We start from the raw sequence: 113764 nt of genomic DNA, 5'->3' as shown, positions 1-113764 counted from the left end.
CTGTCGAAGGCGCGTTCGAGGCGTTTCGCGACCGCTTCGCCGGTTTCGATCCATTCCGGATCGAGGACATCTGGCAGGTCGGCTATCGCAGCGGCTTTTATCGCGGCGGCCCGGTCTTCATGTCGGCGCTGTCGGGGCTCGATCAGGCGCTCTGGGATCTGAAGGGCAGGGCGCTCGGCTTGCCGGCCTGGGAACTGCTGGGCGGGCGCGTGCGCGATCGCATCCGCGCCTATGCCTGGATCGGCGGCGACCGGCCGGGGGAAATCGGCGCGGCGGCGAAGGCTCGCGCCGCGCAAGGCTTTTCGGCGGTCAAGATGAACGCGACGGCGGAGCTCGACTGGTTGGGCACGCCGAAGCTGCTGGAAGATGTGGTGGCGCGCGTCGAGGCGGCGCAGGCCGAAGGCATGGACGTCGGGCTCGACTTCCACGGCCGCGTCCACCGGCCGATGGCCAAGCAACTGGCGAAATTGCTCGAGCCGCTAGGCCTGCTCTTCATCGAGGAGCCGCTGCTGTCGGAAAACCACGAGGGGCTGATCCAGATCGCGCAGCTCGTCTCGACCCCGATCGCGCTCGGCGAGCGGCTCTATTCGCGTTGGGATTTCAAGCGCTTCTTCGAAATTGGCGCGGTCGACATCATCCAGCCGGACCTGAGCCATGCCGGCGGACTGTCGGAATGCCGGCGGATCGCGGCGATGGCGGAAGCGTTCGACATCGCCGTCGCGCCGCATTGCCCGCTCGGTCCGCTCGCGCTTGCCGCCTGCCTGCAACTCGCCGCGACGACGCCCAACGTTGCCATTCAGGAAATGTCGCTCGGCATCCACTACAACACCGGCGGGCACGATCTGCTGAACTTCGTCGTGAACAAGGGCGTGCTGAGCCCGGTCGACGGGCACCTGCCGATCCCGACGGGACCCGGCCTGGGCGTGGAGATCGACGAAGCCGCCGTGCGCGACGCGGACAAGGACCGCCATCGCTGGCGCAACCCGGTCTGGCGCACCCGCGACGGGAGCTTTGCGGAGTGGTGAGATCGCACCTCCGCGATCCCGCCCCGGGTCAAGCCCCGGGTGACGAGGGTCGCCTAGGCCGCGATGCTCAGCCGGCCGCCGCCGTAGCGGGCGTCGCGGGCCGCTTCCTCGGCGGTCTGCGGGCGCAGATACGACACGAGCAGCCGGCGGCCGAACACGTCGTCGCCCGACATGCGCACCTTCGCCTGCTCGGCTCCCTCGGGGAGCCGGTCGCGGACGGCGGAAAGAGCATCGATCATCTGGTCGAGAGAGACCTGATCATCGACCTCGAAGAAATCACGAACCAACCGAGTCATACGCGCCCCCCCGGGCACCGTTTCAACCATCTACGCTTTATGCGTCGGCGCTACTTAATGGAGCGTGACTCAGGCAGAAAGCCTGTTGCGGCGACTACCATATCGCTTTTTTGTGGATAACTCAGGTGAGGGGTCGGTCATGATCGCGATCAGGGCCGCGGACTATGAATTGGTGCTGGCGCCGGGCATCGGCGGTGCGATCGCGAGCTTCACCCATGGCGGCGCGCCGGTCCTGCGCGGGGCGGATGCGCCGAACAGCCCGCTCGACTGCGGCTGCTTCCCGCTGGTGCCCTATTGCAACCGCATCCGCGGCGGGCGCTTCGATTTCCGCGGGCGGACGGTGGAGATCGCTCCCAATATGAAGGGCGATCCCAGTCCGCTCCACGGCCAGGGCTGGCTGGGTCCCTGGCTGGTCGAAAGCCAGGCGCGCGACACGGCCTGCCTGTTCTTCGCGCACAAGCCCGGCGAATGGCCCTGGGCGTGCGAGGCCCGCCAGACCTTCCGCCTGAGCGAGGACGGCCTCGATGCCGAGATCGAGTGCCGCAACCTTTCCGGCGAGCCGATGCCGTGCGGCCTCGGCTTCCACCCCTATTATCCATGCGATTCCGGCACGCGGATCGACACGCGGGTCGAGACAGTCTGGGAAGTGGACGAAAAGGTGCTCCCCACCGGCACCGCGCCGGCGACCGGCCGTTACGCGCTGGGCGGCACGCCTGCCTGCGGACGCAACCTCGACAATGGCTATGGCGGCTGGGATGGCGAGATGCGGCTGACGGACGGCGAACGGGTGCGCCGGATGACCTCGCCGGACGCGCGCTTCTTCCAGATCTACTCCCCGCCCCAGGGCGGGCTGCTCGCGGCGGAGCCGGTCAGTCACGCCAATGCCGCGCTCAACGAGCCGGAAGACCGCTGGCCGGACCTCGGGCTGCGCGTGCTGGAGCCCGGGCAATCCATGCGACTGCGGATGAGCCTCTGCGTCGAAAGGTTGTGACCGCGCAACGAACGGCATAGGATTGGGCCGATGACCGGCCCGCTGCTCCCCCGCCGCTCGATCCTGCTTGGCGCCGCCGCGCTGGCGGGCACGGCCAGGGCCCAGCGCATCGTCGACCTGCATCTCCCCGGCGGCCCGTCCCAGCGTCCGACCAGCAGCGCCTGGCCGCAAAAAGGCGAGATGATCGTCCAACGCGCCCGCCCGCCGCTGCTGGAGACCCCGTTCGAAGTGTTCGGTCAGGGCGTGTTCACGCCCAACGATCGCTTCTTCGTGCGGTGGCACTGGGGCGATATCCCGACGTCGATCGATGCCGCCGCCTTTCGCCTCAATGTGCGCGGCCATGTCGCCAGGCCGCTCTCGCTCAGCCTCGACGAGCTGATGGCGATGCCGCGCATCGAATATGCTGCCGTGAACCAGTGCTCCGGCAACTCCCGCGGCTATTTCGAGCCGCGCGTGCTCGGCGCGCAATGGGGCCACGGCGCGATGAGCAACGCGAAATGGACCGGCGTGCGGCTGAAGGACGTGCTCGACCGCGCGGGCGTGCAGCCAGGCGCGGTTGCCGTCCGTTTTGCCGGGCTTGACCAGCCGCTCGTGCCGGACGGTCCCGATTTCATGAAATCGCTCGACCTCGATCACGCCCGCGACGGCGAGGTGATGATCGCCTTCTTGCAGAACGGCGAGCCGCTGCCGTTGCTGAACGGCTTCCCGCTGCGCGTGATCGTGCCTGGCTGGTTCTCCACCTACTGGATGAAGATGCTGAGCGATATCGAGGTGCTGACCGCGCCCGATGACAATTTCTGGATGGCGAAAGCCTATCGCATTCCCGACACGCCCGGCGCCAACGTTGCGCCCGGCGCGAAGGGGTTCGCGACCAAGCCGATCAGCCGGATGATTCCGCGCTCCTGGATCACCAGCCATGCCGATGGCGCACGCGTGACCGCCGGACGGCCGCTCCCGGTGAGGGGCATCGCGATGGGCGGGGATGCGGGCGTGAAATCGGTTGCGCTGTCGGTCGATGGCGGCCGCAGCTGGGCAGATGCGAGCCTTGGCCGCGACGAAGGAAAATACAGCTTCCGCCGCTTCGAAGCCGTGCTCCCGCCCCCGGCCGCGGGCGCGCTGTCATTGCTGCCGCGCTGCACCAGCACGGCCGGCGTCACTCAGTCGATGGAGCCGATCTGGAACGGCGGCGGCTATCTGCGCGGCCAGGTCGAGCCGACCCGGATCATGGTCGCATGAAGCTGCTGGCCGTTGCCCTGCTCGCCGCCGCCGCGACCCCCGCGATGAAGTCTGTCGACGTTTCTCTGCCGGACGACGAAACCCAGTTTACGGGCCCCGACGCCGATCTGCTTAATGCCAACTGCACCGGCTGCCACAGCCCGGCGATGGTGCTGTATCAGGCGCGGATGGACGCCGCGACTTGGGCGGAATCGGTGAAGAAGATGCGCGACACCTACAAGGCTCCGATCGACGACGCGGATGCGGCAAGGCTGCCGGCTGCTTTGGCCGCGGTCCAGGCGCAGTGAGGCAGCTGCTGCTTCTTCTGGGACTGTTGCTCGGCGGTGCTGCCGCCGCGCAAGGTCCCGCGCTCGATGCCGGGGCGGCGCAGGCGATCGTTGCCGGCTGCGCCGCACACGCCGCGGCGAAGCGACAGGGCCATGCGATTGCCGTAGTCGACTCCGGCGGTCATCTCGTCGCCGCGCTTCGCATGGACGGCAACGGCACCGGCATCATGGATTTCGCGATCGACAAGGCGCAGGCCTCGGCCGCCTGGGGCGGGACGACGGCACAGCTGGCCGAAGGCGCCCGGTCGACGCCCGGCTTCGAACACGCGCCGCATGTCGTGACCGTGGCGGGCGGGGTCCCGATCTGGTCCGCCGATGGCCGCACTCGTCTCGGCGCGGTCGGCACTTCCGGCGAGGCGCCCGCCGACGATGCGGCCTGCGCCGAAGCCGGCATCGCCGCGGCAGGCTTCAGGACCGAACGCGCGCGCTAGGCGTGCGGGCGGCGCACCGTCTTATCGCGCAGGAGCCGAAGGAGCGCTCGGCGACGCCATGGACGACGGCACCGGAGTGGCGGAGGCGGCGCGGGCGCGCAGCGCCTCGGCGCTGACGCCCACATCCTTGATCGTTTTCTCCGGCTCGCCGAGCGGCGGCACCTCGATCCCGCCGACCGTCACTCGCAGCGCATTCGGGCGCCCGGTCAGGATCGTGGGGCCGTTCGCATCCGGCGGAACAGTGTAGCTCTCGCCGATCGCCATCTGCTTTTCGAACAGTCGCTTGCCGGTCGCGTCGCTGATGCGCAGCCAGACGGTATCGGTCGCGGTCAGCACGACCGGGCCGTTGGCGGGAGTCACGGCCGGCGGCGGAGCGGCCGGGGGCCGAACCGCGGGCGCGGATGGCAAGGGGGAGGCGCTGACGATGGCCGGCGCCGTCGGATTGGCGTCGCGCCAAACCCCGCGCCACAATGCATAGCCTCCCAGGATCAGCAGCGCGATGATTGCCGCCGTCCAGGCCAGCGTGCGCGGGGGGACGCGCGCCGGATCGGCCGGCTCGAACGCCTGATATTCGGTCCGCGCGCGGCCGCCCTGCTCCAACTGGGACCGCACCGTCGCCGCCACCGCGACCTCGTCGGCGCCCGCGGCTCGGGCATAGGCGCGCGCGAACCCGACCGCATAAGTCATCGACGGCAGCGCGTCGAAGTCGTCGCGTTCGATCGCTTCGAGGTGGCGCTGGGGAATGCGCGTCTTCGCGGCGACGTCCGCCAGGCTCAGTCCCGACGCCTCACGGGCGTCGCGGAGCTGGGTCCCCGCGGTTGCGCCGCTGATCGGCTCGGATTCTGTGGTCATCACGCGCCCCTTTTTTCAGGCTTGTCACCGGACGCTGATCGCCTTGTCAACTCAAGCAAGCTCAACTCCATGCGCATTGGCCCAATCGATCAGCGTGGCCCGCATGTTTGCGGGGGGAGAGGCGAGCCAGCCGTCCATCTCCGCCTTCAGCTTGCTCAGGTCGAGCGAGCGCACCATGGCCTTGATCGGCCCGACAGCGATCGGCGTGATCGACAGCCGCTCGATACCAAGGCCCAGCAGCGCCATCGCTTCGAGCGTCCGTCCACCCATCTCGCCGCAGACGGTGACCGGGATTCCTCGCTCCCGGGCCGGCAGGGAGACGCGGCGGAGGAAACGCAGGATCGCCGGGCTCAGCCAGTCGTAGCGCTCGGCAAGCTTCGGGTGCGCGCGGTCGGCCGCGAACAGGAACTGAGTGAGATCGTTGGTGCCGATCGACAGAAAGTCGAGCCGGGGCAGCAGCAGGTCGAGGCATTCGGCGAGGCCGGGCACTTCCAGCATCGCACCGTAGCGGATTTGCACCGGCAGTGGGCGATGGCGGGAGGCGATCCATTCCCGCTGCTTCTCGAAAATCGCCTTTGCCGCATCAAATTCCCAGGGCTCGGAAACCATCGGGAACATGACGCTCAAGGTCCTGCCGGCCGCCGCTTCGAGAAGTGCGCGGGCCTGCGCCTTCATCAGCCCGTTGCGCTCCAGGGCGACGCGCAGCGCGCGCCACCCCATCGCCGGGTTCTCCTCGCCCATGTCATCGGTGCGGATATAGGGAAGTGCCTTGTCGCCGCCGATATCGACGGTGCGGAAAACGACCGGGCGATCGCGCGCCGCGTCGAGCACGTCGCGGTACAGCCGCTGCTGGCGTTCCCGCTGGGGCAGGGTCGCGGAAACCAGGAACTGGAACTCGGTCCGGAACAGGCCGATGCCGTCGGCGCCGGTCAGGTCGAGCGCCGCCGCGTCGTCCCGCAGGCCCGCGTTCACCATGACCGTGATCCGCTGCCCGTCCTTGGTGACCGGGGGCAGCGCGCGAAGGGCGGCATAGGCGGCGCGGCGCTTGGCGCTCGACGAGAGTTTCGCGTCGAACGCTTCTTCCATCGACTGGCTGGGCCGCACATAGACCGCGCTCTGCCCGGCATCGAGCAGCAGGTGATCGCCTTCGGCGACCAGCCGCCGCACGTCGCGCACGCGGCCGAGGACCGGCACGCCCATCGCGCGCGCCACGATCGTCACGTGCGCGGTCAGCGACCCTTCCTCCAGGATCACGCCTTTCAGCCGCCGCCGGTCATATTCAAGCAGCTCGGCCGGCCCCAGGTTGCGCGCGATCAGGATCGCATCCTGCCGCAGCCCCATCTGCGCGGCGGTGCCGAGCTGGCCGGAAACGATGCGCAACAGCCGGTTGGACAGATCCTCGAGGTCGTGCATGCGATCGGCGAGCAGCGGGTCGTCGATCTGCCGCATCCGCATCCGCGTGCGCTGCTGCACGCGCTCGATCGCGGCTTCCGCGGTCAGGCCGCTGTCGATCGCCTCGTTGATCCGGCGCGACCAGCCCTCGTCATAGGCGAACATCTTGTAGGTCTCGAGCACTTCCTCATGCTCGCCGCCCATTCCGAACTCCGCCTGCGCGGCCATCGTGTCGATCTGCTCGCGCATCTTGGTGAAGGCCGAATAGACGCGCCGCCGCTCCGCCTCGATGTCCTCCGCGACCGTGTGCTCGATCGTCACGCGCGGCTGGTGATAGACGGCGACGCCGCGGGCCATGCCGTCGACCAGCTTCTGCCCGCCGAGCCTCAGCGGGGCGGTCGAGGCGAGCTTGGTCTGGGCGGTCGGCCCGTCGATCAAGCCGGCATTGGCGATCAGCTCCGAAAGCACCATCGCGACCGTCTGGAGCGCCTCGATCTCGACATCCTCGTAGCGCCTGGGCTCGCTGTGCTGGACGCAGAGCACGCCGACGGCGCGCTCGCGGCGGATGATCGGCACCCCGGCAAAGCTGTGGAACCGCTCCTCGCCGGTTTCCGGCTTGTAGGCGAAGTCCGGGTGCGCGGCGGCTTCGTCGAGGTTCAGCATCTCGACCCGCTCGGCGATGCTGCCGACCAGACCCTCGCCAAGCGCGAGCTTGGTGACGTGAACCGCTTCTTCCTTCAGGCCGCGCGTCGCGAACAGCTCAAGCGCGCCATCGCGAAGCAGGTAGATCGAGCAGACCTCGCTGGAGGTCGCCTCGCCGATGATGCCGACCACCTGGTTCAGCTTCGTTTGCGCGTTGGCGCGCGACGCCATCACGTCGTGCAACCGGGTCAGGATCTCGCGCGCGGAAGATGCAGTGCTCACGGCCATCAGCTGCTGCTAGCAAATGCCCGGCAGCGCGTCCTAGGCAAAATGAGCGGGTCAGTCGCGCAGGTCGTAGCGTTCGACCATCGTGTAGGTCGCGCCCGCATGACCCAGCCGGCTTTCGTAGAGGGCGAAGCCGGTCACCTCGAACGGTGCGCTGCTCAGGCCTGCATGGCGGGCCAGAAACGCGTCCAGGCCGCCGCTCTCGCGACCGAACCGGGCGAGGGTGATGTGGGGCAGATAGGCGCGGCCTTCCGGATCGAGCCCGGCGCGGACGAGCGTCTGGTCGACCTTGCGGTGCAGGTGGGCAAGCGAGTCATGCGGGCGCACGCCAGCCCAGAGCGCGTTCGGACGGCCTCGGCTGCCGAACTGTCCGACGCCGTCGAGCGCGACGGCGAAGGGCGGCTGACGCACGCCGCCGAGCGCAGCAGCCACGTCCTCGGCCGTCCGCCCGTCCACCTCGCCGATGAAGCGGAGCGTCAGGTGGAGCTGCTCGTCGTCCTGCCAGCGCGCGCCGCGGATGCCTTCCATCAGGCCGATCAGCGCGCTGCGAATCGTGGCGGGCGGCCGGATGGCGACGAAAAGGCGGTGCATGATCCTTCCTAGCCTGTTTTGTAACAAAGTGTCGCCATGTCCGGTTTCGCTTGAAAGCCACCCGGGATGTAACGATATTCGGCCTATCCGGCATCTTGCCGGGCAAAGGAGAGTGTTTTCGATGGCTAACTGGACTGACCCCCGTGCGACCGTTGCGCCGCCGTCGTCGGTCGGAGCCCGTGCCGACTATGATGCCGGCCTCCGGAGCTATATGCTGTCCGTCTACAACTATATGGCATCGGGCGTGCTGCTGACCGGCATCGTCGCGCTGCTGTTTGCGCCTTATGCGCGCGACGTGCTGATCAACGCCGCTGGCACGGGCATGAGCGGGCTCGGCTGGCTCATCACGCTGGCGCCGCTCGCTTTCATCATGGTGCTGAGCTTCGGCATCAACCGGCTGGCGACCGGGACGGCACAGGCGCTGTTCTGGGCATTTGCGGTGGTGATGGGTCTGTCCATGTCGACGATCTTCATCACCTATACCGGCACCTCGATCGCGCAGACCTTCTTCGCGACCGCGGCGGCCTTCGCCGGCCTCAGCCTCTGGGGCTACACGACCAAGCGCGATCTCTCGGGCTTCGGCACGTTCCTGATCATGGGCGTGGTGGGCATCCTGGTCGCGATGCTGATCAACATCTTCCTGCAGTCGAGCGCGATGGCGTTCGCGATCAGCGTGATCGGCGTGCTGCTGTTCGCCGGCCTGACGGCCTACGACACGCAGCGCATCAAGAGCATCTACTCCTATGTCGCCGGCACGGACTTCATGGCCAAGTCGGTGATCATGGGCGCGCTGCAGCTCTACCTGGATTTCGTGAACATGTTCATGTTCCTGCTCCAGCTGTTCGGCGGTCGTCGCGACTGATTGCTGCTAGGAGCGCATGACGGGCCCGGCGGGGAAACTCGCCGGGCCTTTTTCTTATCTGGGCTGCAGTCGCTCGTGGTGGCGGATCACCTCGTCGATGATGAAGCGCAGGAATTTCTCGGAGAATTCCGGATCCAGGTGCGCGTCGGCGGCAAGCCGGCGCAGGCGCGCGATCTGCCGGTCCTCGCGCCCCGGATCGGCGGGCGGCAGCCCCTGCGCGGCTTTGTACGCGCCCACCGCTTGCGTGATCTTGAAGCGCTCGGCCAGCATGAAGACCAGCGCGGCGTCGATATTGTCGATGCTCTCGCGATAGCGCGTCAGCTGGTCGTCGGTCATCCACCTCTCCTTGTAGCGCTTCGTTTCCATGCCGAAGCGGTGCTTGCAAGCTTCGCCGTCGCGGGCCACATGGCCCGCGCATGAGTGCCACCCTTCACCGCATCGACGCCGGACCGGCGCCTTCGCTCGATCCGATGCTGCGCCTCGTCGCGCACGATATGAACGCAGTGAACAGCGTCATCCTCGACCGCATGCAGTCGGACGTGCCGTTGATCCCGGAGCTTGCCGGCCACCTGATCGCCGGCGGCGGTAAGCGGATGCGGCCGATGCTGACGCTCGCCTGCGCCAGGCTGCTCGACTATCCGGGCACGCGCCATCACAAGCTCGCCGCGGCGGTCGAGTTCATCCACACGGCCACGCTTCTGCACGACGATGTGGTCGACGGGTCTGACCTGCGGCGCGGCCGGCGCACCGCCAACATCATCTGGGGCAATCCGGCGAGCGTGCTGGTCGGCGACTTCCTGTTCAGCCGGTCGTTCGAGCTGATGGTCGAGGATGGTAGCCTGAAGGTGCTGCGCATTCTCTCCAACGCTTCCGCGGTGATCGCCGAAGGGGAGGTCAACCAGCTGACTGCGCAACGCCAGGTCGAGACCAGCGAGGAGCGCTATCTCGAGATCATCGGCGCGAAGACGGCGGCGCTGTTCGCGGCCGCTTGCCGGATCGCCGCCGTGGTCGCCGAGCGGCCCGAGGCCGAGGAGCTCGCGCTCGATGCCTATGGTCGCAACTTGGGGATCGCGTTTCAGCTGGTCGACGACGCGATCGACTATTCGTCTGACGAAGCGACGATGGGGAAGGGCGTCGGCGACGATTTCCGGGACGGGAAGGTCACGTTACCAGTCATCCTCGCCCACGCCCGCGGACCGGCTGCCGACAAGGCTTTCTGGCGTGATGCGATGATGGGCCATCGCATCTCTGATGCCGATTTGCGGCACGCCACTGGCCTGCTCAACTCGACCGGCGCGATCGAGGACACGCTCGAGCGTGCCCGCCATTACGGCCAGCGCGCGATCGACGCGCTGGGCGGCTTCGGCGCCAGCGCCGCCAAGGCCGCGCTGACGGAAGCCGTCGCGTTCGCGGTGGCGCGCGCATATTGACCGTGCGAGCGGCGGCCGCGATTCTGCTCCTGCTTGCCGGCTGTTCCGCCACGCGCCAGCTTGAGCCACCGCTTCCGCGCGATGCCGCGTGGGTGGCGATCGGGCAGGAGCCGGGCTGGCGGGTCGATATCCGGCCCGACCGGACCATCGAGGCGATCGCGGATTATGGCGACCGGCGTGCCAGCCTGCCCTATGTGCGTCCGGTCACGCAGGGGAGCACGCTCGAATTCCACGCGTTTGGCGGCGAAAACGAGCTGCGGCTCCGGATTTTCGACCGGCCTTGCGCCGACGGGATGAGCGGACGGCCTTATCCCGCCACCGCGGAGCTGGAGCTGAATGGCCGCAGCTATCGGGGCTGCGCGGAGCCGGTCAGGCCGTAAACACGCTCCAGCCGGTCCGCTCGGCGAGCTTTTCGAGCGCCAGACTACCCAGTTTGGAATTGCCGCGCTCGTTGAGGCCGGGGGACCAGACTGCGATCGACGCCTTGCCCGGGACGATTGCGAGGATGCCGCCGCCGACGCCTGATTTGCCTGGGATGCCGACGCGAAAGGCGAACTCCCCCGAGCCGTCATAATGACCGCAGGTCAGCATCAGCGCATTGATGCGGCGCGCGCGCTCGGGCGTGATGACGGGCCGGCCGGTGCCGGGGTGGACCCCGTCGGCCATCAGAAAACGCCCGGCCATCGCCAGTTGGCAGCAGCTCATCGTCAGCGCGCATTGATGGAAATAGACCTTGCAGGCCTCCTCCACCGCGTTGTCGAGATTGCCGAACGCCTTCATGTAATTGGCAAGCGCGAAGTTGCGGAATCCGGTGCCGGCTTCGGAATGCGCGACCTCGCTGTCAATCGTCACGCCGTCATCGTCCGCGAGGAAGCGGACGAAGCGGAGCAAGTCGCCGATCGCCTCGCGCGCGTGCTGGCCGGCCAGCAGCGCATCGCTGACGACAATGGCGCCCGCGTTGATGAACGGGTTGCGCGGAATGCCGCGCTCGCTCTCCAGCTGCACGATCGAATTGAAGGCCGAGCCGGACGGCTCTCGCCCGACCCGCTTCCACAGATCGTCGCCGACCCGGTCGAGCGCCAGCGTCAGCGCGAAGACCTTGGAGACGCTCTGGACCGAAAAGGGCAGCTGCGCGTCGCCCGCGGCATGGAGGGTGCCATCGGCGGTGACCACGGCGATTCCGAAATGATCGGGGCTGACGCGCGCAAGGGCAGGGATATAGTCGGCGACGCGGCCGCGATCGGCTTCGGCGCTCATCTGGGCGGCGATCGACCCGACAATGTCCCCCAGATCGTCCATCGATCAAGGTAGATCAGAGCTTGCCCCCGGCGTCCAGCGCATAGCCCGCGCTGCGGACGGTGCGGATGATGTCGGGACGGCCTTCGGCGTTGATCGCCTGGCGGAGCCGCCGGATGTGCACATCGACGGTCCGCAGCTCGATATCGGCGTCATGGCCCCAGACGCTGTCGAGCAGCCGCTCGCGGGAAAATACCCGTCCCGGATGCTCCATGAAATGCCGAAGCAGCCGGAATTCGGTCGGCCCCAGCGGGATCGGGGTGCCCGCGCGCCGCACCTTGTGCGCGACCGCGTCAAGTTCCAGGTCGGCATAGGTCAGCTGCTGGCCGGCCAGGGCGGGACGCACGCGCCGCAGCACGGCGCCTACCCGTGCGACCAGTTCGCGCGGCGAAAAGGGCTTGGTCACATAATCGTCGGCGCCGGTTTCCAGGCCGCGCACGCGATCCTCTTCCTCGCCGCGCGCGGTCAGCATGATGATCGGCACGTTCTGCGTGGCCGGCATGCGGCGGAGCCGCCGGCAGACCTCCAGGCCGGACAGCCCTTCGATCATCCAGTCGAGCAGCACGATGTCGGGCGGGCTTTCCTGTGCCAGCAGCAGCGCCTCCTCGCCATCGCCGGTCTGCCACACGTCGAAATTCTCACGGCTGAAATGCCAGACGAGCAGCTCCGCGAGGGCGGCATCATCCTCGACCAGCAGCAGCTTGCCGCGGGGGCCGCTCACAGGGCGTCATGCCCCCGCTCGCGCTCGGGCATGTACTCCCCGCGCGCCGCGAAATAGACCATTTCCGCGACGTTGGTCGCATGGTCGCCGATCCTTTCGAGGTTTTTCGCGATGAACAGCAGGTGTGTCGCCTCGCCGATCGTCGCCGGGTTTTCCATCATGAAGGTCAGCAGCGTGCGGAAGATGCTGTTGTAGAAGTCGTCGACGGCGCGATCGCGGTCGGCGACTTCCATCGCCGCTTCCCAGTCGCGGGCGGCAAAGGCATCGAGCACGTCGTGAAGCATGTCGCCGGCCAGCTGCGCCATCGCGGGCAGGACGGAAAGCGCTTCGATCTTTGACGAGCCCGAGATCTGGGGCACCCGCTTGGCGATGTTCTTCGCATAATCGCCGATCCGCTCGATCACACCGGCGATCTTGAGCGCGGCCACGGTCTCGCGCAGATCGTCGGCCATCGGCGCGCGCAGCGTCATCATCTGCACGGCCAGCCGCTCGATCGCGACCTCCAGCTCGTCGATCCGTTTGTCGTCGGCGACCACGCTCGCCGCCAGGCCGGAATCGCGTCGCGACAAGGCGTCGATCGCACGGTCGATCGCCGATTCGGCGCGGCCGCCCATCTCCGAAATCAGGCCGCGCAGTTCGACGATCTCCTCGTCGAAAGCTCTCAAAATGTGTTCGGTCACCGTGACGCCTTTGCTGATTGTCACGCCGGTCCTGTTACAGTTGCATTGCGGTTTGATGACAGCGGCGCGATCGGAAGCAGCGCATTGACGATCGTTCCTTCGCCCGGTGTCGAGCGGATGTCGAGCCGCCCGCGGTGCCGCTCGACGATGTGCTTGACGATTGCGAGGCCGAGGCCGGTGCCGCCGAGCGATCGGCTCCGGCTGGGAGCGACGCGGTAGAAGCGCTCGGTCAGGCGCGGCAGGTGCTCGGGGGCGATGCCGTCGCCCTGATCCTCCACCGACAGGCGGACCATGGCACCGGGGCCGCGGCTCGCGCGAATCGTCACGGGGGTTCCAGGGCGGCCATATTTCATTGCGTTGCCGACCAGATTGTGAAGCAGTTGCGAGAGCTGCGCCCGATCACCGGCGACGAGCGGCAGACCTTCGTCGATCGCGATCGCCACATCGCAGCTGCGAGGGTCGGCCGCATCGCGTATCGTCGCGTGCACTTCCTTGGCGAGCCCGGCGAGGTCGACGGCGGTTTCGGGCGCGCGGAACTTCTCCGCCTCGATCCGCGACAGCGACATCAGGTCCTCGACCAATCGTTGCATGCGCCAGGCTTCGTCTCGGATGATGCGCAGAAAGCGCTTGCGCGTCCCCGCCTCGGCCGCCGCGTCGTCGTCGAGTGTTTCGACATAGCCGAGGATCGCAGCCAGCGGCGTGCGGAGCTCGTGGCTCGCATTGGCGACGAAATCGACCCGCATCCGCTCGGCGGCATGGCCTTCGCTGCGGTCGACGAGATGGACCAGAGCGCGGTCGCCCGCGAGGTCCGCCACATGCATCTGCCACCGGTTATCGCGGCCGCCGATACCGGCCAGCTCGATCGGCTCCTGGTCCGCAGTCGCTTGCCGCGCGGCGAGCCGATCGGTCGCCGCAGGGTGGCGGATCGCCACGCGCACGTCCTCGCCCACCACGTGCGCGCCGAACAGCTTGCGCGCCGCCGCGTTGGCCTGTTCGACGCGGCTGCCCGCGACGATCAGCAGCGGATCGGAGATCGCTTCGATCGGCGCGCGCGCGTCCGCCATTGGCGGTTCGGGAGCGCTCGGCGCGACGCTGTCCCGGCTGCTTCGCGGCCAGAGCAGCAAAAGAATCGTGACCCCCGTGACCGCGGTGAGCGCTACGGCAGGGATGGGTGCTTCGACCAGCGCGACAAGGATGATACCGATCGCGAGCACCGCAACCGCGATGGCGCGCAGCATGCCGCGCTAGCTCCGGCCCGCCAACGCGGAGAGCGTCGGGATCAGCTCGTCATAGCTGTCGATCACCGCGTCCGCGGCGAGTTCCTCGACCGGCCCGGCCAGAAACCCGAAGCTGGCGGCGATGCTGGGGATGCCGGCATTCTTCGCGGCCAGCACGTCGTAGATCGAATCGCCGAGGAACGCCGCAGAGCCGCCGCCCGCACGCACGATCATCTCGCGAATCGGCATCGCGCTCGGCTTCGCATTGCCTTTGCCCATCGTGTCGCCTCCGATCACCGCCGCGAAGCGGCCGAGCAGGCCGACTTCGTCCAGCAGCTTCAGCGCGAAGCTTTCGAACTTGTTCGTGACGACCGTGAGACGGACGCCATCTGCCTGGAGATGGTCCAGCGCGTCGACCAGACCGGGATAGGGGAATGAGCCTTCCGAGATGTTGCTGCCGTAGAAATCGAGCAGGAGCGGATAGAGGCGCTTCATGTCCTCCGGATCGTAGCCGCCCGAGCGCTCCAGGCCTTTCTCGAGCGTGCGTTTGGCGCCGCCGCCGATCAGCGGCCGCACCTCCTCGATATGGAGCGGCGGGCGTCCTGCCTGCGCGAGCGTGTGATTGACCGCGCGCGTCAGCGTCGCGCTGGTGTCGAGCAGGGTCCCGTCCAGGTCGAAGCCGACAATGTCGAATGCGCGTGCCATGCGCCGGCCCTTGCCCCGTGCGGGGCGGCCGTGGCAAGCGCGCGGCGTGACGAAACGCCCTCTCGCCGCCATCGTCCTTGCCGCCGGCAAGGGCACGCGCATGAAATCCGACCTGCACAAGGTTCTGCATCCGATCGCGGGCCGGCCGATGCTGATGCACCTGCTCGCCAGCCTCGAGGACTTGTCGCCCGCGCGGACCGTCGTCGTGGTCGGCAGCGGGCGCCAGCAGCTGGAAGAGGCGCTCGCCGGACGGGGCATCGATCTGGTGGTGCAGGATCCGCAGCTCGGCACCGGCCATGCCGTCCAGCAGGCGGAAGCGGCGCTGGCGGGCTTCGAAGGCGACGTGCTGATCCTCTATGGCGACGTGCCGTTCGTGAGTGCGGCGACCATGCGCGGCCTGGTCGAGCGGCTGCAGGGCGACGACGAGCCCGCCACAGTGGTGCTCGGCTTCCGTCCCGTCGACCCGGCCGCCTATGGCCGCGTCATCGCCGATGTCGGCGGACGCATCCGCAAGATGGTCGAGTACAAGGACGCGTCGCAAGAAGAGCGCGCGGTCACGCTGTGCAACTCGGGCCTGATGGCGGTGCGGCGCCGCGACCTGTTCGCGCTGCTGGAACGCGTCACCAACGACAACGCCGCGGGCGAATATTATCTTCCCGATATCGTCATGCTGGCGGACGGAGACGGCCGGCCATCTGCCGTGGTCGAAACCAGCGCGGACGAAGTCGCTGGCATCAACAGCCGCGCCGAGCTGGCGGAGCAGGAGCGCGCCTGGCAGCAGCGGCGCCGCGCGCAGGCGATGGCCGATGGCGCGACGCTGATCGAGCCGGAAACGGTCTGGTTCTCCTACGACACGAAGCTCAGCCGCGACGTGAGGGTCGAGCCGAACGTCTGGTTCGGCCCCGGCGTGACGGTCGAGGACGGCGTCACGATCCATGGCTTCAGCCATCTGGAAGGCGCTTATGTCTCGGCGGGGGCCGAGGTCGGACCTTATGCCCGGCTTCGCCCCGGCGCTGAGCTCGGACGCAAGTCGAAGGTCGGCAATTTCGTCGAGGTCAAGAAAGCGAAGCTGGGCGAGGGCGCCAAGGCCAATCACCTGACCTATCTCGGCGATGCGGACATTGGCGCAGGCGCGAACATCGGCGCGGGTACGATCACCTGCAATTACGACGGTTTCTTCAAATACCGCACCGTGATCGGAGAGGGCGCGTTCATCGGGTCCAACTCCGCCCTTGTGGCGCCGGTGATGATCGGCGCCGGTGCGATCGTCGGCGCGGGTTCGGTCATCACATCGGACGTTGAACCAGACGCTCTGGCTCTCGCCAGGGGCGACCAGGCAGCCAAGCCGGGCTGGGCCGCCCGTTTCCGCGCGCTGATGCGAGCCCGCAAGAGCGGTTGAAAATGATATCATGATGTGATATCACGATATCATGCGCACATTGGTCGATATTCCAGAAGACGATATCCGCTGGCTGGACCAGAAGGCGGCGGAGAGCGGGAAGTCGCGGACTGCATTGGTTCGTGAAGCGGTCGAAGCCTATCGGGCCGAGGACGGCGATGATCAGTCGCGCAGGCTCGCTGCGTTGAAAGCAGGCTTCGGGCTCTGGGCTCGTCACGACATTCAGGAAGACCCGCACGAATATGAGCGCAAGCGGCGCGCCGAGTGGACGCGGCCGTGGGACGATGATTACGAGGAAGTGCGCGCAGAATCGCCTGAAATGTTCACAGAAGAGGATGATCGTGAGCGCGCCCATTATCTTCGACTCTTGGGGCAGCGGGGCGGCTCCGGCGACGAGCATGGCCGGTGAGCGGATATAGCTTCGACGCGAACATCATCATTGACGCGCTTGGCGGCTTCAGGCCGGCCTTGGACGAATTGCGCCGCGAATCGCGGGAACGTCATTGGATCAGCAGGATGGTCTGGATCGAGGTGCTGTCGAAAGGCAGCGAATTGATGATCCGGGATACGCTCGATTTTCTGAGCGCGTTCGACGTCGATGAGCTGGACGAGAATATTGCCGAGAGGGCTGCACGCCTCCGTCGCGCCCGGCCCGGGCTCAAATCGCCAGATGCCATTATCCTGGCGTCAGCGCAGGAGCGCGGTCGCATTCTGGTCACGCGCAACACCAAGGATTTTCCGGCCAACATGCCGGGCATCCGCGTTCCTTACACTCTGTAGCGAAAGTCATCTTCAATGTGCGGCATTATCGGCATTCTGGGCACGGACGACGTAGCCGAGCGGCTCGTCGAAGGGCTGCGGCGGCTCGAATATCGCGGTTACGACTCCGCCGGTGTCGCGACCGTGCACGACGGCCGGATCGAGCGGCAGCGCGCCGAGGGCAAGCTGAACAACCTCGCGCGCAAGCTGGGGCAGGAGCATCTGCCGGGTCACAGCGGCATCGCGCATACCCGCTGGGCGACGCATGGCGCGCCGACCGAGGACAATGCGCACCCGCATATCATCGGCGACGTTGTGCTGGTCCACAATGGCATCATCGAGAACTTCAAGCCGCTGCGCGACGAGCTGCTGGCGGAAGGGCGCACCTTCAACAGCCAGACCGACACCGAAGTCGTCGGGCACCTCGTGGCGCGAGAGGTCGAGCGCGGCGCTTCGCCGGAGGCGGCGGTCAAGGCCGTGCTGCCGCGCCTTCACGGCGCCTTTGCGCTGGCGATTATGTTCAAGAGCGATCCCGACCTGATCATCGGTGCCCGGCTCGGCGCGCCTTTGGTCGTCGGCTATGGCGAGGGCGAGAATTATCTCGGCTCGGACGCGATCGCGCTGGCGCCGCTGACGCAGCGCATTGCCTATCTGGACGAAGGCGACTGGGCGATGGTGCGCCGCGCGGGCGTGCAAATCTTCGACAAAGACAACAATCCCGTCGAGCGGCCGATCACGCTGTCCGGGATCACCGGCGCGCTGATCGACAAAGGCAATCACCGCCATTTCATGCAGAAGGAGATCTACGAGCAGCCGGTCGTCGTCGCGCAGACGCTCAGCTCCTATCTCCGCACGCTGGAGGCGCGGGTGGCGTTGCCGGACATGGAGTTCGACCTGGGCTCGGTCGAGCGGGTCGCGATCGTCGCCTGCGGCACCGCCTCCTATGTCGGCGCGATCGGCAAATACTGGATCGAGCAGCTCGCCCGCGTGCCGGTCGAAGTCGATGTCGCGTCGGAGTTCCGCTACCGCGAGCCGGTGCTGGGCCCGAACACGCTGGGCCTGGTGATCTCGCAATCGGGCGAGACCGCCGACACATTGGCGGCGCTGCGCCACATGAAGGCGTGCGGCGTCACCACCGCCGGCATCATCAACGTGCCGACTTCATCGATGGCGCGCGAGGTCGACCTGCTGCTGCCGACGCATGCCGGGCCGGAAATCGGCGTCGCCTCGACCAAGGCCTTCACCTGCCAGCTGGCGGTGATGGCGGCTCTGTCCGCCAATCTCGCGCGCGCTAAGGGCAGGCTGGAAGCGGCGGAGGAGGCGCGGCTGGTCCGTCACCTGACCGAAGTTCCCGCCGCGATGAACGCCGCGCTTTCCCACGACGCGGAGATCGAAGGCATGGCGCACACCATCGCCGGCGCGCGCGACGTGCTCTACCTCGGCCGCGGGCCCGACTATCCGCTCGCGCTCGAAGGCGCGCTGAAGCTGAAGGAAATCAGCTACATCCACGCCGAAGGCTATGCCGCGGGCGAGATGAAGCACGGGCCGATCGCGCTGATCGACGAAAGCGTGCCGGTGATCGTGATCGCGCCGTCTGGCCCGCTGTTCGAAAAGACCGTGTCCAATATGCAGGAAGTGCAGGCGCGCGGCGGCAAGGTGGTGCTGATCTCCGACGCCGAAGGGCTGGCGCAAGCCGGCGAAGGTGCGCTGGCGACGATCGAGATGCCGAAGGTCCACCCGCTGATCGCGCCTTTGGTCTATGCCGTCCCGGTCCAGCTCCTCGCCTATCATGTGGCGGTGGCGAAAGGCACCGACGTGGACCAGCCGCGCAACCTCGCGAAGAGCGTGACGGTCGAGTAAGTCCGGCGGCATGGCTGTGCTGCCGCCCCGCAAGATCATCCATATCGACATGGACGCCTTCTACGCGTCGGTCGAGCAGCGGGACGATCCGGCGCTTCGCGGACGGCCGGTCGCGGTCGGGAGCGCGCAGGCGCGGGGCGTCGTGGCCGCGGCCAGCTATGAGGCCCGCAAGTTCGGCGTGCGCTCGGCGATGCCGTCCTCGACCGCGCTCAGGCGCTGCCCGGAGCTGGTGTTCGTGTGGCCGCGGTTCGATGTCTATCGCGCGGTGTCGAGCCAGATCCGCGCGATCCTGCTCGACTATACCGACCTGGTCGAGCCGCTGTCGCTTGACGAAGCCTATCTGGATGTGAGCGAGGATCGGCGCGGCCTCGGCTCCGCGCGCGCGACGGCCGAGGAAATCCGCGCCCGCATCCGCGCCGATACCGGGCTGACCGCGTCGGCCGGGGTTTCGTACAACAAGTTCATCGCCAAGCTGGCGTCGGACCAGAACAAGCCGGACGGGCTGTGCGTGATCCCGCCGGCGAAAGGCCCCGGGTTCGTCGCCGCGCTGCCCGTCAGCCGCTTCCACGGCGTCGGGCCGGTCACGGCGGCGAAGATGGAGCGGCTGGGCATCCGTACCGGCGCCGACCTGCGCGCGTGCGACCTCGCTTTCCTGCAGCAGCATTTCCGCAGCAGCGCGGACTATCTTTATGGTGCCGCGCGGGGCGAGGATGGGCGGCCCGTGCGGCCGGACCGGCCGCTGAAATCGGTGGGGGCCGAACGGACGTTCGACAGCGATCTCGCTCGTCCCGCGGAGCTTCGGGCGGCGCTGGACCGGGTCGCCGATGCGGCCTGGGCGCGGATCGAGCGGCACGGCGCGCGCGGGCGGACGCTGACGCTGAAGCTCCGCTATGCCGATTTCCGCACGATCACGCGGGCGCGGACGATTGCCGGCGTGTTCCCCGATCGGGCGAGCTTCGGCGAGGAGGGGTGGCATCTCCTGTCGCCATTGTTGCCGGTTAAGCAGGGCATCAGGCTGCTTGGTCTTACTCTCTCTGGCCTTCACGGAGAGACGGAGGACGCGCTCCAGCCGCCGCTTCCGCTTGCGCTCTAGGCCTTTACGTTCGCCCGCCGCGCACCTAATTTCCCCCGCATGGCACTTCTTCCGATCATCGAAACGCCGGACCCGCGCCTGCGCCAGATTTCCACGCCCGTCGAGGCGGTCGACGCCGAGCTGAACCGGCTGATCGACGACATGTTCGAAACGATGTACGCGGCGCCGGGCATCGGTCTCGCCGCGATCCAGGTCGGCGTGCCGAAGCGGCTGCTGATCATCGACCTGCAGGAGCAGCAGGACGAGGAAGGCAAGCCGGTCAAGGAGCCGCGTGTCTTCATCAACCCGGAGATTCTCGATACCTCGGAAGAGCTGCAGGTTTATCAGGAGGGCTGCCTCTCGATCCCCGACCAATATGCTGACGTCGAGCGCCCGGCCGTGATCCGCGCCCGCTGGCAGGATCGCGACGGCACCGTGCGCGAGGAACAGCTGGAAGGCCTGCTGGCGGTGTGCCTCCAGCACGAGATGGATCATCTCGAAGGCATTCTCTTCATCGACCACCTGTCCCGCCTGAAGCGCGAGATGGTGCTGAAGAAGCTGATGAAGGCCCGCCAGAAGGCGGCGTAACTCCGCAGATCGCAATGACGGTTGTCGAGCAGCGATCATCTCGCTAGGTTCCCTCTCTGTTCCGGGAGGGGAATGACGTGGACCCGCTGCTTCTCGTTGCTGTGCTGGCGATTGTCGTCGCGGGCGCTGCGCTGCTTTATGCCATTCGCCTGACCGGGCAGCTGCGCGCGGCAGAGACGCGCTGCGCTGCGGCCGAGGAGCAGGCGAAGCATGCCGAGCTGTTGCGCATGACGCTAGCTGAAGTCACGACCGAGCGCGACGAGGCGCTGCGCAAGGTGGTGGAACTTCAGGCCGACGCCCGCAACTTCGACGCGCGGATGCAGGAGCTGCTCGCCGCCAAGGAAACCCTGACCGCGCAATTTCATGAGACCGGCGCGAAGCTGCTCGGCGAAGCGCAGCGGCAATTCCTCGAACGCGCCGACGCCCGCTTCGCCCAGGCTGGCGAGAACAACGAAGCGAAGCTGAAGGCGCTGCTGCAACCGGTCGAGGCGACGCTGAAGCGCTACGAGGACAATCTGAGCCTGGTCGAGAAGGAGCGGGTGGGGAGCTACTCCGCGCTGCAAAAGGCCGTCGAGCTGCTCCATGCCGGCCACACCCAGGTGAAGGAAGAGACGGCGCGGCTGGTCAATGCACTGCGCTCCAGCCCCAAGGCGCGCGGGCGCTGGGGGGAGCAGAGCCTCAAGAACGTGCTGCTGCAGGCGGGGCTGGCCGAGGGCATCGATTTCGAGATGGAAGTCTCGGTCGATACCGACGAGGGCCGGCTACGGCCCGACGTGATCGTCAACCTGCCCGGCGGCCGCAAGCTGATCATCGACGCGAAATGTTCGCTGAACGCCTATCTCGACGCCAGCGAGCAGGTCGACGACGAGGCGCGCAAGTCGCACCTGAAGGCGCATGCCGCCTCGATCCGCACCCATGCCCAGCAACTCGGCTCCAAGGCTTATTGGGCGCAGTTCGGCGACGCCGCCGACTATGTCGTGATGTACATTCCGGGCGAGCACTTCCTGACTGCTGCACTGGAGCAGGACGACAAGCTGTGGGAGCGCGCGTTCGAAGGCAAGGTGCTGCTGGCGACGCCCACCAATCTCGTCGCGATCGCGCGCACCGTCGCCTCGGTCTGGCGGCAGGAGAAATTGGCCGAACAGGCGGCGGAGATCGCCGCGCTCGGCAAGGAGCTGCACTCGCGGCTGGCGACGATGGGCAGCCATGTCGCCCGGCTGGGGCGCAATCTTGAGCTGGCGAACGGCGCGTACAACAGCTTCGTCGGCAGCCTGGAGAGCCAGGTGATGAGCCAGGCCAAGCGCTTCGAGGCGCTGGAGGTCTCCGGCGCCAAGGAGGTTGAGGCGCTGCCCGTGATCGAATCGTCGCCCCGGCCGTTGACAAAATTGGTCTCGACCGCCTCTGGGGAGGCGGCATAAGTGGCTTTCGCGTCACAGTGACGCGCTTCTCTGTGGATAAGCGTCCATTTACGAGAGGAAAGCTGTTTTCTTTTGCGTCCGCTTGACCCAATCAGGGGGTCTCCAAGGGAGGGAATCAATGCTGGAACCCGACAAGAAGAAGAAAGCGCCGCGCGCCAACAACGCGCTCAGCAAGCCCGTTCAGCCGTCGGCCGATCTCGCCGCCATCGTCGGATCGAACCCGATCGCGCGCAGCGCCGTCGTTTCGAAGGTGTGGGAACACATCAAGAAGAACAATCTCCAGAATCCCGCGAACAAGCGCGAGATCCTGGCGGACGACAAGCTGAAGAAGGTGTTCGGCGGCAAGGACAAGGTGTCGATGTTCGAAATGAACAAGCACCTGTCGAACCACCTGAAGTAAGCTCTTCGGGATTTTCCTTCGTAAGCGCCGCCGGGCCCTGGCTCGGCGGCGCTTTTCGTTTGACAGCGGGGCGCACGTCCCACGCTAAGCTCGGGCTGAGCCTGTCGAAGCCCTCCTTTCCCTTTCTTCAAGCCCGCAAAGAAGAAGGGAGGCCTTCGACAGGCTCAGGCCGAACGCAGCGAATGGACAGGCTTGAGCTTGCCTTTTGGGCCGTGGCGTCCTAAATGCGCGCCGCATTCCGTAGCACGGATACCGCAACGGCGCTCCCTATGAGCGCCAACGCTGGCCGACGAGGTTTCGTCCGCCGGCGTTTTTCGCGTTTCCGGGCCCACGGTGTTGGAGTGAGCGAATGTTCGAGACCCTGAGCGACAGGCTGGGCGGCGTTTTCGACCGCCTTCGCGGCCGCGGCGCGCTGAGCGAGAGCGACGTGCGCGCGGCGATGCGTGAGGTCCGCATCGCCTTGCTCGAGGCGGACGTGGCGCTGCCGGTCGTCCGCGATTTCGTGGACAAGGTCACCGAGCAGGCCGTGGGGGCGCAGGTGCTGCGTTCGGTCACGCCGGGCCAGCAGGTGGTCAAGATCGTCCACGACGCGCTGGTCGAGATGCTCGGCGCGGAAGCGAGCGAGCTCGCCCTGGACGTGACGCCACCCGCGATCATGATGCTCGTCGGTCTTCAAGGCTCGGGCAAGACCACGACGACCGCCAAGCTGGCCAAGCGCCTCAGCGAGCGCGACCGCAAGAAAGTACTGATGGCTTCGCTGGACGTGAACCGTCCAGCGGCGCAGCAGCAGCTCGCAACTTTGGGCGAGCAGGTGAAGGTCGCGACCTTGCCGATCGTGCAGGGCCAGCCGCCGGTCGAGATCGCCCGGCGCGCGCTCAATGCCGCGAAGCTGCAGGGTTTCGACGTGCTGATGCTCGACACCGCCGGCCGGCTGCACGTCGACCAGGCGTTGATGGACGAGATGAAGGCCGTCGCGGACGTCGCGAAGCCGCAGGAGATCCTGCTGGTGGTCGACAGCCTGACCGGCCAGGACGCCGTCAACGTCGCGCAGAGCTTTTCGGCGCAGGTGCCGCTGACCGGCGTGATCCTGACCCGGATGGATGGCGATGCGCGCGGCGGCGCGGCGCTGTCGATGCGAGCCGTCACGCAGAAGCCGATCAAGTTCGCCGGCACCGGCGAGAAGATGGACGGGCTTGAGGCCTTCCACCCGCAGCGGGTCGCCGGCCGCATCCTCGGCATGGGCGACGTGGTCAGCCTGGTCGAGAAGGCCGCCGAGAGCATCCAGGTCGAGGATGCGGAGCGCATGGCCGCGAAGATGGCCAAAGGTCAGTTCGACATGAACGACCTGCGCGCCCAGCTCGCCCAGATGCGGCGCATGGGCGGGCTTGGCGCGCTCGCCGGCATGATTCCGGGCATGAAAGCGGCCAAGCAGGCGATGGCCTCCGGCGCGGTGGACGAGAAGATCCTGGTGCGGATGGACGCGATGATCGGCTCGATGACGCCGAAGGAGCGCGCCAAGCCCGAGTTGATCAACGCGAAGCGCAAGATTCGCGTCGCCAACGGCTCCGGCACCACCGTGCAGGAAGTCAACAAGCTGCTGAAAATGCATCAGGAAATGGCGAACGCCATGAAGAAGATCAAGAAAATGGGCGGGCTGAAGGGCCTGGCCGCGATGTTCGGCAAGGGCGGGGCCGGCGCGGCCGGCCTGCCCGGGGGCATGGGCGATGTGCTCAAGGGGCCGGCGGGCGGTCTCCCCGGTTTGGGTGGAGCAATGCCGCCCATTCCCGGCAACCTGCCGCCCGGTTTCGAGAATTTCCTGAAGAAAAAGTAATCTAGACGAAAGGACTGAAGACTATGGCACTTTCCCTCCGGCTGTCGCGTGGCGGCTCCAAGAAGCGGCCCTATTACCGCATCGTCGTGGCGGACGCGCGCTCGCCGCGCGACGGCCGCTTCATCGAGAAGATCGGCACCTACAACCCGCTGCTGGCGAAGGATTCGCCGGAGCGCGTGAAGCTCGACGCCGATCGCGCCAAGCATTGGCTGAGCGTCGGCGCGCAGCCGACTGACCGCGTGCTCCGCTTCCTCGATGCCGCCGGCGTCAAGGAGCGTCCGGCGCGCAGCAATCCGAAGAAGGGCGAGCCCGGCGAGAAGGCGAAGGAGCGCGCCGAGGAGCGTGCGACGAAGGCTGCCGAGGCGGCCGAGGCGGCCGCTGCGGCCAGCGCCGCGCCTGCCGAGGAAGCGACGGCCGATGCGACCAACGAGGGCGTGTCGAGCGAGCAGCCGGCCGAGGGCAATGCAGAAGCGCCGGCCGGCGCGGACGAGCCCCAGTCGACCGACGAGCCGGCGGAGGGCTGATCGTTCCGGGATATAACATGACCCGTTCGTTTCGAGCGAAGTCGAGAAACGCGTGCTCCGGCGCGGCTGCTCCTCGACTGCGCTCGAAGCGAACGGAGTTTGTTAATCCGTCTTTCCAATGAATCGCGTCACGCTCGCCGCCGTCACCGGCGCGCACGGCCTGAAGGGCGACGTGCGCCTCAAGCTTTTCACCGACAGCGCCGAGAGCCTGAAGCATTACGCCAGCTTCGACGCGGAGGGGCGGGCGCTGACGCTCGCGGCGATCCGGCAAGTCGGGGCAGGGGCGATCGCGCGCTTTAAGGAAGTCGCCGATCGCACGGCCGCCGAGGCCCTTCGCGGCAAGGCCCTCACCGTCCCGCGGGAGGCGCTGCCGCCGCTCGAAGAGGGCGAATATTATCACGCGGACCTGATCGGCCTGCCGGTCGTCACGCCGGGCGGTGATTCGGTCGGCACGGTCGCGGCGGTCGAGAATTTCGGCGCGGGCGACGTGCTCGACATCGAAAAGCCGGGCGGCAAGAGCTTCATGGCACCCATGCATGCCGTAGCGGTCGAGCCCGACCGGCTGGTGATCGACCCGCTTTTCATCACCTGAGCCAAGTTGACAATCCGCGCCGCGGCCCCGCACTGTTGCAGTGCACAATGAGGGAGATGCGCGTGGTCGATCGGGTCGAGCGTTCCGGGCTGCAGGTCGCGCGCGTGCTGGCCGAGTTCATCGAGCAACAGGCGCTGCCCGGCACCGGCCATGAGGCCGAGACCTTCTGGGCCGGCGTCGCCGAGATTTTCGCGCGCTACGTCCCCGAAAACGTAATGCTGCTGGCGACGCGGGATGCCATCCAGGCGCAGCTGGACGATTGGCATGAGGCACGGCGCGGTCAGCCGATCGATCAAACCGAATATCAGGCGTTCCTGCGCGAGATCGGCTATCTGGCAGGCGAGCCGGCGCCGTTCACGATCGGCACCGACGCTGTCGATGACGAGATCGCTCGCACGGCGGGCCCGCAGCTGGTCGTGCCCTCCCTCAACGCCCGTTTCCTGCTGAACGCGGCGAACGCGCGCTGGGGCAGCCTGTACGATGCGCTCTACGGCACCGATGCGTTGCCGGGAAACGCGAAGCCGGGCGGCTACGATCCGGAGCGCGGCGCGCAGGTGATCGCGCAGGCGCGGGCCTTTCTTGATCAAAGCCTGCCCGGCTGGGAGGCGGCGCTGGACGGCGGCTCGCATCCGCTGCTGGTCGGCCGGCGCGGGGACTCGCTGCTGTTCCGCCACAATGGCCTGCACGTCGAGCTGCTGGTCGACCGCGATCACCCGATCGGCAGCGACGATCCGCAGGGTCTTGCCGACGTGATCCTGGAATCCGCGTTGACGACCATCGTCGATCTGGAAGATTCGATCGCCGCGGTCGATGCCGACGACAAGGTCGCGGCCTATGCGAACTGGCTCGGCGTGCTGCGCGGCGACCTTGAGGATATGTTCGAGAAGAACGGGCGCATGATGACGCGGCGCCTGAACCCGGACCGCGATTACGCCGCGCCGGACGGCAGCCGCTTCGCGCTGCCGGGCCGCAGCCTGCTCTTCGTGCGCAATGTCGGCCACCTGATGACCACGCCGGCGGTGATCCTGCCCGACGGATCGGAAGCGCCGGAAGGCATTCTCGATGCGATCGTCACCAGCCTGTGCGGGCTGCATGACCTGAAAGGGCTGGGCCGTTTTCGCAACAGCCGCGCCGGCTCGATCTACATCGTCAAGCCCAAGATGCACGGGCCCGAGGAAGCCGCCTTCACCAACCGCCTGTTCGACGCGGTCGAGGACCTGCTCGGCCTGGCGCGCCACACGATCAAGGTCGGCGTGATGGATGAAGAGCGGCGCACCTCGGCCAATCTCGCCGCCTGCATCCATGCGGTGAAGGAGCGCATCGTCTTCATCAACACCGGTTTCCTCGATCGGACCGGCGACGAGATCCACACCTCGATGCAGGCGGGCCCGATGATCCCGAAGGGCGAGATGAAGACCAGCGCCTGGATCAAGGCTTATGAGGACCGAAACGTCCGCATCGGCCTCGCCTGCGGACTCAGCGGCAAGGCGCAGATCGGCAAGGGCATGTGGGCCGCGCCCGACAAGATGGCCGACATGCTGCAGCAGAAGATCGGCCATCCCAAGAGTGGCGCCAACACCGCCTGGGTGCCGAGCCCGACCGCGGCGACGCTGCACGCGCTGCACTATCATCAGGTCGATGTGTTCGCGGTTCAGGAGGCGCTGAAGGGCGAGGCGCCGCCGTCGCTCGACGCGCTGCTGACGATCCCGCTCGCGCTCGGCCGCAATTGGACTGAAGAGGAGGTCCGGCGCGAGCTCGACAACAACGCTCAGGGCATCCTCGGCTATGTCGTGCGTTGGATCGATCAGGGCGTCGGCTGCTCGAAAGTGCCTGACATCAACGATGTCGGCCTGATGGAGGACCGCGCGACGCTCCGCATCTCCAGCCAAGCGATCGCGAACTGGTTGCTGCACGGCGTCTGCACGGCCGAGCAGGTGGATGCGGCGCTGCTTCGGATGGCGGCAAAGGTCGACGCGCAGAACGCCGGCGATCCGCTCTACCGGCCGATGGCGTCCGACCCACAAGGCAGCATCGCCTTCCAGGCCGCCCGCGCGCTGGTGTTCGAAGGCGTCACCCAACCCAACGGCTACACCGAGCCGCTGCTGCATCGGTTCCGCGCCGAAGTGAAGCGGCGGAGCTAGATCGACCTTAGGCCCGTTCGTTTCGAGCGAAGTCGGGAAACGCAGCCGGATCGACAAGCCGCTTCTCGACTTCGCTCGAAGCGAACGGTTAGGAAGTGCGCGGCGACGAGGGGGCGGCACACATGACCGACTGGACGCACGGCTACAATATCGAGCAGGGCTATACCTACGGCGTCTATCGCGAGCTGGCGCCCGATTGGATGGACGTGTGCGCGATGCTGGCAGGTTTCGCGGTACCGTCGGAGGGCGCGCAGGGACAGCTTCGCTATCTGGAACTCGGCTGCGGCCAAGGATTCGGGCTGGCGCTCATCGCATCCGCCTATCCGCAGATCGAGTTCGTCGGCGTCGACTTCAGCCCGGAGCATATTGCCCATGCCCGCGGACTCGCCCATGCGGCCGGGCTCGACAATGTGCGCTTCGTGGAGGCCGACTTCCTTGATCTCGCGCGCGACTGGCCGCCTGAGCTTGGGCGGTTCGACTATGCAGTGCTGCACGGCATCTACAGCTGGGTCCCGCCCGAACTGCGGCATGCGATCGTCGGGTGTCTCGGCCACGCGCTCGTCTCCGGCGGCCTGGCCTATGTTTCCTACAATTCGATGCCCGGCTGGGCAGCGATGCAGCCGTTCCAGCATATCGCCGCGCGGCTGCAGACCAAGTCCGCGCTGCCCGGCGCTCAGGTGCTGAACCAGGCCGTGTCGCTGTTCCAGCGGCTGAAGACGGGCAAGGCTGCCTTGTTCGACGCGCTTCCCGGCCTCGGCAGCCGCATCGATGCGCTGCAGGAGTTGAGCCCAGCCTATCTCGTCCAGGAATATCTGCACGACAATTGGCACCCGCTCTGGTTCAGCGAAGTGGCCGGAGAGATGCGCGGCGCGAAGCTGGATTTCGTCGCCTCGGCCACTCTGCCCGAAAATCTGCTGCCGGCGATGCTTGCGGAGCCGATGCGGACGACGGTCGGCGAGATTGCCGATCCCATGGCCCAGCAGGACGTGATCGACTGCGCGATCAACCAGAGTTTTCGCCGCGACCTGCTCGCGCGTGGGCGGCGGCGGCGGTTCGCCGCGGCGCCCGGTGCCGCGGACCTGATTGTTGAGGCGCTTGCCCGGCCTGCCGGCGACACCGTCGCCATCAAGACCAGCTTCGGCGAGTTCACGCTGAAGGAGCAGATTTACGGGCCCGTCTTCGACGCGCTGCAAGATGGCCCAAGGCGGATTGCGGAGCTGCTTGCGCGCGACGATCACGCAAACGTGCTGCAGGGCCTCATCCTGCTTGCGCATGGCGGCCATGTCGCGATCCTGAAGGAGGGCGTCCGTGATTTCGCGCCTGCGCAGCGTTTCAACCGGGCCTGCGCCGGCGCGGTTCTGACCGGCGCGCCTTATAGCTATGTCGCGGCGCCCGCGATCGGCTCGGCGCTCGCGCTGCGCGACGTGGACCTGATGCTGATCGGCCTGCGCGACGAGGGCGTGGCGCGCGATGCGCTCGTGCCGCGTCTGCTCGAATCGCTCGACCGGCTCGGACGCCGGCTGCTGCGCGACGGCAGGCCTGTCGAGGGGGACGAGGCTCAGCGGCTGGCGACGGAGCTTGTCGACGACGTCATCGCAAACCGTCTACCCGCCTGGCAAAGGCTGGGCGTCGTCTCATAAACACTGGAACCTTGGCGAGAAGTCCCCTAGCGGAGGCGCGGATGGGTGTTCAGCGTGCCGGATTGGGACGGATCGCTGCGTTGGCGCTGGCCGGCGCGTCGACGCTCGCCTGTGCCCAAGCCTATGGCCCAGCGGCCGAGCCGGGCGCCGCGGCAGGCGCGCCGGCGGCCGTGCCGCCCGGCGTCGGCCCGGAGCTTGCCGCCATCACCGAGCGCGCGATCGACGCCAATCCGTCCATGCGAGCCGCGCGGCTGAACAACCGCGCCGCCGCCGCCGATGTCAGCGCGGCCCGCTGGCAGCGGGCTCCCAGCGTCTCGGTCGGTGCTTTCGCGTTCGAGGGCGGGAGCCAGTTCGTGCGCGGCGACAACGTCACCGCCAATGTCACCGTCGACCAGCCCATCTACCAGGGCGGCCGGATCGAGGGCGGCATCGATCGGGCCAAGGCCTCCAGGCGGCAGAGCGAAGCTGTCACCGACGAGACGGCGCAGGACGTCGCGCTGCGCGTGACCAACGCCTATTTCGACAATCTGCTTGCCGCCCGGCGCATCGAGGCGCTTGATCAGGGCCTGGCCGAGCACCGGGCGCTGGTCGGATCGATCGAGCGGCGCGTCCAGCAGGAAGTCAGCCCGCAGGTTGATCTGGAGCTGGCGCGTTCGCGCACGGCGCAGCTGATGGAGCAGCAGACCACTGCCAATGCGCAGGCGGATGCGAGCCTTCAGCAACTCCGCGTGCTGCTCGACGACCCCGGCTTCACCCCGGCCTCGCCGCCGCGCTACGACCCGGCGGTTCATCATCCCAGCCAGGCGCGCGCTGTGGAGGAGGCAACCATGTGCTCGCCGACCCGGCGACGCCTGCAGGCGGCGGCGCTGGTGGCCCGCGCCGACCAGAAGCTCGCGCGCTCGCAATATCTGCCGCACTTGTCGGCGCAATTCTCCAGCAACGAGGTGACCGGCGAACGCGTCGGCCTGGCGCTCACCACCTCGACCAATGGCGGGCTGTCCCCGTTCGTTGCGGAGCGTGCGGCGCGCACCCGGCGCGAGGCGGCCGAAGTCCAGGTCGGCGCCGCCGAGCAGGATGTGCAGACGCAGCTCGCCGCCGATTTCGCGGAGAACCGCGCGGCCCGCGCCCGCGTCGAGAGCAGCCAGACCGCGGCCGCGGCCGCGCGCGGCGTGACCGATTCCTACCAGCGCCTGTTCGTGGTCGGCCGCCGCTCATGGCTCGACGTGATGAACGCGGCGCTGGAATCGATCCAGGCGGACATGGCGGTGCAGGATGCGCAGGTAAGCGCCATGGCGTCGGCCGCGCGCATCCAGCTGCGCACCTGCCGGTGGCAGCCCGAACCCCAGGTCAGTCGCCCATGACAGCTCCTCTTCCGGTCCTGATCGAGCGGCTCGCGCACGAGCGCGGGGCCGACCTGCCGCCGGACTGGATGGGCTTGCCGCCCGATCCCGCCGCGTTGGCCGGCGAAGACGGCCTGGCGATCCTGGCCGAGAATGCCGGCTGGGAGGCGCCGCGCCGCCTGTCGGGCCGGTTGCGCGCCAATCGCTTTCCGCTGCTCGCTTATGCGCCGGACGATGGCTGGCTGGTCGCCGAGCAGATGGAGGGCCATGCCCGCTTGCGGGTGTGGGACGGGACCGCGCGCACAATTGCGATGGACCCGTCCATCAGTCTCTATGACGTGGAGCTTCCCGAAGCCGCCGCGGCGCGGACCCACAGCTCCGCATTCGACGTGTTCTGGCGGGCGATGCTGGCCCGCAAGGATGTGCTGGTCGCGGCAACGGTGGCGACGGTCGTCGCCAACGTCATTACGCTGGCGACCTCGCTCTATTCGATGCAGATCTACGATCGCGTGATCCCGAGGTCCGGCTACTCGACTTTGTGGGTGCTCACGGTCGGCGTGATCGTCGCGCTGATGATCGACTTTGCGCTGAGGACCACCCGCGCGCTGATGATCGAGCGGGAGTCGGCGCGGATCGACCAGGACGTGTCGGAATATTTCTTCGCCCGCGCCCAGGCGGTGCGGCTCGACGCGCGGACCGGCGGCGTCGGCACGATGGCGGCGCAATTGCGCGGGCTGGAACAAGTGCGCGCGCTGATGTCGTCGGGCTCGCTTTTCCTGCTCGCCGACCTGCCGTTCGCTCTGTTCTTCGTCCTGGTGATCTTCGGCCTGGGTGGCGTGCTCGCGCTGGTGCCGCTGATCAGCCTTCCGATCGCGCTCGGCGTGGCGTTCGGGCTTGCGCGGATGATCCGCAAGGACACCGACCGCGCGCAGATCAGCAGCAACCTGAAGAACGGTCTGCTGGTCGAATCGATCGACGCGGCGGAAACGATCAAGGCCAATCGCGGCGGCTGGCAGTTGCTGTCGCGCTGGAACAGGCTGGTGGAGGAAATCCACACGTCCGAGGATCCGGTGAAGCGCTGGACATCGACTGCGGGATCGATCTTCTCGACGTTGCAGCAGGTCGCCTATGTCGCGCTGATCGCCTTCGGCGCGATCGAGGTGACGCACGGCAAGATGACGATGGGCGCGCTGATCGCCTGCGCGATCATCGCCGGCCGGGTGAACGGCCCGCTGGTCACGCAATTGCCGAGCTTCATCGTGCAATGGGGCTATTCGCGCTCCTCGCTTCGGATGCTCGACAATATTCTCAGCCTGCCGGCCGACGAGGACCCTGAGGTGCAGGGCCTGCGCCCGGGCGCGCTCGGCGGTAGCCTGCGGCTCGAAGGGGTGCGCTTCTCCTATCCGGGCGCGCGCGAAGGCATCGACGTTCCGGGCCTCGAGGTTCGGGAGGGCGAGCGGGTCGCGATCGTCGGCGGCATCGGATCGGGCAAGACCACGCTGCTGCGGCTGCTGGCGGGGCTTTACCGCGCCCAGGCCGGCCGCGTGATGCTCGGCAGCCTGGACGCCGCGCAGATCGCGCCGGACATTCTGCGCCAGCACATCGGCTATCTGGCGCAAGACTATCGGCTGGTGAACGGCACGCTTCGCGAGAACCTGCTGCTCGGCCTGTCCAACCCGGGCGACGATGCCGTGATGAAGGCGGTGACGCAAACCGGGCTGATCCAGCTGGTCAGCAGCCACCCGCGCGGCCTGGACCTGCCGATATTCGAAGGCGGACGCGGGCTGTCGGGCGGCCAGCGCACGCTGGTCGGCTTGACCCGCCTGCTGCTGGCCAGGCCGCCGGTGCTGCTGCTGGACGAGCCCACCGCCAACCTCGACGATCAGGTGGAGGGGCAGGCGCTGGGCGCGATCGCGAGCCAATTGGCGCCGTCCAACACCCTGATCGTTGTGACGCATAAGCTGCGGCTGCTGTCGCTCGTCAATCGCGTGATCGTGATGGCCAACGGGAAGATCGTGCTCGACGGCCCGACGGCCGATGTCGTCAAGGCGCTGCAGGCGCCGCCGCCGCGGCCCAAGGTAGAGGCAAGCGCATGACCCCGGCGCGCGGCTCGCTGATCGTCATCGCCCTCGCGACGCTGGCGGTGCTGGGCTTCATCGCCTGGTCGTTCTGGGCGGAGCTCGACCAGATCACGCGCGCACGCGGGCAGGTGATCCCGACAGGCCGCGTGCAGACGGTCCAGGCGGCGACCGAGGGCACCGTCAATGCGATCCTGGTCAAGGAAGGCGATGACGTCGCGAAAGGCCAGCTGCTGGTCTCGCTCGATACCGTCAGCGTCGGCGCGGCGGTGGAAGAGGGCAAGGCGCGCGTCGCCGCGCTCAAGGCGACGATGGCGCGGATCGAAGCGGAGCTGTTCAACCGCCCGCTTTCGTTCCCGCCGGACGTCGCGGCATTCCCCGAGCTCGCCAACAACCAGCGCATGCTGCTCCAATCCCGCCGGGCGGCGCTCAACGCCGATATCTCGGCGCTCAGCTCGCAGCTGTCGCTGGCGCGGCAGGAGCTCAATCTCAACCGGCCGCTGGTCCAGTCCGGCGACATCGCCCGCGCCGAGCTGTTGCGCCTGCAGCGCAGCGTGTCCGACCTGTCGGGCCAGATCGCCAGCCGCCGCAGCCGCTACCTCGAAGACCTTCAGGCCGAATATGCGAAGACGCAGGAGGAGCTGACCACGGCCGAGCAGGCGCTGACCCAGCGCAGCGACCAACTCGCCAATGCCGAGCTGCGCGCGCCGGTCGCGGGGGTGGTGAGCAACCTGCGCATCTCGACCGTGGGCGCCGTGTTGCGGCCGGGTGACGAGGTCATGCAGATCATCCCGGCCGGCGCCCGGCTGATCGTCGAGGCGCACCTGTCTCCCGCCGACATCGCCTTCATCCATCCGGGCCAGGAAGCATCGATCAAGTTCGACGCCTTCGATTCCTCGATCTACGGCAGCGCGACCGGCAAGGTGATCTTCGTGAGCCCGGATACGACGACCATTTCCAAGCCGGACGGGGCGGGCCAGGAAAGCTTCTATCGCGTGCAGCTGGCGGTCGACACCAGCAGCATGCATCCGAAGACGGCCGGCGAACGGATCGTGATCCAGCCAGGCATGACCGCAACGGCGGAGATCAAGACCGGCCGCACGACGGTGTTCCGCTATCTTACCAAGCCGATCCTGAAGACCGCGTCGGAAGCGATGGGCGAGCGATGATGGGCGCTTCATCAAAGCTTAACGATGTTCCGCGAAAGGAACCACCGTGCGCCACTCCGTTCCCGAGGCAAGCTCAACGGGCCTGGATCGGCGCATGTTCGGGCTTGTGTTCCAAGCTGGAACGGTTTTAGTCTTGTCTTGCCTGCGGAGAAGTGCCACAGGCGGCGTGCGGACCATGACAAAAAAGGGAGTGTCCTGATGAGTTTCCGTAAAGCAGCGACGTCGATCGTCGCCGCGATGACGATGATCGCCATGCCGTCGATGGCAGCGGCGCAGACTGCTTCGGCCTCGAAGCTGTCGGTCGCGTCGGCCGCCCGTTCGGGCGCCACCGCGGAGGGTGAGAAGCTCGCCGGCGGCAGCCTGATCATCGCCGTTCTTGCGGCGGCAGCGGTCGTCGCGGGCATCATCGTCGCCGCGGACAGCGACGACAGCCCGACCAGCCCGTAAGGCGCTGGTTACACGCAATCAAAATGGACCGGCTCTCCGCGAGGAGGCCGGTCTTTTTTATGCGGCTTGAAATCCATCCCGGAAAGGGGCCATTGCGGGATCTCAATTTGACCGCATGGAAATGATGGAAACCGCAACCCTCGCCGGCGGGTGCTTCTGGTGCACCGAGGCCGTGTTTGACGACGTGATCGGCGTCGAATCGGTCGAGAGCGGCTATACCGGCGGCCACGTCCCCGATCCGAGCTATAAGCGCGTGTGCGAGGGCGACACCGGCCATGCCGAGGCGATCCGTATCACCTTCGATCCGGCGGTGATTTCGTACGACGAGTTGCTCGACATCTTCTTCCACACCCACGATCCCACCCAGCTCAATCGCCAGGGAAACGATGTCGGGACGCAATATCGCTCCGCGATCTTCCCGCATTCGGCCGAGCAGGAAGCGGCAGCACGGGCCGCGATCGACAAGGCCCAGGCGGATTGGCCCGCGCCGATCGTGACCAGCATCGAGCCGCTCGGCGAATGGTATCCGGCCGAGGATTATCATAGCGACTATTTCGAGCGGGTGGGCGACCAGAATCCTTATTGCACGGTCGTGATCGCGCCCAAGCTGCGGAAATTCCGCAAGAGCTATGCGGAACGATTGAAGCGATAGCGCGCTTCAACCCGCGTCCGTCATTCGTTACGGGCGTGTTCACAACTTTGGAGAGTCCACGCTGATGAAGCCTTTGCGCAAGGCGGTGTTTCCGGTCGCCGGTCTCGGCACTCGCAACCTGCCCGCGACCAAGTCGGTGCCCAAGGAGATGTTGCCGATCGTCGACCGGCCGCTGATCCAATATGCCGTCGACGAGGCGCTTGCCGCCGGAATCGAGCAGCTGATCTTCGTCACCGGTCGCGGCAAGGGCTCTATGGAGGACTATTTCGATATCTCCTACGAGCTGGAAGCGACGATGCGCGAGCGGGGCAAGTCGCTGGACGTGCTGAACGGCACCCGCCTTGCTCCCGGCGACATCGCCTATGTGCGCCAGCAGGAACCGCTCGGCCTCGGCCACGCAGTCTGGTGCGCGCGTCACCTGGTCGGCGATGAGCCGTTCGCGGTGCTGCTGGTCGACGAGCTCTTATGGAACCCGGAGAACCCTTCGATCAGCCAGCTCGCCGAGACCTACCGTGAAAAGGGCGGCAACGTGATCTCCGTGCTTGAGGTGCCGGAAGACCACACCCATCGCTACGGCATCGTCGATCCCGGCGCGCGGGACGGGGATGTCACCGAAGTGCGCGGCTTCGTGGAAAAGCCTAAGGCGGGCACCGCTCCCTCACGGCTAGCGGCGATCGGACGCTATGTGTTGCAGCCCGCGGTGATGGCGACCCTCGACAAGGGCGAACGCGGCGCAGGGGGCGAGATCCAGCTGACGGACGCCCTCGCCAAGCTGATCGGGCAGCAGCCATTCCACGCACGCACCTATCGCGGCGCGCGCTACGATTGCGGCGACAAGGCGGGGTTCGTGCAGGCGAACCTAGCACTCGCGCTCGAGCGCAACGATATCGGCGCGGATATCCGGGCCTTCGCAGATGCGCTGCTCGTCCGTTGAACGCTTCCCCCGCTTGGTCAGGCGTCGACGGGCTGGTTGTCGTAGAACGTCCTCCAGCTTTCTCCATCGAACCACACCGGGCAGCCACTTCCCTTGCCGGCGGCTTCGCCGCTGCGTCGGCCATCACCTGCCAGAACCGGCCCGCCGATGCCTTCTCGAATTGACCGAAGCGCGGCGACCGTGAATGCCGGCATGACCGGCGTACGACGGCTTCGATGAACCGCCGTGATGAGGACGGATGCGTTTGAGCCGGGCAAGATCTGGTAGTGGACGACGCCCAATTCCCCGGGGCCGAAGACTAGCGGCTCCGCGATTCCTTTGAGTGTGGAAGAAGGGCGGAAGGTGATGCCCCCGGTCTCGACAATGAGCACTCCGGTCTTGTCCGGCAGGTTGGGCGCTGCCAAGCGGCGAATTTCTGCGGCCTGGGCCGACTGTAATCTCTGTACGGATGCCGCGCTTAGTTGAAGCGTGCCCTCGTCATCTATGTCGCCATCGCTGAGGATCCGGGCGTCGACATGCAGATTGATCGCGGCGCGGGACAGGCAAGGCAAGGTTGCGCCCGCTGCGCTCTCGCGCATAAGCAGGCCGATCACGCCTGAGCCATGACCGCTCGCGGCCCCGCCATGCGCGGTCGAATAGCTTTGATCATTGACCTTGCGGCCGCCGGTCCACGGGCCGGAGGGATGGAAGCCGACGAACGCGAACAGCAAGGGGTCGCCGGATTGGGCAATTTCGATTCCTCGAACATTGTCGCCCCGCCCCGCCGCGCCCCACACGATCCGGCAGCCCCAGATGCCTTGGCCGGAAGGCGATCCGCCGATGCGGATCCCGACGGCATCTCGCTCCCGCAAGCCCAGGTAGCCGCCCGACACGGAACCGCCGTCGCCACGAAGATCGATACCGGTATGGAAGGACAGCACCGCATAGGGGTTGACGATATGCGTGACGCGTCCCTCATCGAAAATGCAGGTACCGCTGACCCCTTCAAAATAGGGGGTGTCGATGCTCAGCCCCTCGGCTGATGCCGCGACGCGTATTCCGTCCTCGACCGCGGCGCTTTCCGGCATGAACAATTTTGACGCCAGGACTCGTTCTGACTGCTCGTCACCGATTTGATAGGCGGTCTTGAAGCCTCGAACCGTGCAATTCGCGATGAAGGAGAGGCCGAAGTCCATCGCCGGCGTGAGGCTGAAGCCCGTTCCGCTCCGTGCAGCGGCCACCTTTGCCCAGTCGTCGTTGAGGACGAAAAAGCGCTGGACCGTTGTCGTGATCAAATTGCCTGCGGAAATGCCGTCTCCGGAGCCGTGCTGGAGCGCGACGAAATCGTGCAGGTGGTTCAGACCGGCTAAGCTGTCGACTTTGATCAGGGGAGTGCCGGCGCTGGTGGCTCCCACGACCCTTTGTTTTCCCCATTCGATCGAGCCGGAGCCTTGGCGGGCGGCACGGGATTTGAAGTGAACGACCGGCCCCGTCGTGCCGATCCCCTCGATCACGGTGCCGGCCTGGAACATCTCCTGCCCAAACGGCTCGCCGGCTCCGGCGCCGAGCACAGAAAACGGCCTGCCGCGTATCTCGTCATTGCCCGGCGGCGGGATGGCGACACCCTTGGTCCGATACCTTTTCGGCGAGAGCTGGAGCAACTGATCGCCGCGGTATGCGCGTGCAATCATCGCATCGAGGTCGTCTGCGGGGTGAGTTTGTGCAGGCAGCGCGAAAGCGTCGGCCCGATCCGCGTCCCAGCAAGCTGCGATTCCGGCGGACCATGTCAGTGTCATGCCGGCGCTGAGCAGGTCGCGTCTGTTCATCGGAAACTCTTCCTCCCAGGAGGTCGGCTTGGCAGCGGCCGACGCCCCTGCCACATGCCGCGGCTTCGTCGCAAAAGAAACCGAACGCGCCGCTCTGGGCTGCGTCTCGGGAACTTAAGCCTTGGCCTTCCGGCTTGCGTTCGATATGCGCAACCATTGGGATGAGCGGGCGCTTTGCCTTTTCGTGACAGACGAAAATTGGCGCGTGGCTCAGGCCGATTTTTAAAACCGGTGGGAAATCAGAAAATATGGTGCGTTGCAGGCTGAACCGTGGGGGAGCCTTTGCCAGTTTCGTATTGCTTTTGGGATTGGCGGGATGCGCTTCGGGCCCGGCCCTTGTCCCCCGTTCCTCCCTGCAAGTCGTTCCGACGGGCGTGCTGCCGGCGCCCGGGTCCGCCGATCCGGCCAGCTCGGATTTCGTACTGGCACCCCTTGACCGGTTGCGCATCGACGTACTCGGCATCGAGGATTTGAGCCGCGTCGTACAGGTCGACGGCGGCGGCAATATCTCCTTTCCCTACGCAGGAGTGATGCAGGCCGCCGGCCGCACGCCCGAAGCAATCGCCCAGCAAATCGCCCAGGCTATGCGTGCGAATTACATTCGTAACCCTCAGGTGACCGTAAATGTGGATCAGGCGGCGCCCCGGACGTTTACCGTCTACGGCGAAGTGCGCGAGCCAGGCAATTATCCAGCCGTCGGATCGACGACGCTGATGCGGGCAGTCGCGAGCGCGCGGGGCCTTGGCGAATTCGCACGCGACCAGGAGGTCATTCTTTTTCGGCGGGTCAATGGCCATGATTACGCGGCCCTCTACAACCTGCGGGCGATCAGCAGCGGTGCCTATGCCGATCCGCAGGTCTATCCGGACGATGTGATCGCCGTGGGCGATTCGCAGGCGCGGCGGCGATTCAAAGATATCCTGAATATCACGCCGCTGCTATTGAACCCGCTGGTTCTTCTGGTCCGCTAGTTTCATTTCTCAATCGAGCATTCGGCAATGAATTTCATGGGTACGTCTCCCGAGGGTCTGAGCTCGGAGAAATTGATCGAGAGCGATGTTCAATCGACTCCCTCGGGCGGCGGGACGCCGATTCTGCTCGAATATCTGCGGGTCATTGAGCGCCGGCGGTGGCTGATCGGCGCCATCCTTGTCGCTTCCGTCGCGATCGCGGTGATCGTCACATTGCTGATGACGCCGCAATACACGGCGAAGACGCGCGTCGAGATCAGCCGGCAGGAACAGCGCATCACCAACATCGAGGGTGTGTCCGGAAAGGACGCAACGTTCGACCAGGAATTTTACGAAACCCAGTACGCGCTGCTGAAGACGCGTGCGGTTGCCGAGCGGGTCGCGCGTTCGCTCGGCCTGGCCAGGGATCCTGCATTCTTCGAAGCACATGGTGTCCGCCTGGACGACGAAGGCGGGCGCAGCGGCGTGCTGTCGAAAGATTCCCTGAAGGAAAGGGAGGATCAGGCGGTCGCCCTGCTTCAGGACCATGTCGCGATCCAGCCGCTCGCGCGCTCCGCGCTGGTCGATATCATGTATGAGAGCGCGAACCCGACGCTTTCGGCGAACATAGCCAATAGCTGGGGCCGTGAGTTCATCGCGGAGAGCCTTGATCGGCGATTCGCGTCGACAGCCAGCGCTCGCCGCTTCCTGGAGCAGCGTCTCGAGACGCTGCGGGAACGCGTTCAGCAGTCCGAGCGTGAACTGGTCAAATATGCCAACCGGTCCGGGATCGTGGTGTTGGAGCAAAAGTCGGAAGATGGACGGGTTCAGACGACCCGAACGCTTACCTCGGCAAATCTTCAAGCCATGAATGCTGCATTGGCGGAGGCCACTGCCGCACGGATTGCGGCCCAGGCACGCGCGGCGGCTGCAGACGTGCAGCCTGCAGGAGCGAACCAGACCGTATCCTCCTTGCGCCAGCGCAAGGCAGAGTCCGAGGCCGCGCTTGCGCAGATGCTGGTGCAATTCGAACCAGCCTATCCTCCGGCGCGTGCGCTGCGCCAGCAGATCGCGAGCCTGAATACCGCCATCGCCCGCGAGGAAGGTCGCGGCGCCCAGGCGCTACAGAAGGACTATCAGGCTGCGCTGCGTCGGGAGCAGGACCTTCAGCACCGGGTCGGCGCGCTTACGCAGGCTCTCACACGCGAAGAGCGCGCCCGCATCCAGTACAATATCTATCAGCGGGAAGCCGATACCAATCGGCAGCTCTATGACAGCCTTCTCCAGCGCTACAAGGAAATCGGCGTTGCCGGCGTTGCCGCCAGCAACATCTCGGTTGTCGACGAGGCACGCGTGCCGACGTCTCCGTCAAAGCCGAAGCTCCCGTTGAACATGGCGGTGGCCTTGCTTGTCGGTATCGCCCTTGCTGGTCTGGTCGTGTTTATCCTCGAGCAGTTTGACGAAGGCGTGCGCTATCCGTCCGATGTCCAGCGTGCACTGGGGCTGCCGCTGCTGGGCGCGGTCCCCGACATTGGTGACGAAAACCCGCAGGAACTGATCCAGAACGTGAAATCCGAGCTGACGGAAGCCTATCTTACCGTCAACTCCAGCCTTGCCTTTTCCACCGACCATGGTGTGCCGAAGTCACTGGTAGTCGTCAGTACGCGACCAGCGGAGGGCAAGAGCACGAGCAGCGTCAGCATAGCAACCGTGCTGGCGCGCACCGGCAAGCGCGTTGTGCTCATCGATGCGGACATGCGTTCGCCGTCGCTTCACACATTGTTCGACGTGAAGCAGCAGCCTGGTTTCAGCAACTACCTTGCGGGTGAGGAGAATTGGAAAGCACTGATGGTGCCGACCTCCACGCCAGGGCTGAACCTGATTCCGGCAGGCATCACGCCTCCTAATCCGGCGGAATTGCTGACAAGCGATCGCGTCGTGCGACTCGTGGCCGCGGTCGAGGCAGAGTTCGACCATGTCGTCATCGATTCTCCGCCCTTGCTCGGCCTTGCTGATGCTCCGTTGTTGGCGCGAGCGGCCGATGGCGTGGTCTATGTCGCAGAGGCTTCAGGCGTCCCCGTACGCGGTATCAAGGCGGCTGTCGAACGCCTTCGCACCAGCCGCAGCCGCATCGTCGGCGTCATCCTGACGAAGCTGAAGCAGAGCGGCGCGACCGAATACGGATATGGCGTCGCCTATGGCTATGGGCTCGCTTATGGCGGTGCGGACAAGGCCAGCAACGCCTGACTCCAGCTTAGCCTGGCTCAGGTTTATTTCGCTCTGGACGCGGTCCTCGACCTGCGGCCGGTTCACGTCTTCATTCCAAGAGGCATTCGATGGCTGCCAATCCTCCAGTCGCTCTCATTACCGGCATTACCGGCCAGGATGGCGCGTATCTGACCGAATTTCTGCTGGAAAAGGGGTACATCGTTCACGGCATCAAGCGGCGCTCCTCCTCGTTCAACACGGGCCGCATCGAACGCTTTTACGAAGACCCGCACGACGATCCCCGCATGATCCTCCATTATGGAGACCTGACCGACTCGACCAATCTGATCCGGATCATGCAGCAGGTGCGGCCGCAAGAGGTCTACAACCTGGCCGCACAGAGTCACGTTGCCGTCTCGTTCGAAACGCCGGAATACACAGCGAACGCGGACGCGGTCGGGACTCTGCGCCTCCTTGAGGCTATCCGCATCCTGGGTCTCGAAGCGACGACGCGCTTTTACCAGGCCTCGACGTCCGAACTCTACGGACTGGTAAGGGAGACCCCGCAAAGGGAGTCCACCCCGTTCTACCCGCGATCGCCCTATGCGGCTGCAAAGCTCTACGCTTACTGGATCGTCGTCAACTATCGCGAAGCATATGGAATCTACGCCTGCAACGGCATTCTATTCAATCACGAAAGCCCGCTTCGCGGTGAGACATTCGTGACCAGGAAGATCACCCGCGCAGCCGCATCAATTTCGCTTGGTCAGCAGGACAGGCTCTATCTCGGGAATCTGGATGCCCGGCGCGATTGGGGCCATGCGCGGGAATATGTTCGCGGAATGTGGCTTATGCTGCAGCAAGACGAGCCGGACGATTTCGTGCTGGCAACGGGGGTCGCCACCAGTGTCCGGCAGTTTGCGGAATGGGCATTCCAGGATGTCGGCATCGACATCGAATGGCGGGGGACAGGTCTCGAGGAAAAGGGCTTTGACCGCGCCAATGGCAGGTGCCTCGTCGAGATCGACCCGCGCTATTTCCGTCCTACCGAGGTTGATTTCCTTCTGGGCGACGCGAGCAAGGCCCGGCAGCAGCTTGGCTGGCGACACGAGACCACAGTCCGCGAGCTTGTCCGTGAGATGGTTGCCGAAGACGTGCAATTGCTCCGGAACGAACCGATCGCGCGCAGCACGTTATGACTGATCTCCAAGGCAAGCGCATCTTTGTCGCCGGCCATCGCGGCATGGTCGGCAGTGCCATTGTTCGGCGGCTGAAGGTCGAACAGTGCGAAACGCTATGCGCTGACAGATCTGACGTGGACCTGCGCGATCAACATCAGGTGAATGCATGGTTTGCCGACCAGCGGCCCGAGCTGGTCTTCGTTGCCGCGGCCAAGGTTGGCGGTATTCTAGCAAACGCGAGCCGGCCTGCCGATTTTCTTTACGACAATCTGATGATCGCGGCGAACGTTATCAGTGCCGCCCGCGCCGTCTCGGTCGAGAAGCTTTTGTTTCTCGGCTCCAGTTGCATTTATCCTAGAATGGCTCCGCAGCCGATCCAGGAAAACGCGCTGCTTACCGGCCCGTTGGAGGAAACCAACGAATGGTATGCGATCGCAAAGATCGCTGGCATCAAATTGTGCCAGGCCTATCGCCGACAGGAAGGATGCGATTTCATTTCCGCCATGCCGACGAACCTTTACGGTACCGGTGACAACTATGATCTGATGAGCAGCCATGTGCTCCCTGCGCTCATTCACAAGGCACATCTGGTCAAGATCGGCGCGCTGCAGCAGCTCGAGCTATGGGGCACGGGAGAGCCCAGGCGCGAATTCCTCCACGCGGATGACTGTGCGGATGCCTGCGTCTTCCTCATGAAGAATTATTCCGCAGAATCGCACGTCAATGTGGGCTTCGGAACCGACATCAGCATCCGAGAGCTCGCGGAGCTGGTCTGCAACGTTGTTGGCATTCCACCCGACCTTGCTTTTGATCTCACCAAGCCGGACGGCACGCCACGCAAGCTGATGGACAATTCAATGCTCAACGGTCTGGGTTGGAAGCCGCAAATAGCACTTGAGGAGGGGATTCGGCGGACCTACGGCGAATTGCTTGCGTCGAATGTCCTGGGGCACACATCCTAGGAAACGCGGTCGAGCCTGGGACTCTGAACCACCATTTCAGAACCGGGCTGATCGGTTTTGCCGACGATCCGCACCAGAAAGGCATCGCACCCGGCGGGGAGAGCAATGAGTTCGTCCAACTGTGCTGGATGCGGCGTCAGGTCCAATCTCTTCGACCACAAAATCTTCTGCTGGGCACCCGTCTGGCACATTACCTCCCAGGTCAGCCGGCCTCCGGACGAGCCCTCGGCAAGATATTGACGCGCTCGAACCCGGTAGGTCCCGGCTGGCACCACGATCAGCTTGGCCGCCGCCTGTGCGTTGCCTGGTTCATAGAAGTTCACATGCAGTTCGTTTTCCGACTCGCTTGCGCCACGCAGAAATCCGCTTCCCATGATGGGTGTGTTGTAAGTGACCCACGTGAGCGGTGCGTAGCGTGGATCTATGTCTGCGATCTCGAACGACAAACTCTTGGGAGTCTTGGGATCGGCATCCGGAAGAGATGCATAGAGACGCAGAGCAGGCCCGATGGCGCCTTGATCGGCCAGACGTTTCAGCAGCTCAGAGGAAACGGCGGCGCTGACCGCGGAGCCGGAAACGCCACCTGATGCCTCGATCAGCTCCGCAAATACCGCCGGTTTCGCACTATTGCGAACTGCAAAGCGGAGGAAGTCGGGCAGCCATTCCGGCCGCTCGCGAGCGATGCTGAGAAATGGAGGCCATAGCGCCTTGTCCTCCAGAGCGCTCGTGAGAACCGGCGAAAGGATTTGCCGCGCGCTCCTGCTCGTACGCATGGCCACGTCATAATGGCGAAGCGCCTCTGCGGCGTCGTTGCGCGCCACGGCGGCTTCGATCAGCCATAGATGAACGGGCAGGTTCGCGCGATTCATGCGGTCGGCCAATTCCATTGCCGAGCGCCCCGCCCGATAGTCGGCGTCGCTTCGTGAGTAGCCGATAAGGCTCAGGGCAATCGGATTGACGGCAAGCTGCTTGATGCTGCGCTTCCCGAGATTTGCGAGCCGGTCCGGATGGCGGATGGCCTTGCCGCTGAGGAGCTGAGTCTCGCCGATCGTTGCGAGAGCGATCGGATCATCCGGACTAAGGAGAAGCGCCAATTCCGGTCGGACGCGATGCGTTACGTTGGTGAATGCCGAGGCGAACGCTTCGTACGCTGCAAAGGCGGTCAATCCTCCAAGCGCGATGCCCCAGGCTATGCGCGCTTTGCTTGCCTTGCCAGTCCGCGGATTCATTGCCCGAACGCCTGTGTTGGATTGCCTTTGCGCAAAGTTCGAGATTCCGGCGGGCGAGAAGTCATGAGGACGGCGGACCAGGCGAGCAGGCAAGCGATGACCGGAGTGCGCGACGGGTAGTCGAGCAGGCTTGCAAGTCCGACCAGCAGCAGAATGACTGCACTTGCGCGGGCAAGGCGGCCGTGGGGGAGCCTTTCGGGGCGCTCCCTTACCAGGCGCACGGCTGAGAGGCACCAAAGTCCGATGGCGCTGATCAACAGCAGGATGCCCGGCAGGCCAAGGGTGAAGCCCCATTCCAGCCAGTCATTGTGCGCATGGTTCAGATAGGCCGTTCCCAGAATCTGCCGCGGCTCGTCGATGCGATAGACGTCGACAAAGGAACCGATCCCCGCGCCAACGGGGAAATACTTGCCGAGCATCGCGAATATCGGGCCCCAGCTGCTGAGGCGCAGTTCATCTGGTCCGGTGGTCAACAGCCGGTCGATCGCCGAGGCACGAGACATATAGATCGCGATGGCGATCAGCAGCAGGACAAGGCCGGCGGCTGCCCCGACAATGAGCTTGCGGTGGCGGGATATGAGAGAGCGCCGAGGCTGTGGGTCAAGCACCAGCGCGGTGAGTGCGATGGCCAAGGGCGCCAGGACCAGACCTGCGCGCGATCCGGTAAGCAGGACAAGCATTACTAAGGTCAGCGACATCAGCAGGATGCCCAGCAGAATGAACGTCGCGTTCCGATCCGGGTTGCGGTTGGTCGGCACGATTGCTCCGAAGAGCGGGAATGCGCAGCACATCAGCAAGGCAAAATGGTTGCGGTTAGCGAACAGTCCGGTCGGTTCGCCGAAGTTCGTCACGCGGTAGAAATACAGCGATCGATTATATCCGGTGACGACCTGAGCGATTGCGATAGCCGCGCTCAGCAATATCAATGCCACCGCCAGGTAGGTGAGCCGCTGTCGTTGTTCAGGAGACATCTGAACAGCGAGCACAAAGATGCCGATCGGTACAAGCAGCGAATAAAACGCGTTCCACGCCCGCCACGGAATCAATGCGATCGGCAGCCACGGTTGCTCGACGCCCGCCACTATTGCGGCTTGGGATGGCAATTCGCGTCCCGGAAGGGCTGTCCAGATTGCCGGCGGAAGCGGGATGAGGTGGATGACGGCAAGGGCGAGCAGTGCGCCGAGCCAGATGACCGAGCTCCGATAGCGCTGCAGATGCTCGCTATTGAGCGTCCATAGGCCCAGCCCGAGGCAGAGAACCGCTAACGGCCTCAGAATGACGAGGCTGAGAATATCGTCGCGCGATCCTCCGCCGAACAGGAAGGCCGCGCTGAGCAATATTGCGAGCGCCCAGAAGGCCGGATCGATCTGCTGCGCCCACTTCATGCGGGGGCGGCGTGTCTTGGTCCGCGCCATGGACTAGCGCAACAGCCGCTTGGCGCGCATTTCCTCGAGCGAAGCTTCATAGGCGCTTGGCTGCACGCCGCAGGATTTTGCCCAGTCCACGAACAATGTGACGCCCTCTTCAAAATCGAATGCCGGCTGGAAACCCAGCACCTCCCGAATCCGGCTTGTGTCGGCGACGTTATGACGAATGTCGCCGATGCGGAAGTTCCCGCTGATCTCGACCGGCACCTGCACTCCGATCAGGCGCACCAATGTGCGCGCTACCTCCAGGACGGATGTGGCGACACCGGTTCCGACGTTGAACAGGCGGTTGGCGGCGGCGGGGTGCTCGATCGCAAGCATGGTGGCGGTCACGACGTCGTCGATGAACACGAAGTCGCGGCTTTCCCGACCGTCTTCGAAAACATTGATGGGCTTGCCCTGAAGGATCAGGTTCGAGAAGATCGACAGGATTCCGGTATAGGGGTTTCGAAGCGACTGGCCCGGGCCGAACACATTCTGATAGCGAAGTGCTACGCCCTCCAGCCCGAGCGATGGGCATACTGCCATGACCAGCTGTTCCTGCACCTGCTTGGTGATGCCGTAGACCGAAGTCGGGTGCAGCTTGGACTCTTCGTCGGTCGGGGCGAGCTGGAGCGGCGCGGAGGCTCCGGGAAAGGTCGGCTCGAACCGCCCCGCTTCCATATCGTCGGGCGAGCGGCTGGGCGGGTAAACATAACCCAGCTCAGGCGAGAAATAGCGCCCCTCGCCGTAGATGGCGCGCGAGGAGGCGACGACCACGCGGCGGACCTTTCCGGTCCGGCTGGCGAGCACATCGAGCATCAATGCCGTACCGCCTACATTAGCGGACGTGTAGCGCTCGATTTCATACATCGACTGGCCCGTGCCCGTCTCCGCGGCGAGGTGCACGATGACCTCGTGGTCGGGCAGCAACCGCTCCAGCAGGGGGCGATCCGTCACCGAACCCCGGACAAAGCTGACCTTGCCCTCGATTGACCGGAACAGGGGAGAGGCTTCGGGCGCGTCCCCATGGATTTGCGGAGACAACGTATCCAATACAGTGACGCTGTGACCGGATGTGACGAGCCTCAGTGCAAGATTGGAACCGATAAATCCGGCCCCGCCGGTGATCAGGACGTTCACTGCGCCTCTCCGCCGCCTGTGATCGATGCGACCGTTTTCTCGATGTTGGCACGGGAGGAGGCGCCGAATACGATCGACTGGATGTTGAGCTGGTTGATGTACGCATAGGCTTCGGTCGGCGGGATCGCTCCCGACGCAAGCGTCGACATTGCCATGAATTGATAGTCGGCCGGATGGTTCTGGGCGATCACCGCCTCGTACGATGCGCGGTCGGGAGACATCAGATAGCCGATCTTGTTGATCGAGGAGCAGATTACGACGTCCTTGATCCCCCACTCGACAAGTCTGCGGTGGAGCAGCGGGAGATTCTGTGTGATCAGGCCCGGCTTCGCTCCGTACCGTTTTCGGATATGACTGCAATATTCGATGAACGGAGCTGGCGTTTCGAAACCAAGCATCAGGTCGACGATGATGTTCTGCAGAAACACGACGCGCACGTCCAAGCCTCGGAAGATCGTCATTTCCTGATCGACGAGCATCCGCATCAGCCTGACCGCGTCGAATGACAGGGTGGCCATCGCGCCTTGCGCGATCTTGCCGAGCGCGGACCCGGCGCCATCGGCAAACAACAGACCCTGCAACGCGCCGACCATGCCTTTTTCGGCGACAAGACCCGCATATTTGTGCGGGTAGGGGATCGAAGGATACCAGGCGATCGGCGGCAGTTGCGATTTCATCGCGCGGAACCGGTCGCAGATCGCCAGCGCGCGATCGTTCGAATTGAGCATGACCGCGCGGATTCCAGCTTCGAATGCATAGCCATATACTTCGAAGATGCGGTCCAGGTCGGCGAAGCGTTTGGCTTGCTCGCTGGCTTTGTCTTGCGACATGTGATTGATTCCGAAGAACTGATTGTCTCCGAAAACAACGCGGTCGATCATGCCACTAACTCGCTCTTGTTGTTCTGCCAGTCGGCGAAAATGGCTTCGACAATTTCCAGTGTTGCCGCGGCATCGCTGAATGTGCACCGCGTATTGCGGTTCATACGGATCGCATCGACAAAATCGTACAATTGTCGGGTGAACTCATTACCTCGCAGGTAGAAGGGAACCGGCGTGCTCAGATCGGTGATGCTCCTTTGGTTCCAGCCGGCGGCCAGGCCGTGTGCTTCGTTCGCTTCCGGCAGATGGATTTTCAATCCGTGCTGGTCGGCAATGGCCTTGCCCCGCTCGCCATAGACTTCGATGCGATTGGCCGGCTTGCGATAGCTCGCGTCGCTCCAGTTGGTGTAAAGCAATCCCGACAGGCCGGTCTTATACAGAAAAGTCGAAGTGACGATGTCCTCGACGTTCTCAGAGAAAACACGGGTCAGGCTGGATCCCTTGACGAGATCGGGTTTCCCGAAAAGAAAGTTGATAAGATCGATGGCATGGCTGGCCATTTCATAGATGGCGCCGCCACCATTCGCGTGGCTGGCTCGCCATCCTTCGCCTTTCTGCTGCCGGACGATGGTCGGGCTGTACATTTCGGAGCGGAATTGGTGCACGCGTCCGAACACGCCCTCGGAGACCAGGGTCCGCAGCTGGAAGAATACGTCATTGAAGCGGTTCACATAGCCAACCTGATTGACGAGACCGGCGCCGCTGAAACTCGCGGCCAATTCGCGGCCTTGCGTCGCTGAAAGGACGAAGGGCTTCTCGACGAACGCATGCAGGCCGTGCTGGCGGACGGCCGTCAGGATTGCGTGGTTGGCAGCCGGCGGGGTGCAGAGCAGGACTGCATCCAGTCCCCCTTCGCGCAACAGCGCTTCATAGGTCCTATGCGTGCGGACGCCCGCATATTTAGCGAGCAATTTGTTGATCACCATCGATGGGTCCGCCGTTGCGACGACCCTCACGTCCGGATGCGTGTTGATGATCGAGTGGTGTGTAATGCCCATCCGGCCGGAGCCGATAATGCCGATCTTCAAAGGAGCGTTCATGCGGAGTGTTTTCTGATGCGGAGAGTGGCGAGGAACAGGTGCCCGAAGAAGATGCCGATATTCGGGTATCGCTTGAGGATCTCCGGCCGGTGGATCGTCCGGATCAGCCAGCCGAGCTTCAGCTTCCACCAGAGCGGGGCGATCGGGCGTTCGTTCCCGGCAAACCAGTCGAAGACCGCCCCAACGGAAATCGCAAGTCCGGCCTGCAGTCGGTCACGATGAAGATGCACCCATTTTTCCTGCTTTGGAGCGGTCATGCCGACAAAGACAATGTCGGGTGAAAAGCCGTTGACGGCGTCAATCATTATCTGGCTGTCGGCTTCATCGAATACGGGTTTGTACGGTGGGGAGAACGACCCGACCTGGACATTTGGGTACTGTACAGCCGCTGCCCGATGGATCGCATCCAGCGTTGCTTCTGATGCGCCGAGGAAAAAAGCGCGGCCGCCGCAGGCGTTCAGACGGCGCATGAAATGGTGGAATACGTCGGGACCCTGGTTGGCTTTGATTGTGCGTCCTTTGAGCAACAGGCCGGCCAACCCGAAATAGACACCATCTAGCACCAGATAGTCCGCCTGCTCCAGCGCACGCCGGAATGCGGCATCTTTCGTTGCCATGCCATAGCTGTTCGGGCTGATCGTCGCCACGCTGCGGCACGGGCCGTCGACCGGGATCGTCGACAGGTCGTCGTTGAATACCCGAAGCCGAAAGACATCGACGGTTTGTGGAGAAGTCACCGAACTGCTTTCGTCCCGGTCAGCCGCGATAGGTTTCGCTGGCGAAAATCGGGTTGTCCGTGCGTGCGAAGAACAGATCGACCTGCCACAGAGCCTGGTCAGAGGGGCGGACCATCGGATCGGCCAGACGGAGGACGCGAAACCCCTTTGCTGCGAGCAACTCGATCATTTCGTGGAACAGCAGCGTGTCCGGCGTGTGCCGGAAGTTATACGTCTCCATCACGATATAAGAAGTCTGGGCCAGGGTATCGCCGGCGCCTTCCAGGATGGGCCGTTCGAAGCCGTGCGTGTCGAATTTGAGGAAAAACGGACCCGTGGCCTGCTTTTCGCGTACGATCCCATCGATCGATCGCACCGGGATCATCCGGCGCTCGCCCTCTGCCCCGTGGACGGTGCTGCCGTCCAGATCGGCCGTGACTGAAATCTCGATGTCGCCACCATCTTCGGTGCCGGCCGCTGCGAGCACGTAATCGTAGCGCGGATTCGCCGCCTTCAGCTGGGCCAGATAGGGTTCGCGCTCACGCAGCGGATCGACGCCGATCACGCGCGCTTGCGGGAAAGTCGAAAGGGCCATCGCGCTCCAATGCCCGCGGGCTGCGCCCATATCGATGATGGTGGCCAGCCCCGGCTGGCGATTTGCGATCATTTTCAGCCCGGATTTCATATCGAATCCGCGGCGGTATAGCTGCACGCCAGCAGGGACGAGCAGGCTATTCGCAAGATCGAGGAGAAAGCGTTTCATGAGATTCCCTGGAGACGGGCGCGTTAGCCGATGTGGACTGTGGCTGCCACCCTGTTTGGCGGCTGCGGGGTGGTCGCGCTGGAAACAAGCCTGCTCACCCACGAAGCAAGCGAGAAGCTGGAGAAGTTCGCCGGAGCGGGGAGGGGGCCTCGAACAAATTCTGCCACGTCCTTGAAGTCGAGATGTTCGTCAAGGACCATCAGCCGTGCCGCATCGTAAAAGGTCTCTTCCAGTACGACGCGGTTGCTCGTGATGATTTTCAGCCCGGCACACAGGTTTTCGATAAAGCGCATCGTATAGCCGGACTGTCGATGATTGGGGAAATCAAACGTTGCCCGCGATTGCTGCATGAGCTGGATGATCTGCCGCTGGCTTATGCTTCGCAACTTCAATTCGGGCATCCAGAGGCCGCGGCGCAGTAGCGACAGCAGACCCGCCGGGCTGCAATAGAGGTGCATTTTCAGCCGCAGGCCAGAAGTCTTGCAGAAGCGCTTGAGCGCGCGCGCAGCCCGGAACCGATCGGCGGACACCACTGTTCCTACAAAATAGATGTCGAACCGCGCATCTTCATTCTGCCGGTGCCCGAAATACTCAGGCAGGGCGAAAAGCGGTAAATAACCTGCGCCTAATTCTTGCGCATCTTCACGATCGAACGTGAGGAAACTATCGAAGAATTGAGTGTAGCGGCGATAATCATGAGTGCGCAGCGAGTCCCAATTGTAGAGGACGAAGCGCGCATCCGGGAAAGTGCTCCTGAAATCGGCGACAATCTCGGGTGCCATCCGATGGACTTGCAGGAACAGGACCAGGTCGTAGTGATTTCCGCGTTCCGATGCGAGAATCCGCTCGTGATAATTGCGCATCGCCGCTTCGAACCGACCCGGCGCATAACGCTTCAATACCTTGTGCCGCCGCTTGGTCAGCTCCATCGAATGGAATGTCGTGCGGTGGCCCTGTCTAGCCAGTTCTCGCACGATGCGCTGCGTGTATTCGTAATAGTCGATTCCGATAAACAGGATGTGCATGGTTCACGCCGCCGCGCGGTTCAGGGCGGTCCGTCGCGCATCGGCCGGCACTTTGGGCGCAACCAGCAGGCCGCTGAACACGATCGCCAGAAACAATGGCGTCAACAATAATGCCTCGCTGATCAGTGAGAGCGTCAGCATCACCGCGATCAGCATCTTGTCGCGCAGAAAGCGCTGCCGAAGCATGCCGAAAACGATAACCAGACCCAAGGGGTAACCAATATAGGCAAACAATGATGCGAAACTGTTTGAGTTGCTGCGCTCGGTGATATTTCCAATACCCAATTGGGTTTCGTTGTAGCCGAGCCGCTGCGCCTCGATATAGTAGCGCTCATAGTCGAACCCGATGCCGGTGAGCGGATATTCATTGGCGATGCGGATGCCGGTGATGAGGTCGTACTGTCGTGCCCATGCCGACCCGCGATAGTCGCCGGTGAGCTTCGAATTCAGGTTCGCATAGGCGAACAGAAACACCGGAACGAGCGCGACAGGCGCGAGTACGAGCACAAGAATTCGCTCTCTCAGCCCTGCGGTCTGCAATTTGCGAAGAGCGAAATAGCCCAGTTGCACTGCGCATACGATAACGCCGGTGGTCGATTGGGTGGCGACAACCCCGGCGATCGCCAGCGCTACCAGGCGAGGCCGTTTGAAGACAAACAGTGAAATATAAAGCAGAAGGTTCAGGTATATCTGGAAGACGCCGGGTTCCCAGAAAAAGCCGTCGGGACGGGGTATCGACCCTGGCAGGTCGAGTGTCACGTGATAATTGAAGATGAGAAGCAGCGACTGGTAGGTCGTGTCATTGACCTCGATCGGGACAAAGAAATTCGGTAGAAGAAGCGCCAAGGGTGGGGTCAGTATCGCCTGAATAGCCATCCATTTCAGGATGGGGACAAGATCATAGGCCAACTTGTCGCGGGGCTGGTCGATGTAAAGGGACAGCAGAAGGACTCCGCCGATGATGTTCGCGAATCGCGTGATGTTCTCGCTGCTCGCGATCGCGCCGCCTCCGATCATGGCGCCGATGAGGATCGCGAGAATTACCAGCCAGATGCGGGAAAATTCCGGACGTAGAACCTTCGTCGGCGCCCCCTGCCAAAGGCATAGCATGGCTAGCAGGCCCAGCAGGACCGGCCGAGGAAACAGCAACATGCCGCCGCTCATCAACATCCCGATGAACAGCGTCAGCCGGGGCAGGAAGTTTGATGGTCCGGCCGGGCGCGGCGCATGGCTGCGCAGAGCTCGAATTTCATTCATCAGCGAATTGTCCGGACCGGTCAGTTGGCCGCCAGCTGTCCGTGGCAGGATGGTAGCGGCGAACTATACGGGCTGGCGACCCGATGGCAACACAGAAATCCGGGATGTCGCGGGTGACGACGCTGTTTGCGCCGATCACGCAATTGCGGCCGATGCGGCAGCCGAGGATTACGGCGTTCTCTCCGATCCAGGAGCCGTCTCCGATCGCCACCAGCCCCATCCGGTACTGGCCTTGGTCCAGAATTGCACGGCTCGGGTCGCGATACTCATGCCCGTTGTCGCTGATGAACACGCGATCGGCGATCAGTACGCGTGTGCCGATCGCAACATGCTGCGTGCACACGATATGCGCATGGTTGCCGACCATCGTACCTTGACCGATTTCAAGGCGCGGATTGCGCTCGTGATCGCGAAGCACAGCGATATAGGCGCCATATTGAAGGGTGACGTCGTCGCCGAGATGAAAGTGTCTGGCGCCCCAGATGCGCAGCGGAAAGACAATCCGGACCCTGCGCCCGAACGTGCCGAAAAACGGTGCCAGGAGTCGGTAGAAGAGGACGGAGATCAGGTCCCGGATGCGGAAATGGATCATCGCTGCCGGCCTTTCCGGTGCCGCTGGAACAACTGGAATTCCGGGTATCTGGCACACGCGGCAACATAGCCGGCGATCAGGATCACGGCCATCACGGCATAGGCACCCGCACGCACCATCATCACGCCGTCAAGGCCAAGATGGGGGCGGGTCACCAGGCTCGCTCCCAGCAGGGCTGCGGTGATAACCGTTCCGGCACCATAGGCTAGAAGATATGTCCGGTACCGGATCAGTACGTTGAACACGATCGCAAAGGGTGTCGCTAGGGTGAAGAGTATCAGGCCCGGGGCGACCACGTAGACGTAGCGGAGATCCGGCAGATAGCGCGGAAGAATCAGCTTCAGGACGGGCGCGGCAAGCACGGCGAGGGCCAATGCCGCCGCCAGGCAGTAGCTGAGCTGCACGACAAGAAACGATCGGATTCCCTGCGCGACCGCCGGCATGTCGCCGTCGCGTCGCGAACGCACCAGCCGCGGCAGGAAAATCGCGTCGAATGTGGTCGGCATCAGGTTGAACAGCGTAATGAACAGGAAAACCAGGTAGAGATGGCCGAGGCTGTCGATTCCGAGGGTGCCGACGACGTACCAGCGCTCGAACTGGGTATTGGCCTGCAGAAAGATGCCGGTCAAAAAGACAATGAAGCCGCTTGCCATTATTCGCCGGACGAGGATCATGTCGAACGAGATTGCCCTGGGGCGCAGATCGGCGCGCCGGGCCAGGACGTAGGCGACGAACACCACCGGTTGCGCGGCGACCGATGCCATGCAGGCAAGCAGAGGCCAGGCTGGGACCAGGACGAGCAACGCGAGCGAGGCAATCGCGGCCAGCAGCGTGGCCCGATTCAGCATCCGCAGCTCGGCGAACGCGATAAGCTGGTTTGCGACCCACGTTCGGACAAGCGTCCATCCGCCCGCGGCGGCGCCGACCAGGAGGACGAGTGCGAATGAGAGATTCTGACTGAACGGCATCGCGAGCAGCGCCGCGGCAATGGAAATGATGCCGATCACGCAAAGGGCCGTGTACACGACGTCGTTGATTCGGGTGCTCGCCTCGGATGCACCGTCACAAAGCAGGCGATAGCCGCCGTTCAGAAACCCGAACTGCAGCGCCCCCACCAGCAGTATGACGGACTGCAACAGGGTGACCAGGCCCAGTTTGTCGTAGTCCAACACCAGCATCGTCAGATAGCTGCGTCCAAGGAACAGCAGATTCGTGGCCACGTTCACGATCACGAAGGCGACGCGCGGGTCGGATAGGCGTGATCGCAATGCCGAAGGGGATGAAATCAACTCATGCACCTGCGGCGCTGGCAATGGCATGGACGACCGCTTTGCGATTGTCTTCCGAATAGAGGCCGGCGTGCGGAAATGGGTTGCCGCGATAGCTCGCCTCGACCATTCGGGCGACCAAGTCCCCGACGGATTCCAGGGACGCCCGACTCTGGTCCGACAACGGCAGGCGAAGCGCCGCCTTCAAATCGGCAAAGTTGGCGATGCGGGTGATTCCAGGCACATTGTCGTAGAAGATTTGGCCCATGACGTAAACCGGGTGTCCGGTGACGGCGGCTTCCCACCCGACGGTGCTGGTGAGCGTGACCACGCGACTGGCCCGGTCGAGCACTTGTCGCCCGTGCACCTCAGCCGGCAGATAGTAGAGGGCCGAGCAATTCTTCCGGATGAGCCTGAACTTGCGACGCAGCAGCGAGCCCTTGTCGACCGGATGCTCTTTCACGACAAGCACCTGGTCCGGGGTAAGGCACTTAAGGATGTTCTCTATGGTGGATACCTGATCGGAATAGAATTCCGACATGTAATTCAAGGTCGCTTCGGGTTCCTGGTGAAGGGGGTAGAAGATCGCTTCAATGCCGTCCGGGATGTCCTCCAGGCGATCATAACCGACAAAGAAGCTCTTGAAGAAGACCGACAGCTTCTTCGCATATTCTTCGGAGTACGTCTCGTACGAGAAGCGGCGGCCGAACAGGCGCTTCAACCGCCAATAGGCAAATTTCGCCGCGGCGGCAGCGATGGGGCGGAGCGCGCGGCGATCGCTCAGGTTCTGCACATAAAAGGGCTTGTAGTCCTGCTGCCGGACCTCCTCGAGATATGCTTCCGCTGCACGTCGTGACTCGTCGCCCGGGCGCGAGTCGGGGATGAAGCGGCCAGAAAGGCTCAGGGGATCGGGAAGCCAGTAGAACAGGTCGTTAACGACGCAGTTCATCCCTGCCAAATACCGTATGCCCCGCGCTTCTGCCTCAATCAGAAGGACTTCCGAGATTTCGATGGCAACCAGTTCGTTTACGACTGCTGCCGGTCGATGCTCGTCCAGGATCCTACTCCAAAATGCACGCTCCTTGGCGAGAATATGGCGTCGCATTGGCGCATCAAAGCGGCCGAGGAAACGATCAGCCATGAACGACGTACGCAAATAGGCTTCCGGCAATTCCTCCTCGGGAAGGCGATCGAAATCGCATTCGAAACACGCCACGACTTTGTGGCCGCGCCGCTCGACGATCCGCTTCTCTGCGCGAGTAAGCGTGACGAAAACTGCTTCATAACGATTGCTGGCCAACGTCGGAAAATAGTCGGCTTGGTACCCTCTCGCAAAAAAAACGACCTTAGGCAGCTTCATTGTTCTTCCTACATTGCGATTTCCGTCCCAGGCTTGGAGGAACGGAGTCTTGATAGCTTATCTGAGAGCAGACACTGATCCAGGCAGGGCTGCTTCGTAGCATCCCCCCGTCCGCCGTCCATCACCGGCCACTTGGGCCGCCCTGGGAGGGAAGGCTGATGGAGCAAGGGAGTGGCGATGCTCCGCGATCACGCGGCACGCAAACCGCTTCTCGCATCAATCCGCATGGAGGGGTTCACCTCCTGCAACGAGATTAGCCGGCTTTTCTCGAGATGCGATTGAACGAAAGCAAATAATATCCGCTGCCCCACGATGATGTCGCGCTTGATCGTGGCGTTGATTGTTTGGGCCTCAGCTTCGCCCGCGAGGCATCGAACGAGCTGATCTATGGCGGCGTAGGTCCCTTCCGGCACTTGCTCCGCCTGCCACTCCAATATCGATCGTTTCGGATAAGGACCATTCGTCGGCGACGTCGATATCGAAATGCTGTCGCCGTCGTTCACGACAGCAACTTCGCCAGCTTCGCAGGAAAGGACTAGATCCGCGCCAATGGCCCGCCCGATATGGCCCACGGTTCCGTCGTCGAACCAGATCGACGCGCCTTCAATAACAGGGTCGCTTACGACATGGGATGTAATCCCGCCGAGTTCGACATTGGCCAGCCTGGCCTGCACGCCGGTCACGCGCCGGTCGCCTGCTGCCCATAGAATTAGATCGACGCTATGAGGATGGGTCCAATAGAGAGCGCCTGCTCCCATCGAGACCCGAATGTCCAACAGTCGGCCGAACTGGCCGGAGCCAGCGAGTTCCCGCGCGTAGTGATAGATGCGGAACAGCCGGCGGATCGCGCCATAGGACACGTGAATGTCGGGCCGCTCGAACAGGCTCGCGAGTGCGTCGAGCTCAGCCACTGTATTGCAAAGAGGCTTTTCCACGTGCAGCGCGCGGGTCCCGGCCGCGATGCATTCCTCGATAATGCGCGCGCGTCCTGGCGTGCGTGTGGCAATGCCCACCAAAGCGGGTCGGATCGTACTCAAGACCGTGTGGTAGTCGGCCAGGCCTGCCTGCACACCATAGGCTGCGCGGGCGCGTTCCAGCTGCGCGGGATCGGGATCGCAAAGAGCAGCGAGATCCACCGCGGGGTGCGCGGCCATGGCCTCAGCATGGGCGAGTGGAAACCAACAAGGAGGCGCGGACCGCTTCACGCTCTCACTCGTGAACGCGCCCATGCGGCCGCAGCCGATCACGGCAGCCTTGATCATGCTGCCCACTTCAGGAGGTATGTGACCGCGGAATTTCGACGCATCAGCAGGTCTTCGTAGGCCTGGCCCAACTCCAGACCGTCGTACGTGCCCGATACCAGAGATGCAGGGTCCAGGCGTCCGGACCAGATCAGGCTTGCCAGCCAGGCAATGTTCTCGCGCTCGTTGAACCGCAGAAAGCCGCGATTATCGTTGACTTCCGGAGACCAGCCCACAGCTTCGATGCGCAGCTGCTTCATGTAGAAATACTGACTGTCGAACGGGTTTTGCGAGGGCGGCGGCTCGCCGCGCCCCGGAAACCCCAAGCAAGCGAGAGTGGCGTTCTGTCCGGCCAGGCGAAGAGCGCGCTGCCAATCGTCCCAGCCACTGACCGTGGTGATGACCACGTCCGCGCCGCCGTCGAGGGCCTCCTGGAGCGGCCGCTCCTGGTCTCGCCTCCACGTCTGTGCGCCGAGGAGACTGGCGATCGCGGCAGGGCGGGCCTGATCGGAAATCGCATGCACATCGGCACCGGCGATGCAGGCCATCGTTACGCTCGTTAAGCCCAGCGCTCCTAGTCCGATCACCAGCACCCGCGAGCCCGGACGGACGCCCGAGCGCAACACCGCGTTGTAGCCGAGATGATAAAGATAGGTGCAGGCGATCTTCCCGGCATCGGCCTCGTCAGGCAGCTTCAGCAGCACCTCGCCCGCCGGAAGAGTCAAGTGGCTGCGATGCGATGCAAAGCTCAGGACCCGATCGCCACGCGAGAAGCCCTCTGCCGAGCTTTCGAGGACTCTCGCCACACTGCAATACCCCTGGAGTCGCGGATAAACGACGCTGGGCCGGAGAGGGGGCTTGCCGGTGTAGGCGGCAAGCTCGGTGCCAGGGGATATCGCTGTCACGATCGTCTCGCACAACATTTCGCCGGGCTGCGGGGGCGGCAGCTCTTCGTGACGGAACTCCAGCCTGCCAGGAGCGGTGAGCCATGCAACTTTGGCCGTCACAGTCACAACGGAAAACCCTTGCCCACCGTGACATAGGCCCCTCGTCCGGATGAATCGAGCGACGCTTCCGCTACGAATGCAAGCCGGCGCTCCGCTGCGCGGATATCGGCTGGAGCCGCATCAGGACGTGGTTTGCGATGCCAGCGATTTGGTTTCATTTCGTCGAACATGTCCCGATTGCGGTGTTCGTTCAGAACGAATTCGAGCCCGGCCGGCGTCAGGTCCAGCCACTCGAGAAATCGGTCCAGGTATTGAAGCGGCTGCTCCTCATAGTGCCGGACTAGCGCGAGCGCCGTTTCCCGATCGAGACGGCCATGACGGATTTCGCGGCAGGCGTGATCGGTCACTTTCGAATAACCGTGCTTTATCCATTTCAAATGGTCGTGAACATCCATGTAGTTGAAGCAGTCCACATAGTCGTAGGTGTCGAACGTCCGCCTGAACGCTGCGCCCTTATATCCATGGGTTTCAGCCATTCGTTCATGCTGCGCCTTAGGGTCCCATCGGATATAATTTCCTAGATAGATCCCGCGGATCCCGACGCTGTTCAGCTCCCCATCACTCGGGTATCGGTACTGCCAGATATCTTCTTCCTTTAACGTATCGAATATCGACAGCAGGTCATCCGCTTCCCGACCCATCAGGTCATGATCTTTTCGATATCGGCGTGTCATTTCGACTTCATGTTCGTGGCTGAACATGCCTACCTGTTCCAGGCCCTGATGCGCGCCCCATATGATCAGCGGTACCTTGTATCGAACAGCGGTCTGCACAGGAAACACGGTCTGCCCCGCTAGGCATGGCCAATAAATGCTGCCGAACTCCCTCAGCGTCGTCCGGGTGATCTTCTTCACCGACAGCGGGTTCACATTCTGGATCAGAACGTCGCAATCAAACTTTATGCGCAGATTTGCGAGGTTACGGATGCCAAGTGGAGTGTTGAAGTATTTGTTGTAGGTTACGAGCAGCGGATTGAGGCCGAGGCGCTCCTTCACTACGTGCACGATCCAATGTGAATCATGCGCTCCCGTCACCGGGACAATACAGTCATAGGTTTTGCCGCTCGTCGCGCGATAGGGAGCGATGATGGAAACCAGCTTCTCCCAACGCTCGGCAAAATCCAACCTGTCCTTCTCCTCATGGATTCGGCATCCGGAACAGACGCCTTCATCATCAACGATCAACCCGAGCGGATGACTCGTCGTGTAAAGGCAGCGGGAACAGGCAATGGCTTCGGTCATGGAGCGCAGAAGTCGGAGGATTGCTGGTAAGTCGCCGGGCGGATCGGGAGGCCGACCAGATTCTGCTTAAATGCCTGCAAAGCGTGTTCGCGATAAGACAGAAAATTGCCGATTGCCACCGCGGCAACACGCGGGGAACGGAGAATGTTGGACAACTGAGCGGCGTCGGACAATCCTCCGAATGCGATTAGTGGCACGTCGCAAGGCAACGCGTCGAGAAGCGCTGCATCGAACCGCAAGGGCTGGCCTTCGTGGCGCCAATCGATAACCAGGGCCTCGGAAATCGTGCCTGCCGCCAAATCCTTGAGGAGGCGATCCGAAAATGGTGCACTGATGCCCGTTCGGTAGTTCAGCCAACGAACCTCATGTCCCTCGATCGAGAGAGGGAGCGACGCAATTATGGCCTGATTGCCGAGATATTCGCCCGATCTGCCGATTTCATCGGGATCGTCCCACAGCATGGAGTCGACCAGCACGCGATCGGCTGCGGTTGCGACCACTGTGATCGCATCCTGAGCGGTCCGGATTCCGCCGGCATAGATAAGGGGCGTCGACAAGCCGAGCCGGCCGACCCGATCGAGGAGAGACAGGTCGGGGCCGAGACCATGGGCGCTTCGATCAATGCATTGGAGCAATATCTCGTCTGCGCCCCAGCGATCGAGATTTTCGGCTAGAATCTCGGGCCGTCCCAAGGGAAGGTAGCGCCGGTAGCCGATCGATTGGACCGCCCAGCCGTTTTTGACGGTAATGACGCCGATTATGCGCTTACGGATCACCGGCACAAGCCTTCGATGATGCTGCTCAGCAGGACGCGGCCCGAATTCTGGCTCTTCTCGGGATGGAACTGAAGGCCCACAACGTTGCCGCGTCGGACGCCGACCGGAAAGGCACGTTCCAGTCGGGTAATGCAAACCTGATATTCCTCGGGCGCGCGGAATACATGGCTGTGATTGAAATACATGGACTGGCCGTCGGAAGATCGGAACAGAGTATCTTCCTTGGTGACTTCGATGGAATTCCAGCCAATATGCCAGCGTCTTTGGTCGAGCGGTTCGACATTTCCGGGGATCAAGCCCAGCCCGGCTGTCAGGCCGTGCTCCGAAGACGCATCGGCTAGAAGTTGCATCCCCAGGCAAAGGCCAAGCAAGGGCATGCCATCGCGCGACCTGTGCTTCAAATATTCGTCGAGGTCGTGCCGATGGAGCGCCTCCATCGCCGCGCCGAATGCCCCAACACCCGGCAAAACCAGAAGATCGGTCGCGCTGAGTACGTCGGGTTCGGCACTGATCCGGCAACGATATCCAAGTCCATGAAGCGCGCGCCAGACGGATGCATGATTGCCGACGCCATAATCGACCACGCCAATCGTTCGGCGGCTCATAGCCCGATTCCGACCTTATATCTGCGGGTGATCTCGCCGGCCGGCGAAATATCGAAAAGCTGCCGATTTACACAAGCGCGGACCTGTTTCCAGAATTCATCCACTCTAATCCCAATATAGTCACAAAACGCGGAAATGTATTCCGATGAGCAACGACCATCATATTCGTTGACCAGAATAGCCGCATGTTCTCGTGTTAAGCGCCCAATTCTTATTTCTTCATTGACGTAGTCTGTCACGCGCCCAAAGCCGAACTTGTAGTACTTAATCATTTGATTGAGCGTCACCCAATCCTCATCGAGCGAAGAAACGCCACGAAGGTCGCCGGTATTTTCAACATCGTCGGTGCGGATGTGAAGACCATTCACGGCCGAATACATGCCGTTGTTAACCAATGACCAATCGCCGAGAAACCATCCAAGGTAGACGATCTGTATGCCGTGCGCTTCAAATTCTTCTGGTGTAGGATATTGATATGGGATGAGATTGCGCATCTCGGCTGTTTCGAGCATCCAATCAATCGCGCCGCCGGATAATGTGTTCATGTAGCGCAGGTTGTTACCGTCGTAGCCGGTACGCCCGAGTGTGTTGAGGTCGCCCAACTGAAGCCCGGGATTTTCCCCCCAAAGGATCAGCGGAACCTGATACCGTATCGCCAACTGCGGCACTGAGCTGAAGAGTGCCAGTTCGGTCGATCGCGCCCAATTCGTGAACCGGTCGAATGCCGTCCGCATCAGCTTGCGCCAAACTTGCGGGGCCGGCGCGGAAATCACGACATCGAACCCGTGCTCGATTAGGGCCGATAGATTGTCGACTCCCCGCTCGGTCACTTGCTCGGGGGGATAGCTGAGGCAGGCCAGCAATGGCCTCAAGCCTAGCTTGTCACGCACCCATAGAGCCTGGCGGGTCGAATCCTTTCCACCTGAAACGCCGATGATGCAGTCGAAATGGCGGCCAGCTCGACGCGGGTAGCTTGACAGGAGATCCTCGAGAATCTCAATGCGTTCCTGCCAATCCACATCCTGCAGCCGTTCAAAATAGTCGCACGCCGGGCAGGTTCCTGCCGGCGTAAATCGGGTATTCGGTCGGGTGTCTGGCTGAAGGCAGCGTGTGCAGTATTTCATCTAACAAACAATCGTTTAGGTCACGCACGGAGGCTGGCAGTCCCGCGGGTAGCAACCCGGCGCGCTTCCATCTGCGATCCGAACATGCAGCTTCGCGTCCACCCGTTCGCGGCTTATAGATGCTCGCGAGCCAGAATCCATAGGCCTACTCCGGGTTCTGCGAGGCTACCAGGCGCCGGAGATGAACGACTTTGTCATGCGGCAAGGCGCACGCGGGAGCATGGTCGGGGAGCGCACTCAACGCGGGACGGTCTGCTGCGATGGCAACGACCAACGCGAAAGATTGCAGTCCAGCGACCCATCGCGCACCCCTGATAGCCTCGGCAATATCTCTCGAATCGTCAAGACACCAGTTCGGATGGGAGTTGATCCATGCGTCATATTTTCCCGGCGGGTCAGAGGGGTGCGGGCGAAGTCGCATCGGACAATCGGACGGGATGCCGGCCGCGCCCGCGTGTTGCGTCAGATAGTCCAGCGCCTGGAACTCGCCCGCCCGTCCGCGGCCCCATTCGCTGCGTGCGGGCTCCGCAACGAACAAGAGGTCGCCATTGTCCGGACGGGGACCGGCCGCCTTCGCCTGACGGTCGAGATACAGGTTGGGCTTCTGCTGAACCGGAACATCGCGGAAGATGTCCCGCGCCAAGACATAGGCATATTTATCCGTTACCCAGATCTCGTCGGGCAACACCTCGATCCCGGATCGCGAGAAGCGCGCCCGATAGTTGAGCCAGTGGTCGATCACCGCAACGGAATGAATACCGGCGTGTCGCGCGGCCGCGCGAGCCTCGTGTTCGAGATCGCTGGCCCAGCCGGTCCCCGAAATCATCGATGCAGCACTGCCCAGCGCCTCTGACAGGCTGCAGGGAAGATGGTCGGGAAACCGTTCCCGCCAGATTTTCAGCGCCGGGCCCTCCATCACCGGGCGACATGATTTCGCAATTGCCGCATCGACCCAGTTGACGATGATATTGGCGGCACCGGCATCATGCGCCACGATCGCAATCGGCGATGCCAGATCGATCATCGGGCGAACTTTCCATAAAGCATCAGGTCCACCGGCTCCCCGTCGACCAACTCCTGCCTCCGCCTCACGCCCTCCAGCTCCATGCCGGAACGTTCCATCACACGCACCATGCCACGATTGCAGGCAAGCGTTCCCGCGGTCACTTTTCGGATCGCCGGCTGGCCAAGCAGCCAGCCGAGCATCAGATTCCAGGCGTCCTGGCCGAAACCTCCGCCCCAGAAGCACTTCTTGCCGATGAGGATCCCGACATCGGCGGTTCCGTGCGGAAGCGAGCGATAAACGGTCATCGTCCCGATCGGCTCGCCTCCGAAGGTCCGGACCGATACAAAGAGGTTGGGGCCGTCGTCGAACGATCTGAGATAAGATAGACACGTGTCGTAGTCGTGCCTGCGAAAGCGCTGGTTCGAGTAGCGCACCACATCCGGATCGTTCAGCCATCCGATATAGGTGTCCGTCACGTCATCAAGCGTGAATCTTTGGAGAATTACCTTTTGTCCTCGCAGCGTGTTCATGCGCTTTACACCCGCAAGGCATCCAAATTGTCCCACACTTTGCGAAATGCCGCGATAACCTCATCGACGTCTTCAGGCGGAAATTCAAACATGCACATGTTCAGGCCGAGGAATGTCCGTTCATGTAAATCTTCCGCAATCGGGCAGGTACCGTGGCCGTAGCGAATGTCGCGGGAAGCCAGCGTGAAGGGAAAACCACCGGTTCCGTAGGCGATCTTGTTTCTGAACAGCGGAAGCGTGTGCAGGTTCTGATAGCCGCACATCAGCCCGGGCACGCCTTCCGCTTTCAATGCGTCCACGATGCGCGCGCGGGATGCGCCAACAATCGCCGGATCGAGCTTGAGGCCATACACATAATAGACATGTGTGCCGTCCGGCTCAGTCTTCGGCGTGGTGAGACCGGGCAGAACCCCCAATCCCTGATCGAGCCGGCGCGCGATGCTCTGACGGCTGGCCACGCGGGATTCGAGCTTGTCGAGCTGGACAGAGGCGATCGCCGCCTCGATCTCACCCATTCGGAAATTATAGCCGATCATGTTAGCGAGGTCGGCGGGCCGGTCGCTCTTGATAACCGATTCCGCGTGGTTCCGGATCAGGCATAGCCGTTCCGCAAGCCGGTCATCGTCGGTGACCAGGATGCCCCCTTCGCCGCAGTGGATGTGCTTGTGGTAGTTGAGGCTGAATCCGCCGATATCGGCGACCGTGCCGGTATAGCGATTGCCAGTCCGCGAGCCGGGCGCTTGCGCCGTGTCGGTCAGGAGTTTCAGGCCGTGGCGGTCCGCGATCGCTCGCAGGGCCTTGATGTCGGACGACTGGCCGAAGATGTCGACCGCCAGAATGGCGCGCGTCCGAGGCCCGACCAGCGCTTCCACCGACCCAGGATCGATGTTGAAATCATCCGGATCGATATCGGCGAAGACCGGAATCGCGTTCCAGTGAAGGATCGCCATTGCCGTTGCCGACATCGTCCAGGGCACCGTTATGATCTCGTCCCCTGGCTCGATACCGATCGCGCCGACGGCTGCGATCAGGCCAGAAGTCCAGCTGTTGACCGAAATTGCGTGTCTGACGCCGAAATAATCTGCGGCCTTTTTTTCGAAAGCACGGACCTCCGGCCCCCCAAGGAAGAACTCGCCCGGCGCTCCGATGAACGCAGAAAGGACCCCCGAGCGGACCACGCGCGCCGCGGCTTCCGCCTCTTCCTCGCCCATGCTCTTGAAGGGCTGCAGCGGCCTGGTGATCGTCGGCGTGCCGCCCAGCAGCGCAAGCGAATTCGTCATGGAAGACCCTCAGAGGAATGTGAGCAGGATGAGAGCGCGCGCGATCGAATCATTTCGCACAAGCGCTGTGCAGCTAGCGCATTTGTGCCGCTGCTGGCGAGCGCCTCTTGATCGACGAGCGCGCCAGCGATGTTGGCGACGGCGCGGGACATGGCGAGATCGAAGCCCCCTTCGATAGTATCCGCAGCGCTGAGAACTCGATATCCGGAAAAGACGTTGCTGTCCTCGACTCGTCGGATTGCCCAGGAACGGCCGCCGTCAAGCATCACAATCACACCCTTTTCGGTAATCAGGGTGACTTCGAAAATGGAATAGTCCCGCGCATCGCCAATCATGATTTGCACCGGAACGCCGCCGCGGGAGCGCAGCAATGCCGGAACGCTGGGATCTTCGCGCCAGAAATCGAAGCGCGGAGGACCAGCCGTGACGACTTGCAGCTCGCCCAGTAGCAGATGCAAGAGGTCGATCAGATGGCCGCCATTGTGGACCACGCCTTTCGTATAGACCGCGCCGACCGAACGGACTTCGCCCCATTCACCCGACCGCAGCTCTGCAGCCAGCCTCAGCACAGCGGGATCCCAGCGGCGCGTGTAATTGACGGCGAGCTTCACATTTGCCCGACGTGCCGCCGAAATCAGATTCTCGGTCGTCGCGGCCGTGCTCGACACCGGCTTTTCGCAGAAGATCAGCTGCGGCTTGAGGGCCAGAGCCGCCGTGAAATGCTCCTCGTGGAGCGGGGTGGGTGAGCAAATGCTGATGACATCGTAGTCTCCCGCCTTCGCTAAGAGCGTGCCCAGATCGCTTGCACTTGCGGGGACATTCCAACGCTTTCGGAATGCCGCACGGCGGTCCGGAGCAGGATCCACGCATGCAGATATCTGGAAACGGGGATCACGAGCAAAGGCGCCCGCATGGGTCAGCGGCGGAGACGCCGCCGATCGCCTCGCGTCGAACCCCCCCGCGATGTCGCCGCAACCGATGATCAGGACGCGATACATTGTTTCCGCTTCAGGCAAGCATGTCCCAACTGACGGGCGTCCCTGCGGTCAGTGGCTGCTTCACGCGCTTGCCCAGCAACTCGCCGTAGAATTTGGGCGGCAGGCCGAAGCCAGGGCGAATGATTCTGAGATTGTCCGGCGTCAGCGTGTCGCCCGCCTCCACATCCTGAGCAATGTAGAGCGAGCGGCGGAAGACGAGCGAGTTCTTTTCTGCCTCGGTGCAGCCATAGCTGACTGTGCCGAGCGCCTGCCACGCGCGTTCTGTCTCCTCCCGCATCAACCTGAACTCCTCGGGCTCCATCGAGAAGCTCGAATCGACACCGCCGTCGGCACGGCGTAGCGTGAAGTGCTTTTCGATCATCACCGCTCCGAGGCTCACCGCGGCCACGGCGACGCCGCAACCCGTCGTGTGATCGGACAAGCCGACTTCCACTCCGAATGCCTCGCGCATGTTCGGGATGGTCGATATGTTCGTGTTCTCAGGGCTGGCCGGATAAGTGCTCGTGCATTTCAGCAAGACGATCCGATCGTTGCCGGCGGCCCTGGCCGTGCGCACCGCCTCGTCGATTTCCGCCATTGTTGCCATGCCGGTCGACATGATCATCGGCTTACCGGTTTGGGCGACCTTTTGGATGAGCGGCAGGTCTGTGATCTCAAAGGACGCGATCTTGTAGGCCGGGACCTCGAGCTCTTCGAGAAAATCCACGGCCGATTCGTCGAATGGCGTCGAGAAGCAGTGCATCCCGTGACGACTGGCCCGCTCGATCAGCGGCTTGTGCCAATCCCATGGTGTATGCGCCTCGTCATAGAGGCTGTAGAGCTGCCGCCCCGCCCACAGACTATTCGGGTCTTCGATCAAAAAGCCCGGGGCGGTTGTGTTCAATGTCATGGTATCGGCGGTATAAGTCTGCAGCTTGATTGCATCTGCACCCGCCTCGGCCGCGGCATCCAGAATCGCGAAAGCCCGCTCGATCGACTGGTTGTGGTTTCCAGACATTTCGGCGATGAGGTAGGGACGCGCCCTCCGATCGATTTCGCGCTCCTGAATCCTGATCATCTACATCTTCTCCAAACGAATACGATAGCGCTGCCCGCGATGTTCGAAGAACGCCGGATAGCGGTCCGGATCCGCAGCCCGCAACAGGTCGAATACCTCGGTGAGCGGCCTAGCCGGATCAATCTCGCTGTCGGCAGGGCTGCGTTTCGGCAGGTATGTCGGATCGCCTGATTGAGGGCGAGGCGTGCTGGTGAAGCAATGGGTCAGTGCCCACGTCATCAGCTCAGTCTCTGCATCGAACAGCGCCCGATTGATTTCATCGTGCAGCTCGGTCCCGTCGAACATCAGGTGGCGCTGCGCCCAAATGTCGCCGCTGTCCACATCATCCTCTGCATTGAGAAGTGTGACGGTGACATCGTTCCGGCCGCTGACGATAGTCCAGACAATCGGCGACCATCCGCGACCCTGCGGCAGGTCGCTGGCATGGATGACCAGGCAAAAGCGGAAACGGTCGCGGACTTCCTTGCGGATGACCTGATGGCAGGAAATCAAGAACAGAAAGTCGCCATCCGTCAGATCCCGATAATCGCGGTAAATGGAAATCTCACCGCGCGCACGGTTCGTCTCCTTCCACCGCTGCAGCCAGACGTTGACCGGATGCAGCGGATCACTGCACAGGACGGCAATCTTCATCTCGACCCCCGGTGCTCATGCATGGCCTCGGCCACGCGCAATGCCCCAAGCCCGTCGACCAGCGCACGCGAACGCTCTGCAAGTATCGCGCGACGCGCGGGATCCCGGACCAGTGCCGAGATTGCGTCGCGGATATCCTTCACCTCAAGGGAACGCTGCGGGGTGACACCGGCGGCGATGCCTTGTTCGAACAGAGCTGGCGCGACGGACATCTGATTTTCCGCGACAATCAGAAGGAGGGATGGCGCTCCTATGCAGCAGCGCTCCCACGTCGCGCCGCCGGCTGCGCCGATCTGAAGGTCGTGTTTCGCAAAGAACGCCGACAAATCGGGAAGATCAACTGAGATTTCCGTCTTCGAGCGTCGCCCCACAATTTGCCGCAACTCGGCCAGATTGGGGTTTGAAGACGTCGAGACCAGTTCAACCCAGCCCTTGAATCCTGCCAGGTCGATGCCCTGAAGCACGCGATCGGATATGTTGCCAAGGTCAACGCCACCCATGAAGATGCCGATGCTGCGGACCTCCTCGCACGGAACATAGCGCGGTGCATCCGCATATCGCTGGCTCAACAGGGCGTAGCGCGGACCGCCCAGCAGCAGGGCGTTCCCGGCGATACCGGCATATTTACGCCGATGATCGACGTGAAGGTTGTGATCGATGATCAGATCCGCCGCCAAAGGGCGATCGGCCAGATCATCAATGGCCGCGATCGCCGCACCCGAGCGCGCGCGCACCATTGAATGCCACCCTGAATCGAACGCATAGTGGTCAACGACCACCCAATCGGGCCGGCCGATATTCTCGGCGGTTTCGATGGCGTCCTGAATCTGGTCGACCCCGGCCCAGGCGGCGTGGCCTGTGCACCCGTGCGGCATCACCGAACGAGGAGCGGGCAGAAGCTCGACCGAGTGCCCGCCGGATTGCAGGGTCTTCGCAACTTGGAGGCCAAGATCTCGCATGACGAAGCGGATTTCGCAGCCGAACTTCTTCAAAGCCGCAGCTAGAGCCACACAACGGACGAGATGGCCGGTGCCGATTTCCTTCGATGCATCGACACGGATGGCGACACGCATGGATTTCAGGCCAGGGCCCGGAACAGCGCTTCCGCGCGCGTCCAATCGTCGGGAGTGTCGATGTCGACCACTCGCCATTCGGGAAGAATGATTGTGTGCGCGTGCGCATGGATCGCAAGCCCGCGTTGCCAGGTTTCCGCAGATGCCCAGTAAAATTGGCCCGCGTCGAAATAGGCCGGTTCGAGATCTTGCGTGCGAGTGGCGACGTGCCGTGGATCAATTGGCTCGACTTTGCCGCTCTCCTCCCGCCGAAGCGCTCTCTGGATAGGTGAAGAAAACTGCGCGACCGGAAAACTGTACCCGGTGCCACCCCGATCCTGGAGGAGATCCCAAGCGTTCGTAATGTCGGCAGGGTCTATCAGCGGAACACCGGGATAGATGCAGCACGTCCATTGAACAGCCCAGCCCAGGCGCGCACACTCAGCGATCGCATGCTGGATGACGGGCACAGTGGGCGTGTGATCGTCCGCAAGTTCCGGCGGCCGGCGGAAGGGAAGCTGCGCCCCAAGGCGCTCCGCAATCGCCGCAATCTCGTCATCATCCGTACTCACGACCACGCGGTCGAATGCGCCGCTCGCCTTCGCCGCATCAATCGCATAGGCGATCATAGGCTTGCCGCCAAAGGGACGGATATTCTTGCGTGGTATCCGCTTGCTGCCCCCCCGCGCCGGAATCACTGCAACGCGCATCAGACGAGTCCGCGCAACGCGCTCACGACGCGATCTTGCTGATCTTCCGTCATCTTGGGGAAGAGCGGCAGACTGATCGCGTGCGCATAGTAATTTTCCGCGTGGGGGAATTGGCCCGGGGCGAAGCCAAGGCGCCGGTAATATGGCTGGATGTGTATGGGGATGTAATGAACGTTCACCCCGATACCGGCTGATCGCAGCCCGGCAAAGACCTCGGCGCGCGAGAGCCGGGCCTCCGGCAGGAGCTCCACGACATAGAGGTGCCATGCTGATATCCGGTCGGCCAGTCGTGCCGGCAGCCGAAGCGGAAGGCCCTCCAGCAATCGGTCGTATCGGTCCGCCAGCGCGACGCGCGCGGCGTGCATGGCATCCAGGCGTGCCAGCTGCGATCGTCCCAGCGCCGCCTGAATGTCTGTCAGCCGATAATTGAAGCCAAGGACCTGCTGTTCGTAATACCAGGCACCTTCGTCCTTGACGTCCATTTCGTCGGGATTGCGAGTCATCCCGTGTGACCGGAGCAGTTCCAGCTTTCGAGCCAGCACCGGATCGTGCGTGGTGACGACACCGCCTTCGGCAGTCGTCACGATTTTCACAGCGTGAAAGCTGAACACGGTCGCATCAGCAAAGCCGCTTCCGATCGGATTATGCCGATAGCTTGCGCCCGTTGCGTGGCTGGCATCCTCGAGGATCTTGAAACCGTATCGATCGGCAAGGCTGCGGATTTCGGCGAGGTCCGCCGGCAGCCCCGCGAAGTCGACCGGGATCACGACATGCGGCAGCCGGCCAAGCCGGTCGGCCGCCACCAGCTTGGCTGCGAGGTGCGCGGCCGACATGTTGCGCGTCGACGGATCAATGTCGACAAAATCGATGTCGCCACCGCAGTAGAGGGCGCAATTCGCGGAAGCCAGGAAGCTGTTCGGGCTGGTCCAGACCAGGGAGCCCGGCCCGACCCCGAGCGCGACACAGGCGAGGTGCAGCGCGGCCGTCGCGTTCGATACCGCGACCGCGTGCGGGACCTGATGAGCGCGCGCGAACGCTTGCTCGAACGCGACCACCTCCGGCCCCTGAGTCAGGAACGGCGCGCGGAGTACGGATACGACGGCATCGATGTCGGCCTGCTCGATCGCCTGACAGCTATAGGGGATGTGATCCACGGCTTAGCCGGCCAGCTGGCTGGTGACGCACTGCGCAATGAGGGAGCGAAGCTGCTCCACGGTCAGGAAATCCGTGTTCGTGCCGCTGTTGTAGGCAAAACCGGGCTCCACGCGATGTGCGCCGACCCGCCGGCAATAGTCATCGAGCGAATAATGCGCCGAGACGGGAAGGATCGCGTAATAACTGCCCATGTCGACGGTGTTCATGCTGTCGCTCGCCGTGATCATCTCCTCGTGGATTTTCTCGCCGGGCCGCACGCCCACGATTTCCTGCCGGGCGTTTGGCGCGATCGCCGTCGCGACGTCGCAAATGCGATAGGATGGAATTTTGGGGACCAGCAATTCTCCGCCTTCGGCATTGCCGATGGACCAGAGGACCATGTCAACGCCTTCCTGCAGCGAGATGTTGAAGCGCGTCATCCGCGGGTCCGTAATCGGCAGCACGCCACTGTCCTTGCGGGCAAGAAAGAAGGGGATGACGGAGCCGCGGCTGCCCATCACGTTTCCGTAACGGACGACGCTGAACCGAATCCCGCGCGAGCCCTGAATATTGTTGGCGGCGATGAACAACTTGTCCGAGCAGAGTTTCGTTGCCCCGTAAAGGTTGATCGGCGCGGCCGCCTTGTCCGTCGAAAGGGCCACCACGCGCTCGACCTTGCTGTCCAGGCAGGCCTCGATCAGGTTCTGCGCACCAAGAACATTTGTCTTGATGCATTCGAAGGGATTGTATTCGGCGGCGGGAACCTGCTTGAGGGCAGCCGCGTGAACGACGATGTCGACCCCCTCGAGCGCGCGGCGCAGGCGCGCCTCGTCCCGAATATCACCGATGAAATAGCGAATTCCCGGATAGCGGCTGTCGGGAAATTTCTGCGCCATTTCAAATTGCTTCAGTTCGTCGCGCGAATAGATGACGAGGCGCCGGATGCCAGGATAGCGTTCCAGCACCGTCTTAACAAACGCCTTCCCGAACGAACCGGTGCCGCCTGTAATGAGAATCGATTTGTCGTTCAGCATAAGCTCTCGATTGCCTGGTCAGTTGGGCGAAGGAATGGGGGCAGGTGCGGCAGCGCCGTCTACACGGTTGAGAGGGCGGGGCAAGTTTACCTGGACCCGTAGCCCGATAACATTGTCGGTATGGTGCGAAGCGCGATCAGCATGTCGAGCCAAGCCGAGAAGTTCTTGATGTAATAGAAGTCGTAAGTGAGCTTCTGGTTCACCGCTTCCAGATCGGTCACATGGCCCTGATTGACCTGCGCCCAGCCGGTAATCCCGGGTCGGACGATATGTCGGTAGAGATAGAATGGAAGTTCAGTTTCATACCACCGCGACAGCGGGACGGCCTCAGGTCGCGGACCGATCAGACTCATCTCCCCCTTCAGCACATTGATGACCTGAGGCAGCTCGTCCAGACGCAGGCGACGCAGGATTCGCCCGACACGGGTGATGCGCTCGTCCTCGTCTTTCGTCATCGCGTCCTCGATTGCTGCGCCTTGATCGGCGAGGGGCGAGCGTGCGCGCATCGTGCGGAATTTGTACATCCAGAAGGGCCGGCCCCGATATCCCATCCGCTCCTGGAAAAACAGGACGGGCCCCCGCGAATCCAGCAGGATCAGGACACTGATGACGGCCATCACGGGAAGAATGATCGGCAGCAGCAACAGCACGCCGGCTATGTCGAGGAATCGCTTGATCTTCACGAACGCAAGATTCGGCATCAGTGATCCGAAGCTGTTCTCCGACAGATGCTCGATAGAGACACGGCCGGTCAGCGACTCCCCCAACTGCTTGGTGTGGTAAACCGGATGCCCGCGCACGGCTGCCTTTGCGAGCATGTGCTCCCATTCGGGTGCGTGATCGTAGCGCAGATCCGCCACGATCGCCGACTCGCGATCCTGCGGCAACACGGGCGCCGACATCATGATCCATTCTACACCTTCGATGTATAGAATGGGCGCCATGCAGCCGTGGGGAACGACAAAGAAGCGCCGCCTGGCATTTCGCTCGATCGTATAGCTGAGAAGGAAGGCGCCTGCGACAGCCAGGGCAAAGCTCGTGCTCAGGAACAGGCGGCTGTAGTCGTAACGGACCGCAAACAGCGCGACCAGGATCAGCCCATAGGACGTCACGAATGACGGCAGAATATAACCAAAGGCGCCCACGCCGGGAAATGCGGTCAACTTTCTCAGCAGCAGCAAGCCGACCGCAATGCCCGTGAACGCCGCGAACAGGCTGTTCTGTATGCCGCCGGGACGATAATCCTGCAGCCCCAGCCCAAAGAAAATTGTGGCGGCCGGCATTGCCAGAGCCAGCATGAGAAGCACTGTTATTTGGAAGCTGAAGGACTCGAAAACGGTCACGCGAGCCGGACGGACGGCTGCTTCTCGGGTCATCAACATATGGTTTTCCGTCTCTTCCCCACCTTGTCGCCCCGAGCATGGCAGCAAGGCGCTTGCCGTCCGATCGGTCCGGCCAGTCATTCGCAGGCACGCGCCGCCGTCCGTCCATCGTCCGGGCCGGTGCAGCGGAGCCCGCTCGCATTAGTCATTGAGCCCGCAACTGTCGAGTGGTTCCGGGATTTGTGCGGCGAGGTGGTTGAAGGAAATGACAAAACGGCGGGTGCGCGGCGCGCTCGGTTCAGCGTGTGTGGTTGATCCAGATCGTGACCGCATGAAGATTGTACTCGCTGTCGGCGACGATGTCGGCATCGCCATCGCCATCGATGTCGACCGCGCGTACGGCGACGTATGACGCCGTGCCGGCCTCGATCAGGTTTGCTTCCCAGCCCTGATCGGTCTGCTTGAGCCAATAGACGCCGCCTCGACGGGGATCGGTCGGCGATGTCGACAAAGAACCGATGGTGAAGACGACATCCATTTTCCCGTCGAGATCGATGTCTGCAGCGTCGACTTCGGTGACGACGATCTGCTCCGCCTCAGAAGCGAAGTCGGCAATTGTCTGACTTGAGATCGTATCCGTGGCTGCATCGAGCCAAAACAACTTTATGCCTTGATAGACGGGTTGCAGTATTTCCGACCTGCCGTCCTTATTGAGGTCCACGGCGATGCCGTAATGGCCGTGAATTGCCAAGACAGGCGCCGAAATGCGCCTCCATGTCAAGCCACCATCGCCGAGGAAGATGGCCAAATCTCCGGTCTCGTTGTTGGTGGTGACGACGTCCAATTTGCCATCGGCATTCATGTCGGCCACGACGAGTGACCGGAGTGTTGTCAGGTCGTCAGACGGCCCGATTGCCCGCTGAACCCAGTGATCGTCCGCGGTGCCTGGATTCTGCAACCATACGAGTCCGCGCACCGCCGGATTGGGATCGGTGTCGGGCTGATTGCGCATCGCGACGACAATGTCCTTGTCGCCATCGCCGTCGATATCCGCAGCGGCAATATTCAGGGCGCCCGGCGTGGCAAACGACAGATAGCGTCTAGTCCACTTCACGCCTCGAATGCCGGGATTGATATAGGCGGCGACCGCGCCGTGGGAATTGACCACGCCCACGATGTCGGGAAGCTTGTCTCCATTCACGTCGATGGCGACCTGCCGCTCAAACAGGATATAACCGCCGCGCTGCAGCTCGGGAAAGGCGTCGTTGGCGACGATCGGTTCCAGAGACGGGGCGCCCCAGCGCATATATCCGATCACGCCGGGCGGCGAGCGGTCGATGACACGCGTGGTGTAGGAATCGAAGAAGCTGATGTCGGGCCGGGCGTCGCAGTCATAGTCCGCCACCGCAAACCCGTAGGAGTAGTTCATCCTTGAAAGAACCGTTTCGGCTGTGAAACCGACGGTGGAACCGGTGAGCTTCGTGAGGTCGAAGATGCCCGGCCCAGGCGGGTTGCCCAAGTCGAAATTGCCGACGGGAACAGGCGGAAGCGCTGGCCCCGGGCAGGGATAGAGCACGACGGTCGGGGTTGGCGTCCCGGTCGGCGCGGCCCCGGCACCGCTACTTTGACTTGTCGAACCGCCGCCACAACCGCCGATCAGCAGTGCGACAATCGTGCACGCAATCGGCCTACCCAGAGGGCTCATCGCTGTACTCATGATGCTACTGAAGAGGTGGGAAGTTATGCCCCGTCACTTTGTATCTGTCACGGCACAATGGCAGGCCGTTCGGAGCTATCGTCGAGCCGTCAGCAAGGACACGTCAGCCTCTCTTTGTGACGCCAGAATTGAAGCAATTCGTTCCCCCGCCCGCCCGTCGCCGTAGGGAAAAGGCGATCGCTTCATTCGTGCATGCGCGAGCGGGTCGTCGAGAAGGCGGTAAGTCTCGGCGATAATCGTTTCCGCCTGCGAACCCACGAGCCGTGCCGCGCCGGATTCGATCCCTTCCGGCCGCTCGGTCGTGTTACGCAGAACCAGCACTGGCACCCCGAGCGCCGGCGCCTCTTCCTGAACGCCTCCACTATCGGTGAGAACCAGATGGGCCGTGGAAAGCAGTTTAATGAAATCGGGATATGTGGGCGCCGGAAGCAAGTTCACATGTTCGCAGCCACGAAGCATCGTGCGCAACGGCGCATGCGCGTTGGGATTTGGATGAAGGCAAATCCCCAAGGCAACGTCGCCGCGGCTCGCGATTGCGCGAATGGCCGTTGCGATCTGGGCTAAGCCGCGGCCGTGATTCTCGCGCCGGTGGCAGGTGACGAGGATGAACCGCTTGCCTAAAGTCGACGCCAACGTCGCCCGGACCCCAAGTGAGAGCCCGCTATAGCGAGGGTCGCTTCGGATTGCATGCAGGGCATCGACCGACGTGTTTCCGGTGACGTGAATGGATGCCGAGGGGATGCCTTCTGCCTCCAGCACCTTCGCCGCATGAGCAGTCGGCGCGAAGTGCAAGTCTGCGATCGCGCTGATCGATTTCCGGTTGAACTCTTCCGGCCAAGGCTGGCGATTGTCGCCGCTGCGCAGGCCGGCTTCCACATGACCAACGGGAATTTCAAGGTGATACGCGCAGATCGCTGCCACGAGAGCCGTTGTCGTGTCGCCGTGCACGAGAACGCGACATGGCCTCTCTTCTTCCATCACCTTCGTGAGGCGGGGAAGCAGTCGTGCCATGAGGTCGATCGGCGACTGATCGTCTCGCATGATCGCCAGATCGATGTCAGGCGCAAGTCCGGCACCGTGGAGCACGGAATCGAGGATTTCACGGTGTTGACCGGTGGTGCAGACGGTGACCGCCATGCGTCGACGCTGGAGCGCCCTGACGACCGGAATCAGCTTGATCGCCTCCGGGCGCGTGCCGAACACGACCAGAATACCGGCCATTTGAGGCTCCCCCTGTTGCCCGCCTTCATCAGGCCACAGGGTAGATCATTTCGCAAGCGCTTCGAAAATCATATCCCGCGATATTCACGGAACCAGCGCACGAAGCGCGGCATGCCTTCGTCAAGCGCCGTGCGTGGCGCAAAGCCGAGGTCGGTCTGGATCGCGCTGATGTCGGCATAGGTGTCTTTCACATCGCCGGGTTGCATCGGGTGCGTCTCACGGATCGCCGTGCGGCCGCATGCCGCCTCGATCAGGTCGATGAAGCGCCTAAGCTCTTCGGACCGGTTGTTGCCGATATTGTAGATGCGGTGTGGCGCGATGCTGCCGCCCGGCTTCGGCGCGCCATCGTCCGGCGGCGGGTTGTCAAGCGTCGCGATGACGCCGTCGATGATGTCGTCGATATAGGTGAAGTCGCGGCGCATGTCGCCGTTGTTGAAGACCTTGATCGGGCGGCCGGCAAGGATCGCCTCGGTGAACAGCCACGGCGCCATGTCCGGCCGGCCCCAGGGGCCATAGACAGTGAAGAAGCGCAGGCCTGTGAGCGGTATGCGGTAGAGGTGGGCGTAGGTCTCGCTCATCAGCTCGTCCGCTTTCTTGGTCGCGGCGTAGAGCGAGACCGGGCGGTCGACGCGATCCTCGACGCGGAACGGCAGGCTGTCGTTGCCGCCATAGACGGAAGACGAGGACGCATAGACCATCGGCAGCCGGCGCCCCCGGGCAAGCTCCAGCATGTTCAGATGGCCGGTCACGTTCGCATGGGCATAGGCGCGCGGGTTCTCGATCGAGTAGCGCACGCCCGGCTGGGCGCCGAGATGCGCGATGCGATCGAATGCCTGACCGGCCAGCGCTCGTTCCAGCGCTTCGTAATCGGCGAAGTCGACGCGCAGCAGCGTGAAGGCGTCGCCATGTCGCCGCTGCAGGTCGGCGACGCGATCCTCCTTCAGCTGCGGGAGGTAATAGGGCACGAAATTGTCGATGCCGATCACGCGCTCGCCGGCCGACAGCAGCCGATCGGCAAGGTGGTAGCCGATGAATCCGGCAGCGCCGGTGACGAGCGTCGTCATTCCCCCTCCCTGTGCGTGGCTCGGCCTAGCCGGTCGCGGATCGCGAGGCCGAGACGTTCGGCCGGGATCGGCGCCACGGCAATGCCCACCGCCTCGGATGCATCCGCCTGGTGGAGCAGGTCGAACAGGCGCGCCGCCGCCTCCAGCAGGTCACCTGAGCGGCTCAGCGACGCGTCGCCCGCTACGGGACCGAATCCGATCAGATACTCGCCTGGCCGAGCGTCAATGGCGTCCAGCCGCAGCGGCTTGGCCGGCGCGTAGTGGCGGGCGAGCATGCCTGGCGCCTGAACCTTGCCGCCGGGCTCGAATGCCAGGCCGAGGTCGATCGGGCCGAGACGGAGCAGGCGGAGCTGCTCGCCATCGGCCGCAAGGATCGTCGACTCCAGCCCGACCTGGGTCGGACCGGCGTCAAGGACTAGGGGAATCCGGCCGCCGAGGCTTTTCAGCACATGATCCGCGCGGGTAGGGCTGATCGAGCCGCTGGCGTTCGCCGAAGGCGCGGCGAGCGGGCGGCCGGTTGCTCGGAGCAGGGCCTGCATCGCGGGATGGCGCGGCACGCGGATCGCAACGGTGGCGAGCCCGGCGGTGACGATCGAGGCGAGGTGGGCACTCTCACGCTTGGGAAGCACCAGAGTCAGCGGCCCTGGCCAATATTGCTTCGCCAGAGCGCGGGCCTGCTCAGAGAACACCGCCAGTTTCTCGGCCGCGTCCAGATCCGGCACGTGCACGATCAGCGGATTGAAGCTCGGCCTGCCCTTCGCGGCATAGATGCGGGCGACCGCCTCGGCATTGGTCGCGTCGGCGGCGAGGCCGTAGACGGTCTCCGTCGGCACCGCGACCGGCTGGCCGGCCAGGATCAGGCGGGCCGCCTCGTCGATCGCCGCATCCGAAACGGGCAGCACGCGTGTGTTTGAGGCGTCCACGCCCCCGCGCTATAGCGGCCGGCGCCGTTTCTCAAGGAGCCCCATGACCTACACGCCTCCCGTCACCGAGCAGCGCTTCGTGCTCGATCATGTGGTCCGCATCGGCGAGCTTGTCGACGACTCCGACCTGGTCGACGCGATCGTCGAAGGCGCCGGGGCGTTCGCGGCCGGCGAATATGCGCCGCTGAACCGCGTCGGCGACGAGGTCGGCGCGCGCTGGAAAGACGGCGATGTGGTGATGCCGGAAGGGTTCAGGGCCGCTTACCAGGCGTTCGTCGAAGGCGGCTGGGGCAGCATCAGCGCTCCCGAGGCGTTCGGGGGGCAGGGCTTGCCTCATGCACTCGCGACCGTGGTGATGGAGGACCTCGGCACGGCGAACATGGGATTTTCGCTGATCAACATGCTGACGCCGGGTGCGATCGAGGCGCTGGTGTCGCACGGCGCGCCCGAGCTGCAGACTGCTTATCTGCCGAAGCTGGTCACCGGCGAATGGAACGGAACGATGAACCTGACCGAGCCTCAGGCGGGATCGGACGTCGGCGCGCTCCGCACCATCGCCACGCCCGCCGCCGACGGAAGTTGGCGGATCAAGGGAACGAAGATCTTCATCACCTTCGGCGAGCATGACCTGACCGACAACATCGTCCATCTGGTGCTCGCGCGCACGCCCGACGCGCCGGCGGGCACCAAGGGCATTTCGCTGTTCCTGGTTCCCAAATACCGGCTCAAGCCTGACGGAACGCCCGGCGCGTTCAACGACGTGCGCTGCGTCTCGATCGAGCACAAGCTCGGCATCCACGCCTCCCCGACCTGCACCCTGTCGTTCGGCGATCATGACGACTGCCATGGCTGGCTGATCGGCGAGGAAATGGGCGGGATGCGCGCGATGTTCACGATGATGAACAATGCGCGGCTGAACGTCGGCCTGCAGGGCGTGCAGATCGCCGAGCGCGCGAGCCAGGCCTCGCTCGCCTATGCGCAAGAGCGGGTGCAGCTGGGCAAGCCGATCGTCGAGCATCCCGACGTGCGCCGGATGCTGATGCGGATGCGGGCGCTGACCCAGGGAGCACGCGCGCTGATCTATTACGCGGCAGGGCAGGCGGATCGTGCGCGTGGGGGCGACGAGACCGCCAAGGCCCGGCTGGACCTGCTGACCCCGCTCGCCAAGGCCTGGGGCACGGATATCGGCTGCGAGGTCGCGTCGCTGGGCGTGCAGGTGCATGGCGGCATGGGCTTCGTCGAGGAGACCGGCGCCGCGCAGCATTATCGCGATATCCGCATCGCGCCGATCTACGAAGGCACCAACGGCATCCAGGCCGCCGACCTCGTCAACCGCAAGCTGCCGATGCAGGGCGGCGAGGTGCTGGCGTCGTTGCTCGCCGATATTCGTGCCGAAGCCGGCGACGAGCCGGCGCTGATGGACCTGGTCGGCCGGATCGAGGCGATCGCCCGCTGGATGCTCGGCAACGAGGCCAGTGCCGAGGATCGGCTCGCCGGCAGCTATCCGCTGACGACGATGCTGGCGGTGGCTGTCGGCGGCTGGCTGCTGGCGCGGCAGGCGCGGGTTGCGACGGGTGGTACGCCCTTCGAGGCGATGAAGCGCGCCGTGGCACGGTTCTTCCTCGACCGCATCGTGCCGGAGGCGGCGGGGCTGGAGGCTTCAGCGCGTGAGGGCGCGGCCGGACTCTATGGGGTGAACGCCGAGGTGCTCGCCGCTTAGGTCGAAAGATACCAGCGGTCGCTGCCCTCGAGGCCAAGCGCAGTCAGGCGGCCGCTGGCGAACGCGCCGGTATCGATGCCGATGCGGTTCGGGCGCTCCTCGACCTGATCGGTAATCGTGTGGCCGTGGACCACCACCGCGCCGTGATCGCCACGGAAATCGAGGAACTCGGAGCGAATCCAGCGTAGGTCGCCGCCGGACTGCTCGTCGAGCGGCACCCGCGGGCGGACGCCGGCATGGACGAACAGATAATCCCCGATCGCGATCCGATCCTCGAACGCCCTAAGGAACGCGACATGCTCGGCCGGCACTCTCCGGACCAGTTCCGGCAGCAGCTCGGCATAATCGAGCCGGTCATATTCGGCTTCGTCGAAGCCATAGCTGAGGATGGTCGCGCGCCCGCCGATCTTCACGAAGAAGCGCAACGCCTCGAGGCTGCCGTTCAGGGCTTTCAGGAAGACTTCTTCGTGGTTGCCCATCAGGAACCGGGCGGGGCGACCGCTCTGCCGGATCTCCAGGGCGCGCTGGACCACCCCGGCCGAGTTCGGCCCGCGATCGACCAGGTCGCCCAGGAATATCAGCTGCGTGCTGCCGTCGCCGCGGGTCCGGTTGTCCGCCTCGATCCGGAACAGCAGCTGGTCGAGCAGGTCGAGCCGTCCGTGAATGTCGCCGATCGCATAGAGTCGCGTGCCCGCAGGCACCTGGGCGGCAGGCGGTGCGGATTCGATCGCGCGGCGGAAAAGCTTGAGCACCATGGATTTCGGCTGTGTTGGAGAGTGCGCGATATAGAACTTCCGACGCCGAACGCCAGATGATCAGTCGAGCGCCGGGCCGGGATAGGCGAGCAACGCGGTGGATCGAGGATCGACGCCAATGTCGACGCGGCCGGCCAGAGACCAGCATTGGCCGGCGTGGAAGCGATCGCCGGCGACGCGGCCGCCTCCGGTCACGGGGACGAGCCAGCCTGCCTTGTCCCGCAGATCGATCGTGCGATCCCCGGACTCGAGCCGTTCCACGGTGAATTTCGGTCCGGCGGCGAGCAGCCCCGCGCGTGCCGGCGGCCGCGCCGGCCGGAACGGATCGAGCGAAGAGACGGCGATCCCCTTGTCGAGGTGAAGCTCGCGCGGGCGTCCATAGTCGTAGAGCCGATAGGTGAGATCGAGATTCTGCTGGATCTCGATCACGGTCAGCCCGGCCCCGATCGCGTGAACCGTACCCGCCGGGGAGTAGATGAAGTCGCCGGCCCTGACAGGCCGCCAGTCGAGCAGGTCGACGATGCTGCCGTCGAGCGCGGCGGAACGGAGCCGGTCGGCCGACAGGGGCGCCTTCGGCCCAAGCGCGATTGTCGAACCCGGCTCGGCTGCGAGCACCAGCCACGCCTCGTCCTTGCCGCGCGCATGGCCGCGCGCGCGCGCGGCTTCGTCGTCCGGATGGACCTGCACCGACAGCTTCTCGCTGGTGAACAGATATTTGATCAGCAGCTCGGGATCCTCGCCGGCGGGCGACGGGAACCAGATTTCGCCGATCGGCTCATCGCCGGGGGCGGGATCGTCGAAGCCGGGCCAGAGCGAATGACGGCCCCATGGCTTGGCGACACGTTTGGTGGGAAGCAGGGTGGCGGTCATGCCGCGCCCTTAGCGGGCTCAGGCGCGCTCGAACAGTTCGGCGGGGTCGATGCGCAGCCGCTCGATGACCTGGCGGATGCGCGGCCATTCCTCGTCGAGGAATGCGCGGCGCTCGCGGTCCAGCAGGCGCTTGTTCGCGCCGCTTGCCACGAACATGCCGACACCGCGCTTCACGATGATCAGCCCTTCCTCCTGGAACAGCTGATAGGCCTTGGCGACGGTCAGCGGATTGGCCCCCTGCTCGGCGGCGAAGGCGCGCACCGACGGCAGCATGTCGCCTTCCCCATAGCGGCCGTCCAGGATCGCTTCGGCGATCCGGTCGCGGAGCTGGAGATAGACGGGGCGTTCGGCGGCAGCCATGCTGGATTAGTGCCCTAACACAGCCGTGCAGGTCAAGGCCAATGACGAACGATTTCGTCGTAAACGGGCCGGGGGCGCTCCTTCAGCTCCTCGCCGGGCGAGCCGACGAACACGAATCCGGCGATCCGATCGTTCGCGCCGCCGCCGAGCGCCTTCAGCACATGCGGGTCATAGGCGGCCCAGCCGGTCAGCCAGCCGGCGACAAAGCCGTGCGCGGTCGCCGCCGCGACCAGGTTCATGCACAGCGCGCCCGATGAGAGCTGTTGTTCCCAGAGCGGTATCTTGCTGGCTTCGACCGGGCTCGAGATGACGGCCACCAGCGCCGGGGCCTGCCTGGCGAATTGATCGATCGCCGACACGTCGTCGGCCTCGGGCGCGCCGCGCTGCGCGCGAAACCCATTCTGCAGCAGCACGGCCAGCGAGTCGCGGTCGTCAACGACCACGATGCGCCAGGGCGCCAATTTGCCGTGATCGGGCACCCGCATCGCGGCGGTGAGAATGGCGCGGAGCTGGTCGGGATCGGGGCCGGGCGCCACCATGTCGCGCGGCTTGCCCGAGCGGCGGCTGGCGAGAAACGAAGCGGGCGAGGAAAGGTCGTTGAACATGCAGCGCATCTGGGCGGCTGGCGGGCGGCGATCAAGCCGCTAAGGAAGGCGGATGCTGTTTGCGTTGATGCTGGCCGCGGCGGCCCCGTCGGTCGATGCCGCTTCCTTGAAGGTCCTTGCCGCAGCCGACGCGCGCCTGGTCGCGATCGGGCGCAGGCTGGCGAAAGGCGGGGCAGGGCTGTGCGCGGGCAATGTCAGCAATCCCGGCTGGACGATCGAGGATGCGGAGCAATTCGCGCCCGACCTGCGGCGTAGCGTGCGGAATGGCCTCGGGCTGGGCGACCTGCCGACGGTCGTGGCCGTGGAAGCCGGGAGCGCGGCGGCGCGCGGCGGTGTCCGCATTGGCGACGAGCTGCTGGCCGTCGGCGGGCAAGCGCTTCCCGATCCTTCGAGCCGCGCCTCGCGCGATCGCCAGGCGATGGTCGAGGGGATATTGGCCGGCGGTGCGACGTCCGTCACCGTCCAGCGCGGCGGCCGGTCCGTCATGCTGCGGATCGTGCCGGAGCCGGGCTGCGCGAGCGAGTTCCTGATCGGCCGTGGCCGCGGCCTGCGCGCGGCGAGCAGCGACGGCGCGCGCGTCACCGTATCGGCCGAAATCGTGGACTTTGCTGCAAGCGACGACGAACTGGCGCTCATTCTCGCGCACGAGCTGGCGCACAACATCCTCGGCCACAACAAGGGCCACCGGCCGCAGCGGATCGCCGGCGACGATCGCAGTGGCGGGCGAACCCGCGACCGCGAGCGCGAGGCGGACCGTTGGGCGCTCTATCTGATGGCGCGCGCGGGATACGACATTCGCATTGCCCCCGCATTCTGGCGCCGCTGGGGCCCCCGGACCGGTTTCGGCATCCTCAGCGACGGATCGCACCCGGATTGGCGCGACCGCGCCGCGCGCGCCGAGGTGGAGATCGCGCGCATCAGGACGCAGCAGGCGTCGGGCCAAGCCCCACTTCCGTAACAACTGGTACTTCACAGCGCCGATTTCGGCGCTAGGGTCGCGCACCAATCGGGCCGCACAAGCGGCCCTCATGCCTTGGGAAGAGGATCCGCATGGTCAACGTCAACGCGGACGAGACGTTCGAGCCGCAAACGCCGCATGTGAGCCGGTCGGACGGGGGAACCTGGTTCGAGCATCCACGCCAGCTGAAGCGCCTGTTCACCACCGAGATGTGGGAACGCTTCGGCTATTACGGCATGCGGGCGATCCTGACGCTGTACCTGGTCAACCACTTCCTGTTCAGTGACCAGACGTCGACCGGCATCTATGGCGGCTTCACCGCGCTGGTTTACCTGACCCCGCTGGTCGGCGGGCTGATCGCGGACCAGTATCTGGGCTCCAAACGGTCGGTGAAATTCGGCGCGATCATGATGGCGCTTGGCTATTTCACCCTGTGCTTCGGCGGCCAGGCGGCGAAGCCGTTCGCGACGATCGACGGCCAGCGCTACGAAGTCAGCGTCGAGGGGGAGCGCGGTGCCGAGCAGCGCTTCGTGACGATCGGCGCCGACAAGCTTCTCATCAAGGGCAATGAGGATAAGTCGGTCTCGCTGATGGCGACGGATGGCGCCGAAGCGCGCCGGATCGCGCCCGACAAGTTCGCATCTGGCGGCGAGCGCTCGTCCTTCTTCGTCTTCGTGCTGCTGCTCGGCCTGTCGCTGGTCACGGTCGGCAACGGCTTCTTCAAGCCCAACATCTCGACCATCGTCGGCACGCTCTACGACGAGGGCGACCGCAGGCGCGACGCCGGCTTCACGATCTTCTACATGGGGATCAACCTCGGCTCGCTGATCTCGCAATTCTTCTGCCCGCTGCTGGCGGTGTCGGTCGGCTGGTGGGCGGGCTTCGGCCTTGCCGCGCTCGGCATGACCTGCTCATGGGCGTTGTTCCAGTTCGATGGCGGCCGACTCGACGGCTATGGCGAGCGGCCCGCCAACGCGCCGGCCAGCAAGGACTGGATCATCTATATCTGCGCGATGCTGGCGGTGCCGCTGGCGATCTTCCTGTTCTGGAACCTCATGAACTATGTCGCGCCGCCGGCCGGCTCGGGCATCGTCGGCTACGTCTCGTCGCTGCCGATCATGGGCAAATTCCTGTTCGGCACGTTCCTGATCAGTGTGCCCGCGATCCTGATCTGGTCGTTCGTCGCGGGCAGCCGCACCGAGTTCCAGATGATGGTCGCGGCGATGGTGCTGATCGTCTTCAACGTCGTGTTCTGGACGCTGTTCGAGCAGGCCGGATCGTCGCTGACGCTGTTCGCGGAGCGGAACACGGTGCTGGAGATCGGCTGGACCGCGCCGTTGTTCGCCGCGTTCCGGGCGAACCCGGTCACCTATTACCTGTTCTTCGCCGTGATCATCGGCGGCATCGCATGGCTTGCCTTCTGGTTCTTCGCATGGGGCGAGGAAGCGGCCACGCGCCGCAAGATGGCGATCGCGACCGCAACCATCGCCGTGATCGCGTTTGTCGGCATGCACTTCGCCCGGCTCGGCGGCTTCGGAAGCGAGCCGGTCTATGTGATGCCGGCCGGGCAGACGCAGATCTTCAACGCGCTGTTCATCGTCATCCTCGCGCCGTTGATGAGCGTGCTGTGGAATGTGCTGGCGAAGCGCGGGCTCGAGCCGCCGATCCCGATCAAGTTCGGCCTGGCGCTGATGGGCGTCGGCGCGGGCTTCCTGTTCCTGGTCTGGGGCGCAAGCTTTGCCGGCCCGAACTATCAGGTCGGCCTTGCCTGGCTCGCCGGGCTCTACCTGATCCATTCGATCGCGGAGCTCTGCATCTCGCCGGTCGGTCTCAGCATGATCACCAAGCTGTCGATCGCGCGCATCGTCGGCATGATGATGGGCGTGTGGTTCCTGTCGATCTCGGTCGCGCAGTATGTCGCGGGCGCGGTCGCGCAGGTCGCCTCGGTCGAGACGGTCGGCGGACAGGTGACGAACCTGAAGGTGAGCCTGGAGACCTATCTGGGCGTGTTCACCACCATCGGCTGGGTCGCGGTCGGGATCGGCGCCGTCCTGCTGGTTCTCGCCTTCCCGCTCAAATATCTGATGCACGGAGTAAAATAGGATGCGGTTTATGCTTTTGGCGAGCGCGGCCCTCGCGCTCGCCGGGTGTGCGACGGCGGGGGCGAAACCGCAGACGGCGTCAGCTCAGAAGGAAAAGCCTGTCCCCTATTCGCGGGACCCGTATCCTTCGACCTACCATGCCTATCCGGGCGTGCCGACCCTGGTCACCAACGTCACCATTTACGATGGAGAGGGTGGCCGCATCGATCGCGGGCAGGTGCTGTTCGCCGACGGCAAGATCGTCGCGGTCGGGCAGAGCGTCGAAGCGCCCGCGGGCGTGGCGACGATCGACGGCACCGGCAAATGGGTGACGCCGGGCGTGATCGACGTCCACAGCCATTTGGGCGACTATCCGTCGCCATCGGTGCAGGCGCATTCGGACGGCAACGAAGCGACCGGCCCGGTCCGGCCCGAAGTCTGGGCCGAGCACAGCGTCTGGCCGCAGGACCCCGGCTTCGGCCGCGCGCTCGCCAATGGCGGCGTGACGACGCTCCAGATCCTGCCGGGCTCCGCCAACCTGTTCGGCGGCCGCTCGGTCGTGCTGAAGAACGTCGCCGCGCGCACGGTGCAGGCGATGAAATTCCCCGGCGCGCCCTATGGCCTGAAGATGGCGTGCGGCGAGAATCCGAAGCGCGTCTATGGCTCGCGCAACCAGATGCCGGCAACGCGGATGGGCAACATCGCCGTCGATCGCCAGACCTGGGCCAAGGCGCAGGAATATACGCGCAAATGGGACAAATATGAGCGTGACGGCGGGGAGCCGCCCGCGCGCGACATCGCGATGGACACGCTTCGCGGCGTGCTCGCCGGTGACATCCTGGTCCAGAACCACTGCTACCGCGCCGACGAGATGGCGATCGTCATGGATATGGCCAAGGAGTTCGGCTACAAGGTCACCGCGTTCCACCACGCGGTCGAGGCCTACAAGATCGCCGACCTGCTGAAGGCGAACGGCGTCTGCGCGGCGGTCTGGGCCGACTGGTGGGGCTTCAAGATGGAAGCCTATGACGCGATCAACGAGAACATGCCCCTGCTGCAGAATGCGGGCGTGTGCACGATCACCCATTCCGATGACGCGAACGGCATCCAGCGCCTGAACCAGGAAGCAGCCAAGGCGCTTGCCGCCGGCCGCCGGATGGGGATCAACATTCCCGACGAGGTCGCGTGGGAATGGCTCAGCATCAATCCGGCAAAGGCGCTGCACATCGACGACAGGACCGGCAGCCTGAAGCCCGGCAAGATGGCCGATGTGGTGCTGTGGAACGGCAATCCGTTCAGCGTCTACACCCGGCCCGAAAAGGTCTGGATCGATGGTGCTCTGATGTACGACGCGCTCGATCCGAGCCGCCGCCCCGTTACCGATTTCGAGCTCGGCCAGCCGGGCGAGGGAGATGTGAAGTGAAGGCCCTGTTGCTGTTGGGCGCTGCCCTGCTTGCCGCGCCGGTAGCGGCCGAAACCGTCGCCATCACCGGCGGCACGGTCGCGATCGGCGACGGCTCCGCGCCGATTGAGGGCGGCACCGTCGTGATCCGCGACGGGCGCATCGTCGCCGCGGGGCAGGGCGTCGCCGTGCCCGCGGGCGCGAAGGTGATCGATGCGACCGGCAAGTGGGTCGCGCCGGGCTTCGTCGCCGGCTTCACGCGCGTGGGGCTGGTCGAGGTCGATGCGGTCGATCCGACCAACGATACGGTCGCGCGGCGCTCGCCCTATTCGGCGGCGATCGACGTGGTGCCGGGGATCAACCCGCGCGTCTCCGCGATCGCCGTCAGCCGGCTGGGCGGCGTCACGCGCGCGATCGTGTCGCCGTCGACGGCGAACATGATCTTCGCGGGCCAGGGCGCGGTCATCGATACCGGCGCCGACCCGGATGCGGTGACGGTGCCGCGCGCCTTCCAGTTCGTGGAGCTGGGCGAAGACGGCGCGCAGGAGGCCGGTGGCAGCCGTCCCGCCGCCTATTTGCAGTTCCGCCAGTCGCTGGAGGCGGCGCAGCGCTGTGCCCGCAACCCCGCCGCCTATGACGGCGACAGCAAGGACGCGCTGCTCACCCGCGCCGACGCGGCCGCGCTGGTCCCGGTCGTGACGGGCAAGATGCCGCTGCTGGTTCATGTCGAAAGCGCCAACGACATCCGCAACGTGCTGAAGCTGAAGCAGGAATATCCGGCGCTGAAGCTTGTGATCGTCGGTGCGGCCGAAGGCTGGACCGTCGCCCGCGAGATCGCGGCGGCGGGCGTGCCGGTCATCGCGAACGCGCTGACCGACCTGCCGGCGGCGTTCGAGCAGCTTGCGGCAACGCAGTCGAACGTCGGCCGGATGAAGGCGGCGGGCGTGCGGGTGTCGATCGGGATGAACAATGACGACGACGCGCGGCAGGCGCGGCTAGCGCCGCAATATGCGGGCAACCTCGTCGCCCTGACGAAGATCCCCGGCGCCGCGGGCCTCAGCTGGGGCGACGCGCTGGCGGCGATCACGTCCGGCCCGGCCGATGCGCTGGGCCTGGGCGGCCAGATCGGCTCGCTGCGCGCCGGCCGCCGCGCCGACGTCGTCCTCTGGGACGGCGATCCGCTGGAGCTGTCGAGCCATGCCGACCGGGTGTGGATCGACGGTGTCGAGCAGCCGATGGTTGACCGTCAGACCAAGCTACGCGACCGCTACGCCCGGCCGGAGGAAGGCGCGCTGCCCAAGGCGTACGAAAGATAGACTCGTCATCCCGGCCTTGAGTCGGGGCCCACCTTCTTCTTTCCCGCAAAACAAGTAAGGTGGGCCGCCGATCAAATCCGGGGTGACGAATGAGTCCACTCACGTAGGTCATCATCGCCACCGCGGCGTTCGTAGGGACGCACCTGCTGATGTCGCACCCGTTGCGCGCGCCGCTGGTCGCGCGATTGGGTGAGCGGGGCTTTCTCGGGCTCTACACGCTGGTGAGCTTCGCGACGCTCGGTTGGGTCGTCTGGGCGATGCTCCGCGTCGGGCCGGAACCGTTCCTGTGGACAGCTCCGCTCTGGGCGTGGTGGCTCGCCGGCGCGGTGATGCTGGTCGCGAGCATCCTGCTGGTCGGCTCACTGATCGGAAATCCGGCGCTGCCTGGCATGCCCGCTGCGGCGGGAGAGCCGCGCGGCGTGTTCGCGGTCACGCGTCACCCCATGATGTGGGGCTTCGCGCTCTGGGCATTCGCGCACGCGCTGGTGTGGCCGCAGCCATCGGTGCTCGTGCTGACCGCGGGCGTCGCCCTGCTCGCGCTCGCCGGTGCGGCGGGGCAGGACGCGAAAAAGTCGAAGCTCCAGCCCGATTTCTGGCCGGTTTGGCGCGGGAAGACGGCATTCGTTCCGTTCACCGGCCCGGCGCCGTCGCGGGCCTGGTGGCCCGGCTGGAGCGTGATGCTCGGCGGCCTCGCGCTTTGGCTGCTCGCGACCTGGCTGCACCCGATGCTCGGCGCGCCGGCGGTGGGGGTGTGGGGTTAGAAATCCTCCCCTCGCAAGGCGAGGGAAGGATCTACAACCGCACCATCCGCATGCCTTGTTCGCGATAGCGGAGGCCCTGCACGGCATCCGCCGGAATCGCGGCTTCGAGTTCGTCCAGCTCTGAAGCGGACAGCTCCACGTCCGCCGCCTTCACCGAATCCTCCAGCGTCGCGCGGCGCTTGACGCCGGGGATCGGCACGATGTGCGCGTCCTGCGCCAGCAGCCAGGCGAGCGCGATCTGGGCAAGGCTGACGCCCTTGCGCTCGGCGACCGCGCGGATCGCATCGACGATCTTCAGGTTCGCGCCGAAATTCTCTTCCGAATAGCGCGGGTCATTCTGACGCCAATCGTCTGCCGGCAGGTCCGCGCGGCTTTTGATCTGGCCGGTCAGGAAACCCCGTCCGAGCGGGGAGTAGGGGACGAAGCCGATGCCGAGCTCGCGGCAGGTCGGCAGCATGTCGTCCTCCACGCCGCGCTCCCACAGCGAATATTCGCTTTGCAGGGCAGTGATCGGGTGGACGGCGTGCGCGCGGCGGATCGTCTGCGCGCCGGCTTCGGACAGGCCGAGGTGCCGGACCTTCCCTTCCTTCACCAGCGCCGCCATCGTGCCGACCGTCTCCTCGATCGGCACGTTCGGGTCGACCCGGTGCTGGTAATAAAGGTCGATCGTGTCGATCCCCAGCCGCTTCAGCGATCCTTCGCAGGCGCGGCGGATGTTGGCGGGCGAGCTGTCGACACCGGTGATCCGGTCCCCTTCGAAACGGAAACCGAACTTGGTCGCGATGACCAGCCCGTCGCGTTTGCCCCGGATCGCTTCGCCGACCAGTTCCTCGTTCTGGAACGGCCCGTAGATTTCGGCGGTGTCGAAGAAGGTGACGCCGAGCTCGATCGCGCGGTGGATGGTCGCCACGCCTTCGCCTGCATCGCCGCCGCCGCCGTAATTGATGTTGCCGCCGCTCACCATCGGCATGCAGCCGATCCCGATCGCAGAGACTTCCAGCCCTTGCCCCAGAGTCCGATATTTCACCGCCGCCTCCTTCGCGCTAGGGAGTCGGGCATGAACTTATTGGACGTGGAATGACACGGAAATATTTCGGAACGGACGGCATTCGCGGCCGGGTGAACGCGCCGGCCATGACGGCGGAAATGGCGATGAAGGTCGGCATGGCCGCCGGCGCGCATTTCGTTCGCGGCGCGCACATCCACCGCGTCGTAATCGGCAAGGATACGCGGCTGTCCGGCTATATGCTGGAGCCGGCGCTGGTCGCGGGCTTCACCAGCGTCGGTATGGACGTGGTGCTGGTCGGCCCGATGCCGACGCCTGCCGTGGCGATGCTCGCGCAATCGATGCGGGCGGACCTGGGGGTGATGATCTCCGCCAGCCACAACCCCTTCGCGGACAACGGCATCAAGCTGTTCGGGCCCGACGGCTACAAGCTGTCGGACGAGGACGAGCTGGCGATCGAGCGGCTGATCGACGCGCAGCCGGTGCTCGCGCCGGCCGACCGCACCGGCCGCGCGCGGCGCGTCGACGATGCGCAGGGTCGCTACATCCACGCGGTCAAGTCGAGTTTCCCCGAAGGCCTGCGGCTGGAAGGGCTGAAGATCGCGATCGATTGCGCGAACGGTGCCGCCTACAAGGTGGCGCCGGAGGCGCTGTGGGAGCTGGGCGCGGACGTGGTGCCGATCGGCGTCGATCCCAACGGCACCAACATCAATGCCGGCTGTGGCTCGACCGCGCCGCAGGTGCTGTGCGAGACGGTGGCGGCGAGCGGCGCGGACATCGGCCTGGCGCTCGACGGCGATGCCGACCGGCTGATCGTCGCCGACGAGACCGGCCGCGTGATTGACGGCGACCAGCTGATGGCGCTGATCGCGACCAGCTGGGCACGCAAGGGCCTGCTGAAGGGCGGCGGCCTGGTCGCGACGGTGATGTCGAACCTGGGGCTGGAGCGGCGGCTGGCGGCGGACGGGCTGTCGCTCGAGCGCACCAAGGTCGGCGACCGCTATGTGCTGGAGCGGATGCGGAGCGGCGGCTTCAATGTGGGCGGCGAACAGTCCGGCCACATCATTCTCTCGGACCATGCGACGACCGGCGACGGGCTGATGGCGGGCCTCCAGATCCTTGCCGAGCTGGTCCAGTCGGGCAAGCGGGCGAGCGACCTGCTGCGCGTGTTCGATCCGGTGCCGCAGTTGCTGAAGAATGTCCGATTCTCGGGCGGCAGGCCGCTGGAGGATGCGCGCGTCAAGGCGGCGATCGCCGACGCCGAGGCCGAGCTGAACGGTCACGGTCGCCTCGTCATCCGCCCGTCCGGCACGGAGCCGCTGATCCGCGTGATGGCGGAAGGCGACGACGAAGCGCAGGTGAAGGCGGTGGTCGAACGCATCTGCGCGGCCGTGGCGGAGGCGGCGTGATGCTGACCTTTCCGCCGTTCGAAGCGAACGGAGTTTTGAATGCTTGAGATGCGGCCCGATTGCGAACGCTGCGGCGCCGACCTGCCGGCCGATGCGCACGGCGCGTTCATCTGCTCGTTCGAGTGCACCTTCTGCGCCGAATGTGCCGACGAGATGGACGAGCGCTGCCCCAATTGCGGCGGCGAGCTGATGGATCGGCCGAGCCGGGTCGGCGCCGCGCTGAAGAAGCACCCGGCCAGCACCGAACGAAAGTACAAAGGCTGATGGGCGATCCCGAACCCGGTTCGCCGAGCCAGTGGGACGAGCAGCTGACGCCCCGGATCCTGATCGTCGCCGGGTCCGACAGCGGCGGCGGCGCAGGCATCCAGGCGGACATCAAGACGGTGACGATGCTGGGCGGCCACGCGATGACCGCGATCACCGCCGTCACGGCCCAGAACACGCTGGGCGTGCAGGCGATCCACCCGATCCCGACCGAGATGGTGGTGGCGCAGATCGACAGCGTCGTCAGCGACATCGGCGTCGATGCGGTCAAGATCGGCATGATCGGCTCGGCCGCAACGGCCGAGGCTGTCGCGGAGGCGCTCTCCGGGCTGGACGTGCCGATCGTGTTCGATCCCGTGATGATCGCGACCAGCGGATCGGAGCTGGCGGATGCCGCCACCATCGCCGCATTCGAGAAGCTGATGCGGATCGCGTCGGTCGTGACGCCCAACCTGCCGGAGCTGGACGCGCTGGGCGGCGAGGAAGCCGTGCTCGCTCATGGCTGTCATCTGCTGATGAAGGGCGGCCATGCCGAAGGCTATTCCATCACCGATCGCGTGCTGGCGCCGAACGGGCGCGAGATCACGCGGCTGGAGGGCAAGCGCTTCGACACCGACGATACCCATGGCACCGGCTGCACGCTGGCGAGCGCGCTCGCGACCGGCCTGGGCGCCGGCTTGTCGATCGAGGAAGCCTTCCAGCAGGCGGTCCGCTTCGTCCGCATCGCGATCCTCGCCGCGCCGGGTCTGGGCGCGGGGCACGGGCCCATCGGCCATACCCTGGGACATAATCCCTACGAGCAGCTGGAGGGTTGAATTCCTGTGGACAACCGTCACGCCGGCTTGGCTGAGCTTGTCGAAGCCCTCCCCTTCTTCTCCGGCAGGTTTTAGAACGCCGACAAATGGCCCGCCCCTCTCGCAAACTAGAACTCGCCCATCCCGGTCCCGTGGTCGGCGTGGACGAAGCGGGGCGGGGGCCGCTCGCCGGGCCGGTGGTCGCCGCGGCGGTGATCCTGCCGGAAAAGGGCGTGCCGCGCGGGATCGACGATTCCAAGAAGCTGACCGCCGCCGCGCGCGCCGAGCTGCATGCGAAGCTGACGCGGGTCGCGCTGGTCGGCGTCGGCGTCGCGACCGTCGAGGAAATCGACCGGATCAACATCTTCTGGGCGACGATGCTGGCGATGACGCGGGCGGTCGAGGCGCTGGGGATCGCGCCCGGCATGGTGCTGATCGACGGCAATGCGAAGCCGCGATGGCAGCATCCGTGCGTCACGATCGTGGGCGGCGACGCGCTGTGCCTGTCGATCGCTGCCGCCTCGGTCGTTGCCAAGCATCATCGCGACCAGTTGATGATCGAGGCCGATGCCGCGCATCCGGGTTACGGCTGGGCCTCGAACAAGGGCTATGGCTGCCCCACGCATCGCGAGGCGCTGAACCGGCTGGGCCCGACGCCGCTGCACCGCCGGAGCTTCGCGCCGGTCGCCCAAGCTTTGCTTCCCTTGTGAGTCTTTCGGGCCACACCACAACGGGTTGAGTCCCCGGCCCGCGGCCGGACTCAAGGGGTTGTGGCAAGCCGACGCGTTCGCGTGCCGTTCTGATTGTGGCAGCGAAATGAAGTGCTTGACCGCGGAGTCCCCGATGACTCACTCTGCCTGTGGATAACCGAGCAGGGGGCGTTCACCGGATGGGGGTTCTGACGAAGATCGAGCGGCGCGCCGCGACCAGAGGGGTTGCGCTTCCGCTCGACCGGATCCTGATGGACGACTGCATCGAGGCGATGCGTTCGCTGCCCGATGCTTCGGTCGACATGATCTTCGCCGATCCACCCTATAACCTCCAGCTGGGCGGCGATCTGTTCCGTCCGGAAGGCGGCCGCGTCGACGCGGTCGATAACGAATGGGATAAATTCGACACCTTCGCCGCCTATGACGAGTTCACCCGCGCCTGGCTGGCCGAAGCACGCCGGGTGCTGAAGGACAGCGGCTCGATCTGGGTGATCGGCAGCTATCACAATATCTTCCGGGTCGGTGCTGCGATCCAGGATCAGGGATACTGGATCCTGAACGACATCGTCTGGCGCAAGTCCAACCCGATGCCGAACTTCAAGGGCACGCGCTTCACCAATGCGCATGAGACGCTGATCTGGGCGGCAAAGAGCGAAAGCGCCCGCTACACCTTCAACTATCGCGCGATGAAGACGCTCAACGACGAGCTGCAGATGCGGTCCGACTGGCTGATCCCGATCTGCTCGGGGGCCGAGCGGCTGAAGCGTGGCGGCGTCAAGGCGCACCCGACCCAGAAGCCCGAGGCTTTGCTGTACCGCGTGCTGCTCGCCTGCACCAACCCGGGCGATGTGGTGCTCGACCCGTTCTTCGGCACCGGGACCACCGGCGCGGTCGCCACGCGCCTTGGGCGGCACTGGATCGGGATCGAGCGCGAGCCCTCCTATTGCGACGTGGCGCGCGAGCGGATCGCGGCGGCGCTGCCGCTCGACGAATCGGCGCTCAGGACGATGCAGTCGCCGGCTGCGGCGCCCAGGGTCGCGTTCGGCGTGCTCGTCGAAACCGGCATGCTGCCGCCGGGGGCAGTGCTGACGGATGCGAAGCGCCGCTGGCAGGCGACGGTGCGGGCGGACGGATCGCTGGAGGCGGGCGGCACGAGCGGGTCGATCCACAAATTGGGCGCGACGCTCCAGGGCGCGCCGAGCTGCAACGGCTGGACCTTCTGGCACTATGAAGACGCGGGCGCGCTGAAGCCGATCGATGCGCTCAGGCAGACCTATCTGCTGGCGAACGAGGTTTGAGAGGTCGTTAGAGCACCGTGTGGCACGATTTTACTTAAAACCCGCCGCGTTCCTGGGCACGCCGATCGGCTTTGACGGGCAGGTCGCGCGCCTTGCGGGCGGGTTGCTCTGGCATTCCGCCTATGAGCTGATCGAAACGGACGGGCAGCGTCGCGCCTCGAAGCGCCTGGTGCCGGTGGCCGAAGCGGCCGCACTCCCCGACGAGGTTCAGCCCATTCTGCAGCGCTTGACAGCGACGCGTCCGACGCTGGAGCTCGGCGCCCGCACGATCCGCTTCGACCAGCCGCAGGTCGCGGCGATCCTGAACGTCACGCCGGACAGTTTCTCGGACGCGGGCGCGCATCTGGCCGATCCGGACGCCGCCGCCGAAGCAGGCGTGCGCTCGGCGGGCGAAGGGGCGGCGCTGGTCGATATCGGCGGCGAATCGACGCGGCCGGGCGCCGAACCCGTTTGGGAAGGCGATGAGGTGAAGCGCGTCGTGCCGGTCATCGAACGGCTGGCCCGGGCCGGGGTCGCGGTCTCGATCGACACGCGCAAGGCGGAGGTGATGGAGGCCGCACTGGCGGCGGGCGCGGGGATCGTCAACGACGTCTCGGCGCTGCTGTATGATGATCGCGCGCTGGATCTGGTGGTCCGGGCCTCCTGCCCGGTGATACTGATGCACGCCGGCGATCCGCGCGATCTCCACAGACATACGCTCGGGCCCGATCCGTTGCTGGAGGTCTATGACTGGCTCGAGGCGCGCGTCGCTGCCGTCGAGGCGGCGGGCGTGCCGCGCGCGAAGATCATCGTCGATCCCGGCATCGGCTTCGGCAAGTCGCTGGCCGACAATCTGGCGCTGCTGAACGGTCTGGCGCTGTTCCAGGGGCTTGGCTGCGCGCTGATGCTGGGTGCCAGCCGCAAGCGCATGATCGGCGCGCTCTCGAAGGAGGCCCCGGCCGACCGGCGCCTCGGCGGCTCGGTCGCGCTGGCGCTCAACGGCGCGATGCTTGGCGCGCAAATTCTTCGGGTTCACGACGTGCCGGAGACGGTGCAGGCACTCCATGTATGGCGGGGTCTGCGCGACCAGGCTTTGACAGGTCGCTAGGCTTTTCGTCGCGCAGGAACGCGATCCAGCGGCACAGCATGCCGGCGATCGAGGTCAGCGCGCCCAGGATCAGCAATATCGTCAGCGTCGGATCGTCCTTGGCGCCCTTCCAGGCGACGATCGCGAGCAGGATCACGCTGACGGTGGAAATCACATAGCCGGACGTCTTGAACATGCATCTGGAACGCAGCCGTCACGTTGCCGTTCCGGGCGGCGCCTACGCCGCCACGTCGCCGATGCCGAGTTCGCCAAGCTTGCGATACAGGGTGGAGCGGCCGATGCCGAGGCGGCGGGCGACCTCCGTCATGCGGCCGCGATAATGGCCGATCGCGAGGCGGATCACGTCGGCCTCGATCTCTTCGAGGTTGCGGATATGGCCGTCGGCCTCGAACAGCGTCACGCCGGCACCGGCGTGCGACATCAGCGGCGTCAGCTCGTCGCAGCTCTGCAGCGCGATCTGCGGGAAGTCGGCCGAGGTCAGCGCCTCGCCGTCGCACAGCACAGCCGCGCGGAACAGCGCGTTCTGCAGCTGCCGCACATTGCCCGGCCAGGGGAAGGACATCAGCAGCGACAGCGCCTCGTCGGTGATGCCGAGGCCGCGCATCCCGGGCTGCGCCGCAATCCGCGCGAGCAGGTGGCGGGCCAGCGCGGGGATGTCGCGCGGCCGGTCGCGCAGCGGCGGGATCGTCACCTGGACGACGTTCAGCCGGTAATAAAGGTCCTCGCGGAAATTGCCGGCCGCCACTTCGTCGACCAATCGCTTGTTGGTCGCGGCGATGACGCGCACGTCCACATCGCGGGTGACGCGCGCGCCGATCGGCTGGATTTCGCCGGACTGAAGCACGCGGAGCAGCTTCACCTGGGCGTCGAGCGGCAGCTCGCCGACCTCGTCGAGGAAGATCGTGCCGCCGTCCGCTTCCTGGAAGCGGCCGATCCTGCGCTCGAAGGCGCCGGTGAAGGCGCCGCGCTCGTGCCCGAACAGCTCCGATTCGACCAGATTCTCCGGGATCGCACCGCAATTGACCGCGACCCACGTCTTTTTGCCGCGCGGGGACGCGGCATGGATCGCTTCGGCGACGACTTCCTTGCCGACGCCGCTTTCGCCGTCGATCAATACCGGCACGCGCGCGCGTGCCGCCTTGGCGGCGATCGCCAGCGCGGCGCGGAATTGCGGGGCGGCACCGACGATCTCGCCAAAGCCCAGGGGCGCCTTTATCTTTTCGGCGAGCGGCCGAAGCTCGCCGACATTGGCGCGGCTGGAGGCGGCAGCATCGAGCGCGCCCAGCAGCCGGTCCGGGGCGATCGGCTTGATCAGATAGTCGGACGCACCTGCGCGCATAGCCCCGACCGCGATCTCGATCGAGCCATGCGCCGTCAGAAGCAGGACGGGAAGGGCGGGCCGGCGCGCGTGCATGGATTCGATCAGCGCGATCGTCTCGTCGCCGGGGCCATATTGGTCGATCAGCACCGCATCGAGCAGCAGCCCCTGCTCGGTCGCCAACGTGTCGAGCGCCGCATCGCCGCTGTCGGCGAACACGGTGCGCCAGCCCGCACGGGCGGCGATGGCGGCGACAAGGCGCCGCTGGGCCGGTTCGTCGTCGACCAGCATCAGGACCTTGGCGTTCGCCTTGGCCATTCGTCACTCTCCCGTTCCCTGGGCCACGGCGTTTAGGCCAAAGGCCGTAAAGGGCGTGTTAAGCGCGTCACACTTGGCTCTTGAGGCCGGGGGAAGTCGCCGATAGATACGGCGCGGGGCATCAACGGATTGCAGGATTCCATGGCCAGCGACGGCGATTTGAAGGCACACGAGCGCACCTATTCGGGTTTCACGACCCTGCTGAAATGGGCGACGATCGCCGCTTTCCTGACCGGCCTGATCGTCATCTTCGTCATTTCGAACTGACCCGGAATGAAGATCGCCGTCCTTAAGGAGCTAGCGGACGGCGAGCGGCGCGTTTCCGCCACGCCGGAGACGGTCAGGAAATATATCGGCCTGGGCGCGACGGTCGCGGTGGAAGCCGGGGCGGGCGTCAGCGCGTCGGTCTCCGACGCCGATTATCAGGCCGCGGGCGCGACTACCGGCCCGCGCGCGGACGTGCTTCGCGATGCCGACATCATCCTGGGCGTGCAGGGCCCGCCGCCGCAGAGTCTCTCCGGCGCGAAGCAGGGCGCCTGGCTCGTCGCCGGTCTGAACCCGTTCGGCGAACGCGCCCGCGTCGACGCCTATGCGGCACGGGGCCTCGAAGCGTTAGCGATGGAGTTCATGCCGCGCATCACCCGCGCCCAATCCATGGATATCCTGTCTTCGCAGTCGAACCTGTCCGGCTATAAGGCGGTGCTGGACGCCGCCGCCGAATATGGCCGCGCCTTCCCGATGATGATGACTGCGGCCGGGACCATCTCGGCCGCGAAGCTGTTCGTGATGGGGGTCGGCGTCGCCGGCCTGCAGGCGATCGCGACCGCCAGGCGGCTGGGCGCGCAGGTCTCCGCGACCGACGTGCGCAGCGCGACCAAGGAACAGATCCTGTCGCTGGGCGCCAAGCCGATCTTCGTCGAGAACGTCGCGGGCATCGAAGGCGAGGGCTCGGGCGGCTACGCGACCGAAATGTCGGAGGAATACCAGATGGCGCAGGCCGAATTGGTCTCCGGCCACATCGCCAGGCAGGACATTGTCATCACCACAGCGCTGATCCCCGGCCGCCCCGCGCCACGGCTGATCACCGACGCGCAGGTCGCGACGATGAAGCCCGGCAGCGTCATCGTCGACCTCGCGGTGGAACAGGGCGGCAATGTCGAAGGCGCGGTCGCCGGCGAAGTGGTCGAGCGCCACGGCGTCAAGATCGTCGGCCACCGCAACGTGCCGTCGCGCCTTGCAGCTGACGCCTCAGCACTGTTCGCCCGCAACCTGTTCAATTTCCTCAGCGGCTTCTGGGACAAGGAAGGCGGCCTGCCCCAAGTCGACGACGAAATCGGCGACGCGATCCGCCTGACAAAGGGCGGGCAGGTGGTGAACGCAAGGCTGTTGGGGTGAACTGGCTCGGCACCTTCGGCATTGTGGTGTTGAGTTATATGGGCGCGGATGGCTCTGCAGCCCAGAATCCATCCAATCGCGAGGTTAGATCGCAAGTCGCGGCTGTCAGCTTTGATTTTATGGCAGCATCTGCCCGCAACCCTTGCGATACCAACAGCATAGAGGCGCGTCGCTTCCGTAGCAAGAACTCGGTGCGCTGGGAAAGGATCAGAGCAGCGTTGCAGGAACAATATGGCGACGACATGGCACAGGATTTAGGCGTCGTGATTCCAGAGGCTTGCTTGGACCAACGCGCGACAACCTTGTCAGAGCGGCGCAAAATCTATGAGGCTGATATCCAAGCGCTCGAGAAGACTTTGGGCATCGCGGGGAAGCGTCCATGACCTTCATCTCTTTCCGCTCGATCTTCGTGCTCGCGGCGGCCGTCCGCGAGCGGCTCAGAACTTGAGGCTGTCCTACATCGCATTTCTTCGGCAGAGTGCGGCGTGGGGTGACGATCGATCCTGCGGGCGAGGCGCTCGTTCGGGGGAAGCGGCAAGGGCTCATGGCCACTGCGAACATTCGGAACATTCGGGGCTGGACTGATGGACTTCATATCGATCCTGTCGATCTTCGTGCTGGCTGTGTTCGTCGGCTATTACGTCGTCTGGTCGGTGACGCCGGCGTTGCACACGCCGTTGATGGCGGTCACGAACGCGATTTCGTCGGTCATCATCGTCGGCGCGCTGATCGCGGCGGCGGCGACGCTGGGCGGATCGGTCGCGAAATGGCTGGGGCTGGTCGCGGTCGCGCTGGCGAGCGTCAACATCTTCGGCGGCTTCGCCGTCACGGCGCGGATGCTCGCCATGTACAAGAAGAAGGACCGGTGATGGACCGCTCCGTCATTGCGAGCGGAGCGAAGCAATCAAGCGCGGCGCGCGGGGCGGTGGATTGCCTCGTCGCTCCGCTCCTCGCAATGACGAGCCTGGGGGAACGTTAACGCATGCATGAGGTCGTACCGGTCAATCCCTGGGTCGCGCTTGCCTATCTGATCGCGGGCGTCTGCTTCATCCTTGCGCTGCGGGGCTTGTCGAGCCCGGCTTCGTCGCGGCGCGGCAACCGGTTCGGCATGGCCGGCATGGCGATTGCCGTGGTGACGACGCTGATCGTTCACGGCCTCGGCTTCGACCTGACGTTCACCGAGCCGCGCGCGTTGACCTCGACGCTTGAATTCGACCCGGCAAGCCTGATCGAAATCCTTATCGCCATTGCCATCGGAGCGGGGATCGGCCTCGTCGTCGCGCGCCGGATCGCGATGACCGCGATGCCCCAATTGGTCGCGGCCTTCCACTCGCTGGTCGGCCTCGCGGCGGTGCTCGTGGCGGCGGCGGCGTTCCTGAATCCGCAGGCGTTTCACATCGCGAGCGTCATCACCCCGATCGCGGGGCCGAACATCGTCAGCATCTTCCCAGTCAGCCGGATCGAAATGGGGCTGGGCGTTGCGATCGGCGCGATCACCTTCTCGGGCTCGGTGATCGCGTTCCTGAAGCTGAACGGCAACATGTCCGGCGCGCCGATCCTGCTGCCCGGCCGCCACATCATCAATCTCGGCACTCTGGCGGCGATCATCGGCTTGATCGCCTATTTCACCACCGACCAGTCGGGCTGGGTGTTCTGGACCGTCACCGCACTCAGCTTCCTGATCGGTTTCCTGCTGATCATCCCGATCGGCGGCGCGGACATGCCGGTCGTGGTGTCGATGCTGAACAGCTATTCGGGCTGGGCGGCGGCGGCGATGGGCTTCACGCTCGGCAACACCGCCATGATCATCACCGGCGCGCTGGTCGGCAGCTCGGGCGCGATCCTCAGCTACATCATGTGCCGGGCGATGAACCGCAGCTTCATCAGCGTGATCGCCGGCGGCTTCGGCGCCGTCGCGGACACGAGCGGCGGCGGTCAGGCGATTGACCGGCCGTGGAAGCGCGGCTCCGCCGAGGACGCCGCCTTCCTGATGGAGCAGGCCGAGCTGGTCATCATCGTCCCCGGCTACGGCATGGCGGTGGCGCAGGCGCAGCACGCGCTCCGTGAGATGGCCGACCAGCTGAAAGAGAAGGGCGTGACCGTCAAATACGCGATCCATCCGGTCGCAGGGCGCATGCCGGGGCACATGAACGTGCTGCTGGCCGAAGCGAACGTGCCTTATGACGAAGTCTTCGAGCTGGAGGACATCAACTCCGAGTTCGCGCAGGCCGACGTCGCGTTCGTGATCGGAGCGAACGACGTCACCAACCCTGCCGCGAAGACCGACAAGAGCTCGCCGATCTACGGAATGCCGGTGCTGGACGTCGAGAAGGCCAAGACCGTGCTGTTCGTGAAGCGCTCGATGGGCGGCGTCGGCTATGCCGGCGTCGATAATGAGCTGTTCTATCGCGACAACACGATGATGCTGCTCGCGGACGCCAAGAAGATGGTCGAGGAAATCGTCAAGGCGCTCGACTGATCGCTGCGTCTCCGGATCGAGCGGGTGAGCGTCGAAAGGTGAACGGGGTGGCCGAGGCAATCGCGGGCTGGGGAACCGAACCCTCCATATTGATCTTCGCCGATCGCGAACATGACCGGGCCGCAGCTGCGGCGGCGGCGCGCGGCATCGGTGCGCGAGTGATCGGCGCCGAACCGGTCGCGGATGCGCTCGACCGGCTGGGCCGGCAGGCCAATGTCGATACGGTCTATATCGAGCTGTGCGACGGACCCGCCGGGTCGTACGATCGGCTGCTCGACTGGACCGATCAGGCAACGCGCGACGGCGCTGCCGCCGCTGTGCTTTCGATGCCGCATTCGCTGATCGACGAGGTCTGGGCGCGCGTAGAGGGCCCGGGGATCACCCTGCTGTGCGATGCCGGAGCCGAGGAACGTGCGGCCGCGCTCGCCCTCGCGCTCGCCCGCCGCCGGCACAAGGTCCACGACCGCAGCGTCGAAGCGGAGGCGGAGCGCCTGCGCCGGTTGAGCGAGGAAGTCGCGCGGATCGCCGGCGCGCTCGCCGACCTGACCGACTCCGCCCGGTCCGCCGGCTATTTGCCGCAGGGCGCGCCGCCCGACGCCGACGGGGAAGCGGAGATCGACGCGGACAGCGTGCGCAACCTGATCCGCATCCGCCGGCTCCGCGATCAATTCTTTGCCCGCGAGCTCTTTGCCGATCCGGCCTGGGACATGCTGCTCGATCTGATGGCGGCGCGGCTGGAGCAGAGCCGGGTGGCGGTTTCCAGCCTGTGCATCGCCGCGGCCGTGCCGGCGACCACGGCGCTGCGCTGGATCCGGGCGCTGACCGAACAAGGCCTGTTCGCGCGCCGCGCCGACCCCGCGGACGGGCGGCGCGTCTTCATCGAGCTCTCGGACGCGGCGGCCGAGGCGCTCGCCGCCTATTTCCGCGCCGCCCGCCAGATGGGGCTGCTAATATGAAAATCCATGAACCTTCTTTGGCGTCGCACGGACCTTGACGCCAGCGCCGGTTCCGGGCCTTGAGCGGCGGTGCCTTCCGACCACGCCCTGACCGCGACTGGCCTTGAGAAGCGATTCGGGCACAAGCTGGCCGTTGCCGGCGTCGACCTGGCGGTCCCGCGCGGCTGCATCTACGGCGTGCTCGGGCCGAACGGAGCGGGCAAGACCACGACGCTGCGGCTGCTGCTCGGCATCATTGATCCGGATGCGGGCGAGCGGAACGTGCTCGGCGCATCGCGCCCGCGCGAGGTGAGCGATCGCATCGGCTATCTGCCGGAAGAACGCGGTCTCTATCCGTCGATGAAGGCGCGCGAGGCGATCGCCTTCATGGGGGCCCTGCGCGGGCTCGACTGGGCAGAGGCGCGGCGGCGCGGGGTGGAGATGCTGGAGGCGGCCGGGCTCGGCACCGCGGCAGGGGAAAAGATCCGCGCGCTGTCCAAGGGGATGGCGCAGCTGGTCCAATTGCTCGGATCGATGGTGCACCGGCCCGAATTGCTGGTGCTCGACGAGCCGTTTTCCGGCCTTGATCCGGTCAATCAGGAAAAGCTGGAGGCGCTGATCCTGGCGGAGCGTGATCGCGGCGCCACGATCCTGTTTTCAACGCACGTGATGGCCCATGCGCAGCGCCTCTGCGAGCGGATCGCGATCATCGCCGGCGGCAAGCGCCGGTTCGAAGGCACGGTCGACGAGGCGCGCGCGCTGCTGCCGATGCGCGCGCACCTGGTGCCGCGCTCCGGCAATGGCGACACGCGCAGCTTCCTGCCGGCCGATGCCGTAGCCCTGGGCGATGGCTTCGAGTTCGAAGTCCCGCCCGAAGGCATCGAGCCGGTGCTGGCGCGGCTGATCGAGACGGGACACGGGGTCGCGGGGCTGTCGATCGAGCGGCCGGGACTGCACGAAGCATTCGTCAAGCTGGTGCGGGAAGGGGAGGCCGAAGCGTGACGCGCTTCTTCGCCCAGGCGCTGGTGATCGCGCGCCGCGATTTCAGCGCGATCGTGCTGACGCCAACCTTCCTGATCTTCCTGCTGGCGCCCTTGTTCATGCTCGCGGTCGCAACGATCGGCAGCCTGGGCGCCGTGCACGTCGTCGAAGGCAGCCGGGCGCGCGCGGTCGTCATCGCCGCGCCCGAGGCGCTGCCCGACCTGCGCGCGGCCGAGCAGCGATTGCGGCGGGTCTCTGGCACCGACCCCGGGCCGCCGCCGGTGTCCTTCGAAGCGCCGCAGCCGGACTCGGCCGGGCAGGTGCGCGCTCTGCTCGGCCGTGACGATGTCTCGGCCGTCCTGTCCGACGGGCAAGTGTTCCATGCCGCGAAGGGCGCGCGCGACGCGGATTATCTGGCGCTGCTGGCCGGCGCCGCGTCGGGTGCGCAGCCGGAGCTTCGGACCATGTCGGTGGCGACGCGCGGGCCCGGCGTCCACTCCCGCAATGCGGCGGCCTTCGGCGCCGTCTTCGCGATGTTCTTCCTGTCGCTGCTGCTCGCCAGCCAGGCAATCAGCATGCTGGCCGAGGAACGGAACAACAAGGTCATCGAAATCCTCGCGGCGGCGGTGCCGCTGGAAGCCGTTTTCCTGGGCAAGCTGATCGGCATGCTGGGCGTCGCGCTGCTGTTCACCTTGTTCTGGGGCAGCGTCGCGGCCATCGCTGCGTTCGGCGGGCTGGGCGGCTTCAGCTTCGACGCGATCGCGCCCGCCACCTCATTGGTCAGCTTCGTGCTGCTGTTCCTCGGCTATTTCATGCTGTGCTTTCTGCTGCTGGGCGCGGTGTTCCTGGGGGTCGGGGCGCAGGCCGGGACGATGCGCGAAATCCAGATGCTGTCGCTGCCGGTCACGATCTTTCAGGTCGGCATGTTCGCGCTGGCGAGCGCCGGCGCCGGGGCACCGGATTCGACGCTGGGCGTGATCGCGGCGGCGTTTCCGTTCAGCTCTCCGTTCGCGATGGCCGGCCGCGCCGCGATCGGCGTTCCGGGGTGGCAGCACGTCCTGGCCTTCGCGTGGCAGATCTTCTGGCTCGGCGTGACGGTCACGGTCGCGGCGCGCCTGTTCCGGCGCGGCGTGCTCAAGTCCGGAGGCGGCCGCCGAGCCTAGGGCAGCCGCCGGCCGCGCCGGGATTCGCGATCGATCGACATCAGGATGCCGATGCAGATCATCACCGTCATCACCGCCGACCCGCCATAGCTGACCAGCGGCAGCGGAATGCCGACCACTGGCGCCAGCCCCATCACCATCATCAGGTTGATGCCGACGTAGAAGAAGATGGTCGTCGCCAGCCCCGCGGCGGTCAGGCGCGCGTATTTGCTGCGGGCATTGTGCGCCACCTGCATGCCCCAGCGGATCAGCAGGAAAAAGGCGAAGATCAGGAACAGCCCGCCGACCAGACCCCATTCCTCGGTCATCGTCGCGAACACGAAGTCGGTCTGGCGCTCCGGCAGATAGTCGAGCCGGCTCTGGGTGCCCTGCAGGAAGCCCTTGCCGAACAGCCCGCCCGAGCCGATCGCGATCTTGGACTGGCTGATGTGATAGCCTTTGCCGAGCGGATCGCTTTCGGGGTTGAGGAATATCAGCACGCGGTTGCGCTGATAATCGTGCATCAGACCGAACGCGATCGGCGCCGCCGCGGCGGCAGCAAGCGCGGAGCCGACATAGAGCCGCAGCGGCAGGCCGGCGAGAAAGGTGACCGTGAGCCCGCCGAAGGTGATCATCAACGCGGTCCCGAGATCGGGTTGGAGCATCACCAATCCGGCGGGCACACCGATCAGCAGCGCCGCCGGCCAGATCGCGTGAATCGTCCGAAGCTGCCCGGCCGGCAGCATGCCATAGAATCGGGCGACCGCGAGGACGATCGCCGGCTTCATCATTTCGGATGGCTGAAGGCGAATGATGCCCAGATCCAGCCAGCGCTGGCTGCCGCCGCTGATCCCGCCGATCGCCTCGACGCCGATCAGGGCCAGCACCAGGACGCCATAGATAGGGAAAGTAATGGCCTTCCAGGCGCTCTCGGGCACGCGCGACAGAACGATCGCCATGCCGAGGAACATCAGGAAGCGCACGCCCTGGCCGAAAGCCCAGGGCGTCAGGCTGCCCCCGGCCGCCGAGTAGAGCACGACAAGGCCGAAGCCGCCGATCGCGAGCACCAGCAGCAGCATGCCCCAGGGGAGCGCCGCAAGCGGCGCCGGAATGATGCCGCCCTGCTTCAATCGATCGCCGCCGCGGCGTTGGCGCCCGGGTCGGCGGGTGTCGGCGTGGAGGTGGGCAGCGGGCCGGGCGTCGCCTTGGCCAGCTTCCATGCCTCGGCCTTGGCCGCCATCCGAGTGGCGATGTCGCCGCCCCAGGTCGGCTCGACCTCTAGCAGGCTCCGCATCGCGCGCTCTCGGTCGAACAGATAGGTCATGATGTCGCGGCCGGTCAGCGGCGTGTCCAGGTTGCGCACCGTGTGGCCGCCATGTTCCAGTACGACCGCTGCTGCGTAGCGAGGATTATCGGCCGGCGCGAAGCAGATGAAATGCGCATGGTCGCGCATCCGGAACGGCAGCGCCGCATTGCTGAGCACGCCGCCCGCCCGCTCCGCCATCGTGATCCGCCGCACCTGGGCGGTGCCGGTCTTCGCGGCCAGGGCAACGCCAGACACCTGCATCCGCGCCGCACCACCGGTGCCGCCCTCATTCACCACGCCATACATGGCGTCGCGCACGAGCGCGAAATGCTCCGCAGTATACGGAAGGGCGGCAGCCGGCTTGCCATGGCCGTGGAAAAAGGATGGAAGCAGCTGGCGCCCGCACGCGAGCCGTGCCGCCATCACTGCCATCTGGAGCGGATTGACCAGCACATAACCTTGGCCGATCGACGCGTTCAGCGAGTCCGCGACGGTCCATTTCTGCTTGTATTTTCGCAGCTTCCAGCTGCTGTCCGGGACGGTGCCGTAACGCTGCGAAGGCAGCGGCAGCTCGAATTCCTGACCCAGCCCCATCGCCCGCGCGACCGGGGCGACGCGATCATAGCCGAGCCGCCGCACCATCTCGTAAAAATAGATGTCGCAGCTCTGCATGACCGCATGTTTCATGTCGAGCGGGCCGTGCCCGCCCCGCTTATGGCAATGAAACACGCCGCTGCCGACGCGCATCGCACCCGAACAGACGACGCGGTCATTCGGATCGACACCGGCCTCAAGCAGCGCGAGCGCATTCATCGGCTTGACCGTCGAACCCGGCGGATAGAGGCCGAGCACGGCCTTGTTCATCAGGGGAATGTGATCGTCGTCCGACAGCATCTTCCATTCGTCGCGGCTGATGCCGTCGGAAAAGCTGTTCGGATCGTAGGAAGGCATCGAGACGAAGGCGAGCAGGCCGCCCGTCGCGACGTCGATCACGACCACCGAGCCGGAGTTCGTGCCGAGCCGCCGTGCCGCATAGGCCTGCAGGCCGGCATCGATCGTCAGCTTCAGGGTATTGCCGGGAATGTCGCTGCGTGTGGTCAGTTCCTTGACCAGCTTGCCGCGGGCGGTGACCTCGACGCGCTTGGCGCCGGGCGTGCCGCGCAGCATCGGCTCCATCGTCTTCTCGAGCCCGTCCTTGCCCACCTTGAAGCCGGGCGTGATCAGCAGCGGGTCCTTGGTTTCGTCATATTGCTTGGCGGAGGCAGCGCCGACATAGCCGACCAGGTGGCCGACCGCCGCGCCATCGGGGTAGAAGCGCGAATAGCCGCGCATGGGCGACACGCCGGGCAATTCGTTCAGCCGCACGCTGACGGCCGCGAATTTTTCCCAGTCGAGGTCTTCGGCGACCTGGACCGGCTTGAACCCCTGCGCTTCTTCCAGATCGTCGCGAATGCGCTCCATTTCCTCGTCCGGCAGCTGCAGCAGCGCCTGGAGGTCGCCGAGCACCTTGTCCTTGTCCACGATCCGGTCGGGGATCAGGTCGACCCGGAAATCGGTTCGGTTGATGGCGATCGGTTTGCCGTTCCGGTCGACGATCCAGCCGCGCCTGGGCGGGATCAGCGTCAGATTGACGCGGTTGCTCTCCGACAGCAGGGCGTAGCGTTCGTTCTCCGCGATCGACAACCAGGCGAGGCGGCCGGCCAGCAGCGCGCCGACACCACCCTGAATCCCGCCCAGCAGCAGCGCGCGGCGGGTGAAGGTGAAGCTCTGGCTCGCTTCGGTGACGACTTTCTTCGGCCGTTTCACCGCAGGCGCCAGGCGTCGAGCCGCGCGCACAGGCGTGCGACCGCGGGAAAAAGAAGCGTGGATGCAAGGATTTGAGGCATGATCGCCAAGATAGGCGCTGCGCCGCCCGCGAACAGGGCAAGAAAATAGCCCGCCAGCAGACAGGCCGTGATCGCGGCCGCGGCGACCAGCCAATCCTGCACGTAGTCGCGCCACAGCACCGACCGCTCAGAGGCTTCGATCGCCAGGAAGGCGAGCGTCCAGCACAGCATCGCGCTGCCGACCGGCTGCCCGCTTATGAGGTCGTCGAAGAAGCCGAGCGGCAGCGGCGCCCATACCGCCCAGAAGCCCGGGCGCAGCAGGCGCCAGGCGAGCAGCACCATCAGCCCGAACGGCGGCACCACCGGCGCCTGCGCGATCATCGGCAGCAACGCCGGCACGAGCGACCCGGCCATGGTCGAGACGATCGGGACCGCGCGCGCCTTGACGCTCAGCACCGGCTGGTAGCCGCGATAGGTGAGGCTGCGGCTCATTGGCCGGGCGCGGGCGGCAGCACCCGCCGCTGGATCTCGACCTGCGGCTGGTAGGGAGGCTCGACGATCGCGAAATCCAGCGCCGCGGGATCCGCGACCGGCAGCGCAAGGAAGCTTTCCCGGGTGGTTCGCGCGATGATCGCGACGGGCACGTTGGGCGGGTACACGCCGCCCGCGCCGGAGGTCACGAACACGTCGCCGCGCTTGAACGTGATGTTCTCGGCGCCAAGCGCGCGAATGTCGATCAACCCGTCACCGGTGCCGGTCGCGATCGCCGGCGTTCCGTCGGGCACGCGACGCACGGGAACGATCGTGCCGCCGTCAGTGATCAGCGCGACGCGGGCGCTGACCGCGCCGGCGCTCGCGATGCGGCCGACCAGCCCGCCCGGGCCCCGCACCGGCATCCCGTTGCGGACGCCGTCCAGGTAGCCGGCGTTCAATATGGCGTAGCGGCGGATGCTGGATCCGGTGGAGCTCACCAGCCGCGCGACCGCGACTGGCTTCGCGCCGCGCTCGGTGATGCCGAGCAGCCGCTTCAGCCGCGCATTCTCGAACGCCAGCGCGCGCGCTTCGATAAGTCTGGTCTGGTTCGCCTTGGCTTCCGCCTGGAGCTCCCGGACCTGGCCCGCCGCATTGACATAGGAGCCGATGGTCCCGCCCGCGTCGCTGGACCGGTCCACGGCCCAGCGCCCCGCCGATGTGATCGGCAGCGTCGCGTCGCTGATCGCTCCCTTCAGCGCGCCGAAGCCGTTCGGATCCACGGCCGAGAGGATCAGCAGCAGCAGCGCGACCGCCGCGCCCGACACGGCAGTGACGTAGCCGAAGAACAATCCGTATTGCGCCCGGCGTGAATATCCGGGCCTGCGGTTGGAAGGGCGCGCCAAGCGGGCCTCCCCGTTGTCAGGCGGTCAGCAGGACGCCCCGGAACACCGGGTCCTCGAGTGCGCGGCCGGTGCCGAGAGCGACGCAGGTCAGCGGATCGTCGGCAACGGTGACCGGCAGCCCGGTTTCGTCGCGCAACACTTCGTCCAGCCCTTCCAGCAGCGCCCCGCCGCCGGTGATGACGATGCCCTGGTCGACGATGTCGGCAGCGAGCTCCGGCGCGGTGTTTTCCAGCGCGATGCGCACACCCTCTATAATGGTGCCGACCGGCTCCGACAGCGCCTCGGCGATCTGGCCCTGGTTGATCTCGATTTCCTTGGGCACGCCGTTGACCAGGTCGCGACCCTTGATCTGGATCGTCTTGCCGATGCCGTCCGCGGGCGGCTTGGCGGTGCCGACGTCCTTCTTGATCCGCTCGGCCGTAGCTTCGCCGATCAGCAGGTTGTGGTTGCGGCGGACATAGGAGGCGATCGCCTCGTCCATCTTGTCGCCGCCGACCCGCACCGAGGTAGTGTAGGCGAGGCCGCGCAGGCTGAGCACCGCGACTTCGGTGGTGCCGCCGCCGATATCGACGACCATCGACCCGATCGGCTCGGTTACCGGCATGTCGGCGCCGATTGCGGCCGCCATCGGCTCCTCGATCAGCCACACCTGCGAAGCGCCCGCGTTCGACGCCGCATCGCGGATCGCGCGGCGCTCGACACTGGTCGAGCCCGAGGGCACGCAGATCACGATCTCCGGCCAGCGCGGGAAGCGCCGCTGCCCGTGCACCTTGTGGATGAAGTGCTTGATCATCTGCTCGGCGACGTCGATGTCCGCGATCACGCCGTCGCGAAGCGGCCGGATCGCCTCGATGCTGCCGGGCGTCTTGCCCATCATCAGCTTGGCGTCGTCGCCGACCGCCTTCACTTTCTTGACGCCGTTGATCGTTTCGATCGCGACGACCGACGGCTCGTTCAGGACGATGCCGCGCCCGCGCAGATAGACGACCGTGTTCGCGGTGCCGAGATCGATCGCCATGTCATGCGACATGAATTTGAAGAAACGCGAAAAGAGCATTTTCGTCCCGCTCTGAAACAGAATCCCTGGGGCACTATACCCGCCAGCGGCCTTACGGGAACCACACTTAGCTTGATTTTTCGTGAGCGCCGGGTCGCGGGATGCGGCCGCTTGGGCTAGAGCGTTCACCATGTCAATACGGCGCCTGCCTTCTCACCTCGTCAACAGGATCGCCGCCGGTGAAGTGGTCGAAAGACCGGCCAGCGCGCTGAAGGAGCTGATCGAGAACGCGATCGACGCCGGCGCGACCCGAATCGGGGTGCGACTGGGCGGCGGCGGGATCGATTTGATCGAGGTCGTCGATGACGGCTGCGGCATGGCCCCCGACGAGATGCGGCTGGCGCTGGAGCGGCACGCGACGTCGAAGCTTCCGGACGACGCGATCGAGGCAGTAACGACGCTTGGCTTTCGCGGCGAGGCATTGCCCTCGATCGCGAGCGTGGCGCGCCTGACGCTCGAAAGCCGGGTGCGGGGCGCAGACGGCTGGTCGCTCTCGGTCGACAATGGCGAGGTGGTGGGGGAGGGGCCGGCGGCGCTGCCGCCCGGAACGCGGGTTCGTGTCGAAGGGCTGTTCGAGCGAGTGCCGGCGCGGCGCAAATTCCTGCGCTCGATCCGTGCCGAATATGCGGCCTGCCTCGATGCGGTGAAGCGGCTGGCGATGGCGCGGCCAGAGATCGGCTTCTCGCTGGAGCATGATGGGCGCAAGCTGCTCGGCGTCGCACCGGGTGACAGCGCGCCGGCGCGGGTCGCCGCGCTGACCGATCGCGAGCTGCCGGATAACAGCGTCGGCGTCGATCTGGTCCGCGAGGGGCTGCGGCTGGGCGGCGTCGCCGGCCTGCCGACGTTCAGCCGCGGCATCGCCGATCACCAATATCTGTTCGTCAACAACCGGCCAGTGAAGGACCGGCTGCTCGCAGGCGCGGTGCGGGGCGCCTATGCCGACCTGCTTGCCCGCGACCGGCACCCGGTGGTCGCGCTGTTCCTGGAGGTCCCGGCCGATCATGTCGATGTGAACGTCCACCCGGCCAAGACCGAAGTGCGGTTTCGCGATCCAGCGCTGGTGCGCGGGCTGATCGTCAGCGGCCTCAGGCGCGCGCTCGACGAAGNTCGTCAGCGGCCTCAGGCGCGCGCTCGACGAAGCCGGGCATGCCAGCGCGCGGCCGGCGGCGGTGGACGTGCTGAGCGGGTGGCAGGCACCGCAGCTTGGTCATTTTCCGCCGGAGACGCGCTCCGGCGAAGGCCGGAGCTCTGCGTGGGACGCGCCCACGGCTCCGGCCTTCGCCGGAGCGCCGGGTTTCGGTGGCGTCTCCGACAACCGCACCTTCTTCACCGCCCTCCCGCAAGCGCGTGCCGAACCTGCCTATTCTCAACCTCCGGAGCACCGCGCCTTTCCCCTCGGCGTCGCACGGGGGCAGGTCGCCAACACCTATATCGTCGCGGAAGCCGAAGACGGGCTGATCCTGGTCGACCAGCACGCCGCACACGAGCGGCTGGTGCTGGAGCGGATGAAGGCGGCCGCGGCGAATGGCGGCGTCCGGTCGCAGGCGCTGCTGCTTCCCGAAGTGGTCGAGCTCGACGAACCCGCCTGCGACCGCCTCGAATCGCGTCTGGCCGAACTTGCTGGCTTCGGCCTGGAGCTGGAGCGCTTCGGCCCGGCCGCGATGCTGGTCCGCGCGACCCCGGCGCTGCTCGGCCATGGCGACGTGCACGGCCTGGTCCGCGACCTCGCCGACGAGCTCGCCGCGTTCGAGCAGACGTTGAGCCTCAAGGAGCGGCTCGACCAGGTCGCTGCTACGATGGCGTGCCATGGCAGCGTGCGCGCCGGCCGTGCGCTTTCGGTCGCCGAAATGAACGCGCTGCTCCGCGAAATGGAAGTGACGCCGCACAGCGGTCAATGCAATCACGGCCGCCCGACCTGGGTGAAGCTGGCGAAAAGCGACCTGGAGAAGCTGTTCGGGCGAAAATAGCGCCGAAATTCCGTGTCGTCCTTGCTCGGCGAAAGGACAGTTTTTGACAGCGAACCGCCGGCTCTGCGAAACGTTATTCCTCACCATAGGAGGAGAGGAATGAAATCCGTATTGTTTGCGTGCGCCGCTGTTGGCGGTCTCGGCGCCGCCCCTGCCCTCGGCCAGGCCGCGCCGGCTGCCGAAACGACCGAGGCGAGCCCGGCGCAGATCGTCGTCGGCACCCCGGTGATCGATCCGAGCGGAGCTGCGGTCGGGACCATCTCGTCGGTGGGGCCGAATTATGTCGTGCTCAAGACGGACAAGCATGAGGTCCGGCTGTCGAAGGACTCGTTTGCGTTTCGCCCCAAGGGCTTGACCTTCAGCATGACCAAGGGCCAGCTCAACGCGCAGGTTGAGCAGAGCGTCGCGAACCTGGACGAATTGCTCAAGCCGGGCGCCATGGTGCATGACCGGCAGCGGGCGATGGTCGGCACCATCGAGGCAGTCGAAGGCGACCTGGTCACCTTGAAGCTGGCGAGCGGCGCGATGGTGCGGCTGCCGAAATCCGGATTTGCGCCCGGCCCGAACGGCGTGGTGATCGGCATGACCGCCGAGCAGCTCCAGGCCCAGCTTCCGGCGCCTGGTGGCGGCTGACGGAGTGTAAGGCACCGGCTCGCCCGGGTGCAGCGAAGGACGGGACATGCCGGCACTTCGGCTTCTGATTACGGGCCGCGTCCAGGGTGTCGGCTATCGCGACTGGACACGGCGGGAGGCGGTCGCGCTGGGCCTCTGCGGCTGGGTCCGCAATCTGCGCAACGGCCGCGTCGAAGCGGTGGCGAGCGGCACTGACTTGGCCCTGGCGCGCTTCGTCAGGGCGCTGCGGGAGGGACCCGCGCTGGCCCGGGTCGACAGCGTCGAGCAATCGGCTGCGGAAGACGTTTCAGATCCCGGCTTCGAGGTCAGGTCCACGGCCTAGCCGGGCCGGCCAGCGGCTGGGATCGAGCGGCTCGAGCCGGTCGATCCGCGTTTCGGTCATGATCCGGTCGGGTTCGACGCTGACGCTCGACCACGGAAGCGCGTGCAGCGTCTCGCCAAGCCCGCCGACGCCGCCCGTGCCGACGACAAGATATTCGATATGTCCGTCGCGGCAGCGCGCCATCGCATCGACCGTGGCGCCGACCGTCTCGCCGGTGCGGGAGAGGAGAGGCGTGCCGGTCAGCGCCGAGACCGGGAACAGCGTCGGCGCTTGCTGCCGTTCGCTTGCTTCCGCCGCCGTGCGGGCGCCTTCATCCAGCCGGGCGCGGCGCCCGAGCCAGCGCCAGACGCCGACCAGGTTGACCGCGATCAGGAACAGGTTCTGCCAAACCAGGTTGGGCTGGCCGGTCGTCGCGCCATAGCCGGTCCAGGCAAGCGAGCCGATCGTGAACACGACGAACCCCCAGCCGGTCACGCGCGTGCCCACGTTGGCGGCCGTCATGCAGGCGGCGATCGTCGTGGCGATCGGTGCGATCCAACTGGCAAGTTGCTCCATCGAAGCCGCGAACCCGCAACGTCCGCGACTGTTCCGCAACAGAGGAAGGCGCGGAACCGCGATAGAAACGGAACCGGAACCAGTCAGGACGGTTGAGCCGACGAAAATAACAGGTCGCTCGCGACGTCGACAGGGAACAAAGGGATGGCTCAGTATCAAGCGCGGGGTGCGCAACTTCAATTCTCTGCTGCTGGTGTGCAGGGAGGGCAGGGTTTGGCGCGTGTCGTCGGCCTTCGGGACGGTGGATTCAGTGTGACCTGGATCGGCGCCGACTCGGATCGAACAATGTTCGACGGAGACATGTTCGCTCAGGTGTTCGACTCGAACCTTGCCCCGGTATCACCCAACCCCTTGCAGCTGATCACCGATACCGGACCGTCCAACAGCTACCCGGTCAATTATGCTACGACGACGCTCCAAAATGGCGGTTTTGCGGTCTTCAGCACCGACAACGCGAACTACAATGCCGTAGATGCTGCAAACAATCGCGACGTAGCCCTGCGCTTGTACGATGGCAGTGGCGGGGTCGTCGGCCAGCCGCTCTACATCGGGGCATCGACGATCCTCGGCGTCACCGTTACCACCCTAGCCGACGGGCGGTTGGTTGCCGGTTGGCTGGACAATGGGGGCGTATTGCGCGCTCACTATGTTTCAGCCCAAGGTGACCTGGTCGGCTCGACTCTGACCCTCGACACCCCAGCGTCCAATCTGCTGGCCCGGCCGGATTTCTCCTCGCTCGCTGATGGCGGCTGGGTGGCGACCTATGTCGTCCAAGGAGAGAATACCGCTCGAGCCATCTTCTTCGATGCGCAGGGCCATGCGTCGCCATCCCAGGTGATTGCGACAAATCTGACCAACATCGAAGGGGTTCAGACATATCAGCTTGCTGACGACCGCGTCATCTTCGTCTGGGCCGAGCAGGCTCCGGCGCAGCAACTCGAAATCCATGGTCAAATCTATTCTGCGAACGGTTCTGCATTCGGCTCCGAGTTCACGCTTTCGACCGTGGCCTCCTCTGTCACCAGCGTGACCGGCCTTGCTGACGGTGGGTTCGCCGTTGCACTCGAGCCCGCGGCTGCCGGGCCGCTTGAGGTCAAAGTGTTCGATTCCATCGGCCGGCAGAACGGTGCCACCCTGACCTTCAATGACGCGCTTGAGCCATCGATAAGCACGCTGGCGGACGGCGGGTTCGTCACTGTTTGGAAGGATGCAAATACTGATCAGTTTCACGCTCAGGCCTTTCAGGCGATCGCCGCGGGCGACCTGATGCTGACAGGCGATGGTTCCGGTAACGTCGTCGTCGGCCAGGAAGGCAACGACACCTTGCAGGGATTGGGCGGCGCCGATCAACTCTACGGCAGTGTCGGCAATGACCATCTTTATGGCGGCGATGGCGACGACGTGTTGGACGGGGGATCGGGCTTTGACATTCTGGACGGCGGCGCGGGTGTTGATCGCACGTCCGGCGGCTTGGG

The 113764-nt window shown here is 65.0% G+C and carries 110 protein-coding genes and 2 pseudogenes (1 of these 112 cut by a window edge); 56 read left to right on the top strand and 56 right to left on the bottom strand.

Features of this window, described 5'->3' with window-relative positions:
• Window positions 1-1025, top strand: partial view of a galactonate dehydratase gene (gene dgoD, locus GON01_RS08920; RefSeq protein WP_157027022.1) — the 3' portion only. Its footprint begins 118 nt before the window's first position; the window shows 1025 of its 1143 coding nt (coding positions 119-1143); its start codon lies beyond the left edge, outside the window; it ends in the stop codon at window positions 1023-1025.
• A 53-nt stretch (window positions 1026-1078) separates the two neighbouring features.
• On the opposite strand, the gene GON01_RS08915 is transcribed toward dgoD, so the two are convergent.
• On the bottom strand, window positions 1079-1321 hold the full coding sequence (locus tag GON01_RS08915) for a hypothetical protein (RefSeq protein WP_181600095.1): 243 nt from the start codon (window positions 1319-1321) through the stop codon (window positions 1079-1081).
• Between the two features lie 139 nt (window positions 1322-1460).
• Between GON01_RS08915 and GON01_RS08910 the strand changes: the two genes are divergently transcribed.
• From GON01_RS08910 to GON01_RS08900, 4 genes are read left to right on the top strand one after another with little or no spacing between them, the layout of a single operon-like run.
• Window positions 1461-2312 (top strand): aldose 1-epimerase, encoded by an 852-nt coding sequence (locus GON01_RS08910; RefSeq protein WP_157027020.1) that lies wholly within the window; start codon window positions 1461-1463, stop codon window positions 2310-2312.
• Window positions 2313-2342: 30 nt separating this feature from the next.
• Window positions 2343-3548, top strand: coding sequence for a molybdopterin-dependent oxidoreductase (locus tag GON01_RS08905; protein WP_157027019.1), 1206 nt, complete (start codon window positions 2343-2345; stop codon window positions 3546-3548).
• Window positions 3545-3835, top strand: coding sequence for a cytochrome c (locus tag GON01_RS16660; RefSeq protein ID WP_181600094.1), 291 nt, complete (start codon window positions 3545-3547; stop codon window positions 3833-3835). Before GON01_RS08905 ends, GON01_RS16660 begins: the two co-directional genes overlap by 4 nt.
• Window positions 3832-4305, top strand: coding sequence for a GlcG/HbpS family heme-binding protein (locus GON01_RS08900; protein WP_181600093.1), 474 nt, complete (start codon window positions 3832-3834; stop codon window positions 4303-4305). Before GON01_RS16660 ends, GON01_RS08900 begins: the two co-directional genes overlap by 4 nt.
• 21 nt (window positions 4306-4326) lie before the next feature.
• On the opposite strand, the gene GON01_RS08895 is transcribed toward GON01_RS08900, so the two are convergent.
• From GON01_RS08895 to thpR, 3 genes are read right to left on the bottom strand one after another with little or no spacing between them, the layout of a single operon-like run.
• Window positions 4327-5157 carry a helix-turn-helix domain-containing protein gene (locus GON01_RS08895; RefSeq protein WP_157027017.1) on the bottom strand — a complete coding sequence of 277 codons (831 nt, stop codon included), beginning with the start codon at window positions 5155-5157 and terminating at the stop codon, window positions 4327-4329.
• Window positions 5158-5208: 51 nt separating this feature from the next.
• Entirely contained in the window at window positions 5209-7479 is a 2271-nt protein-coding gene (ptsP, locus tag GON01_RS08890; protein ID WP_157027016.1) for a phosphoenolpyruvate--protein phosphotransferase, read from the bottom strand.
• 51 nt (window positions 7480-7530) lie between these two features.
• Complete coding sequence (gene thpR, locus GON01_RS08885; protein ID WP_157027015.1) at window positions 7531-8067, bottom strand: RNA 2',3'-cyclic phosphodiesterase; 537 nt, start codon at window positions 8065-8067, stop codon at window positions 7531-7533.
• Between the two features lie 121 nt (window positions 8068-8188).
• Here thpR and GON01_RS08880 point away from each other — a divergent pair, with 121 nt between their 5' ends.
• Window positions 8189-8929 carry a Bax inhibitor-1/YccA family protein gene (locus GON01_RS08880; protein ID WP_157027014.1) on the top strand — a complete coding sequence of 247 codons (741 nt, stop codon included), beginning with the start codon at window positions 8189-8191 and terminating at the stop codon, window positions 8927-8929.
• A gap of 54 nt (window positions 8930-8983) precedes the next feature.
• On the opposite strand, the gene GON01_RS08875 is transcribed toward GON01_RS08880, so the two are convergent.
• A complete protein-coding gene (locus tag GON01_RS08875; protein ID WP_157027094.1) occupies window positions 8984-9265 on the bottom strand; it encodes a chorismate mutase in 282 nt (93 codons plus the stop codon).
• Window positions 9266-9345: 80 nt separating this feature from the next.
• Here GON01_RS08875 and GON01_RS08870 point away from each other — a divergent pair, with 80 nt between their 5' ends.
• Window positions 9346-10359: a polyprenyl synthetase family protein gene (locus GON01_RS08870; RefSeq protein ID WP_157027013.1), complete on the top strand. Its 1014-nt coding sequence runs from the start codon at window positions 9346-9348 to the stop codon at window positions 10357-10359.
• A 92-nt stretch (window positions 10360-10451) separates the two neighbouring features.
• Window positions 10452-10739, top strand: a complete 288-nt coding sequence (locus GON01_RS08865; protein WP_157027012.1) for a COG3650 family protein — start codon at window positions 10452-10454, stop codon at window positions 10737-10739.
• Here the strand turns inward: GON01_RS08865 and GON01_RS08860 are convergent.
• From GON01_RS08860 to GON01_RS08840, 5 genes are read right to left on the bottom strand one after another with little or no spacing between them, the layout of a single operon-like run.
• Window positions 10729-11658, bottom strand: a complete 930-nt coding sequence (locus GON01_RS08860; RefSeq protein ID WP_157027011.1) for a glutaminase — start codon at window positions 11656-11658, stop codon at window positions 10729-10731. The two genes, GON01_RS08865 and GON01_RS08860, sit on opposite strands and share 11 nt — an antisense overlap.
• Window positions 11659-11671: 13 nt before the next feature.
• A complete protein-coding gene (gene phoB, locus GON01_RS08855; protein WP_181600092.1) occupies window positions 11672-12376 on the bottom strand; it encodes a phosphate regulon transcriptional regulator PhoB in 705 nt (234 codons plus the stop codon).
• Window positions 12373-13056, bottom strand: a complete 684-nt coding sequence (phoU, locus tag GON01_RS08850) for a phosphate signaling complex protein PhoU (protein ID WP_181600091.1) — start codon at window positions 13054-13056, stop codon at window positions 12373-12375. Before phoU ends, phoB begins: the two co-directional genes overlap by 4 nt.
• Window positions 13057-13076: 20 nt before the next feature.
• A complete protein-coding gene (locus tag GON01_RS08845; RefSeq protein WP_157027010.1) occupies window positions 13077-14294 on the bottom strand; it encodes an ATP-binding protein in 1218 nt (405 codons plus the stop codon).
• 6 nt (window positions 14295-14300) lie between these two features.
• Window positions 14301-14978, bottom strand: coding sequence for an HAD hydrolase-like protein (locus GON01_RS08840; protein WP_157027009.1), 678 nt, complete (start codon window positions 14976-14978; stop codon window positions 14301-14303).
• A gap of 100 nt (window positions 14979-15078) precedes the next feature.
• Between GON01_RS08840 and glmU the strand changes: the two genes are divergently transcribed.
• The 19 genes from glmU to GON01_RS08745 all read left to right on the top strand — a co-directional run bounded on the left by glmU (window position 15079) and on the right by GON01_RS08745 (window position 35822).
• Window positions 15079-16377: a bifunctional UDP-N-acetylglucosamine diphosphorylase/glucosamine-1-phosphate N-acetyltransferase GlmU gene (gene glmU / locus GON01_RS08835; RefSeq protein WP_408640913.1), complete on the top strand. Its 1299-nt coding sequence runs from the start codon at window positions 15079-15081 to the stop codon at window positions 16375-16377.
• 31 nt (window positions 16378-16408) lie between these two features.
• Window positions 16409-16786, top strand: a complete 378-nt coding sequence (locus GON01_RS08830) for a ribbon-helix-helix protein, CopG family (RefSeq protein ID WP_157027007.1) — start codon at window positions 16409-16411, stop codon at window positions 16784-16786.
• Window positions 16783-17157, top strand: coding sequence for a PIN domain-containing protein (locus tag GON01_RS08825; protein WP_181600090.1), 375 nt, complete (start codon window positions 16783-16785; stop codon window positions 17155-17157). The genes GON01_RS08830 and GON01_RS08825 overlap by 4 nt, the downstream gene beginning before the upstream one ends.
• 15 nt (window positions 17158-17172) lie before the next feature.
• Window positions 17173-18996 carry a glutamine--fructose-6-phosphate transaminase (isomerizing) gene (gene glmS / locus GON01_RS08820; protein ID WP_157027006.1) on the top strand — a complete coding sequence of 608 codons (1824 nt, stop codon included), beginning with the start codon at window positions 17173-17175 and terminating at the stop codon, window positions 18994-18996.
• Between the two features lie 10 nt (window positions 18997-19006).
• Entirely contained in the window at window positions 19007-20089 is a 1083-nt protein-coding gene (gene dinB / locus GON01_RS08815; protein ID WP_157027005.1) for a DNA polymerase IV, read from the top strand.
• A gap of 39 nt (window positions 20090-20128) precedes the next feature.
• Window positions 20129-20656 carry a peptide deformylase gene (def, locus tag GON01_RS08810; protein ID WP_157027003.1) on the top strand — a complete coding sequence of 176 codons (528 nt, stop codon included), beginning with the start codon at window positions 20129-20131 and terminating at the stop codon, window positions 20654-20656.
• A 77-nt stretch (window positions 20657-20733) separates the two neighbouring features.
• On the top strand, window positions 20734-22074 hold the full coding sequence (locus tag GON01_RS08805) for a DNA recombination protein RmuC (protein ID WP_181600089.1): 1341 nt from the start codon (window positions 20734-20736) through the stop codon (window positions 22072-22074).
• A gap of 118 nt (window positions 22075-22192) precedes the next feature.
• A complete protein-coding gene (locus GON01_RS08800; RefSeq protein WP_157027002.1) occupies window positions 22193-22474 on the top strand; it encodes an SWIB/MDM2 domain-containing protein in 282 nt (93 codons plus the stop codon).
• 349 nt (window positions 22475-22823) lie between these two features.
• Entirely contained in the window at window positions 22824-24305 is a 1482-nt protein-coding gene (gene ffh, locus GON01_RS08795; RefSeq protein WP_157027001.1) for a signal recognition particle protein, read from the top strand.
• Between the two features lie 23 nt (window positions 24306-24328).
• On the top strand, window positions 24329-24829 hold the full coding sequence (gene rpsP / locus GON01_RS08790) for a 30S ribosomal protein S16 (protein WP_157026999.1): 501 nt from the start codon (window positions 24329-24331) through the stop codon (window positions 24827-24829).
• Between the two features lie 118 nt (window positions 24830-24947).
• Window positions 24948-25421 (top strand): ribosome maturation factor RimM, encoded by a 474-nt coding sequence (gene rimM, locus GON01_RS08785; protein WP_157026998.1) that lies wholly within the window; start codon window positions 24948-24950, stop codon window positions 25419-25421.
• Window positions 25422-25477: 56 nt separating this feature from the next.
• Window positions 25478-27562 (top strand): malate synthase G, encoded by a 2085-nt coding sequence (locus GON01_RS08780; protein ID WP_157027090.1) that lies wholly within the window; start codon window positions 25478-25480, stop codon window positions 27560-27562.
• 122 nt (window positions 27563-27684) lie between these two features.
• On the top strand, window positions 27685-29202 hold the full coding sequence (locus GON01_RS08775) for a class I SAM-dependent methyltransferase (RefSeq protein WP_157026996.1): 1518 nt from the start codon (window positions 27685-27687) through the stop codon (window positions 29200-29202).
• 41 nt (window positions 29203-29243) lie between these two features.
• Window positions 29244-30563, top strand: coding sequence for a TolC family protein (locus tag GON01_RS08770; RefSeq protein WP_157026995.1), 1320 nt, complete (start codon window positions 29244-29246; stop codon window positions 30561-30563).
• A complete protein-coding gene (locus GON01_RS08765; RefSeq protein ID WP_181600088.1) occupies window positions 30560-32638 on the top strand; it encodes an ATP-binding cassette domain-containing protein in 2079 nt (692 codons plus the stop codon). The genes GON01_RS08770 and GON01_RS08765 overlap by 4 nt, the downstream gene beginning before the upstream one ends.
• Window positions 32635-33789, top strand: a complete 1155-nt coding sequence (locus GON01_RS08760) for an HlyD family type I secretion periplasmic adaptor subunit (RefSeq protein WP_157026993.1) — start codon at window positions 32635-32637, stop codon at window positions 33787-33789. Before GON01_RS08765 ends, GON01_RS08760 begins: the two co-directional genes overlap by 4 nt.
• 198 nt (window positions 33790-33987) lie before the next feature.
• Complete coding sequence (locus tag GON01_RS08755) at window positions 33988-34236, top strand: hypothetical protein (protein WP_157026992.1); 249 nt, start codon at window positions 33988-33990, stop codon at window positions 34234-34236.
• A gap of 121 nt (window positions 34237-34357) precedes the next feature.
• The gene (msrA, locus tag GON01_RS08750; RefSeq protein ID WP_157027089.1) at window positions 34358-34888 is read left to right on the top strand and encodes a peptide-methionine (S)-S-oxide reductase MsrA; all 531 of its coding nucleotides are present in this window, start codon (window positions 34358-34360) and stop codon (window positions 34886-34888) included.
• A gap of 64 nt (window positions 34889-34952) precedes the next feature.
• Window positions 34953-35822 (top strand): UTP--glucose-1-phosphate uridylyltransferase, encoded by an 870-nt coding sequence (locus tag GON01_RS08745; protein WP_157026991.1) that lies wholly within the window; start codon window positions 34953-34955, stop codon window positions 35820-35822.
• Window positions 35823-35839: 17 nt separating this feature from the next.
• Here the strand turns inward: GON01_RS08745 and GON01_RS08740 are convergent, their stop codons facing one another.
• Window positions 35840-37627, bottom strand: a complete 1788-nt coding sequence (locus GON01_RS08740; RefSeq protein WP_157026990.1) for a hypothetical protein — start codon at window positions 37625-37627, stop codon at window positions 35840-35842.
• A 374-nt stretch (window positions 37628-38001) separates the two neighbouring features.
• Between GON01_RS08740 and GON01_RS08735 the strand changes: the two genes are divergently transcribed.
• The 4 genes from GON01_RS08735 (at window position 38002) to GON01_RS08720 (ending at window position 42928) form a co-directional block, all read left to right on the top strand.
• The gene (locus GON01_RS08735) at window positions 38002-38598 is read left to right on the top strand and encodes a polysaccharide biosynthesis/export family protein (protein WP_181600087.1); all 597 of its coding nucleotides are present in this window, start codon (window positions 38002-38004) and stop codon (window positions 38596-38598) included.
• A gap of 27 nt (window positions 38599-38625) precedes the next feature.
• Entirely contained in the window at window positions 38626-40824 is a 2199-nt protein-coding gene (locus tag GON01_RS08730; protein ID WP_157026988.1) for a GumC family protein, read from the top strand.
• An 89-nt stretch (window positions 40825-40913) separates the two neighbouring features.
• Window positions 40914-41984: a GDP-mannose 4,6-dehydratase gene (gene gmd / locus GON01_RS08725; RefSeq protein ID WP_157026987.1), complete on the top strand. Its 1071-nt coding sequence runs from the start codon at window positions 40914-40916 to the stop codon at window positions 41982-41984.
• Window positions 41981-42928: a GDP-L-fucose synthase family protein gene (locus tag GON01_RS08720; RefSeq protein WP_157026986.1), complete on the top strand. Its 948-nt coding sequence runs from the start codon at window positions 41981-41983 to the stop codon at window positions 42926-42928. The genes gmd and GON01_RS08720 overlap by 4 nt, the downstream gene beginning before the upstream one ends.
• Here GON01_RS08720 and GON01_RS08715 read toward each other — a convergent pair.
• The 33 genes from GON01_RS08715 to GON01_RS08555 all read right to left on the bottom strand — a co-directional run bounded on the left by GON01_RS08715 (window position 42925) and on the right by GON01_RS08555 (window position 77283).
• Window positions 42925-44157 (bottom strand): hypothetical protein, encoded by a 1233-nt coding sequence (locus GON01_RS08715; RefSeq protein WP_157026985.1) that lies wholly within the window; start codon window positions 44155-44157, stop codon window positions 42925-42927. The two genes, GON01_RS08720 and GON01_RS08715, sit on opposite strands and share 4 nt — an antisense overlap.
• A complete protein-coding gene (locus GON01_RS08710; RefSeq protein ID WP_157026984.1) occupies window positions 44154-45572 on the bottom strand; it encodes an O-antigen ligase family protein in 1419 nt (472 codons plus the stop codon). Before GON01_RS08710 ends, GON01_RS08715 begins: the two co-directional genes overlap by 4 nt.
• A 3-nt stretch (window positions 45573-45575) precedes the next feature.
• Window positions 45576-46706 (bottom strand): NAD-dependent epimerase/dehydratase family protein, encoded by a 1131-nt coding sequence (locus GON01_RS08705; RefSeq protein WP_181600085.1) that lies wholly within the window; start codon window positions 46704-46706, stop codon window positions 45576-45578.
• Complete coding sequence (locus GON01_RS08700) at window positions 46703-47674, bottom strand: hypothetical protein (protein WP_309503554.1); 972 nt, start codon at window positions 47672-47674, stop codon at window positions 46703-46705. Before GON01_RS08700 ends, GON01_RS08705 begins: the two co-directional genes overlap by 4 nt.
• Complete coding sequence (locus tag GON01_RS08695) at window positions 47584-48615, bottom strand: Gfo/Idh/MocA family protein (protein WP_198159816.1); 1032 nt, start codon at window positions 48613-48615, stop codon at window positions 47584-47586. The genes GON01_RS08700 and GON01_RS08695 overlap by 91 nt, the downstream gene beginning before the upstream one ends.
• 8 nt (window positions 48616-48623) lie before the next feature.
• Window positions 48624-49364 (bottom strand): WecB/TagA/CpsF family glycosyltransferase, encoded by a 741-nt coding sequence (locus tag GON01_RS08690; protein WP_181600084.1) that lies wholly within the window; start codon window positions 49362-49364, stop codon window positions 48624-48626.
• 19 nt (window positions 49365-49383) lie between these two features.
• Entirely contained in the window at window positions 49384-50208 is an 825-nt protein-coding gene (locus GON01_RS08685; RefSeq protein ID WP_181600083.1) for an FkbM family methyltransferase, read from the bottom strand.
• Entirely contained in the window at window positions 50130-51131 is a 1002-nt protein-coding gene (locus GON01_RS08680; RefSeq protein ID WP_157026980.1) for a CgeB family protein, read from the bottom strand. The genes GON01_RS08685 and GON01_RS08680 overlap by 79 nt, the downstream gene beginning before the upstream one ends.
• A 3-nt stretch (window positions 51132-51134) precedes the next feature.
• A complete protein-coding gene (locus GON01_RS08675) occupies window positions 51135-52388 on the bottom strand; it encodes an O-antigen ligase family protein (RefSeq protein ID WP_157026979.1) in 1254 nt (417 codons plus the stop codon).
• The gene (locus GON01_RS08670; RefSeq protein WP_157026978.1) at window positions 52381-52980 is read right to left on the bottom strand and encodes an acyltransferase; all 600 of its coding nucleotides are present in this window, start codon (window positions 52978-52980) and stop codon (window positions 52381-52383) included. The genes GON01_RS08675 and GON01_RS08670 overlap by 8 nt, the downstream gene beginning before the upstream one ends.
• On the bottom strand, window positions 52977-54299 hold the full coding sequence (locus tag GON01_RS08665; protein ID WP_198159815.1) for a hypothetical protein: 1323 nt from the start codon (window positions 54297-54299) through the stop codon (window positions 52977-52979). The genes GON01_RS08670 and GON01_RS08665 overlap by 4 nt, the downstream gene beginning before the upstream one ends.
• A complete protein-coding gene (locus GON01_RS08660) occupies window positions 54271-55608 on the bottom strand; it encodes a capsular polysaccharide export protein, LipB/KpsS family (protein ID WP_157026976.1) in 1338 nt (445 codons plus the stop codon). The genes GON01_RS08665 and GON01_RS08660 overlap by 29 nt, the downstream gene beginning before the upstream one ends.
• A gap of 188 nt (window positions 55609-55796) precedes the next feature.
• A complete protein-coding gene (locus tag GON01_RS08655) occupies window positions 55797-56870 on the bottom strand; it encodes a Gfo/Idh/MocA family protein (RefSeq protein WP_157026975.1) in 1074 nt (357 codons plus the stop codon).
• A complete protein-coding gene (locus tag GON01_RS08650; protein ID WP_157026974.1) occupies window positions 56867-57862 on the bottom strand; it encodes a zinc-dependent alcohol dehydrogenase in 996 nt (331 codons plus the stop codon). The genes GON01_RS08655 and GON01_RS08650 overlap by 4 nt, the downstream gene beginning before the upstream one ends.
• Window positions 57859-59097 (bottom strand): N-acetyl sugar amidotransferase, encoded by a 1239-nt coding sequence (locus GON01_RS08645; RefSeq protein WP_157026973.1) that lies wholly within the window; start codon window positions 59095-59097, stop codon window positions 57859-57861. Before GON01_RS08645 ends, GON01_RS08650 begins: the two co-directional genes overlap by 4 nt.
• Window positions 59094-59873, bottom strand: coding sequence for a HisA/HisF-related TIM barrel protein (locus tag GON01_RS08640; protein WP_157026972.1), 780 nt, complete (start codon window positions 59871-59873; stop codon window positions 59094-59096). The genes GON01_RS08645 and GON01_RS08640 overlap by 4 nt, the downstream gene beginning before the upstream one ends.
• Window positions 59870-60478 carry an imidazole glycerol phosphate synthase subunit HisH gene (hisH, locus tag GON01_RS08635; RefSeq protein WP_157026971.1) on the bottom strand — a complete coding sequence of 203 codons (609 nt, stop codon included), beginning with the start codon at window positions 60476-60478 and terminating at the stop codon, window positions 59870-59872. The genes GON01_RS08640 and hisH overlap by 4 nt, the downstream gene beginning before the upstream one ends.
• Window positions 60475-61602 carry an N-acetyl sugar amidotransferase gene (locus GON01_RS08630; RefSeq protein ID WP_157026970.1) on the bottom strand — a complete coding sequence of 376 codons (1128 nt, stop codon included), beginning with the start codon at window positions 61600-61602 and terminating at the stop codon, window positions 60475-60477. The genes hisH and GON01_RS08630 overlap by 4 nt, the downstream gene beginning before the upstream one ends.
• Window positions 61603-61747: 145 nt before the next feature.
• Entirely contained in the window at window positions 61748-62626 is an 879-nt protein-coding gene (locus GON01_RS08625) for a hypothetical protein (RefSeq protein ID WP_157026969.1), read from the bottom strand.
• Window positions 62623-63138: a GNAT family N-acetyltransferase gene (locus GON01_RS08620; protein ID WP_157026968.1), complete on the bottom strand. Its 516-nt coding sequence runs from the start codon at window positions 63136-63138 to the stop codon at window positions 62623-62625. Before GON01_RS08620 ends, GON01_RS08625 begins: the two co-directional genes overlap by 4 nt.
• Before the next feature lie 5 nt (window positions 63139-63143).
• Window positions 63144-64418, bottom strand: coding sequence for a DegT/DnrJ/EryC1/StrS family aminotransferase (locus tag GON01_RS08615; protein WP_157026967.1), 1275 nt, complete (start codon window positions 64416-64418; stop codon window positions 63144-63146).
• The gene (locus tag GON01_RS08610) at window positions 64415-65416 is read right to left on the bottom strand and encodes a Gfo/Idh/MocA family protein (RefSeq protein ID WP_157026966.1); all 1002 of its coding nucleotides are present in this window, start codon (window positions 65414-65416) and stop codon (window positions 64415-64417) included. The genes GON01_RS08615 and GON01_RS08610 overlap by 4 nt, the downstream gene beginning before the upstream one ends.
• Window positions 65417-65426: 10 nt before the next feature.
• On the bottom strand, window positions 65427-66473 hold the full coding sequence (gene pseI, locus GON01_RS08605; RefSeq protein ID WP_157026965.1) for a pseudaminic acid synthase: 1047 nt from the start codon (window positions 66471-66473) through the stop codon (window positions 65427-65429).
• On the bottom strand, window positions 66474-67106 hold the full coding sequence (locus tag GON01_RS08600; protein WP_157026964.1) for a formyltransferase family protein: 633 nt from the start codon (window positions 67104-67106) through the stop codon (window positions 66474-66476).
• Window positions 67103-68179 carry a UDP-2,4-diacetamido-2,4,6-trideoxy-beta-L-altropyranose hydrolase gene (gene pseG, locus GON01_RS08595; protein ID WP_181600082.1) on the bottom strand — a complete coding sequence of 359 codons (1077 nt, stop codon included), beginning with the start codon at window positions 68177-68179 and terminating at the stop codon, window positions 67103-67105. Before pseG ends, GON01_RS08600 begins: the two co-directional genes overlap by 4 nt.
• Window positions 68180-68184: 5 nt before the next feature.
• Complete coding sequence (pseF, locus tag GON01_RS08590; protein WP_157026962.1) at window positions 68185-68868, bottom strand: pseudaminic acid cytidylyltransferase; 684 nt, start codon at window positions 68866-68868, stop codon at window positions 68185-68187.
• Window positions 68868-70022, bottom strand: a complete 1155-nt coding sequence (gene pseC, locus GON01_RS08585) for a UDP-4-amino-4,6-dideoxy-N-acetyl-beta-L-altrosamine transaminase (protein WP_181600081.1) — start codon at window positions 70020-70022, stop codon at window positions 68868-68870. The genes pseF and pseC overlap by 1 nt, the downstream gene beginning before the upstream one ends.
• 3 nt (window positions 70023-70025) lie before the next feature.
• Window positions 70026-71036, bottom strand: a complete 1011-nt coding sequence (gene pseB / locus GON01_RS08580) for a UDP-N-acetylglucosamine 4,6-dehydratase (inverting) (RefSeq protein WP_157026961.1) — start codon at window positions 71034-71036, stop codon at window positions 70026-70028.
• Between the two features lie 86 nt (window positions 71037-71122).
• Window positions 71123-72418, bottom strand: coding sequence for a sugar transferase (locus GON01_RS08575; protein ID WP_157026960.1), 1296 nt, complete (start codon window positions 72416-72418; stop codon window positions 71123-71125).
• Window positions 72419-72656: 238 nt separating this feature from the next.
• Window positions 72657-74075, bottom strand: a complete 1419-nt coding sequence (locus GON01_RS08570) for an FG-GAP repeat domain-containing protein (RefSeq protein WP_157026959.1) — start codon at window positions 74073-74075, stop codon at window positions 72657-72659.
• A gap of 75 nt (window positions 74076-74150) precedes the next feature.
• Entirely contained in the window at window positions 74151-75296 is a 1146-nt protein-coding gene (gene wecB / locus GON01_RS08565; RefSeq protein WP_157026958.1) for a non-hydrolyzing UDP-N-acetylglucosamine 2-epimerase, read from the bottom strand.
• A 68-nt stretch (window positions 75297-75364) separates the two neighbouring features.
• A complete protein-coding gene (locus GON01_RS08560) occupies window positions 75365-76360 on the bottom strand; it encodes a GDP-mannose 4,6-dehydratase (protein ID WP_157026957.1) in 996 nt (331 codons plus the stop codon).
• Window positions 76357-77283 carry an L-threonylcarbamoyladenylate synthase gene (locus GON01_RS08555; RefSeq protein ID WP_181600080.1) on the bottom strand — a complete coding sequence of 309 codons (927 nt, stop codon included), beginning with the start codon at window positions 77281-77283 and terminating at the stop codon, window positions 76357-76359. The genes GON01_RS08560 and GON01_RS08555 overlap by 4 nt, the downstream gene beginning before the upstream one ends.
• A gap of 43 nt (window positions 77284-77326) precedes the next feature.
• Between GON01_RS08555 and GON01_RS08550 the strand changes: the two genes are divergently transcribed.
• Window positions 77327-79003, top strand: coding sequence for an acyl-CoA dehydrogenase (locus tag GON01_RS08550; protein ID WP_157026956.1), 1677 nt, complete (start codon window positions 77327-77329; stop codon window positions 79001-79003).
• On the opposite strand, the gene GON01_RS08545 is transcribed toward GON01_RS08550, so the two are convergent.
• From GON01_RS08545 to GON01_RS08530, 4 genes are read right to left on the bottom strand one after another with little or no spacing between them, the layout of a single operon-like run.
• Window positions 79000-79758 (bottom strand): metallophosphoesterase family protein, encoded by a 759-nt coding sequence (locus GON01_RS08545; RefSeq protein ID WP_157026955.1) that lies wholly within the window; start codon window positions 79756-79758, stop codon window positions 79000-79002. The two genes, GON01_RS08550 and GON01_RS08545, sit on opposite strands and share 4 nt — an antisense overlap.
• A gap of 60 nt (window positions 79759-79818) precedes the next feature.
• The gene (locus GON01_RS08540; protein ID WP_157026954.1) at window positions 79819-80628 is read right to left on the bottom strand and encodes a class I mannose-6-phosphate isomerase; all 810 of its coding nucleotides are present in this window, start codon (window positions 80626-80628) and stop codon (window positions 79819-79821) included.
• 18 nt (window positions 80629-80646) lie between these two features.
• Window positions 80647-80988 (bottom strand): GntR family transcriptional regulator, encoded by a 342-nt coding sequence (locus GON01_RS08535; RefSeq protein ID WP_157026953.1) that lies wholly within the window; start codon window positions 80986-80988, stop codon window positions 80647-80649.
• Between the two features lie 32 nt (window positions 80989-81020).
• Window positions 81021-81593: a nitroreductase family protein gene (locus GON01_RS08530; protein WP_157026952.1), complete on the bottom strand. Its 573-nt coding sequence runs from the start codon at window positions 81591-81593 to the stop codon at window positions 81021-81023.
• Between the two features lie 52 nt (window positions 81594-81645).
• Between GON01_RS08530 and GON01_RS08525 the strand changes: the two genes are divergently transcribed.
• The 5 genes from GON01_RS08525 (at window position 81646) to GON01_RS08505 (ending at window position 88111) form a co-directional block, all read left to right on the top strand.
• Window positions 81646-82551, top strand: coding sequence for a M48 family metallopeptidase (locus GON01_RS08525; RefSeq protein WP_157026951.1), 906 nt, complete (start codon window positions 81646-81648; stop codon window positions 82549-82551).
• Window positions 82552-82643: 92 nt separating this feature from the next.
• Window positions 82644-84653, top strand: coding sequence for a peptide MFS transporter (locus GON01_RS08520; RefSeq protein ID WP_157026950.1), 2010 nt, complete (start codon window positions 82644-82646; stop codon window positions 84651-84653).
• A gap of 10 nt (window positions 84654-84663) precedes the next feature.
• A complete protein-coding gene (locus GON01_RS08515; RefSeq protein ID WP_408640911.1) occupies window positions 84664-86055 on the top strand; it encodes an amidohydrolase in 1392 nt (463 codons plus the stop codon).
• Window positions 86052-87350, top strand: a complete 1299-nt coding sequence (locus GON01_RS08510) for an amidohydrolase family protein (protein ID WP_181600079.1) — start codon at window positions 86052-86054, stop codon at window positions 87348-87350. Before GON01_RS08515 ends, GON01_RS08510 begins: the two co-directional genes overlap by 4 nt.
• A gap of 110 nt (window positions 87351-87460) precedes the next feature.
• On the top strand, window positions 87461-88111 hold the full coding sequence (locus GON01_RS08505) for an NnrU family protein (RefSeq protein ID WP_309503587.1): 651 nt from the start codon (window positions 87461-87463) through the stop codon (window positions 88109-88111).
• A gap of 31 nt (window positions 88112-88142) precedes the next feature.
• On the opposite strand, the gene GON01_RS08500 is transcribed toward GON01_RS08505, so the two are convergent.
• A complete protein-coding gene (locus GON01_RS08500; RefSeq protein WP_181600078.1) occupies window positions 88143-89138 on the bottom strand; it encodes an aldo/keto reductase in 996 nt (331 codons plus the stop codon).
• A 50-nt stretch (window positions 89139-89188) separates the two neighbouring features.
• On the opposite strand from GON01_RS08500, the gene glmM reads away from it, so the two are divergent.
• The 6 genes from glmM (at window position 89189) to folP (ending at window position 94679) form a co-directional block, all read left to right on the top strand.
• Entirely contained in the window at window positions 89189-90526 is a 1338-nt protein-coding gene (gene glmM, locus GON01_RS08495; protein ID WP_157026947.1) for a phosphoglucosamine mutase, read from the top strand.
• Window positions 90527-90565: 39 nt separating this feature from the next.
• Window positions 90566-90790, top strand: coding sequence for a DUF1272 domain-containing protein (locus GON01_RS08490; protein ID WP_157026946.1), 225 nt, complete (start codon window positions 90566-90568; stop codon window positions 90788-90790).
• A complete protein-coding gene (gene thiD, locus GON01_RS08485; RefSeq protein WP_181600077.1) occupies window positions 90790-91605 on the top strand; it encodes a bifunctional hydroxymethylpyrimidine kinase/phosphomethylpyrimidine kinase in 816 nt (271 codons plus the stop codon). The genes GON01_RS08490 and thiD overlap by 1 nt, the downstream gene beginning before the upstream one ends.
• An 86-nt stretch (window positions 91606-91691) precedes the next feature.
• Window positions 91692-92294 carry a ribonuclease HII gene (locus GON01_RS08480; protein ID WP_157026945.1) on the top strand — a complete coding sequence of 201 codons (603 nt, stop codon included), beginning with the start codon at window positions 91692-91694 and terminating at the stop codon, window positions 92292-92294.
• A 179-nt stretch (window positions 92295-92473) separates the two neighbouring features.
• Window positions 92474-93592 carry a site-specific DNA-methyltransferase gene (locus GON01_RS08475; RefSeq protein WP_157026944.1) on the top strand — a complete coding sequence of 373 codons (1119 nt, stop codon included), beginning with the start codon at window positions 92474-92476 and terminating at the stop codon, window positions 93590-93592.
• Window positions 93593-93611: 19 nt separating this feature from the next.
• Complete coding sequence (folP, locus tag GON01_RS08470) at window positions 93612-94679, top strand: dihydropteroate synthase (RefSeq protein ID WP_309503537.1); 1068 nt, start codon at window positions 93612-93614, stop codon at window positions 94677-94679.
• 217 nt (window positions 94680-94896) lie between these two features.
• On the opposite strand, the gene GON01_RS08465 is transcribed toward folP, so the two are convergent.
• Window positions 94897-96315, bottom strand: coding sequence for a sigma-54-dependent transcriptional regulator (locus GON01_RS08465; protein WP_157026942.1), 1419 nt, complete (start codon window positions 96313-96315; stop codon window positions 94897-94899).
• A 141-nt stretch (window positions 96316-96456) separates the two neighbouring features.
• On the opposite strand from GON01_RS08465, the gene GON01_RS08460 reads away from it, so the two are divergent.
• From GON01_RS08460 to GON01_RS08425, 8 genes are all read left to right on the top strand, one after another.
• Window positions 96457-96582, top strand: a complete 126-nt coding sequence (locus GON01_RS08460; protein WP_157026941.1) for an aa3-type cytochrome c oxidase subunit IV — start codon at window positions 96457-96459, stop codon at window positions 96580-96582.
• Between the two features lie 6 nt (window positions 96583-96588).
• Window positions 96589-97710, top strand: a complete 1122-nt coding sequence (locus tag GON01_RS08455) for an NAD(P) transhydrogenase subunit alpha (RefSeq protein WP_157026940.1) — start codon at window positions 96589-96591, stop codon at window positions 97708-97710.
• Complete coding sequence (locus tag GON01_RS08450) at window positions 97707-98093, top strand: hypothetical protein (protein WP_157026939.1); 387 nt, start codon at window positions 97707-97709, stop codon at window positions 98091-98093. The genes GON01_RS08455 and GON01_RS08450 overlap by 4 nt, the downstream gene beginning before the upstream one ends.
• Window positions 98094-98294: 201 nt before the next feature.
• Window positions 98295-98579 carry a proton-translocating transhydrogenase family protein gene (locus tag GON01_RS08445; protein ID WP_157026938.1) on the top strand — a complete coding sequence of 95 codons (285 nt, stop codon included), beginning with the start codon at window positions 98295-98297 and terminating at the stop codon, window positions 98577-98579.
• A 113-nt stretch (window positions 98580-98692) separates the two neighbouring features.
• Window positions 98693-100189: an NAD(P)(+) transhydrogenase (Re/Si-specific) subunit beta gene (locus GON01_RS08440; RefSeq protein ID WP_157026937.1), complete on the top strand. Its 1497-nt coding sequence runs from the start codon at window positions 98693-98695 to the stop codon at window positions 100187-100189.
• Between the two features lie 47 nt (window positions 100190-100236).
• Window positions 100237-101145 carry a winged helix DNA-binding protein gene (locus GON01_RS17335; RefSeq protein WP_157026936.1) on the top strand — a complete coding sequence of 303 codons (909 nt, stop codon included), beginning with the start codon at window positions 100237-100239 and terminating at the stop codon, window positions 101143-101145.
• A gap of 69 nt (window positions 101146-101214) precedes the next feature.
• Window positions 101215-102126: an ABC transporter ATP-binding protein gene (locus tag GON01_RS08430; protein WP_181600076.1), complete on the top strand. Its 912-nt coding sequence runs from the start codon at window positions 101215-101217 to the stop codon at window positions 102124-102126.
• On the top strand, window positions 102123-103268 hold the full coding sequence (locus GON01_RS08425) for an ABC transporter permease (protein ID WP_309503534.1): 1146 nt from the start codon (window positions 102123-102125) through the stop codon (window positions 103266-103268). Before GON01_RS08430 ends, GON01_RS08425 begins: the two co-directional genes overlap by 4 nt.
• Here the strand turns inward: GON01_RS08425 and rodA are convergent.
• The 5 genes from rodA to GON01_RS08400 all read right to left on the bottom strand — a co-directional run bounded on the left by rodA (window position 103265) and on the right by GON01_RS08400 (window position 108812).
• Window positions 103265-104326, bottom strand: coding sequence for a rod shape-determining protein RodA (rodA, locus tag GON01_RS08420; protein WP_408640912.1), 1062 nt, complete (start codon window positions 104324-104326; stop codon window positions 103265-103267). The genes GON01_RS08425 and rodA overlap by 4 nt on opposite strands.
• A gap of 47 nt (window positions 104327-104373) precedes the next feature.
• Window positions 104374-106359 (bottom strand): penicillin-binding protein 2, encoded by a 1986-nt coding sequence (mrdA, locus tag GON01_RS08415; RefSeq protein WP_181600074.1) that lies wholly within the window; start codon window positions 106357-106359, stop codon window positions 104374-104376.
• Window positions 106356-106871, bottom strand: coding sequence for a rod shape-determining protein MreD (gene mreD / locus GON01_RS08410; protein ID WP_157026934.1), 516 nt, complete (start codon window positions 106869-106871; stop codon window positions 106356-106358). Before mreD ends, mrdA begins: the two co-directional genes overlap by 4 nt.
• Complete coding sequence (gene mreC, locus GON01_RS08405; protein ID WP_232328743.1) at window positions 106868-107701, bottom strand: rod shape-determining protein MreC; 834 nt, start codon at window positions 107699-107701, stop codon at window positions 106868-106870. Before mreC ends, mreD begins: the two co-directional genes overlap by 4 nt.
• Before the next feature lie 70 nt (window positions 107702-107771).
• A complete protein-coding gene (locus GON01_RS08400) occupies window positions 107772-108812 on the bottom strand; it encodes a rod shape-determining protein (RefSeq protein WP_157026932.1) in 1041 nt (346 codons plus the stop codon).
• 130 nt (window positions 108813-108942) lie between these two features.
• On the opposite strand from GON01_RS08400, the pseudogene mutL reads away from it, so the two are divergent.
• The 4 genes and pseudogenes from mutL to GON01_RS08385 form a co-directional block, all read left to right on the top strand.
• Window positions 108943-109918: pseudogene (mutL, locus tag GON01_RS16955) on the top strand (DNA mismatch repair endonuclease MutL); the annotation flags it as partial.
• 1 nt (window position 109919) lies between these two features.
• Window positions 109920-110779, top strand: a pseudogene (locus GON01_RS16950) (DNA mismatch repair endonuclease MutL); the annotation flags it as partial.
• A gap of 99 nt (window positions 110780-110878) precedes the next feature.
• The gene (locus tag GON01_RS08390) at window positions 110879-111412 is read left to right on the top strand and encodes a hypothetical protein (RefSeq protein WP_157026931.1); all 534 of its coding nucleotides are present in this window, start codon (window positions 110879-110881) and stop codon (window positions 111410-111412) included.
• Window positions 111413-111458: 46 nt separating this feature from the next.
• On the top strand, window positions 111459-111734 hold the full coding sequence (locus tag GON01_RS08385) for an acylphosphatase (protein WP_157026930.1): 276 nt from the start codon (window positions 111459-111461) through the stop codon (window positions 111732-111734).
• Here GON01_RS08385 and GON01_RS08380 read toward each other — a convergent pair.
• On the bottom strand, window positions 111699-112289 hold the full coding sequence (locus GON01_RS08380; protein WP_157026929.1) for a PRC-barrel domain-containing protein: 591 nt from the start codon (window positions 112287-112289) through the stop codon (window positions 111699-111701). The two genes, GON01_RS08385 and GON01_RS08380, sit on opposite strands and share 36 nt — an antisense overlap.
• 144 nt (window positions 112290-112433) lie before the next feature.
• Between GON01_RS08380 and GON01_RS08375 the strand changes: the two genes are divergently transcribed.
• On the top strand, window positions 112434-113764 hold a 1331-nt coding region (locus GON01_RS08375; RefSeq protein ID WP_408640910.1), incomplete at its 3' end, for a calcium-binding protein.

It is taken from the genome of Sphingomonas horti (assembly GCF_009753715.1).
Taxonomy (GTDB): Bacteria; Pseudomonadota; Alphaproteobacteria; order Sphingomonadales; family Sphingomonadaceae; genus Sphingomonas_B; species Sphingomonas_B horti.
This window is presented reverse-complemented; position numbering and strand designations above follow the sequence as displayed.

Excerpts from the sequence above, each read along its gene's own strand:
- GON01_RS08400 (WP_157026932.1), bottom strand. The coding sequence starts at position 108,812 with ATGCTCTTTTCGCGTTTCTTCAAATTCATGTCGCATGACATGGCGATC.
- GON01_RS08545 (WP_157026955.1), bottom strand. The coding sequence starts at position 79,758 with ATGGTGCTCAAGCTTTTCCGCCGCGCGATCGAATCCGCACCGCCTGCC.
- GON01_RS08550 (WP_157026956.1), top strand. The coding sequence starts at position 77,327 with ATGACCTACACGCCTCCCGTCACCGAGCAGCGCTTCGTGCTCGATCAT.
- pseI (WP_157026965.1), bottom strand. The coding sequence starts at position 66,473 with ATGATCAGGATTCAGGAGCGCGAAATCGATCGGAGGGCGCGTCCCTAC.
- GON01_RS08530 (WP_157026952.1), bottom strand. The coding sequence starts at position 81,593 with ATGTTCAACGACCTTTCCTCGCCCGCTTCGTTTCTCGCCAGCCGCCGC.
- GON01_RS08800 (WP_157027002.1), top strand. The coding sequence starts at position 22,193 with ATGCTGGAACCCGACAAGAAGAAGAAAGCGCCGCGCGCCAACAACGCG.
- GON01_RS16660 (WP_181600094.1), top strand. The coding sequence starts at position 3,545 with ATGAAGCTGCTGGCCGTTGCCCTGCTCGCCGCCGCCGCGACCCCCGCG.
- pseF (WP_157026962.1), bottom strand. The coding sequence starts at position 68,868 with ATGCGCGTTGCAGTGATTCCGGCGCGGGGGGGCAGCAAGCGGATACCA.
- GON01_RS08600 (WP_157026964.1), bottom strand. The coding sequence starts at position 67,106 with ATGAAGATTGCCGTCCTGTGCAGTGATCCGCTGCATCCGGTCAACGTC.
- pseG (WP_181600082.1), bottom strand. The coding sequence starts at position 68,179 with ATGCGTGTCGCCATCCGTGTCGATGCATCGAAGGAAATCGGCACCGGC.
- def (WP_157027003.1), top strand. The coding sequence starts at position 20,129 with ATGGCACTTCTTCCGATCATCGAAACGCCGGACCCGCGCCTGCGCCAG.
- GON01_RS08915 (WP_181600095.1), bottom strand. The coding sequence starts at position 1,321 with ATGACTCGGTTGGTTCGTGATTTCTTCGAGGTCGATGATCAGGTCTCT.
- GON01_RS08655 (WP_157026975.1), bottom strand. The coding sequence starts at position 56,870 with ATGATCAAGGCTGCCGTGATCGGCTGCGGCCGCATGGGCGCGTTCACG.
- GON01_RS08675 (WP_157026979.1), bottom strand. The coding sequence starts at position 52,388 with ATGAATGAAATTCGAGCTCTGCGCAGCCATGCGCCGCGCCCGGCCGGA.
- GON01_RS08445 (WP_157026938.1), top strand. The coding sequence starts at position 98,295 with ATGGACTTCATATCGATCCTGTCGATCTTCGTGCTGGCTGTGTTCGTC.
- GON01_RS08540 (WP_157026954.1), bottom strand. The coding sequence starts at position 80,628 with ATGACCGCCACCCTGCTTCCCACCAAACGTGTCGCCAAGCCATGGGGC.
- GON01_RS08440 (WP_157026937.1), top strand. The coding sequence starts at position 98,693 with ATGCATGAGGTCGTACCGGTCAATCCCTGGGTCGCGCTTGCCTATCTG.
- GON01_RS08740 (WP_157026990.1), bottom strand. The coding sequence starts at position 37,627 with ATGAACAGACGCGACCTGCTCAGCGCCGGCATGACACTGACATGGTCC.
- GON01_RS08615 (WP_157026967.1), bottom strand. The coding sequence starts at position 64,418 with ATGACGAATTCGCTTGCGCTGCTGGGCGGCACGCCGACGATCACCAGG.
- GON01_RS08715 (WP_157026985.1), bottom strand. The coding sequence starts at position 44,157 with ATGAATCCGCGGACTGGCAAGGCAAGCAAAGCGCGCATAGCCTGGGGC.
- ffh (WP_157027001.1), top strand. The coding sequence starts at position 22,824 with ATGTTCGAGACCCTGAGCGACAGGCTGGGCGGCGTTTTCGACCGCCTT.
- GON01_RS08625 (WP_157026969.1), bottom strand. The coding sequence starts at position 62,626 with ATGATCGATCTGGCATCGCCGATTGCGATCGTGGCGCATGATGCCGGT.
- GON01_RS08710 (WP_157026984.1), bottom strand. The coding sequence starts at position 45,572 with ATGGCGCGGACCAAGACACGCCGCCCCCGCATGAAGTGGGCGCAGCAG.
- GON01_RS08720 (WP_157026986.1), top strand. The coding sequence starts at position 41,981 with ATGACTGATCTCCAAGGCAAGCGCATCTTTGTCGCCGGCCATCGCGGC.
- rimM (WP_157026998.1), top strand. The coding sequence starts at position 24,948 with ATGAATCGCGTCACGCTCGCCGCCGTCACCGGCGCGCACGGCCTGAAG.
- GON01_RS08475 (WP_157026944.1), top strand. The coding sequence starts at position 92,474 with ATGGGGGTTCTGACGAAGATCGAGCGGCGCGCCGCGACCAGAGGGGTT.
- GON01_RS08535 (WP_157026953.1), bottom strand. The coding sequence starts at position 80,988 with ATGGCTGCCGCCGAACGCCCCGTCTATCTCCAGCTCCGCGACCGGATC.
- GON01_RS08830 (WP_157027007.1), top strand. The coding sequence starts at position 16,409 with ATGCGCACATTGGTCGATATTCCAGAAGACGATATCCGCTGGCTGGAC.
- GON01_RS08525 (WP_157026951.1), top strand. The coding sequence starts at position 81,646 with ATGCTGTTTGCGTTGATGCTGGCCGCGGCGGCCCCGTCGGTCGATGCC.
- GON01_RS08760 (WP_157026993.1), top strand. The coding sequence starts at position 32,635 with ATGACCCCGGCGCGCGGCTCGCTGATCGTCATCGCCCTCGCGACGCTG.
- GON01_RS08465 (WP_157026942.1), bottom strand. The coding sequence starts at position 96,315 with ATGGCCAAGGCGAACGCCAAGGTCCTGATGCTGGTCGACGACGAACCG.
- thiD (WP_181600077.1), top strand. The coding sequence starts at position 90,790 with ATGGGCGATCCCGAACCCGGTTCGCCGAGCCAGTGGGACGAGCAGCTG.
- GON01_RS08910 (WP_157027020.1), top strand. The coding sequence starts at position 1,461 with ATGATCGCGATCAGGGCCGCGGACTATGAATTGGTGCTGGCGCCGGGC.
- gmd (WP_157026987.1), top strand. The coding sequence starts at position 40,914 with ATGGCTGCCAATCCTCCAGTCGCTCTCATTACCGGCATTACCGGCCAG.
- GON01_RS08480 (WP_157026945.1), top strand. The coding sequence starts at position 91,692 with ATGGCCCGCCCCTCTCGCAAACTAGAACTCGCCCATCCCGGTCCCGTG.
- GON01_RS08680 (WP_157026980.1), bottom strand. The coding sequence starts at position 51,131 with ATGCACATCCTGTTTATCGGAATCGACTATTACGAATACACGCAGCGC.
- GON01_RS08390 (WP_157026931.1), top strand. The coding sequence starts at position 110,879 with ATGAAATCCGTATTGTTTGCGTGCGCCGCTGTTGGCGGTCTCGGCGCC.
- GON01_RS08770 (WP_157026995.1), top strand. The coding sequence starts at position 29,244 with ATGGGTGTTCAGCGTGCCGGATTGGGACGGATCGCTGCGTTGGCGCTG.
- ptsP (WP_157027016.1), bottom strand. The coding sequence starts at position 7,479 with ATGGCCGTGAGCACTGCATCTTCCGCGCGCGAGATCCTGACCCGGTTG.
- GON01_RS08775 (WP_157026996.1), top strand. The coding sequence starts at position 27,685 with ATGACCGACTGGACGCACGGCTACAATATCGAGCAGGGCTATACCTAC.
- thpR (WP_157027015.1), bottom strand. The coding sequence starts at position 8,067 with ATGCACCGCCTTTTCGTCGCCATCCGGCCGCCCGCCACGATTCGCAGC.
- GON01_RS08880 (WP_157027014.1), top strand. The coding sequence starts at position 8,189 with ATGGCTAACTGGACTGACCCCCGTGCGACCGTTGCGCCGCCGTCGTCG.
- GON01_RS08520 (WP_157026950.1), top strand. The coding sequence starts at position 82,644 with ATGGTCAACGTCAACGCGGACGAGACGTTCGAGCCGCAAACGCCGCAT.
- GON01_RS08385 (WP_157026930.1), top strand. The coding sequence starts at position 111,459 with ATGCCGGCACTTCGGCTTCTGATTACGGGCCGCGTCCAGGGTGTCGGC.
- GON01_RS08380 (WP_157026929.1), bottom strand. The coding sequence starts at position 112,289 with ATGGAGCAACTTGCCAGTTGGATCGCACCGATCGCCACGACGATCGCC.
- GON01_RS08765 (WP_181600088.1), top strand. The coding sequence starts at position 30,560 with ATGACAGCTCCTCTTCCGGTCCTGATCGAGCGGCTCGCGCACGAGCGC.
- GON01_RS08665 (WP_198159815.1), bottom strand. The coding sequence starts at position 54,299 with ATGCCATTGCCAGCGCCGCAGGTGCATGAGTTGATTTCATCCCCTTCG.
- GON01_RS08875 (WP_157027094.1), bottom strand. The coding sequence starts at position 9,265 with ATGACCGACGACCAGCTGACGCGCTATCGCGAGAGCATCGACAATATC.
- GON01_RS08905 (WP_157027019.1), top strand. The coding sequence starts at position 2,343 with ATGACCGGCCCGCTGCTCCCCCGCCGCTCGATCCTGCTTGGCGCCGCC.
- hisH (WP_157026971.1), bottom strand. The coding sequence starts at position 60,478 with ATGAGCCGCCGAACGATTGGCGTGGTCGATTATGGCGTCGGCAATCAT.
- dinB (WP_157027005.1), top strand. The coding sequence starts at position 19,007 with ATGGCTGTGCTGCCGCCCCGCAAGATCATCCATATCGACATGGACGCC.
- GON01_RS08645 (WP_157026973.1), bottom strand. The coding sequence starts at position 59,097 with ATGACCGAAGCCATTGCCTGTTCCCGCTGCCTTTACACGACGAGTCAT.
- glmU (WP_408640913.1), top strand. The coding sequence starts at position 15,079 with ATGAAATCCGACCTGCACAAGGTTCTGCATCCGATCGCGGGCCGGCCG.
- GON01_RS08560 (WP_157026957.1), bottom strand. The coding sequence starts at position 76,360 with ATGACGACGCTCGTCACCGGCGCTGCCGGATTCATCGGCTACCACCTT.
- GON01_RS08745 (WP_157026991.1), top strand. The coding sequence starts at position 34,953 with ATGAAGCCTTTGCGCAAGGCGGTGTTTCCGGTCGCCGGTCTCGGCACT.
- mreD (WP_157026934.1), bottom strand. The coding sequence starts at position 106,871 with ATGAGCCGCAGCCTCACCTATCGCGGCTACCAGCCGGTGCTGAGCGTC.
- GON01_RS08895 (WP_157027017.1), bottom strand. The coding sequence starts at position 5,157 with ATGACCACAGAATCCGAGCCGATCAGCGGCGCAACCGCGGGGACCCAG.
- pseB (WP_157026961.1), bottom strand. The coding sequence starts at position 71,036 with ATGCTGAACGACAAATCGATTCTCATTACAGGCGGCACCGGTTCGTTC.
- glmS (WP_157027006.1), top strand. The coding sequence starts at position 17,173 with ATGTGCGGCATTATCGGCATTCTGGGCACGGACGACGTAGCCGAGCGG.
- GON01_RS08630 (WP_157026970.1), bottom strand. The coding sequence starts at position 61,602 with ATGAAATACTGCACACGCTGCCTTCAGCCAGACACCCGACCGAATACC.
- GON01_RS08840 (WP_157027009.1), bottom strand. The coding sequence starts at position 14,978 with ATGGCACGCGCATTCGACATTGTCGGCTTCGACCTGGACGGGACCCTG.
- GON01_RS08670 (WP_157026978.1), bottom strand. The coding sequence starts at position 52,980 with ATGATCCATTTCCGCATCCGGGACCTGATCTCCGTCCTCTTCTACCGA.
- GON01_RS08515 (WP_408640911.1), top strand. The coding sequence starts at position 84,664 with ATGCTTTTGGCGAGCGCGGCCCTCGCGCTCGCCGGGTGTGCGACGGCG.
- GON01_RS08755 (WP_157026992.1), top strand. The coding sequence starts at position 33,988 with ATGAGTTTCCGTAAAGCAGCGACGTCGATCGTCGCCGCGATGACGATG.
- GON01_RS08460 (WP_157026941.1), top strand. The coding sequence starts at position 96,457 with ATGGCCAGCGACGGCGATTTGAAGGCACACGAGCGCACCTATTCGGGT.
- GON01_RS08455 (WP_157026940.1), top strand. The coding sequence starts at position 96,589 with ATGAAGATCGCCGTCCTTAAGGAGCTAGCGGACGGCGAGCGGCGCGTT.
- msrA (WP_157027089.1), top strand. The coding sequence starts at position 34,358 with ATGATGGAAACCGCAACCCTCGCCGGCGGGTGCTTCTGGTGCACCGAG.
- rodA (WP_408640912.1), bottom strand. The coding sequence starts at position 104,326 with ATGCTGCTGCTGGTGCTCGCGATCGGCGGCTTCGGCCTTGTCGTGCTC.
- GON01_RS08860 (WP_157027011.1), bottom strand. The coding sequence starts at position 11,658 with ATGGACGATCTGGGGGACATTGTCGGGTCGATCGCCGCCCAGATGAGC.
- rpsP (WP_157026999.1), top strand. The coding sequence starts at position 24,329 with ATGGCACTTTCCCTCCGGCTGTCGCGTGGCGGCTCCAAGAAGCGGCCC.
- GON01_RS08730 (WP_157026988.1), top strand. The coding sequence starts at position 38,626 with ATGAATTTCATGGGTACGTCTCCCGAGGGTCTGAGCTCGGAGAAATTG.
- GON01_RS08620 (WP_157026968.1), bottom strand. The coding sequence starts at position 63,138 with ATGAACACGCTGCGAGGACAAAAGGTAATTCTCCAAAGATTCACGCTT.
- glmM (WP_157026947.1), top strand. The coding sequence starts at position 89,189 with ATGACACGGAAATATTTCGGAACGGACGGCATTCGCGGCCGGGTGAAC.
- GON01_RS08575 (WP_157026960.1), bottom strand. The coding sequence starts at position 72,418 with ATGTTGATGACCCGAGAAGCAGCCGTCCGTCCGGCTCGCGTGACCGTT.
- GON01_RS08845 (WP_157027010.1), bottom strand. The coding sequence starts at position 14,294 with ATGCTGCGCGCCATCGCGGTTGCGGTGCTCGCGATCGGTATCATCCTT.
- wecB (WP_157026958.1), bottom strand. The coding sequence starts at position 75,296 with ATGGCCGGTATTCTGGTCGTGTTCGGCACGCGCCCGGAGGCGATCAAG.
- GON01_RS08660 (WP_157026976.1), bottom strand. The coding sequence starts at position 55,608 with ATGAAGCTGCCTAAGGTCGTTTTTTTTGCGAGAGGGTACCAAGCCGAC.
- GON01_RS08870 (WP_157027013.1), top strand. The coding sequence starts at position 9,346 with ATGAGTGCCACCCTTCACCGCATCGACGCCGGACCGGCGCCTTCGCTC.
- GON01_RS08490 (WP_157026946.1), top strand. The coding sequence starts at position 90,566 with ATGCTTGAGATGCGGCCCGATTGCGAACGCTGCGGCGCCGACCTGCCG.
- GON01_RS08610 (WP_157026966.1), bottom strand. The coding sequence starts at position 65,416 with ATGTATCGCGTCCTGATCATCGGTTGCGGCGACATCGCGGGGGGGTTC.
- GON01_RS08780 (WP_157027090.1), top strand. The coding sequence starts at position 25,478 with ATGCGCGTGGTCGATCGGGTCGAGCGTTCCGGGCTGCAGGTCGCGCGC.
- GON01_RS08570 (WP_157026959.1), bottom strand. The coding sequence starts at position 74,075 with ATGAGTACAGCGATGAGCCCTCTGGGTAGGCCGATTGCGTGCACGATT.